Here is a 115,343-nt window from a genome sequence, read left to right on the forward strand (position 1 = left end):
CGACCGTTCCAACTTGACTTGCGGATCGTGATAATGATGTCAAAGAGTTGCTCTTGGGGAGGCACACTTTGAGCAGTTCTGGAAGCAACAAACTCGTATTCCGGCCAAGAGCACGGATAATCCGGACCATTGGAGATCAGTTGATCAGTGGCCCGGAAGCCGCAGTTATTGAATTGGTCAAGAATTCCTACGACGCAGACGCCAGCTACGTCCGCATACGTTTCGTGCCGCCTTTGGCCGCGACCTTTGGAAGTATCATCGTCGAAGACGATGGCCATGGCATGTCGGCCAAAGACGTCGTCGAGAAATGGATGGAACCCGCAACTTCCTCCAAACAGTCGGGCCGCAAATCACGCAAAGGGCGAATCATGCTCGGCTCGAAAGGGATCGGGCGATTTGCAGCGGCCAAGCTTGGCGCCACGATGGCCCTTACATCAATTAGCGAACAGGAAGGTCAGCGCACCAGATCTGCAATCCCGCAACTCGACTGGGCTTGGTTTGAGGATGACCGATACCTCTCTGACGTTTCAATTGATTTTTCTGAAGAACAAACCACCGCTCCAACAGGAACAAAGATCGAGATAATCGGTCTTAGGGAGGCTTGGTCCAAAGAAAAAATGGAGCGTCTGATAGTCGAGTTGCGCCGATTAATCTCTCCTATTCAAACACGAAACATCGACAACCCCTTCAGGATCATCCTCGACCTTTCCGAATGCACCGGTCCAAGTTGTGGCTTCGATGGATCAGCACTTTTGTCTGGAGGAGTGGGATCAGATCAAGGTGCTGATAGCCCAAAGGGTGTTGAGATTTCAGCTCTACCTCTGTTGGCCAGCAGTGACTACTTGGTCGAAGGGTATTTCGACGAGGCCGGTGAATTCCATGGGAAAATGGAAATAAAAAGGGCGGGAAAGGGAGCACTTCCAGTTGAACTGACAGTTCCACTAGAGGACGGAGAGCGTTCTTGCGGTCGAGTTGAAGTCCATTTTTCGATATTCGACCGCGAAGCGGACGTTATCAAGGATACTATGCGGCGGGCCGGGCTCGGTGACATTACGACCGCAAAAGCTCGTGCCTTCCTTGACGAGAGTGCTGGCGTCGCGATCTATCGCGATGGATTTCGTGTCAGGCCATACGGCAACCTCGAAAATGACTGGCTATCCTTAGATTCTCGCCGCGTACAAGACCCATCACTCAGAATCGGTCACAATCAGATTGCCGGGTATGTGACGGTCGAATCTCAAGCTGGCTCGCGGCTTGTCGAGAAGAGCAGTAGGGAAGGATTCGAAGAAAACGCGGCGTTTCGTCGCCTTCGCCGCCTGATAACAAGATTGCTGTCGGCGGTAGTTGAGCCTCGCCGCCAGGCATTCCGATCTAGTGCACGCCTGTCGAGGCAGAAGAAATCAGCATTCGAACAACTCGATTCTCTCTCGCAGCTGAAGGGGGTGCGGAAAATCATCGCGGATCTTCCGCCATCGAAAAGGGAGTCCGCCGAGAAAGCGATAGGCGAGGAGACCGCAAAACTTCAGCAGCAGATCGAGGATTTGAAGGACAGGCAGCGGGTTCTTGAGGCGAAGTCATCTCTCGGCCTCATAGTCGGAGAGATTTTACATGAGGGCGCACCCGAAGCGACGTTTCTTTCAGTGTCCGCTAGCAAGCTAGTCACATTCTGGAAGTATGTTTTAATAAATGGACCCAAGTCGGATGAGGCTCGAGAGGAATTTCCCGATCGACTGAGGCTCATGTCAGAAAGCGGAGAGAGGCTGCGATCCCTATTTGCAAGCCTCCGCCCCCTCGCTGGTGGGCGAAGAACCGCCGCTGAGCCATTCTCTCCATTTGCCGTATTAGATGACACGGCCAGATATTTCGAAACGCACAACGTGGGCTTCGATATTGAAAGAATGAATGGCATTGGAAAACTGATGGGACATAAGGAGGACTTGGCCACCGCTCTCCTGAATCTGTTCTCCAATTCGGTCTTCTGGCTCCAAGATTCGCAGACGAGTAACCCCAAGGTTCGAGCCTTTGTCGAGGCGCGTAGTGCTGACGAGGTCTCCATCTTCGTCGAAGACAATGGGCCAGGCGTCCCGGAGGAGTTTGCCGAGAGTATATTCGATATCCGCTTCACATTAAAAGATGATGGAACCGGCTTAGGCCTTAATATTGCGCAGGAATCGCTTGCGAGGTCTGGAGGCAAGTTGATGTTCCACCCTGAGTTTGACGGCGGAGCAAGGTTTGAGATTCGATTTCCCCGCTACAAGGAAGCAAGCGCATGAAGGCTCGACACCTCCTCTACGTTGATGATGTCGAGACCCAGCGAGTGCTGTTCAGGGACGCTGTCCGAGAATGGAACGAGGCCAACCCAGAAAAAGAGTTCACGTTTGATCTAGCTGAAAGCTTTGAAGAAGGTATTGCTGCGCTTGGCCGAACCAGGTTTGATGGTGCCCTCTTTGATCTACGCTTGCCGTCTCCCGGTCCAGGCCGCACGGAGCGGCCCTTAGGGAACGAGCTAGCTCAAGTCGGCCTGCACGAATTCGGGATTCCCGTCGCAATTATCTCGGGTAAACCGGACGAGGTCGATCCGGACCTTGCAAACTCTTCGACAGTAAAGATCGTCGACAAGGGTGACGGAGATGGTTTCGCCAATGCGGTTTCGTGGTTCGGAACTCTTTGGCCAATGCTCGAAGCGATGTCATTGGCGCGAGCGAGAATTCGCGAGGTCTCTGCAGGGCTGTTTGCAGACCGCATCTGGCCAGCGTGGAAGTCATACGTGTCAATGGCCGAAGGCAAGGATTTGACGCCAGTTCTCGCGCGACAGTATGTCTGGCATCTTGGCGAGGTCATGGGCGCCGGTAGCGGTAAAGATGACGATCTTTGGCACCCTCTGGAGGCCTGGATTTGCCCTCCCCTCTACGCTGATCGCGCTTCGACTGGCGATATCCTCACCCAAGATGACGAACTCTGGGTTATCCTGACCCCTCCATGCGATCTCGCGAACGCAGGGAAAGTTGAGAATGTCTTGCTCGCGCATTGCAGCAGGAGCCTTCCGGCAGATTGGGTGGCCGTCCTTGAAAAGTGCGCTCATGCTGATGCCGGTAGGCGAGAGAAAGGGTGGGACCGGATCAGGAAACTGTTCAACCAACCGGAACAGGCGGTCCATTATCTTCCGCCGTTGCCTGACGAACATTTACCTGTGACTGTCGAATTCAGCCATCTGCGAACCCTTTCAATGGCAGAGATCGAGAAGGCTCTAGGAAACCGCATTGGGAGCGTGACCGCACCTTTCATAAGCAATCTCATTCAGAGATTTGGCGCTTATATGAGTAGGGTTGGCCAGCCTAATCTAAATGCCAAGGCATTTCCTCAAAACGGACAATAGGCTGTACGGAAAGATACAATCTCCCCACCTTACGAAATGCAGTATTTTCTAGCGTGGATTGAGCTTGCCCTGAATGAAGCAGGTAATAGATCGGTACGGACTTAAGGCCGAGTGGGAATTTCGAGCACGGCCTGCTCAGAAGTTAGTAGCCACTCATGCACGGACTTTCCGACCAATTCGACAGACTGATTCTTCAAGGCACACTCCCAAACAACGGCTACTCGCCATCCCATGTCCAAGAGCGCCGCCATGCTTTTGGCATCTCGCTGGACGTTCGCGGTGAATTTCGACTCCCAGAATTCCGGACGCGTCGCTGGAGTGGTCGCAAATCGACAATTCTCATGCCGATGCCAGAAGCACCCATGCACGAAGACAGCGGCATGATACTTCGCGAAGACGAGGTCCGGTTTGCCCGGAAGCTTCGCGTCATGAAGGCGGTATCGCAGCCCGGCGGAATGCAACTCCCGTCTCAACAGCCGCTCGGGCTTTGTGTTCTTGCCGCGAATGCCCGACATCATTCGCGAGCGGGTCTTGGCATCCACAATGTCAGCCAACGCAATTCACCCCCTGGCTTCCTGGAGTCAGCCTGGTAATAGGCTCATGTAATATCGGATTTTCGAGTAGATGAGCCAAGCATTCAAGACTGTCGACCTTTTCGCCGGACCGGGTGGCCTTGCCGAGGGGTTTGCGGCGATCAAGGACGAAGAGGGAAGGCGTCCATACCGGATCGCACTGTCAGTGGAGAAGGAACCATCCGCCTTCGCCACACTTCGTTTGCGTTCATTCTTCCGTCAGTTCGAAAATACTCCCGAAACATACTACGCGTACATCAGCGGGAAGATATCGAAAGACCAATTGGTCGCCGCCCATCCGAGGGAATGGCAGGCCGCATGTGACGAAACGGCGATGCTCGAACTCGGCACCGAGGAGGCAACAGCCTCGCTGGACCCGATGCTCGACGAGATATCCGCAGAGGCCGCGACGGGAACAGTCCTGATCGGTGGCCCGCCATGTCAAGCCTACTCGCTGGTTGGCCGCGCCCGAAATCGCGGCATTCAGGACTACGTTCCAGAAGCAGACCACCGCCACTTTCTCTATCGCGAGTACATACGCATCCTGCAGCGACTGGAGCCCGTCGCATTCGTCATGGAGAATGTGAAAGGCATGCTCTCGGCAAAGGTATCAGGCGAGAGCATGATCGACCGGATCGTCGAAGATCTGAAAGCTGCTGGAGGAGCGCCGGAAAGTTACATTCTTCTTCCGCTGGTCGCTGATCAGCGTTCTGGCCATGTGCGACATGTGATCCGTGCGGAAGATTTCGGGGTGCCGCAGGCCCGCCATCGCGTGATCCTCATGGGCATCAGGGCCGATGTTTTCGCCCGAACAGGAATAGACTTCGAAATGTCACCATCTCTGACCTCGCGACCTACGCGCCGGTCAGTTGCCAGCGTGTTGACTGGAATGCCAAACCTTAGAAGCGGGCTGAGCAAAACGGCCGACAGCCCGGAGGCATGGCGACAAGCCGTCGTTCGTGCCTTCAAGGATGCCGCAGCAGCATGTCGCCGCGATGGAGGGTGGCTTGCCGAGGTTGCGCAGCGGCTTGCCGGATATTCTCGCGAGATTGGAGCGGTGACCGACCTGCCACCAAGGTCCAGCACTGTGGTCACTCCGCTCGCTGATAACTTCCTCGCTGCATGGCTGGCTGACGACAGGTTGCTCGCATTGCCCAATCATGAAAGTCGCGGCCACATGCAGGGTGACTTGGCGCGGTACGCCTTTGCAGCGACCTTCGCCGAAGTGTTTGATCGTTCTCCCAAAGCAGACGAGTTTCCCAAGGACCTGGCCCCGAACCATCGAAACTGGAACTCAGGCAAATTCGCCGACAGGTTCCGTGTTCAGACTTGGAGCAGCCCTTCAACGACAGTGACCAGCCACATTTCGAAAGATGGACACTACTTCATCCATCCCGATCCGAAGCAATGCCGCAGTCTGACTGTGCGCGAGGCTGCTCGTCTTCAGACCTTCCCCGACAACTACTTCTTCGAGGGCAATCGCACTCAGCAATATGTGCAGGTCGGCAACGCCGTTCCGCCACTGCTGGCCAAGCAGATTGGGGAGTTGCTGTTCGAAATTCTCCGAATGGCGGACGCAAACTGACCGACTGGACGACCGTCAGTAGAATTCCTCAAGCTTTTCCGCGATAGCCAGTGCGCCAAGAGACTGCTTTTCGCTCGGAACACGGTCGGGCAGGAATGTGCAGGCCGTCAGGATTCCCTGCTCTCGCCCTGTCAATTTGCTTATCGACCGCCCAAACGCCAGCAACTGCTTCCAGTATTCAGCCCCCTGCATGACAACTTCGCTTTGAGCCTCGATTCCGGATGTCAGTTCTCGGTCCTTCCGAGCCGATCGCTTGTTGGCTTGCGCGTCAGCCGGATCGATCAGATTGTCCCAGAATTCGGCACCATACTCAACTGAACGTTTGGCAAGCTCGGCCCAACAGGCCTGCTTCTTCGCCCACTCACTCATGTTCCGGATACCAGCCGGAGGCGCAGTGATGACCGCATTTGCCGCTTCGGCTGCATCGAGACAGGCCCGTTCAAGGTTCGAGGGCACGCGCTGAAGAGACCAAACCCGGTCGAGGTCGATTACCTTCTTCTTCAAGTCTGCATCATGGACAACCTTGGCGAAGGCATAGGTGACGATGTTAGCCCTGTAGCCCCCAGCGTACCATTCCTGCTGTGGCACCAGCTTCTCGAGGTGTCGAAAGATGATGGCCTTGGCGATCAGCCGCTTGAACCAGACCTCATCATAAGAATCCTTCTTCTTCTCCCAATCGGAGCCAATGAGCTGAGCCAGTTTCCCGAAGTTCTTCTGCGCCCCAAGGCTGACTTCATGCGGCAGACAGCGGTAGGAATTCTCGAATTTGGCCAGATCAGTCTTTGTGAAGAATTGCGACCGAGGATATTCGGCGTCGAAGCGCTTTCGATCAGCAACGGAACGGCGTCCACGCTCGTCAGCAAACTGTCCGCGCGCTCGCTCGTAAAACCACTTGGTTTCCCGATACCCTTCGTCACCCGACGGAGCGAGAATTCGGCGCGAGAACTCCTGAATTTTCACATGGAATGGATGGTTCGCGAAAAAGTCTGCTGCATTGACCTTGTTCTGGCTGTTCGCGAATTGCGAGATGAGCGGGACGACATCTTCCGCCTGTTCCGGCGGTACGACTGTGAGCTTCATCTGGACAAATACGTCCTTCAGCTGTTCCGGCGCAAGCTTCCTTGCCGCGTGGATCGAAGCCGTGGTCTGCCCGCCGTTCACGATCTGGAAGTTGTTTGCGGACATCAGGAGCAGGCCCTCTCCCATGTCGGCAATTTCCACGGACTCTGCAGTGGCTGTCAGTCCGTTGTTGTAGGAAAAGAACATGCTGGGATCGTCACGGATCGTGTCGCGTATGCCGCGATTGACCTTGTTGCGTGCCTGCAGAAAGCTTCGCACGTTGGCTTCAAGCAATCTTGCGCCCCACTTTTCGTAAATCTCCGCGAGCTGCACCCCGGGAATTACTGCGATATAGCTTTCCAATGGTGCGCCATCGTAGGAAGCCTTGAGGACAGGAACTGGTTCGCCAAAGGATTCGGCAAAGTCGACGATCAGGTCTTCCCGCGTCTGGCCTGACGACTCGAAGCGATAAATGCGCGCTAGGTCCCACACATTTGAGGTGACCGGAATTCCGCCAATATTGCCGACAGGTTGCGCATCAGTCCGAGCCTTGTTGATCCGATTGGTTACGAGGATGAGCTTGATCTTGTTGATCTGCTTCCATGCCCGGGCAATCAGGTCGCTCAGGACAAAACCGTTGCTCGTCTCTTCCAGCCCCTCGCGGAAGTCGCGTGTTTTCGCGGCAATGACAAACTCGACAAGCCGCTTGAGAAGACGGCTGATTTCAGTCTTGTCGATTGACTGGGGTTCATCGGCGACAGTGAAATCGCAGACAAGGACGCTCAATACGCCCTCTTCATCTGTCGGGTCCCACGCGTATGCATCTACCTGGACGGCTTTCGCACCGAACTTTCCCTCGAAATAGCACTGCGAGAGCGAGGAGACCTCTCCAGCTTCATCGAGGACATCAGCAATCTTGTCGAGAAATGCTTCACTTGTGATGAGGCCCATCGCATCTGCATCACCCTGAATTTCTGCGATAAGCTGACGGTGGTATTCGTTCAGTTCGTCCACGAACCGTTCCTCTCGACGATCAGGTGATCCAGCGAATCCGGCTCGACTGCGAAATCCGAGCAGGCATCGAGACTGATACTGTATCGTACTGCGGAGACGCCCAAAGGCGGCGGGTTCGAGATTCTTGGGAAGCCTTCGACAACTTCAAAATGCAAGCTTTTGCCCACGTTCCAGCGCCGGTCGGAATAGTCGTCCTCGAAATCAAAGCCGGTGGACATGATTGCCTCTTCCCAGAGCGAATATGCTTCCGGGTCGGCGACGGCATACAGTTTCTCGACCTCAGTGACATAATCGGTCAGCGTCAGACCATTCGGCTTCACGACTGCATCGATTGCGCTGACAACGAGGAACAGCCGGCAACCGTCCACATCCGATAGCTGATCTTCGGAGGAAATCTGTACGAAGGGTTTCGCCGCCCCGCGACGCGCCTTCACTTCCACAAGGCACCCGTCGAGTTCGAAATCCTTCGAAGATCCGAGGGGTCCCTTCCACGCTTCGATAGCCGCCCGCGGTCCGATCAGGTCTATCAGATGCTGGAGAAACTGGAGTTCGCCCATCAGCCCCCGCTGTTCTTCCAGCGAAAGCAAGCCACTCTTGCCGCCTCGTAGAAGGTGGTGCCAGCGCAGCGTGCGCCGGATCGAGCGATTCAGGGCATCGCTATTGTCGCCTCCCTGCTCTCCCGCATGCACGATATCCCTGCAAAGGCTCCCGAAGAGCTCCCGTTGCTCTTCATCCCTGAGCAGCAGGACCAGCGATTTGTGACCTGCAACATCTCGGTAAGTCAGATCGAGCGAACGCAACTTCGGAAGCGGCTTGATCTCGGCTGTATCTGCCGCCAGCCGCAACAGAAGGCCGGGCTCCGATTTACCCGAAATTATCCAGAAGAAGTCATGATTGTTGCCCGGATTGACCCTTCGAGCATCAATGCCCCCCGCGCTCAACCCATCCCAGGGGTCGTCATTCCTCGTCATCGGGCGCGCCCTCATCGCTGTCATCTTCGCCGAAGAGTTCGCGAAGCTTGGTAGTGTTCAGGATATACTCGACCTTCTGGTCGGGTCGGGCCGATGGCGGGAAGCTGATCCCCCAGCCGACTACGGGCTTGTCAGGAAGTCTGTGGTGGTCGGTGTCATCGACGCCGTCCTTCTTGATCGAGACGTTGAAGAGCATGAACAGCGGACGCTCGCGGCGAGCCCGATATACTCGATCCGGGAAATTGACCTTGGCATCTGCGCCAAGGTTTCTCTCTTCCCGATAGTCCGCTTCGGCCTGGTGAACGCGATCAGGCGAAAGACCCGCCTTTTCCATGCCTCGCGAAGCCACACGAGCACTCGATCCACTGATTGTCAGGATGTTGTTGGCAAGATCGTCAGGACCGATCGAACGATTGATCGGATTGATATTCCACCCGTCAATTTCGAGTGGTTCGGCCTCATCCGAGGATTTGAGGGACGCCAGAAGGATATCCCATTCCGACATTTCTTCGTTACGCCGCGCGTCGATGTATCTGCGGATGGGGTCAGTAGCCGAGAGTACGGAGTCCGGATGATTCTCGAAATCACGAAGGAAATCATCGACGACCTCGAATGGCACCCCAGAGAGAAGCTGACCACCGGAGACTTGCTGCGCACTTTCGGGCGCATGGCCATTCCGCGAAAGTGAAGCCAAGAACCTGTCGCGCACTTTCCGGTTGTGATTGAGAGCAGCTTCTCCCGCTCCAAGTCGCGTCGTTTCCACGAAATTGTTGGATAGGCCAACCATCAGGTGCTTCTGACCTGAGCCCATCTTGTTTCTGGCTGTGACCATCAGCGCACTTGGGTGACTGCGCACCGCGAGACCGAATTGTTCCGGCGTGGCATTTGCGCGTTCCATCTTCTTCAGCTCCAGCTGCAACTCCTCGGTGGCTTCTGCTATGTGAGCGTACCAGGATGATGCCTCGCGAAGCATCCAGATGCGGCAGAGGTCTTCGTAGTTCTGCCGGTAACCGAACCATCGGCCCATCTGCATCAAGGTGTCGTACATCAACGAGTTGCGCAGGAAATAGGACACGGTCAGCCCTTCGAGCGTGAGGCCGCGCGAAAGCGAGAATCCGCCGACCGCAATAACGGTCAGGCCATTCTCACCGCCAGCTTCATAATCGAGGCTCTCTGAGGAGGATGAATTCACTGCCGTGACGGTTGCCGAAGCAACCACCGGAAGCAGGTTCTCGCGGACATCATCCCATTCGGGCCACGCATCCCGATATTCGTCCTCCCAGCAACGTTTCAGTTCGGCAATCTCGGGGTTGTTGTCGGCGTCGAACTTCGCACCATCAACTCGAACCGCGTCCTCGATGGCCTTCAAGTGCTGATGCAATCTGTTGCGCAGAAGGTTCTGGATGCCGGTGAAGCGAGATGCGTTTACGAGCATGGACGCGTGCTGGTTCTTCTGACCTCGCAGATTCCTGATTGCGCGGGCCACGATGAAGCACCGGAGCGCATAGAGCATGCTTTCCGGCACGGCAGTGATGTCGTGATCGATCTTGTGCTTGACCGGGAGCAGATCGCCATTGTCGTCGATGTAGCGCAGGAACTGCGGCCTCTCGCCATCATCATCAGGGATGCCGTCGATGAAGACCTTTCGCGCACCGAAGTAGTTGGTGGGCGCATCGAGCCCGATGATGAAATGCCTCGGGAAAAGGTCCTGCTTGTAAACCTCGTCATCAGAGTCAGGGTCGATGAAGATATTGGCGAAGGGGGTGGCCGTGTAGCCGACGTAGCAACTTCTCTGGAAAAGCCCCAGAAGGTCCCTGATCTGTCCATTGATGCGCGATACTTCGTCCCGACCATACTGGATGTTGATGGAGGCATTGTCGGCTTCGTCGTCAATCAGGAGCATGGGTTGATCGACCATCTCCGAATACCGACCTGTGCTGTGCTCACGGAGCCAATCAATGAGGTTCGAAAGAGTGCGGTAGTTCTTTTTGATCACCAAAACGACTGGGACAGAATACGACCCGATTTCGCTCGTGTTGGTCGTGGCCGTACCCTTGTTGAAGTCCCGGAGTGTAGTGGTCAGACTGACCGGAGAACGCCTGTGATCGAACGTGCCAACACCGATGTATCTAGGGCGATTGCGGGTTTCTGCCATCTCAAGGCGCCCGGTGTCTCGCCCAATAAATCCCTCATCGATCCTTGCTTGTGTTTGGTTGCGTAGATTATTGTGGATGCCTGCGATGACCACGATCAGGCGGTATCCTGCATCAGCAGCCTTGCAGACCAATCCGGTATAGTTCGCTGTCTTACCACTCTGAACGTGGCCGACGACCATTCCCTTGCGATCCCATGCCGTGCGGTCGCTAGGATTGCCCATTCGGTCCAGAATGCGATCGGTGACATGGTCGGTCGAAGTGACGACATCCTTGGGTAAGCGCTTCTGTTCGAGCAGCTTTCTGTACCTGTTCCAGTAGTACGGTTCGATCAGACCATCGGCTCGAGCATCACTCAGCCAAGGCTTGAAGTCGGTTTCACCGATGACCGCGCCAATTCCCATGCTGATGCCGATGCGCTCTTCGAGCTCACGCGCAAGAAGCTCGGCGTCTTCGTCGGTCACTTCGGAAAAGATCGGCAGAATCCGGACCGTTGCTATCGTCTCGCGAATGCTTTCCTCAGTTGGCCTGTCTTGGCTGGCAATGAGCTGGGAAACCATTCCATCGAGTTGCGCGACCTTGTCAGTCATTCCAATCGATCCCCTCGAGAACTTCACCGACCACATTCCGCGCGATTGCGGCAGCCGACTTGAACGGCTCGATCTGACAGAGGATTTCCGTAATTCGCTCTCTGTCGGTGCCTTGCTCGACAAGCCTCGGGATCATCGCCTCGGCGAGTTGCCGTAGTGACTGTTCATCTGCATCCTCGGCTCTCACGTCTTCGGGGGAGCCAGCGAAGTCCGAATGCAGCGATGCCACCGGGACCGACGAGCCGATCAGTCCGATGAGGTTCGCGAAATCCGACTGCAGATCAGTTGGCAGTTTCTCCGAGAAGTCGGCGAAAACCGGGTGAGCCAGGTCCGGACGATAGATGATGGAACCATCTCGCTGGATGCGCTGCCAGACCGGGAAATACTCGTTGTCCACGAGCTTCTTCCCTCGGCGCTGGTAGGTGCGCTTTGACGTTACGGCCAGCCGTTCAACGAGCAGTCGCATCCTTTCACGAACAGCAGGAGGCAACTGCGCCGATGCCTTCTTCACATCGATCTTCCAGTCGGAATCCATCGTGTTCGGAATATCGACGCGGATACGGCACAGCTTGGTCAACTCGGTCTGCCTCGCCATCCCGAGCCAGCTTCCGGCAATGATCAGACGTCTGCCTCGATAGACATAGAACCCCTGTGTTCGCAGGTGTCCTTCAGGACCACCCAGGTCATTCCAGTCGGCGGTCGGGATTTCCTTGTGGTGCGGAAGCGTGAAGCTCTGAAACTCGACATATCCATTCTTGAGTTCAAGCCGGTCCGGCCTGTCGGCTTGATGCTTGGGGAATTTGGTGCCGAACGGATCAAGGGCGTCGAGCTTTCTGCCGTTCAGCCTTATTTCGAGCGGTGGCTTGTCTTCTGTCATGAAGCGATGGAACACCAGCCTGATGTGGCGTTCGGCTTCTGCCAGCAGACGATTGATATGTTCCGCGCGCTTTCTCTGATCGTTCTCTATTCCGCCCGAAAGCCTGTCCAGCGATCGCCAGACCACCAGCGTTCCCCGTTCCCCAAGCCTATCGCTCCAGGGAATGTCTGACAGGTTGTCGTGAAGCTCGATTTCCCACTTGTTGGTTCGCGATACCTCATCGAGGTCCCAGGTCGCGGCGGAAGTCGCGCCATTCTTTCGGGTCAGGACAGTCAATCGCTTGCACTGGGAGAAGCTGGCGCTTTTCATTCCCAGCCCGAAGCGTCCAAGATCGCCCGAGGCACGATCATCGAGCGGATTGCTGCTGCCGGGTCGCATCGCCTCGACGAGCTCGTCCAGGGTCATACCCCAGCCGTCGTCGAGGACAGCAATCGCCGGTTCAATCGCATTCGTTTCGGACAGTATTTCGATTTTCCGCGCACCAGCGGTTATCGAGTTATCCATGATGTCGGCAAGTGCCGTTTCCGAGGAATAGCCAATATCTCGCAAGCTCTGGATGAGCGATGCCGCGTGAGGAGTCGCATCCGCAGTCCTGCGCGGGATTGAAATTTGGAGCGGCTCAGAGGGCATGGATTCTCGTGTAATTCATAAAGTGACCAAGATGTTATAGGGATTGACTTCTTAAGCAACATTCATCGGCGCCTAATTCCATCATCGATGGTTCGCCTGATCACAAGCCAGATCGGATAAGGTTGCAGGCAGTAAACGGAGCGCTGCCCTTGCGGGCGACCTGCTCTATCCGCTGATGCGGACCGGGCCTGTAGTCCCGTCCCATCCGGGTGACGATCAGGAGCGATCGGAAGCGGAGCGGGAATTCCTGATGGACGCGCTCTGTCCCGCATGTCCTGCGGTCATGCTCCTGAGGGCGCGGCGTTACTGAGCTAACCCGCAGGCACTCTTGCCTCTCTCATTGCCGGACGCCCGCTGGCGCACTGATCGCGCGCGCAGGACCCCCGTCGGCTTCGCGCCGTTGCAAGGGTGCCGATCTTTCTGGATCGCCGGGCGATCCCTGGCGGGAACACCAAAGGCTTTGCCCTCTCGTTCCCGAAACCGGAAGTAGACGCCCCCGTGTGGCGGGCTGTGCCCGCTGGCCCGCGCCAGGGCATCGATTCCGGTTTTCCCTCTCCCTCCCATCCTCGCCGGAAGGCAGGCCGCATGCCGCGTGTCGGATGCGGCTTTCAGCCGAAGGAGGGCAGAAAATGGGTGACCTGATATTGAACTATCGGGCTTGCGGAGCCGAGTGCCGCGAGGACTGGTTGCGGATGCTGGCCAATGAGAATGGCCTGCCGTTTGGGACGGTACGGCGGCTTGCCGAGGAGCTGGGCGAGCGGGAGGATTTTGGCGAGCTGGTTCACATTTGCGAATGCGGCGGGAGGGCGGTGCAATGACCACTGGCGCCCTTTCCCGCAGTGAGCGGATTGCCCGGCTCAATGATAGGGCACGGCAGGCGATGGGCCTTGCCTGTGTTGCTGTGGGGACCGAGGGATTCCGGGCCTTGCCCGATGAGGATCAGTCGCGGGTGCGCGAGCTGGTCGAAACCTTCGACGCATTCACGCCGGACAATGATCCTTATGGCGAGCGCGATTTCGGGGCGATATATCAGGATGGCGATGGTCGCTGGACGACGACGCGACCGGCGCGCTCTGCCGAAACCGTGTTCTGGAAGATCGACGCCTACGACCGCGATTTGCAGTTTGGCAGTGAGGACCCTGCCAATCCTGCCGTTACCCGGCGGGTGCTGACAATGATGCTGGCATCGGAATACTGAAACGGGAGAATCGCGCCGCAGAATGCGGTGCGCTTCTCATCAATTCCTTTGCGCTTGTTTGAACCGCAAACCGGTTTCGACCGGGCTTTCAGTCTAGTTCCGAGCGGTGCAGCACGTGCGAGAATTCGCTTCGCATTGTCGGCTTCGTTTTAAGCACTCAAATGGCCGCACGCGGTCAACCTTCAATGCCCTGCCCGCGCCTGTTTCCCCGGCCTTCGCCGGTGTCACCCGTGTTGGACATGAATCCTGCCCTTGGCCGTGCGGCCTTCCTGTTTGGTGCAACGAGCCACCAGACACGAAAGGAAATCATCATGGCACGCAGCAATACCGCACCCGCGCAGGAGACCAATCCACCGGACTTCCTCGCCTGGCATGTCGCCAACAAGGGCGACAAGGGATTCTGGACTCGGATCGGAGCCGCGTGGTTCCATCGCGACCGCAAAGGGCTTTCGCTTCAATTGGAAGTGGTGCCGATCAACGGTCGGATCGTCCTGCGCACGCCGCAGGATGATGAGAAGAAGGAGCCGGGCGCTTAGCGCCCGGCCTTCGGGCAATTACAAAGGTCAGAGCCTCGTTCCACTGACTTTCTCTCAGATTTGCTTTGACCAAGAACGGAAACTGGCGGTGCATAAATCCTGTCGGCGTCGACTATTTCTGCAGGCTCTCTCCCGTTTGAACAATCCGTTGACTATGTTTCAGAAATGCTGACCGAAATGATTCTTGGCGCCCTTGGCGAAGCAATCGTGACCCATATCGGTTCCAAGGGCTTCGCGTGGCTGAAGTCCCACGACGCTAAAGAGGAACTGGCTTCGATCGCCGCGAACGCAATCGAAGCTGCAATATCCGAGGCTCCCTCACTTGCTGAAGATCTTAGATCAGAGAGTTTTGTCAAGCAGGTGATCGTGCCAACGCTTCAAGCTCTCGTGTCTGACCCTTCCCAATTGCCAGACCCGGAGCGATTGGCCGATCAGTACGTCAAGATGTTTGTTGAACGCTTTGCAGGGAATGATGGCGTCGATGCCGCGCTCTCCAGAATTTTTCAGACCGAGCCGACGGACCTGAATCCTGCATTTGTCAATTTTTTTAGAGAACTCCGTTCAAGGTTATATCAGTCCAAACACTGGCGTGAATTGGGGCACTTAGTAACGACCGAGGCCACATTCAAAAACACGGAAATTATCATTTCGGTTTTGGAGGGGATGGCTCAGCGCCACGAGGCTGATGCGATCGACCTTGATCGCGCCCGCCAGGATGCAAGGTCGGGGTCCGATGAACTTCGCAATTGGCCTAGAGCGATTTCAGGCCATGAACTTACAAGGCCAGAGCTGGAGCGTCTGAAGACTTACATACTCGCTGAGGCGAGTGCAGCTACCTTGCTGATCGGTGAAGCTGGCTCCGGCAAATCTGCCCTCTTGGCCAAACTTACCGAAGAACTGGAAAACCAAGGCTCAACAGTCTTTGGCATCAAAGCCGACACCCTGCCTGCGGATGTAGCAACTTTTGATGACATTGCGCGGGCATTGGGCATGACAGGTTCACTTCTGCCTGAGCTATCTGCGCTGGCGCGCAACGCGCCGGTCGTCTTGATCATCGATCAATTGGACGCCGTAAGTGACGTGATGGATCGGACTAGCCAGCGAATGAAGGTTCTGCTCCGGCTGGTTAGACAGGCCCAAGAACAACGATTGCCAGTTCATGTTGTGGTCTCATCACGGCCTTTTGAAGCTGCGCATGATGCTCGTTTCCAACAGCTACGTGCCGAAGAGTTTCATCTTGCCTTGCCCGCCGTAGAAGCAGTGCAAGCCTTCCTGACGGAACTGGGAATTGATTGGAGCGAAGTCCCCCAACCGTTGTGGCAGACACTCCGAAGGCCGTTCGCTCTAAAGCTATTCGTCGAGGTGATCCAGCGGGGCGCTTCCCCGTCTTCGGTTGATAGCGGAAGCTTGCTCGACCGATGGCTTGCGACCGCACAACTCGGCACCGATCCACAACGGCAAGATGTGCTGCAGCTGATGGATCGATTGGCTGGAGAGATGTTGGAAACAGAAACTCTCTGGCGACCGATGGATGCCTACGAGGCAGCGCACAAGGATGCTTTGGTACGTGCGGAAGCTTGTGGACTTGTCGTTCGCAGCGGAGCCAAGATCGGTTTCTGTCATCAATCCTGGCTCGACGATTTCCAAGCGAAAAGCTTCAAAACAGGCAAAGACTTGGCCGAATACACTTGGCGCAATCAAGACAGTCTCTTCGTTCGCGCAACGGTTCTGAGGTCATTGGAGCGGCTCCGGCAGATTGATCCAGAGGCTTATCATCGAGCCGTTTCGGCACTTCTTTGGAGCACTACAACCCGGCGACATGTGAAGCATCTTGTTGTCGATGTTGTTTCGACATCGGCCAATCCAAGTGACCAGGAGGGCGCTTGGGTTGAGACACTGATTCGCGACGATCCGATCCTCGCAAACCGTGCATTTGGAAAGATCACCGAGCGCTGGTCAAGCTGGAGTGCGATGCTTCGAAAATGCCTTTCGACGCTAATGAAAAACGAAGAATTCCAATGGAGAGCAACACAGGGGCTAGCCGCAGAAGCAAAGGAGGACCCAGATTATGTCGTCGATCTGATACGTCGGCATTGGAGTCAGCCTGACCAAGACGGGCTGGTTTTCCGGGTGGCCGAACAGTCCGGCGTAGTAACGCCAGCAGTTGAGCAACTGATTAGCGAAATCCTGAGCCGAACTGCAATCGATCCATACGCCGTATCGCATTTTGTCACCACGCTTCGAGCGGAGCAACGGTATGCGGAAGCATGTCGACTAGTGGGCCTTTGGTTCGATACCCAAGAGATCGATAATCACAAAAATCCGACACTTCATGATGTCGAGAAACTTGCCCAAGAGGCCGCATTGGAATTCGCGGAAGCGCTCCTGCCGCGATTTCTTGCTATCGCAAAACGAGAAGTTGCGCCGTACTACGAAGGTTACAAGCGATTTCCCAAAGCAAAGCAGCTACCTTGGGATTGGGATTTCGACAGAGATCGGGATAGCGTGCTGGAGGCTTTTCGTGACGCAATGAAGGCCGTCGCGGCAGCTAGACCCCACGATGCGTTGCGCCTCATCCGGGAACTGGAAGCAATCGAAATTGATCAGGTGCAGGATGTCGTCGCGCAAACTTTCATCGCGGGCAGCGCAGCGTTATCCGGAGATGCATTCGCATTTCTGATGGCCGACGAGCGCCGTTTCCAAATAGGCGATGCACACGTCAATCTTGAACCCGGATTATCCTCCACTGAAAGCGGGCTCTCGTCTCAGGAGTTGGTGGAGGCAATCGCGCCACAGCTCAGTGAGGAAGTGGTAGGTCGATTGCGTGATCGCATCGAAAGTTGGTCGTTGTACGGTCCCGAATTCGGAAAGGACGACGAGCCGAAGACGCGCCTTCAACGGCTGAAATGGGCTGACCAACATCGAATGGAACTGCTCGAACGTCTCCCTGATCGTTTCTTGAGCGCTCGAAGACGCCGTCAGATCAATGAATGGCGGGCAGCACAACGTCACCCCATTCCCCGACGAAGAGCCGGCGTGTCGATGGCGACATTCGTCGGATCGCCCATGTCTCACGAAAAGATGGCGAGAGCCCGCGACGAAGATATCTTCGCGATTCTTGATGAGATCAACGATGAGTCTCCTGAGCGTTCGCGCCGCCGCCGAATTTCGATGGATGGCGGAGTAACGGAGTTATCGCGTGCATTCGGGGCGTTCGCAAAGGAAAATCCCGAGAGGGCAGTTGCCCTATGTGAAGAGAACTTCGCTCACGGTCGCCACGAGCATGCTGCGGCACAGATGGTCGAAGAACTGTCCAAGTTGGAGGGCTTTTCAGCTGAGCGCTTGTTGGCGCTTATTTACGAACTCTCGGAGCGAGGCTTTGCGTCGCGCACCTGGAAGACATTCGCATCGTGGGCACTTGCAAGGCTTGCGGGAAAGCTGTCCGGACTTCCGGATGAGACGATCGATTTGCTGGAAAGTTGGCTCGAAAACGACCCGACAGAAATCGCGGAGAAAATTGACCGGCGGCTCGCAATGGATGCCGAGAATGAACGTAGAAACGCTCGTGAAAAGACTGTTCCGGATCCCATTGTCTTTGCGAGCCATCGGCTTGGTGGCATGCGGATCGTTCCGCAGGACAACTATTCTATTCTCGACGCGATTTTTCACGGTCTGATTGGTCGAGATGATCGCGCCTTCGATCAATGGTTGACCATCCTTGAGCGCCATGCTGCGCGAGCGGAAGACCCACATATATGGTCGTTTCTTCTCCTAAGCGAAGGCAGGTGGCTTTATTGGGCCGACCGAGAGCGTGTGAGGCAACTTCTTGCCAACCTTTGGAAAACGGACGAGCGAGTATTTCTCAGCGTCGATCTGGGAGGGACGCTTTGGTCAAACCGGGCGATGATGCCGGAGGAATTGATGACCACAGTGATCAAGGCTTGGTCCGCCAGCGGCGATGAAGATTGGCGACAGGCGGCAGCCGAACTAGCCGAGGCATATCGGCTGACCGAGCCTACATCCACGGTGTCGCTGGCGCTGACTGACGTGCTGCTTGATGAGCCTTCTCCAGAATTGACCGGTCGGCTATTCACGGCAGCTTCTGCCTGGCAGGACAGTGACACTGATCTACGGAAAACTGCTCACACCTTGCTCATGACCTTCGTTTCCAAAACGCAAGGCGACCAAGCTCATGCGATTTCATCGGCGGTCGATAGAACCGACACACTTCAACCTGACGAGATGACGAAGGAATTGATCCTGCAGATTGCCGAGAATGCGGAAGTGCTCGGCGCTTCACTTACAGGAAGATTTGCCGATGGTCTGCAATCCCTGCTGCTCTATCCGGGTTTCGACGATCCTGTCATGCAGGTAACAGAGCGTGTCGCTGAATTGATAATCGACAAGAAGGGCGGCAAAAGCCGAGGCTTCATTGACAAGGACTTCGTTCAGGTCGCGATAGCTCTTCAACGCAATGATGGGCCTCTTCGGGCGAGGGCGATGGACGTTTACGAGAAGCTATTGGATGCTGGCGCATATGGAGCTGAGGAAGCAGCCAAGGATGTAATTGGGCGCTAACTGAGCAAGAGCCCATTGCCTACCTCTTGGGCTCAGACTTAGACTTACGCTGCCGAAGTGCATCAAGATGATCGCTCCACCATTGAGCCATCTTGACGCGCTCGTCCCAGTAGTTACCCCGATTGTAGACACCGCGGATGGCATTGCTGTCGCCATGAGCCAGTGCCCGCTCAATCGCATCGGGATGCCACAGACCGCTTTCGTTGAGCATGGTCGAGGCCGTTGAGCGAAGGCCATGCGTCGTCACTTCGTCCTTGGTGAACCCCATACGCCGGAATGCCGCGTTGATAGTATTCTCGCTCATGGGACGTTGACGCGTATGGAACGCCGGGAAGATGTAGCCCTTGCTGCCGGTAATCGATCTCAGCTCTCGAAACAGCTCCAACACCTGGCGTGATAGAGGCACCACATGAGTCCGGCGTGCCTTCATCTTGCCTTCCGGAATTGTCCAGGTGGCCTTGTCCCAATCGATCTCGTTCCATTCGCCGTGGCGAAGCTCGCCGGGTCGCACAAAGACATGCGGTGCGATCTTCAGCGCGAATTTCGTTGCCGGATAGCATTCGAAATCATCGATGGCGCGAAGGAGCCCGCCCAACTTCTCGGGTTCAAGGATCGCAGCGTAGTGTCGTGCTTTGGGCGTGACCAGTGCGCCCTGCAGGATCGATGTCGGATCGGTTTGGCACTGGCCGAGCGCGGCCCCATACCGGAACACCCGGCTTGAGAACGATCGGCACTTCTTCGCGGTTTCGAGATTGCCTTTGGCTTCGAGTTTCTTGAGCGCTGCCAGCATCAACTGCGGATCGACGTCATTGATCGGCATATTGCCGATTGCGGGCTTGAGCAGTTCGAGGAACCAGCGCGCCTTGCGCAGCGTGGCCTCCGCCCTGCCTTCGGGCACCATCTTCTCGTCGATGTACTTGTTAGCGATGACCTCGAAGGTGTTCTCCGCACCTAGCTTGATCCTGGCCTTCTTGCGCTTCCGTTCAAGCATCGGATCGATGCCATCGGAAACCTTGAGCCGCGCCCGGTCGCGAAGCTGACGCGCTTGCGACAAGCTGACCTCTGGGAACGCGCCGATGGGCAGCTTCTTTTCCTTCCCGCCGAAGCGGTACTTGAAATACCAGAGCTTGGAGCCGTTCGGCTTCACCAGAAGCAGTAGCCCCCGCGAGTCGTATTTCTTGTACGACTTATCGGCAGCCCGGAAGCCTTTGATTTCCTGCACATTGAGGCTCATTTGGGGGCCTCACTTTTGTGCAAGTTGGGGCCTTTTGAACTGGAGCCCCCAGCCGAGGCCCCCACAGACGTTGGAACAAAGCGGAACAAAACAAGACCTCGCTTTCTGCGCTAGAGGTCAAGAATGGCAGAATTCCGCCATTTCTGCAATGTTTTGGAACGTTCTGATGAGAACAAATGGTGCCCAGAAGAGGACTCGAACCTCCACGGGGTTGCCCCCACCGCCACCTGAAGACGGCGCGTCTACCAATTCCGCCATCTGGGCACTTCGTATCCGAGCGGAGGTCACCGCCGGTCCGAATGAGGCGCGCGGTTAGCCGTGGCGCGGGGGCGTTGTCAATGCAATTCGGCGTCATGTGCGGTGGAACGCTTGCGCGGGGGCCCACGTTGATGCAACGCGCTTCGCGAACCGGCAAACCTCCGATATTCACAGACAGGCATCTGACATGGCACGGACCGATCCCCTTACCGACAGACTGGTCGTCGTTTTCGGCGGCAGCGGGTTCATCGGGCATTACGTTGCGCAGGAACTGCTCGAGCGCGGCGCGCGGGTCCGCATTGCGAGCCGCCATCCGGAGAAGGCATTCGAACTGAAGCCGCTCGCCAATCTGGGCCAGTTGCAGTTCGCGCGGTGCGACGTGACGAACGAGGCGAGCGTCGAGGCGTCGATGCATGGGGCGGACTTCGTGGTGAACCTCGTCGGCAGCTTCGAGGGCAATCTGCGGCAACTCATGGGCAATGCCGCCGGCAAGCTCGCGCAGGCGGCGAAGGATGCAGGTGCACGGGCGTTCGTCCATCTGAGCGCTATTGCTGAGGATCCCGACGGCGAGGCGGAATATGCACAGGCCAAGGCGCTGGGCGAGAAGCTCGTGACCGAGGCATTCCCGCAAGCGACGATCCTGCGTCCGTCGATCCTGTTCGGGGAGGACGACAACTTCCTGACCATGTTCGCCGACCTGATCCGACTGTTCCCGGTCCTGCCGGTCTTCGCACCGGACTCGCCCCTACAGATGGTCTATGTCGGCGACGTGGCGGACGCGGTCGTGGCGGCGCTGGCCGATCCGGGGGCACATGGCGGGAAGACGTTCGAGCTGGGCGGGCCCGAGAAGGTCACCATGATGGAACTCAACCGCAGGATCGCCGAGGCGCAGGGACGCAAGCGGACCTTCATCCCCATGCCCGACGCGCTGTCGGCCGGCTTCGCGGCCATGCCGGGAACGCCGATGGGCAGCGACCAGTGGACGCTGCTGAAGAACGGCAACGTCGCGAGCGGGGACCATCCCGGCTTTGCGGAACTGGACATCAGCCCCCGACCGCTGGGCCTGTTCCTGGACCGGTGGATGGTGACCCACCGCAAGCACGGCCGTTTCTCCGACCGCGTGCGGCAGGTCTGACGCCCTAGTCGGACGGCAGGGCCGGCGGCGCCGAGCTCTCGTCCTTCAGCAGGTTGAGCGGTTCGACCTCAACCGCCGATCCCGTGACGCGGACGATGCGCATGCGCGCGCCGGTCTCCGCATCGGGACCATGCGCGATCCATGCACTGTCGCCCACGCGCACACGCCCTTCCCCGCCCTCGATCGGAACGGTGACGACGGCGGACTGGCCGACCAGCTGCTCGCCGCGCTTGTTGAGCGAGGGATCGCTGCTGACGATCGGCGTGTCGCGCAGGTAGCGCTTGGCGGACAGCGCGAAGATCAGCGCCAAGGCAACGAAGTTGACGATCTGGAAGCCCACCCCGAAATCGAGCACGAAGGCGATCGCGCCGGTCGTGAGCGCGGCCAGCGCCAGCCAGATCAGGTAGACGCCCGGCACCACCAGTTCGAGCACGGCCAGCGCCAGGCCGATGGTGACCCACCACCAAGCCGCGTCGACGCTATCGAAGAAGCCGGGGTCCATTTCCTATCGCCGTCCGCTGGGCGCGGCGCCCGACGCACTACCGGTCAGCGGCGTGCCCGAGGCGGCGCGGCGCGGGACGCTTTCGGTCGTCACGTCGCCCTGCTGCGGCTGGACGATATCGCGCACCAGTTCCCCGATCCCGCCCAGTGACCCGATGAGCTGCGTGGTCTCCACCGGGAAGAGGATGGTCTTGGCATTGGGACTGTCGGCGAACTTGCCCACCGCCTTGGTGTATTCCTGCGCGATGAAGTAGTTGATCGCCGAGGTCCCCTGCGAGGCGATGGCGGTGGAGACCATTTCCGTCGCGCGGGCTTCGGCCTCCGCCGCGCGCTCGCGCGCTTCGGCGTCGCGGAAGGCGGCTTCGCGCTTGCCTTCGGCTTCGAGGATGGCGGACTGCTTGCGCCCTTCGGCCCTCAGGATCGAACTGGTCTTGTCCCCTTCCGCCTCGAGGATCTCGGCACGCTTGAGGCGCTCTGCCTTCATCTGGCGGGCCATCGCCTCGCTGATGTCGGTCGGCGGGCGGATGTCCTTGATCTCCACCCGGGTGATCTTGACGCCCCAAGGCGAGGTCGCATGATCGACCACGGACAGGAGGCGGGCGTTGATCTCGTCCCGCTTGGAGAGGGTCTCGTCCAGGTCCATGCTGCCCATCACGGTGCGCAGATTGGTGGTGGTGAGCGCCATGATCGCGTAGTTGAGGCCGCTGACTTCGTAAGCCGCCTTGGCCGCGTCCAGCACCTGGAAGAAGACCACCGCGTCCACCCCGACCATGGCGTTGTCCGCCGTGATGATCTCCTGCCCCGGGATGTCGAGGACCTGTTCCATCATGTTGATCTTGTGACCGATGCGGTCGATGAAGGGAAACAGGATGTGCAGGCCGGGCTCGGCCGGCTTGGTGAACTTGCCCAGCCGCTCCACCGTGTAAACGAAGCCCTGGCGCACGACGCGGACCGTGGTCAGCAGCAGCAGGATGACCAGTCCCACCAGCAGCGCGAATATCAACAGACCTTCCATGCGGTCATCCTCCCTGAAGTGTGACGGACACGATAGCTGCGTGTCGGCCCGGTGCAAAGCGGTGCGCGCAGGGCGCTGTCCGGTACGAAACATGGACCGCTGAACCCGGTTTTATGAGAACTCCGCCCCGCCCTTTTCGTACGGCCCGTGCCGGCGCAATTGCGGTGTGCGGCGGGACGGACTTCATCCCCGCAACTGCCTGTGATAGCGGGTTTTATCGGCGCCGGGTCCATCCGCAGCGGCCCATCGGCAAGTGCTGCCCCGCGCACCGCAATCCGGTTAGCCGACCGGCGAATGTGTGGCTTTCCGTTTTGCAAAAAGCCACGCGTCCGATCCCGGCGTGTCCGCAGCCCATCGCCAGCCTGCCGGCCGGTGCATCGTCGATCTTTGCGGAAATGCGGGACCATCCGGCGACGCTACGCCGAACGGACCCGTGTAGGAAAGCCTTATCGCAGGGCCGACGAATACAGCGTCATCAGGTCGGTAAAGGCGCGCTCCGCCGCGGCTTCGTCATAGGCCGGGCTGTCCGGGACGGTCCAGCCATGGTCGCCGGCGTAGACGTCCACCTTGGCCGGGCGTCCGGCCTCCTGCGCGGCTTCGCGCAGGATGGTCTTGTGCGTGGGTGCCTCCGCATCGTCGTCCTGCGCGATCGCGACGAGATAACGCGCCTGCGTATCGTCGAAGGTCCGGTGCGGGCTTTGCGGATTGTCGTCGCGCACCAGCCCGCCGCCGTGGAAGCTGGCGACGCCCCTGATCCGGTCCGGCACGGCCGCCGCGCTCCAGAAAGTGAAGGGTCCGCCCATGCAATACCCTTGCGTACCGATGCCCCGGTCGCTCGCCACTTCGTCCCGGCTGTCGAGCCAAGCGACCGCGGCCCGCGCGTCGCGGGTTATCGTGTCGGCGTTGAGCTTCTCGCGCCAGGGACGGACCTTCTGGAAACCTTCGTTGGCGGCGAATTCGGCGAAGCTGGCGAACTGTTCGCCGGCCACATCGCGGTAATAGGGATTGACGACCAGCGTCGCATAGCCGCGCCCGGCCATCCGGCGCGCCATGTTGCGCTTGGCTTCGCGCAGGCCGGCGATATCGGGCCAGAACAGGACGGCGGCCACCGGGTTGGACACGGGCGCCACGAAGAAGCCGTCCATCGTGCCGTCGGGCGTGCGGAAGCTGACGGCTTCTTCCCGCATGGCGGGCAGCGTCATCTGCGCATCGGGATCGTCCATGGAGCCGACCGGGGCGCAGGCGGCGACGGCCGCCGCGCCCCCGAGTGCGCCGAACTGGCGCCGGTTGAGAGTGTTACGCGCCCACCGGGCCAGCTGCTTCTCGTCGCACATGGTCTGTCTCCCTTGTCCCTTTTCGCGGTGGCGTTGCCGCCCCGGTTCTTATTGCTTTTCGAAGGCCACGCTGATCATCAGCTTCACCTTGTCCGACACCATCGGGACCGCGTAATCGACGCCGTAGTCGGACCGCATGATTTCCGTCGTGCCTTCAAAGCCGATCGTTTCGGCTTCACTCATCGGATTGGCGCCGGCGCCGGTGAACTTCGCTTCGATCGTGACCGGATTGGTCCGGCCGTTCATCGACAGCTGGCCGGAAATGATCGCCTTCGTACCGCCGCCATAGACGGTCACGCCGGTCGACTGGAACCGCGCCATGCCGGGATCCGCCCCAAAGAAATCGGGGTCCCCGCCATCGCTGCCCGGGCGGAGCAGGTGCTCGCGCAGCCCTTCGCTCGGCACGGCGACGCTGGCGATGGGGACGGACACGTCCACCTGCGCAGCGGACGGGTTGGCCGGATCGATGGTCAGCGTGCCTTCGGCATCGCCGAAGGTGCCGTAATAGTCGTTGAATCCGAAATGGTTGACGCTGAACGCGACCAGCGAATGGCCGGGATCGGTGGCGTAGGTGCCGGCCGTGACGCGCGAGACGTCCATGGCGCCAGCCTGCTGCGCGCCATCCGAATGGTTGTCCGCGATCGCCGGGACGCTGGCGACGGCGACAGTGGCGAGGACAAGGCTGGACAGGGCGATCGATTTACGCATCGAGGGTCTCCGGTTCGGGTTTTGGCGAAAAGGTTCCCACCCTAATCGCTTAGCATTTGGCAATGTTCCCGGAGGCCGGCCCTTTAAGTGGCGGGCGCGCGTCAGCGACGCGTGAGCGCTTCCTCGCTCTCCGCCATCAGGGTCCCGATGATCTGCGCCGCCGGCTCCTCTTCCTTCACCATGCCGACGCTTTGCCCGGCCATCAGGCTGCCGCTTTCGACGTCGCCGTCGATGACCGCGCGGCGCAGGGCACCCGCCCAGTAATGTTCGACCTGCAGCTGCGCCTCGGCCATCGCGATCTCCTCGCGGTCGAGCGTGCCGGCGATTTCCCGCTGCTTGGCGGTGAATTCTTCCGTGCCCTTGTTCTTGAGCGCGCGAACCGGGATGACGGGCAGGCGCGCATCGACCTGGACGCTGGCGACCGCGTCGCGCGCGCTGGCACGGAAGAACGCCTTCTTGAAATCGGGGTGGGCGATGCTTTCAGTCGCGCAGGCGAACCGTGTGCCAAGCTGCACGCCGCACGCGCCCATTTCAAGGTAACCGGCAATCGCGGAACCGCGCCCGATACCGCCGGCGACGAACACCAGGTGATCGGCCGACAGTTCGGGGAGGATTTCCTGTGCCAGAACGCTGGTGGAAACAGGGCCGATATGGCCGCCCGCTTCCATGCCTTCGATTACCAGCGCGTCCGCGCCCGAACGCAGCAGTTTCTTCGCCAGCGCCAGCGTCGGCGCGAAGCAGATCACTTTGGCTGGGTTGGCCCCGCCCTTGATTGCTTCCACGCTGCCCTTGGGCGGAATGCCGCCCGCCAGCACCACATGCGTGACGCCGTGCTTCTCGCACACGGCGATAAGGTCGAATAGATCAGGGTGCATCGTGATCAGGTTCACGCCGAACGGCCGGTCCGTCATCGCGCGCGTCGCGGCGATTTCCGCATCCAGCAGGTCGGGCGTCATGGCCCCGCACGCAATGACGCCGAAGCCGCCGGCATTGCTGATCGCGCTGACGAGGTTGCGCTCGCTCACCCAGCTCATCGCGCCGCACATGATCGCGTGCTCGCTGCCCAGGAATTCGGTGCCGCGGGCCATCAGCGCGCGTGTCTTGGAAAGATCGGTCATGGCCGCGCGGGTTAATGGCAGGGTTTTCCGGCGGCAAGAGGGCTTGGCGCGGCAGGCTGCCTGCCCGAGCCGCGACGGGCGGAACCGGGGCCCGCCACCGCCATTGATATTTTGCAGGCCCGGACCCGATCAGCCGCCGGCGAGCGGCGCGGCTTTCAATCGGCTGGATCGATTAGCCTGAATGGAGTTAATTGCTTTGATCGATGAAAGGCCGGGCGTAGAGTTCGCCCATAACAACCCCCCGACCCCGCTTGAGGAGAGATAACGATGGATGCTGAAACTGGTTCGATTTCCGGCGGCTGCCCGTTCACCGGCGGCGGCGACATGCGCAAGCTGTTCGGCCGCACCAACCGCGACTGGTGGCCCGACAGCCTCGACATGTCCCCGCTCACGCAGGACGGCCGCACGGTCGATCCGATGGGCGACGATTACGATTACGCGGAAGCCTTCAACGCGCTGGACTACAACGCGCTGAAGGCGGACCTGACCGCGCTGATGACCGATAGCCAGGAATGGTGGCCGGCTGATTACGGCCACTACGGCCCGTTTTTCATCCGCATGGCATGGCACGCGGCCGGCACCTATCGCACCGGCGACGGTCGCGGCGGCGCGTCCAGCGGACAGCAGCGTTTCGCCCCGCTCAACAGCTGGCCCGACAACGGCAACCTCGACAAGGCGCGGCGCTTGCTGTGGCCGATCAAGCAGAAATACGGGAAGAACATTTCCTGGGCCGACCTGTTCGTGCTCACCGGCAATGTCGCCATCGAATCGATGGGCGGCCCGGTGTTCGGCTTCGGCGGCGGGCGCAAGGACGTGTTCGAGCCGGAGACGGTCTACTGGGGCAGCGAGGAGCAGTGGGTCGACGAAGGCGTCGAGACGCGCATCATCCCCGACGAGGGGAAGGCGCTCGAAGACCCGCTCGCGGCGATCCAGATGGGCCTCATCTACGTCAATCCCGAAGGTCCGGGCGGCGATCCGCACGATGCGGAAGGCATGGCCCGCGACATGCGCGAAACCTTCGCCCGCATGGCCATGAACGACGAGGAAACCGTCGCCCTGACCGCCGGCGGCCACGCCTTCGGCAAGTGCCACGGCGCCAAGCCCGCCGACACGTTCGGCAAGGCTCCGGAAGGCGAGAACCTGCACACCATGGGCTTCGGCTGGCTGACCGACCCCGAGGAAATCGGGAAGGGTCACATCACCACCAGCGGCATCGAAGGGGCGTGGACGCCCAACCCGACGCAGTGGGGCAACGACTATTTCCGCCTGCTCTTCAAGTACGAGTACGAACTGACCAAGAGCCCGGCCGGCGCCTACCAGTGGACGCCGATCGACCCGGAAGAAGCGGACATGGCACCCGATGCGCGCGACCCGAACAAGAAGGTCCCGACCATCATGACCACCGCCGACATGGCGCTGAAGCGTGACCCGGAATATCGCAAGATTTCCGAACGCTTCCGCGACGACCAGGCGGCGCTGGACGATGCCTTCGCCCGCGCCTGGTTCAAGCTGACCCACCGCGACATGGGGCCCAAGGTCCGTTACCTGGGCTCCGACGTGCCCGCCGAAGACCTGATCTGGCAGGACCCCGTCCCCGCCGGCAAGCAGGCATCGGACAGCGCGGTCGCCGACTTCAAGAAGGCGGTGCTGGACAGCGGCCTTTCGGTCAGCGAGCTGGTCAAGGCCGCATGGGCATCTGCCGGCACATACCGCCGGTCCGACCATCGCGGCGGCGCGAACGGCGCGCACATCCGCTTCGATGCGATCCGCAACTGGGCGGTGAACGATCCGGAAGAACTGACCCGGGTCCTCAACAAGCTGGACGATCTGCGCGGCGACATCTCGATGGCGGACGCCATCGTGCTGGGCGGCGCCGCGGCGATCGAGAAGGCGGCCAGGGACGGCGGTTTCGACATCAGCGTGCCCGTTTCCACGGGCCGCGGCGATGCGACCGAGGACCAGTTCGACGCCGAGAGCTGGGAGCCGCTGGAGCCGTTCGCCGACGGGTTCCGCAACTACCTGCGCACCAAGGCATCGGTGAAGACCGAGGACATGCTGATCGACCGGGCGGACCTGCTCGGCCTGTCGGTCCCGGAAATGACCGCGCTGCTAGGCGGCATGCGGGCACTGGGCGCGGTGAGCCACCATGCGGAGCACGGCGACAGCATCGGCGTCCTGACCGACCGGCCCGGCGTCCTGTCGAACGACTTCTTCACGAACCTGCTCCACATGGGCACTTTGTGGGAAGTGGTCGACGAGAGCGGCGACGAGGAGTTCGTCGGCAAGGAGCGTTCGACCGGCAAGGAACTGTGGCGCGCCACGCGCACCGACCTCGTCTTCGGGTCCAACTCGCAGCTTCGCGCCGTGGCCGAAGTCTATGCCGAGAACGGCAACGAGGAGAAGTTCGCGCGCGACTTCGTCAAGGCCTGGACCAAGGTCATGGAAGCCGACCGGTTCGACCTCGAATACGCCAAGTATCACTGATCCACACCGGATTGGATTAACGAACGGCCCCCGGCAGCGATGCCGGGGGCCGTTTCGTTTGTGCGGCAAAGGCGGTCACCCTGACCGCTTTTTCCGCGCGGACCGGTCCGGAACGCCATCGCATCCGGCGCGCTGTGAGGGTGAACCCCTGCATCCGAGGAACACCGCCCATGGCCGCCTACGACAATCTCGACCGCCTCCACATCGCCGGCCAGTGGCGGACCGGCAGCGGCGCGACACTGACCAATGTCTGCCCGTGGGACGAAAGCACCATCTTCGAGATGAAGGGCGCCACGAAGGACGACCTCGACGAAGCCTTTTCGGCCAGTGCCGAGGCGCAGAAGGAATGGGGCGCACTGCCGCCCGCCGCCCGCTCCGCCAAGATGCACGCGATCGCCGACGTGCTGGAAGCGCGCAAGGACGAGATTGGCGCATGGATCGTGCGCGAGGTCGGCGGCACGAAGCTGAAGGCGGCGCTGGAACTGATGCTGGTCACGCAGGTCGCGCGGCAGGAAGCCGCCGCCCTCCCCTTCATGGTCGAAGGCCTGATCCTGCCGGAAGACATTCCCGGGAAGGAAAGCCGCGCCTATCGCCAGCCGGCGGGCGTCGTCGCGCTGGTGTCCCCCTGGAACTTCCCGCTGCAGCTGACCGCGCGCACCCTGTTCCCCGCGCTCGCGCTCGGCAATGGCGTGGTCGTAAAGCCGGCGAGCGATTCGATCGTCACCGGCGGGACCGTGTTCGCCGCGATCTGTGAGGAGGCCGGCCTGCCCGAAGGCCTCGTCTCCGTCCTTCCCGGCTCGGGTTCGGAGATCGGCGACGCGTTCGTGCAGCATCCGGTCCCGTCGGTCGTCTCCTTCACCGGGTCGACACCGGTCGGCCGCGGGGTCGGCAAGGCCGCGCTCGATTCCGACCGGCTGAAGTCGCTGGAGCTCGAACTGGGCGGCAATTCGCCCATCGTCATCTTGGACGATGCGGATATCGACTACGCGGTCGAGGCCAGCGTCTGGGGCAAGTTCGTCCACCAGGGCCAGATCTGCATGATCGCCAATCGCATCGTGGTCGAGGACGCGGTGTATGACGAGTTCGCCGAGAAGTTCGTCGCGCGCACGAAGGAACTGGTTGTGGGCCGGCGCGAGGACCCCGCCTGCATGATCGGACCGATCGTCAATCGCGACCAGTTCGACGGGATCATGGAAATGATTGCCAAGGCGAAGGACGAGGGCGCGACCTGCGCGCTGGGCGGCGAGCCCGATGGGCTCGTAATCCCGCCCCACGTCTTCACCGATGTGGGCGAGGACAATTGCCTCGTCACCAACGAGATCTTCGGTCCCGTCGCCCCGATCCAGCGCGCGCGGGACGAGGACCATGCGCTGGAACTGGCAAACGCGACCGAGATGGGCCTGTCGAGTGCCGTCTTCAGCCGCGACGAAAAGCGCGCGCTCGCCTTCGCGCGCCGGATCGACGCGGGCATGACGCATATCAACGACCAGACGGTAAACGACAGTCCGTTCAGTCCCTTCGGCGGCGCCAAGAATTCAGGGATTGGCCGTTTCAACGGACGCTGGGCGGTGGACGCCTTCACCACGACCCACTGGATCAGCGTCCAGCACGAGCCGCGCCAGTTCCCCTTCAGCGCGGACGATATCGGCTAGATCCAGCCGCGATCCCGCAATTCGGACACCCGCGCCCGGCTGACCGGTGCGTCGATGCCGTTCGCCAGCACGAGGCGCACATTGCGCCCGTCCCGCTTCACGTCCTCCACCGCGTCGCGCGCGACCCACCAGCTGCGATGGACCTGTTCCCCCGCGATCCCGTCCAGTTCGGCTACCGCGTCGCGCATCCTGATGAGCACGAGTTCGGAACCCAGGGCGGTATGCGCGCGCACGTAATGGTCCTCCATTTCCAGCGCGAGCAGATCGCTGCCCAGCCGGGGCGGCAGGCGATCGAGGAAACGGGGACGTTCGGACGGAGGCTGAGCCGGAGAGGACTCCGGCAAAGGCACCCGTGTTTCAGCCGGCGCAGCATCGCCGGTCTCTTCCCTGGTCGCGGGTAGCAAATGAAAGACCGTCGTCACGATCGCGCCGACGACGAGGACAGAAACGTATTGGGCCAGCGCCACTTCCAGCGTCACGACCGCGCTGTCCCCGCGCCAGGTGTTCACGTGCCACACCAGTACCGACATCGGGACGGTGGCGATGGCCACGGCGGCGCCCCACAGGAACCAGGGGGGCAAGTCGAGCTTCGGGCCGAGGCCGACCACGATCGCGCCGATGGGCCGGTAGAAAGCGTATCCGGCCAGCGCCATGGCGATCCAGTACGCCATGCGTCCGGCCAGCCCCATGCTGCCGGTCCCCAGCGGACCCAGGAAACCCAGCAGCGCACCGATGGCGATCAGCACGCAGACATCGATGATGATCTGCCGCGCCAGCCGCGCGCCCCTGCCGTCCCCCATACGCTCCGTCCCCGGTTGCATGGCGCTATCCTAGCGCCCGTTCGCGCTTCGTGAAATGGCAAACCGGCGGAAAACCGCGCCATCCGCGAATGGCTGCGCCCGTTCGCGCAAGGCCCGTTGCCGGCGAACGGGCGTGCGGCAGGGTGACTCCATCATTCGTACCGGAGACCCGCCATGACCGCCGCCATCGTTCCCGCACCGTCCACCAATCCCCGGCCGGGCAACCGTAGCGCAATCGCGCGCAAGGGTTCGTTCGACATCGGCCCCGTCACCCGCACGATCGTCGGGCTGGTCTGCTTCACCATGACGTTCCTGTGCGTGGTGGCGCTGGGCAAGGCGGCGCTGGGCATGGTCGACAACCTGCATCACTACGCCAAGCTGCCGATCATCGTCCACGTCGCCACGGTGCTGCCGGCGATCCCGCTGGGCGGTTACCTGCTGCTGGCCCCCAAGGGCACGAAGCGGCACAAGCAGCTGGGCAAGATCTGGCTGCTGCTGATGCTGGCGACTGCGACCAGCGCGATCTTCATCCAGTCCTCGGGCGGGTTCAGCTTCATCCATATCTTCGTGCCCGTCACGTTCCATGCGGCATGGAAAGTCGTCGCCACGGCACGCAAGGGCGACATTGCGGGGCACAAGAAGCACCTGGTTTTCACCTACCTGGCCGCGCTGATGATCCCGGGCATCTTCGCCTTCGTCCTGCCGGGCCGCCTGATGAACGTGATGCTCCTGGGCTAGGCTCGCCCGACTATCAGGGCGTGGTCCGCGTACCCGAAGCGCCAAGCCAGAAGCCGGCATTGTAGGCGAGCCAGAGGATCGCGGGGATCGCCAGCACCAGCAGCACGATCTTGGCAACGCGCTTCGCCCGGGGGCTCACGATGCAGTGTCCTCCAGATCGGCATCGAGGCCGTAGGCGGTGTGGAGGACGCGGACGGCGAGCTCGGTCTCGTCCTCGTCGATCATCACGCTGACCTTGATCTCCGAAGTGGAGATCGCCTGGATGTTGATGCCGCGTTCGCTCAGAGCGCGGAACATGGTGGCGGCGACGCCGGCATGGCTCTTCATCCCGACGCCCACGACGCTGATCTTGGCGATGTGGCTGTCGGTGATGATACGGTTGAAGCCGATCTCGCCCCGCCGGTCCTCCAGCAGCGTCTGCGCCCGGGCGAGGTCCGCCTGCGGCACGGTGAAGGTCACGTCGGTCTCGCCCTTGTCGCGGCCCACGTTCTGGATGATCATGTCGACATTGATCGATGCCGCGGCGAGCGGCTGGAAGATTTCCGCCACCGCCCCGGGCTTGTCCGGCACGCGGGTCAGGATGATCTTCGCCTCGTTCTTGTCGTGCGCGATGCCGGTAACGTGCTGGCGTTCCATTTCGCCCCTTTCGATCATGGCGTTCATTTCGTCTTCGGACACGATCATCGTGCCCGGAAGGTCGTCGGCGGGCGTCGCGTCCTCGTCGTTGAAGCTGGAGAGGACCTGCAGCCGCACGCCTTCCTTCATCGCAAGCCCGACGGAGCGGGTCTGGAGGACCTTGGCACCCACCGATGCCAGCTCCAGCATTTCCTCGAACGTCACCGCCTTGAGCTTGCGCGCGCGGGACACGATGCGCGGATCGGTGGTGTAGACACCGTCCACGTCGGTGTAGATGTCGCACCGGTCGGCATCGATCGCCGCCGCGACCGCGACGGCCGAGGTGTCCGATCCGCCGCGGCCGAGCGTGGAGATGCGCCCGTCGGCGGAAATGCCCTGGAAACCCGGGATGACGGCGATGACGCCCTGTTCGAGCGATTCGAGCATGTCGGGCGCGTCGATATCCTCGATCCGCGCCTTGGCATGCGCCTCGATCGTGCGGACCGGCAGCTGCCAGCCGAGCCAGCTGCGCGCCTTGGCCCCCAGCCCTTGGAGCGTCAGTGCCAGCAGGCCGCTGGTCACCTGTTCGCCGCTGGAGACGACCACGTCGTACTCCGCCGGATCGTAGAGCGCGTGCGCCTCGCGGCAGAAGTTGACCAGCCGGTCCGTCTCGCCCGCCATGGCGCTGACCACCACCGCGACCTGGTTGCCGCCCGCGGCCTGCCGGCGCACGATTTGCGCGACGCGGCGGATGCGCTCGGTCCCGGCCATCGACGTGCCGCCGAATTTCATCACGATGCGTGCCACGTTGTGTGTTCGATCCCCGCTAGTCGCCAAGTCCGCGCGCTGTTACGGTCCGCCCATGGGCGATGCAACCGTAACTCCTGAAACCATCCGGCCGGACGAGGCCCGCCACTTCGGCATGCTGGCGCGCGAATGGTGGGATCCGAAGGGATCGTCCGCCATGCTCCACCGCCTGAACCCGGTGCGGCTGGGCTTCTTGCGCGAGGCGATCGACCTGCACTGGGGCGGCGATATCGAGAGCGTCCGCCCCCTTGCCGGCAAGAGCGCGCTCGACGTGGGTTGCGGCGCGGGCCTGCTGTGCGAACCGCTCGCCCGGCTCGGCGCGGACGTGACCGGCGTGGACGCCGCGCCCGAAAACGTGGCCGCCGCGGCCGCGCATGCGAAGGGCAGCGGGCTCGACATCCTGTACATGGCGGGAGAGGTCGGCGCGCTCGACATCGGTACCTTCGACCTCGTCACCTGCATGGAAGTGATCGAGCACGTGGCGGACAAGCCGGCCTTCGTCGCGGCGCTGGTCGCGCGGCTGGCACCTGAAGGCCTGCTGGTCCTGTCCACCCCCAACCGCACGCCGCAGTCGCGCCTGCTGCTGGTCGGCGCGGCGGAGGCCGTGGGCGCGGTCCCGCACGGCACCCATCACTGGGAGGACTTCGTCACGCCGGACGAGCTGGAGGCGCTGCTGACCGCCGCCGGGCTGACCGTGACGGAACGCAAGGGCATCGCCTACCGCCCTGCCAAGGGCCTGCACCTGTCGGACGACGAGAGCCTGAACTACATCCTCGCCGCGCGCCGTTAACGAGCCGGCCCTCCCGCTTCCATGATCTGGCGGACGAGGCCCGGGTCGTCGGTGAACACGCCGTCCGTCCCGATCCCGACCAGCAGCCGCACCATGGTCGCGACATCGCCCGTCGCGTTGTTGCCGGCATCGGTCTGGGCCATGGCGGGCAGGAAGATGTTCTCCTTGCGCAGGGTGAAGGCGTGGACGTCCAGCCCGCGCTCCTTCGCCGCGCGCAGCATCTCGCTGCCCTCGCCGTCTCCGATCACCATGCGCAGGTCCGCGCCGATCGCATCGGCGTAAGTGGCGATTTCGGCTACGCCCGCAGGGCTCGCCATCTCGATATAGCTCAGCTGCGGTTCGTCCGCCGGGCCGCCGTCGCTCTTCATCAGCTGCACCAGCCGGAACTCGCTGCGCTGCTTCAGACGGCGCAGCGGCCCGATCTCGAAGCATTGCAGGAACACCGGATCGTCCGGACGGACGCCCAGCCGGTCCAGTTCCAGCAGCAGCAGGTCGACCACGTCGATACCGGCATCCTGAAGCAGGAAGTCGGGATGCTTCAGTTCGGGATAGATCCCGATCAGCCGACCGGTCTCCGCCTCCTTCGCACGGACCAGCGTCACGATCTCCTCCAGCGTCGGCACCTGGTAGAGATCGTTGAAGCGCGTGTTGGCCGGCCGGATGGACGGCAGGCGTTCGCGCGCGCGCAGCGAGCGCAGTTCCGCCAGCGTGAAGTCTTCCGCGAACCAGCCGTTCAGCAGTTCCCCGTCGATCGTCTTGGACCGGCGCCGGTCAGCGAACTCCTCGCGCTCGGCCACGTCGGTGGTCTGCGAGATGTCGTTTTCGTGCCGCGCGACCAGTACGCCGTCCTTCGTCACCACCAGGTCCGGCTCGACATAGTCGGCGCCCTGGTCGATCGCGCGCTCGTAGGCGGCGAGCGTATGCTCCGGCCGTTCCCCGCTGGCGCCGCGATGCGCGATAATCAGCATGTCATCCTCCCCGATTGCGCGCAGGCCGTCCGGGTCCGCCGGGGCCACCGCACCAACCCGCTCGATCATCTGCGACGATGCCGGCACGGCCGCCAGCATCGCCCCGATTGCCGCCGCCAGAGCAGCCAGCCGCTTCAGCACAGCGCATCCTTCCATTCGCCTTCGGCAAAACCGACCAGCACCCGATCGCCCTCGTCCGTCTCAACCACGGGTCGCTTGATGAGGCTGGTATGTTGCAGCATGAGGTCGATCGCCTTCGCCCGGTCGATACCGGCCTTCGCGTCCTCGTCCAGCTTGCGGAAGGTGGTGCCGCGCCGGTTGAGCAGCGTCTCCCATCCGCACGCATCCGCCCATCGTTCCAGCGTCGCGCGATCCGCGCCTTCCTTCTTGTAGTCGTGGAAGGCGTAAGCGATCCCGTTGGCGTCGAGCCACTTGCGGGTCTTCTTTACCGAATCGCAGTTGGGGATTCCGTATATCCGGATGGTCATGGCTTCGGAGCACCTCGGGGCAGACATGGACCGCATGGACCACGGTCCTGGGGACAAAAAACCGGCCCGCCTTCCGCCGTTTCAGGCAGGACGAAAGTGGCGGGGAAGCGGGTCATGCGGGCGAGCCTAGCGCGCCCCTTGCGTGTAGGACAGAGCCACTTTCGCTCGCCGTGCCCGTATCAGGCTGGCGGCGCGCCGAGGCCGATGAGGGTCATCACCGCCGCTTGGCCGACCATCGTCGCCAGCCAGTAGAAGATGACGCCCCAGATCGTGCGCCACTTCACCCGCCGCACCCGCATGGTCACGATGAAGGCCGGGGCGACGAAGCCGATCCAGATCACCACCGCGCTGCCGATCGCCATCGTCCACTCGCCTGCCTGCGGCGGCGCCAGGATCAGCGCGCCCGCGAGGATCGAGGCGAACCAGAACTGGGCCGCCGCCACCAGGATCAGGGTTTCGGGCCGGGGCAGCGCGCGCCCGCGGCGGCGCAGGAATACCACGCCGATCAGCAGGCCGACCAGCGTGGCCGCGAGGATGGGCAGGAGGTTCTGCAATATGTAGATCATGCCGTTTCGCTTTCCCCCGGCATCGTGCCGGGACGCAGATAGGCGAACATGTGCGCCACGTAGTCCGCCTTGCCCAGTTCCACGTCGTTGGCGCGCAGGATGGCGTAGGCGGTCATCACGTGGAAGTAGAACTGGGGCAGCGCCCAGTCGCGCACATATTGCCCGGCCGTCAGGTCGAAGACCATGCCGGCGGGTATCGCATGGGCCACGGGCCGGTCGGGATCGTCCGGAACCGGTCCGGAGGCGAGGTCGCGCACGGCGTCCAGCGTCTCCGCGAGGCGGGCCCGTGCATCGGCCAGCGTGCCCGGCGCATCGCCGGCCATGCGTCCTTCGTCCAGCAGCGCCGCGACCTGCGGCGGAAACTCTTCGTCCCGCAGGCGGTGCATGCCTTCCAGCGCCTGGACGCAGGCGAAGCGGACCTGCGTCGCCAGCGGGAACATGTCGTCGGCCAGCCGCGCACCCGTCAGCGCGTCCGCACCGTCACTCTTTTCCGCCTTTTCGAGCCAGCCGGACAGCGCCCCGAGCATCTGGAGATAGCTGGGGGCGAGGAATTCGAGCAGTGTCATCGGCAGTCTTGGTCCCGGTTCGAGGGCGGATGGCGAGGGATTTCGCGACCTAGGCGTGGGCGTATCTTAACGATGGCTGAGGCGAAACCCCGTGCGCGACGTAGCGTTGCCCTGCAAGGCGCGGTCGATGCCGGTGAAAGGGCAGGTGAAAGGCGCGTCGATACAAGCCGTTTGAATAAAGCGATTTTTGCACGGGACCTTAATGGACATTGGTGCATTGTCGTTGCGGGGCCAATCCTACGCATTGAACGGAGACGAACGCCATGGCCGATGGCGATGACAGGAAAGCCAGGCTGAAGTCGTCCAACCAGGCGATGTCCGCGATTCAGAAGGACGCTAGCCGCGACCCGTTCGTCGGCTCGTCCGGCCTGCTGTTCGAACAGGCGATGGCGCAGACCCGCATGGCGGTGTGCCTGACCGATCCCAGCCTGCCGGACGATCCGATCGTCTTCTGCAACGACGCGTTCGAACGGCTGACCGGATATCGCCAGGAAGAGATCGTCGGCCAGAACTGCCGCTTCCTGCAGGGGCCCGACACGGACCAGGACCGCGTGACGCGCATTCGCGACGCGATCCGGGACGAGGAGGTCGTCGTCGTGGAACTGCTGAACTACCGCAAGGACGGCAGCAGCTTCTGGAACACGCTGCACCTGGGTCCGATCTACGACGAGAACGGCAAGCTCAAATATTTCTTCGGCAGCCAGTGGGACGTGACCGACATCCACCAGTCGCGGGCGGAGGAACGCCACGCGAAGGCGATGGCGCGCGAAGTGTCCCACCGCCTCAAGAACGTGTTCGCCGTCATCGGCGGCATCGTGAACATCACCGGCCGGTCCATGGGCACGCGCGACGTGGCGACCAAGATCAACGAACGGATCCAGGCGCTCGGCCGGTCATACGAACCGACGCTGGACGAAGCGATCCTGGGCACGATCCATGTCGGCGATTCGATCCGCGCGGTGCTCGGCCCCTACGATCCCGAAGGGGACCGCATCACCTTCCACGGCAACGGCGTCCGGACGGAGCCCAACGCGATTTCCGCGATCGGCCTGACGCTGCACGAACTGGCGACCAATGCGTCCAAGTACGGCGCGCTGTCCAATTCGGACGGCACGGTCGACGTGCGCTGGGAACATGTGCGCGACAAGCTGTCGCGCCGCTCGCTGGAAATCGAATGGAAGGAACGCGGCGGCCCGCCCGTGACCGCGCCCGATCCCGACAAGGGAACCGGTTTCGACATCGCCCACAAGCTGCTGTCGCATTCGAACGGCATCCTCGAAACCGAATGGGAAGAAGACGGGCTCCATGCCCGCATCATCCTCCCGATCTCGAACTGAAGAACCGGCACTCATGAAAATGTTCCTCGTCCTCGAAGACGAACCCCTTATCGCCATGGACCTGAAATTCGCGTTCGAGGACGCGGGTCATGAAGCGGTGACCACGTCCGATTGCAGCAATGCGTGCGAGGTGATTTCCGGAGGCAAGATCGCCGGGGCGGTGCTCGACGTGAACCTGGGCGAAGGCAGGACCTGCGAAAAGGCCGCGAACGAACTGCACCGGCGCGGCATCCCGTTCGTGCTGCACACGGGCGATCTCGACCGCGTCGGCGAATATCTGCGCGACCTCGACGCCCCGATCCTGTCCAAGCCGCGCGCCGCCAACCAGGTAGTGGAACACATCCTGCAAATGGCCAGCTGACTCCCGCGCGTCAGCGCGCCAGGTTTGCATCGGCGATAGCCACGGCGAGGGCGTCCGCCGCGTCCGCACCGGCTATGGCCGCGCCGGGCAGCAGGATCTTCAGCATCGCCTGGACCTGCGTCTTTTCCGCGCCGCCCGTGCCGACCACCGCTTTCTTGACCAGCCGCGCGGCGTGTTCGTTGACCGTCAGGCCACGCCCGTCATAGGCCGCGCCGCAGGCGGCCAGCACGCAGCCGCGCGCCTGCGCCAGCTTCAGCGTCGATTGCGGGTTCTTGTTGACAAAGACCTCCTCGCACGCGGCGCGGTCCGGCCGGTGGGCGGCGATCACCGCGGCCAGCGCCCCGTGGAGAGTCGCCAGCCGTTCCGCCATCGGGGCCTTTGCCGGCGTGGGGATCTGCCCGTTGGCGATGTGGGACAGGCGGCTGCCCTCGACCCGGATCACGCCCCATCCGGTACAGGACAGGGACGGATCGAGGCCGAGAATGATCGTCATCGCCATGCCGCCGCGCGCGCCCTGGCGGGTCAGGCGTCCAGCTTTTCCATGACCTCGTCGCTGATCTCGTAATTGCCCCACACGGTCTGGACGTCGTCGTCGTCGTCCAGCATGTCGATCAGCTTGAGCAGCGTGGCCGCGTTCTTCTCGTCCATGTCGACCGTCAGGTTGGGCTTCCAGGCGAGCTTCACGTTTTCCGGCGAACCGAGCGCCTTTTCCAGCGCGTCCGCCACGGCATGGAGGTCTTCCGCAGCGGTCCAGATCGTGTGGCCGTCGGCCGTGCTCTCGATGTCTTCCGCGCCGGCTTCCATGGCGGCTTCCAGCACCTTGTCCTCGCTCCCCGCATCCGCCGGGTACTCGATCAGGCCGAGCCGTTCGAAGCCGTGCGCGACCGAGCCTTCCTGGCCCAGGTTCCCGCCGTTCTTGCTGAAGGCGGTGCGGATGGAGGTGGCGGTGCGGTTGCGGTTGTCGGTCAGCGCCTCGACGATGATCGCGCTGCCGCCCGGGCCGTAGCCCTCGTAGCGCACTTCCTCGTAGTTCTCGCCGTCGGCGGCGGTTGCCTTGTCGATCGCGCGCTGGATATTGTCCTTGGGCATCGACTGCGCCTTGGCGGTATTGACCGCCAGCCGCAGGCGCGGGTTCATTTCCGGATCGGGCATCCCCGACTTCGCCGCCACCGTGATCTCGCGGCTGAGCTTGGAAAACAGGTTGGACCGTTTCTTGTCCTGGGCACCCTTGCGGTGCATGATATTCTTGAATTTGGAATGGCCTGCCATGGGACTTTCTCTGGGCTGAATGCACCATTTCGTAAGCGAGAATGGATAGCCGCCTTAACCCCATGACCATGCAAGCCTCAACCCTTCCCGAACATGTGCCGCCGCGCCAGTCCACGACCGGTGAATGGACGGCGTTCTGGCGCTTCGTCCGAAAGCCCACGATGCCGGCCCCCGGACGAGCGCCGATCGGGCGTGCCGCAAGCGGCATCGCGCGGATGGTATTGCTCGACTACCTGCTGATGATCGCGCTTATGCTGGTGGCCGGGGCGCTCGTGGCGGCGGGCGTTCCGATGCCGGAAAGCGACCTGGTGGGCGCGGACTGGGATGCGATGCTGATCGTCTTCGCGCTGGTGCTGGCGCCGCTGGGCGAGGAATTCGTGTTCCGCGGCTGGCTGACCGGACGCCCGGCGCTGGTCTGGAGCACGCTGGCGCTGGTCGCCGGCGGGCTGGGCGCAGTGCTGTTTGCCGGCACGCCGGTATTGGCGGGCGTGCTCGTGCTGGCGGGCATACTGGCGGCGCTGCTCGCCGCGATCTTCATGTGGAAGCGGCCGCGTTACGAGTGGAGCCCCCGGGTTTTCAAGGCGCTGTTCTGGACCAGCACGCTCGCCTTCGCGCTCGTCCACCTGACGAACTATTCGGAAGGCTCGCTGCTGGCCCTGCTCCCCTTCGTCCTGCCGCAATTCATCGGCGGGACCATCTTCGGCTATGTGCGCGTGCATTACGGCCTGTGGGCCAGCGTGATCGTCCATGCGCTGCACAACAGCGTGGTAGTGGCGATCGCGCTGTCGGCGATGTCGGCGGCGGAGCGGGCCGGCGGGGCCTAGCCCGATTTGCGCGAGCGTCGATGGCTCGCGAAGAAATCCCACAACACGCCGTTGTCGACCACCCAGCTGTGGCCGCCTTCGACTTCCATGCGGCTGACGACATCCGCGCCGTCCTCGCAGGCGCCGAAACGGTGTTCGTAGGTGTCTTCGTCGATCCAGGTGACGAGCGGGCCCCATTCGCAGCCGTTGAGCGCCGCCCAGCGGCGTTCGGCCGCCGGCATGGAGTAGCCCCAGCGCATGCCCTGCCCGCCCCAGAGCGGATTGGTCCTGTCTTTCGTGCCGGCAAAGGCGATGACCGGAACGGGATTGTCGGGCCGGCAGCTGGCCGGATCGACCTGCGCATGGTTTTCCGGGAGCGCCCGGCCGGCGCGCAGGCCCACGACCGGGGCGATCGCGGCGTAGCGGTCGCTGTCGGCACAGCCCAGCCAGGAGGTCATCCGCCCGCCGCCCGAAAGCCCGGTGGCATAGACGCGCTCCGGATCGACGCAGCCCTGCGCGACCAGCGCGTCCGCGATCCCGCCAAGATAGGCCACGTCGTCCCGGTCGTCCGGACCGGGTATTTCGCCGGCCACGGTCGGCACGCCCGGAATGTTCCAGGCGAAGCCGCGTTCGAGCGGTATGCCCGCATCGGGAGCGACCACGATGAAGCCTTCGGCGTCGGCCGTCGCGGCGAGCGCGCTGTCGCGCAGCATCGCGGCGCCGGTGCTGCCGCTGCCGTGGAGGAGGAATACGAGCGGGAGAGGTTCGCCGCCGGCGCGATAGGCGCTCGGCGCATGGACCGTTACCGCGCCCTGCGCCCCAGAAAGCGCGACCGATGCCGTCTCACCCGCGGCGGGCAATGCGCATTGTGCGGCCGCAGTGGCCGGGAACATGGCGGCCACGACCGCCAGACATATCGCTTTTCGCATTCCGATCCCCTCTTCTGGCGGCGCGGCTTTACCGCTTCGTAGCCGCGCAGGTCTACCCGTTCAGGACGATCCCGCCATTGGGATGCAGCACCTGTCCGGACATGTAGCTCGAATCCTCGCAGGCGAGGAACAGGAACGCGGGCGCGACCTCGTTCGGCTGCCCCGGACGCCCCATCGGCGTATCCTCGCCGAAATCGTCCATTTCCTGCGGCGGCTGGCCGCCCGACGGGTTGAGCGGCGTCCAGATCGGACCGGGCGCCACGGCATTAACGCGAATGCCGTCCTCGATGAGGTTTCCGCTCAGCGATCGCGTAAAGGCGGTGATCGCCCCCTTGGTGGAGGAATAGTCGAGCAGGATGGGCGCGCCCTTGTACATGGTCACGCTGGTGCAGTTTACGATCGCCGCGCCCTTCTTCAGGTGCGGGCGCGCGGCCTGCACCAGGTAGAACATGGAAAAGATGTTCGTCTGGAAAGTGCGCTGCAGCTGTTCGGTGGTGATGTCCTCGATATCGTAGTCGGGGTGCTGCTCGCCCGCGTTGTTGACGAGGACGTCAAGCTTGCCGAATTTCTCGATCGTCTCCTCGACCAGCTTCTGGCCGGTCTCCTCCTTGCCGAGATCGCCGCGGAAGGTGAAGGCCCGGGCCCCTTCCGCCTCGCACAGTTCGCGGGTCTTTTCCGCGTCCTCGTCTTCGCTGAGATAGGCGATCGCGACATCCGCGCCCTCGCGCGCGAACAGCACGGCCGTGGCCCGGCCTATGCCGCTGTCCGCCCCCGTCACGATGGCGCTCTTGCCCTTCAGGCGGCCGGAGCCGGGAAAGCGCGGCTGCCAGTCGGGCTTCTTGTCCATGTCCGCTTCGGAACCCGGCATGCGCGGCTCCTCGACGGTCGGTTCGATGAAGGCGGTGTCGGTCGCTTCGCGACTGCTGTCGGCGGGGCTGGTCATGGGGTTGCTCCTTGTATGGCTCTTACGAAGCCAAGGAGCGGGCCATGCGATCGTTCCGCAATCGACATTTGTCAGTCCGGCCGGCGGCTCCGGCCACCAACCGTGGGCGGGCCGTACCCACAGGGCTCAGCCCATGCCGAGCGCGGCCTTGTAGGTGTCGAGGATGGTCTCCTGCTCGCTGCGGTCGTCCGGCGTCATCTTCCTCAGGCGCACGATCTGCCGCATGATCTTGACGTCGTAGCCGACCGCCTTCGCTTCGCCGTAGACGTCGCGGATGTCGTCGGCGATGCCCTTCTTCTCTTCCTCGAGGCGTTCGATGCGCTCGATCAGCAGGCGCAGGCGGTCGTCAGAGGCTTCGGCCATCTCGTCAGGTCTCCGTTGGAATTGAGAATCGGTTGCCGGGTTCGATAGCGGCGCGTCCGGACAGCGTGAAGCCGCCTTTCCACAAGCTGGCGCGAGGTCCCTAGCGCAGGTCCGGCCGGTTCCTAGTGAGGCTCTTTTCCATCGCTTCGATCTGTTCCTGCGTGGCGGGCTGCTGCCGCGTCGCCTTCCATTCGTCCTGTGGCATGCCGTGGATCAGTTCGCGCGCCTGCGCCTTGTCGCCCGGATAGCCCGCATCGCGGATCCAGTCCGCAAGGCAATTGCGGCAGAACCCGGCAAGTCCCATCAGTTCGATGTTCTGCGCATCGTGCCGGTGCCGCAGGTGCCGGACGAGCCGCCGGAATGCAGCCGCCGCCACGGCATCGTCCAGCCGGTCCAGATCGTCGGCCGCGTCGGGTGTGGCATTCGTATCCATCGCGCAAATCCCTTGTCTTGCAATATGCCGCTGTCATAGCAGCCCCTATGGAAAAGCTCGACCCGAGGGGCCGCAAGGTCAAGATTCTCGCCACGCTCGGCCCGGCGAGCCGCGATCCCGACATGCTGCGCCGCCTGTTCAAGGCCGGAGCGGACGCCTTCCGCGTCAACATGAGCCATGGCGACCACGCGACCCACGCCGCCACGATCAAGGCCGTGCGCGACCTGGAAAAGGAATTCGGCCGCCCGATCGCGATCCTGTGCGACCTGCAAGGTCCCAAGCTGCGCGTCGGTACCTTCAAGGACAGTCGGGCCGTCATCCGCCATTCGGGACATTTCACGCTCGACCGCCGCGACGAGCCGGGCGACGAGACGCGCGTCTTCCTGCCCCATCCCGAGCTGTTCGGCCTGATGCAGAAGGGCCAGCGCCTGCTGATCAACGACGGCAAGATCCGCCTGCGCGTGATCCGGGCGGACGAGGACGAGATCCTGTGTTCGGCCGAAGTCGGCGGCGTCATCTCGGACCGCAAGGGCGTGAACGTGCCGGATGCCGAAGTGCCGATCCCGGCGCTGACGGAAAAGGACCGGCGCGATCTCGCCTTCGCGATGAGCCAGGGGGCGGACTGGATCGGCCTGAGCTTCGTCCAGCGGCCCGAGGATCTGGCCGAGGCCCGCAAGCTGATGGGCGGACAAGGATCGCTTTGCGCCAAGATCGAGAAGCCGAGCGCGGTGCGCCGGCTGGACGAGATCCTCAACCTGTCCGACGGGGTGATGGTCGCGCGCGGCGATCTGGGCGTGGAACTGGAAGCCTACGAAGTCCCGCCGCTGCAGAAGGACATCGTCAACCGGGCGCGGCTGGTTGGCAAGCCGGTGATCGTGGCGACCCAGATGCTGGAAAGCATGATCGAAAGCCCCGCCCCGACCCGGGCCGAAGTCTCCGACGTGGCGAACGCGGTCTATGACGGGGCGGACGCGGTGATGCTGAGCGCGGAAACCGCCGCCGGCGAATGGCCGGAAGAAGCGGTCACCATGATGCACCGCATCGCGAAGCAGGTGGAGGAAGACGACGGCTATCTTGCCCGCGTCCGCTTCCTCGACACGCCGCCCGATCCGACCACGGCGGACGCGCTGGGCCATGCCTGCATGACCATTGCCGACACGGTCCCGATCAGTGCGATCACGGTGTTCACCAGTTCCGGCAGCACCGCGCGCCGCGTGGCGCGCGAGCGGCCGAGCGTGCCGATGATGGTGCTGACCCCGTCCATGAAGACGGCGCGCCGGGTGGCGCTGCTATGGGGTGCACATCCCGTTGCCACCAAGGATATCGGCAGCTTCGAGGAGATGATCGGCAAGGGCAAGCGCATGGCGCTGCGGCACGGCTTCGGCCAGGCGGGCGGCAAGCTGGTGGTGCTGGCCGGCGTTCCGTTCGGCACGCCCGGGTCCACCAATTTGCTCCATGTCGTGACCCTGACCGGCGACGAGCTGGACCGCCACCGGGACTGACCGTCAGGTCGGCGCGATCGGTTCGTTCTGCGGCACGCCGCAGCGTTCCAGCGCATCGGCGACGGTCCGGTGGAACTCGCTGCGTTCCCCGCCATAGGGCTTCAGGCGCTCCGCCACCGGCTCGTGCGTTTCGGCGAAGCGGACGGTGATGTCGTCCTCGCTCAGTCGCTCGACCAGCCGGAGCAGCATCGCGGCCCCGCTCGCGTCCACGGCGTTCACCGCCCGCATGTCCAGCACCAGGCATTCGACGCCATCGTACCAGCCCAGCCGGGAGACGATCTGGTCCTCGCAATAGGCGCTGTTGCCAAAATAGATGGACCGGTCGATGCGGACCACGAGCACGGGCAGGGTTTGGATCTCGACATCGTCGCGGTCGTAGGAACGGTATGTCTCCCCGCCATCGTCGGTACCGACTCGCGTGACGCGGGGCACGGAGGAGAACCACAAATAGTGGATAAGGCCGAGCGCGGCCCCGATGCCGAGGCCAAAGCGGACGCCGAGCAGGAGCGTTGCCAGGAATGACAGGGCGATGATCGCCCCTTCCGTGCGGTCGTGCCCCCAGACCTGCCGCATGTCGCGCATCTTCACGAGCCCGAAGACCGCACTGATGACGAGTGCGGCCAGCGCGGTGCGCGGCAGGTAGGCGAGCAGCGGCGCCAGCAGGAACAGCACCGCCAGAACGCAGACCGAAGCGACGACCGAGGCTAGCGGGGTACGCCCCCCGCTGTCCTCGACCAGTGCGGACCGGCTGAGGCTGGCGCCGATGGCGTAGCCCCCGGTCAGGGCGGCGGCGATGTTGCCCGCCCCCAGCGCCACGGCCTCCCGGCTGGTATCGAGGTTGCTGCGATCGCGGCCGGCGAGCGACTTGGCGACCGCCGTGGCCGTGACGAAGATGATGATGGCAACGGCGAAGCTGCTGGGGAGCAGCTGTATCCAAAGCGCCATGCCCCCATCCGGGAACGAGAGGCGCGGCATGGCGGAATCGATCGCTTCGACGGTCGGCACGTCGTGCGGAACCATCGCCGCGACGCAGGCCGCGCCGACGATGATCGCGAGCGGCAGGGACTTCGCGATACCCTGCCGGTAAGGCGGATGCAGGCCGGCCTTCCAGAGCAACGGCTCTGCATAGCGATGCGCCAGCAGCAACACGATGAGCGCCGCGACGCCGATAAGGGCGGTCGTCGCATCGAAGCCGGGCAGACCCTGCCACAGGCCCGCGAGCGCATCCGGCAGGTTCCCTGCGCGCCCCGCCTCGATCCCCAGGAGCGTCGGCAGCTGGCTCGTGGCGATGAGAACCGCGGCAGCGGCGGTGAAGCCCAGCAGCACGGGTTCGCTGATGAAATTGACCAGCCTCCCCAGCCCGAGCGCGCCGAGGACGACCAGCATCGCGCCCGCCTGCAGGCCGATGATCATGGCAGCTGTCAGCGGCTCTCCTCCGGCGGACGTCGCCGCCTCCGCGATCACGAGCGAAACGAGGGCCACGGGTCCGGTGGAAACGAAGGCGCTCGTCCCAAACAGGAGATACAGCAGCGGCGGAAGCAAGGAAGCGTAGAGCCCCGTTTCCGGCGGCAGCCCGGCAAGTTGCGCATAGGCCATGGCCTGCGGTACAAGCAGGATCGAAAGTACCAGTCCGGCGATGACGTCCTTGCCGATCGATTCCGGGTCGAACCGGCCGATCCGTCCCGTCTTCGGTTTCAACGCGTCGCCGACCATGCCGCTCCTTCCTTGCCGACCCAACCTACGGGAAGGGCATTCGGTTGCAAGGACGGCAATTGTCGGGTTTGGCGGGAGGCCGCGCGTCAGTCCTCCGGGCTGGCAGCGGCCCGTTCGAGCCGCGCGCGCGTTTCTGTCTCGCCGATCAAAGGCAGCAGCTCGCCCATGTCGGGGCCATGATCCATGCCCGTCAGTGCCTGGCGCAGCGGGAGGAACAGCGCCTTGCCCTTGCGTCCGGTCTGCTCCTTCAGCCGCCCGGTCAGCGATGCCCAGGGATCGTCACCCCACTCGAGACCCTGCGCGGCGACCGCGAGGTAGCCACGGTCGTCCGCTTCGAACGCGATCTCTGCGACAGGTCCGGTGACGAGCCGCCACCATTCGGCAGCCTCGCCGATGGTCGAGATGTTCGGCCGGATCGCGTGCCAGCCCGCCTTGTCCATACCCTCGGGCAGGCGAGCGGCCACATCGTCGTAGTCCAGCCGGTGCACGATCGCAGCGTTCAGGCGATCCAGCTCCGCATCGTCGAAACGCGCCGGCGCGCGGCTGAAGGTCGAAAGATCGAACCCCTCGACCAGCACCCGCCGGTCGGCGATCGGCTCGACCGGCTGCGAGGTGCCGAGCCGCGCCAGCAGCGCGACCAGCGCTGCCGGCTCCAGCCCGCGTTCGCGGAAGGCATCGCAGCCCAGCGAACCGAGCCGTTTCGATAGCTTGCCCTCGGCGCCGACCAGCAGTGCCTCATGCGCGAAGCGCGGCATTTGCTGCGCTTCGTGCTGCGCAGCAAGAAGCGCGGTAAACATCTGGATCTGCACTGCCGTGTTGGACACATGGTCTTCGCCCCGCAGCACGTCGGTCACGCCCATGTCGAGATCGTCGACCGCGCTCGGCAGCATATAGAGCCAGCTTCCGTCCGCCCGGCGGATGACCGGGTCCGACAGCTGCGCGGCATCGAATTTCTGCGTTCCGCGGATGCCGTCTTCCCACACGATCGGTTCGTCATGATCCAGCTTGAAACGCCAGTGTGGCGCAACGCCCTCGGCGTCCTTCGCCGCGCGCTGTTCGTCGGTGAGATCAAGCGCGGCGCGATCGTAGATCGGCGGCTTGCCCCGGCCGAGCAGGATCTTGCGCTTCAGTTCCAGTTCCTGCGCCGTCTCGTAAGCAGGATAAACGCGGCCCGCAGCCTTCAGCCGATCGAACGCGGCATCGTAGAGGGCGAGCCGTTCGCTTTGCCGCGCCTCGCCGTCGGGTTCCATGCCGAGCCAGGCAAGGTCCTGCCGGATCGCGTCGACATACTCTTCGCGGCTGCGCTCCGCGTCGGTATCGTCGATGCGCAGCAGGAACCTGCCGCCGTCCCTTCGTGCCAGCATCCAGTTGTGAAGCGCGGTCCGGATGTTGCCGACATGCAGGCGGCCGGTCGGCGAAGGGGCGAAACGGGTGGTTGTCATGGCGCTTGCGCGTAAAGCGGGGACGGGGCAGGAACAAGTCGTTTGCAAGGGGAGGAAGGCAACGATGGTGATCCGTGTTCTCGTCGCGCTGGGTGCAAGCGCGCTGGCCCTGGGTGTTCCGGCGGTTTCGGCAGCGCAGGATGCCACCCCGGCGATCGACGGTGTCGCTGCCGAAAAGGCTTGCAAGAAGCTCAAGGGCAAGGCGGCACAGGATCCGACAAAGCTGGAAGCGTGTCACAATGCCGGCCGGGCGTACGGCACGGGGGACTACGGCGTCAGCGAGCGCAGCGCGGCGCTTTCCGAAGAATACCTGGCCAAGGCGTGCAATGGCGGGCTGGGCAAATCCTGCAGCCTGCTGAGCTGGTACTATCTCGACAACAGTGCCTACCAGACGGACGCCGCGGTTTCCCGCAAATGGGACGAGAAGGGCTGCGAAGTGGGCGATGCGACCGCGTGCAGCGGCATGGGCTACTGGCTCGGCGAGGACGGCGACATAGAAGCGGCGAAGCAGTATTACCGCAAGGCCATCGAGTTGCGGCCGGACTACGAGTACGCGAAGAAGAAGCTCGCCGAGCTGGAGGCGAAGCAGGCCGACTGATCGCAAGGCGAGCGCCCGGACGAAGCGCTCACTGGGTGTAGAGCGTGATGCTGGTGCCCTCGCCTTCCAGCACGATGGCATTCGTTGGGGTCCGCCGCGCACTCACCGCATTGTCCAGCGCGGCGATCGCCGCATCCTCCACCGGTTCTCTCGCCCTGTCGCACAGTTCCTTGTCGACCTTGCGGGTTGCCAGTTCACCGTCCCGCAGGGCGTAGCTCCATTCCGGCGCGAGGCAATCCGACTGCAGCATGATCGCATCGGCATCGATCGACACGGTCATGCCCCAAGGCAGGTCGACCTCGTTGCCGCCTGCTCCCGCTACCCGGTATTCCCCTTCGAGGCTGGCCGGTATGTCCGATGGATCCGCGGCGGGCGCCGTTTCGGGAACCCCGGATGGTAGGGTAGCCTCCCCTTCCGGAGGCCCGGCTTCCGGTTGACACGCGGTGGCCGACAGACAGCCGACAATGAACAGATATCGGATCATGGGGAGAACCTAGCAGACCCGGTGCGGGGGCCGTCCAGCGAAAACGGGCGACGGAACTCTCGCTGCGCGCATCCGTCCTGAAGGCATACCCCGAACCCGCAACGGACAGAGACCTTTCCATGACCAGAATACTCGTGCTGTACTATTCCTCCTATGGACACACCGAAGCGATGGCCGACGCCGTCGCGCAGGGGGCGCGCGACGAAGGCGCCGAGGTGACCGTCGCCCGCGTGCCCGAGACCGCGCCCGACGAAATCGTCGAGCAGGCGGGCTTCAAGACCGATCACGACCACCAGACGATCGAACCCGAAGATCTGCCGGATTACGACGGGATCATCGTCGGTTCGCCCACGCGCTACGGCCGCCTGACGTCCCAGATGGCCGCGTTCTGGGATCGCACCGGACCGATCTGGCAGGAAGGCAAGCTGGTCGGGAAGATCGGCGCCAGCTTCACCTCGACCGCGTCGCAGCACGGGGGCCAGGAGACGACCCACGCCTCGCTGCAGAACAACCTGCTGCATCACGGCATGATCATCACCGGCCTCGATTACGGATACGAGAAGCTGGTCGATTTGAGCGAGGTCGCCGGTGGATCGCCCTATGGGGCATCGACCATTGCGGGCGGCGACGGCAGCCGGCAGCCGAGCGAAACCGATCTGGGCGGCGCGCGCTATCTCGGCGCGAAGGTCGCGCGGATCGCCAAGAAACTCGCCGGATAGGCCGTCGGGAAAGCCGGCACGAAAAAGCCCCGCCGGATCGCTCCGGCGGGGCTTTTCTTGTGCCCGAGGCTGCCCGGCTTATTCGCCGTCCTTCGCCTCTTCGTTCAGGTAGTCGCCCGCATCGGCATCGGTGCCGTGCGTTTCGCCTTCCATGGTCGCCAGCGGATCGTCGCCGACGGCCGCTTCGGGGCCCTGGGCCAGTTCGGCTTCGTGCTCTTCCTCGGCCGTCTGCGCAGCGATGATGGCTTCCTGCGCCTTCTTCCACTGCGCCTTCAGGGCTGCGTCGCGGCTGGAGGCCGTGACACGCAGGCGGTTCATGCCCGCACCGGTGCCGGCCGGGATGAGACGGCCCACGATGACGTTCTCCTTGAGACCGATCAGCGTGTCCTTCTTGCCCTCGACAGAAGCCTGGGTCAGCACACGCGTCGTTTCCTGGAAGGACGCCGCCGAAATGAAGGAACGGGTCTGCAGGCTCGCCTTGGTGATCCCGAGCAGGATCGGCGTGCCCTGGGCCGGCTTCTTGTTGCGGCCCAGCTTGGAGTTGACCTCGTTCATCTCCTCGTAGTCGACCTGTTCGCCCGGCAGCAGCGTGGTGTCGCCACCATCGGTGATCTCGACCTTCTGCAGCATCTGGCGAACGATCACTTCGATGTGCTTGTCGTTGATCTTCACGCCCTGCAGTCGGTAGACTTCCTGGATCTCGTTCACGAGATACTCGGCCAGCGCTTCCACGCCCATCACGTCGAGGATGTCGTGCGGGTTGGGCGAACCGGAGACGAGCGTGTCGCCCTTCTTGACGTGGTCGCCTTCCTGCACGTCGATCACCTTGGTCTTGGCGATCAGGTACTCGACGGGATCGCCCTCTTCCGGAACGATCGCGATCTTGCGCTTGGCCTTGTACTCGCGGACGAACTCGATCTTGCCGGAAATCTTGGCGATGATCGCATTGTCCTTGGGTACGCGGGCTTCGAACAGCTCGGCAACACGCGGCAGACCGCCGGTGATGTCGCGCGTCTTTGCCGCTTCGCGGCTGGCACGGGCAAGGATGTCGCCGGCTTCGACCTGCTGGCCGTCTTCGACCGACAGGGTCGTTCCCGGAGCGAGCAGGTAACGCTGCGCCTCGGTCTCGCCGTCATCGGTCTCGCCTTCGCCAAGCAGGGTCAGGCGCGGACGCAGCTCTTCCTTCTTCTTGCGGCCCGTCGCACGGTTTTCCGTGACGACGCGCTGCGCGATACCGGTCGCATCGTCGACCTGCTCTTCCAGCGTGATGCCTTCGACCAGGTCCTGGAACCGGACGACGCCCGACTGCTCGGTGATGATCGGAAGGCTGAACGGGTCCCATTCGGCCAGACGATCGCCTTCCTTCACCTTGGCACCGTCCTTGTTGATGAGGAACGTACCATAGGGGACCTTGTGCAGCTCGCGCTCGCGCCCTTCGGCGTCGATCACGACGATCTCGCCATTGCGGGCAAGGCTGAGCAGGCGGCCCTTCTTGTCCATGATGGTCGGCATGTCGCGATAGTGGACCTTGCCTTCCGAAACGGATTCGAGGTGGCTCGTCTCGTTCACCTGTGCCGCACCACCGATGTGGAAGGTACGCATGGTCAACTGCGTGCCAGGCTCACCGATCGACTGCGCCGCGATGACGCCCACGGCTTCTCCGATGTTCACCGGCGTCCCGCGCGCAAGATCTCGACCGTAGCAGGTCGCGCAAACGCCCTGCTCGGCTTCGCAGACCAGCGGGCTGCGGATCTTGGCGACCTGCACTTCGGCTTCCTCGATGGCCTTGACCGTCGGTTCGTCCAGCAACGTGCCGGCCTTGGCGATGACCTCGCCGGTCGCCGCGTTGACCGCATCTTCGGCCAGCGTACGGCCCAGGATACGCTCACCGAGCGACGCGATCACGGAACCGCCCTGCACGATGGCGCGCATGTCGAGCGCGTTCTCGGTCTTGCAGTCGTCCTCGACGATCGTGCAGTCCTGCGACACGTCGACCAAGCGACGCGTGAGGTAGCCCGAGTTCGCCGTCTTCAACGCCGTGTCCGCCAGGCCCTTGCGGGCGCCGTGGGTGGAGTTGAAGTATTCGAGGACGGTCAGGCCTTCCTTGAAGTTCGAGATGATCGGCTGTTCGATGATCTCGCCCGACGGCTTGGCCATGAGCCCGCGCATCCCGCCCAGCTGCTTCATCTGCGCCGGCGAACCACGCGCACCGGAGTGGCTCATCATGTAGATCGAGTTGATCTGCGCCTCGCGGCCGTTCTCGTCCTTGGGACGGGCCTTCAGCTTGTCCATCATGGCGTCCGCCACCTGGTCGCCGCAGCGGGCCCAGGCGTCGATCACCTTGTTGTACTTTTCCTGCTGGGTGATGAGGCCGTCCTGGTACTGCTGCTCGTAATCGGTGACGAGCGCCTTGGCTTCCTCGACCAGCTTTTCCTTCTCAATCGGGATGATCATGTCATCCTTGCCGAAGGAAATGCCCGCCTTGAACGCGTGGCGGAAGCCCAGCGTCATGATGGCGTCGGCGAACAGCACCGTGTCCTTCTGACCGGTGTGACGATAGACCTGGTCGATCACGTCGCCGATTTCCTTCTTCGTCAGAAGGCGGTTGACGATGTCGAACGGCACCTTGTGCGCCTTGGGCAGACATTCGCCGAGCAGCATGCGGCCGGGCGTCGTCTCGAAGCGCTTCATTTCGATCTTGCCGTCCTCGCCCGCTTGCGGGACGCGGCTGGTGATCTTGGAGTGGAGCGTCACCGCACCGACTTCCAGCGCCTGGTGCACTTCGGCCATGTCGGCCAGCACCATCCCCTCGCCCGGCTCGCCTTCGCGATCCATGGTGAGGTAGTAGATGCCCAGGACCATGTCCTGCGACGGCACGATGATCGGCTTGCCGTTGGCGGGGCTGAGGATGTTGTTGGTGGACATCATCAGCACGCGCGCTTCCAGCTGCGCCTCGAGGCTCAGCGGAACGTGCACGGCCATCTGGTCACCGTCGAAGTCGGCGTTGAACGCCGAGCAGACGAGCGGGTGAAGCTGGATCGCCTTGCCTTCGATCAGCACGGGCTCGAACGCCTGGATGCCGAGACGGTGCAGCGTGGGCGCACGGTTCAGCAGAACCGGGTGCTCGCGGATTACCTCGTCGAGGATGTCCCAGACTTCCTTGCGCTCCTTCTCGACCCACTTCTTGGCCTGCTTGAGGGTCATGGAAAGACCCTTCGCATCGAGGCGGGCGTAGATGAACGGCTTGAACAGCTCGAGCGCCATCTTCTTGGGCAGGCCGCACTGGTGCAGCTTGAGTTCCGGACCCGTCACGATGACCGAACGGCCCGAATAGTCGACGCGCTTGCCGAGCAGGTTCTGGCGGAAGCGTCCCTGCTTGCCCTTGAGCATGTCGGACAGCGACTTCAGCGGACGCTTGTTGGCACCCGTAATCACGCGGCCGCGGCGCCCGTTGTCGAACAGGGCATCGACCGATTCTTGCAGCATGCGCTTTTCGTTGCGCACGATGATGTCCGGCGCGCGCAGTTCGATGAGGCGCTTCAGGCGGTTGTTGCGGTTGATGACGCGGCGATAGAGGTCGTTGAGGTCCGACGTCGCGAAGCGGCCGCCGTCCAGCGGGACCAGCGGGCGCAGTTCGGGCGGAATGACCGGCACGACTTCGAGGATCATCCATTCCGGACGGTTGCCCGAATCGATGAAGCTTTCGACGACCTTCAGCCGCTTGATGATCTTCTTGGGCTTGAGCGCGGACTTGGTGGTCTCGAGCTCTTCCAGAAGGTCGGCGCGTTCCTGCTCGAGATCGAGATCCATGAGCATGGTCTTGACCGCCTCGGCACCGATCGCGGCGCTGAACCCGTCCTCACCGTATTCGTCCTGCGCTTCGAGAAGCTCGTCCTCGGTCAGCAGCTGGAACTTCTCAAGCGGCGTCAGGCCCGGCTCGGTGACGATGTAGCTTTCGAAGTACAGCACGCGTTCGAGCTGCTTGAGCTGCATGTCGAGCAGCAGGCCGATGCGCGAAGGCAGCGACTTCAGGAACCAGATATGCGCGACCGGCGCGGCCAGTTCGATATGGCCCATGCGCTCACGGCGCACCTTGGTGACGGTGACTTCGACGCCGCACTTCTCGCAGACGACGCCCTTGTACTTCATGCGCTTGTACTTGCCGCACAGGCATTCGTAGTCCTTCACCGGACCGAAGATGCGCGCGCAGAACAGGCCGTCACGCTCGGGCTTGAACGTGCGGTAGTTGATGGTTTCCGGCTTCTTGATCTCGCCGAAGGACCAGCTGCGGATACGTTCCGGCGACGCGATCCCGATCTGGATCTGGTCGAAGGTTTCCGGCTTGGCGAGCTGGTTGGTGAATTTGGTCAGTTCGTTCATCTGTCTGTTCCCTTGGGGGAGAAATCGGGGGTGGCGGAGGGAGCGGCCGGTCGTGTCCCGACAGGCCGCCCCGCCCCGATCATTCTGCCGCGATCTGCAGCCCGTCGTCGTCCTCGTCGTCGCCGTCGTTCAGCGAGGAGAGTTCGACATTGAGGCCGAGCGAGCGCATTTCCTTGACGAGCACGTTGAAGCTCTCCGGAATGCCGGCCTCGAACGTATCGTCGCCCTTGACGATCGCCTCGTAGACCTTGGTGCGGCCGATCACGTCGTCCGACTTCACCGTCAGCATTTCCTGCAAGGTATAGGCCGCGCCGTAGGCCTGGAGCGCCCAGACCTCCATTTCGCCGAAGCGCTGTCCGCCGAACTGCGCCTTGCCGCCCAGCGGCTGCTGGGTGACGAGGCTGTAAGGCCCGATCGAACGCGCGTGGATCTTGTCGTCGACCAGGTGGTGGAGCTTGAGCATGTAGATGATGCCCACGGTCACCTTGCGGTCGAACGCCTCGCCGGTGCGGCCGTCATAGAGGACGGACTGCCCGTCGCCGTCGATCCCGGCCATTTCCAGCTGGGTCGTGACATCGCCTTCGCGCGCACCGTCGAACACCGGCGTGCCCATCGGGACGCCCGCGGTCAGGTTGCCGGCGAGTTCGACGATTTCCTCGTCGCTCCGGCCCTTGATGTCTTCCGCGTAACGATCGCCATAGACGTTGGTCAGCACTTCCTTGATCGCTTCGGGCGGCTGGCCCGCCTGCGGATCGGGGTTCGCTGCACGCCAGTCGTCGAGCGCCTGCTTGATGCGCTGGCCGAACCCTCGGGCCGCGAAGCCCAGATGAGTCTCGAAGATCTGCCCGACATTCATGCGCGACGGCACGCCCAGCGGGTTCAGGACGATGTCGACCGGGGTCCCGTCCTCGAGGAACGGCATGTCCTCGACCGGCAGGATCCGGCTGATGACGCCCTTGTTACCGTGACGGCCGGCCATCTTGTCACCCGGCTGCAGCTTGCGCTTCACCGCGACGAAGACCTTGACCATCTTGAGCACGCCCGGAGCCAGTTCGTCACCGCGCTCGAGCTTCTCCTTGCGGTCCTCGAACTTGGCGTCGATGCTCTTCACGGCCTCGTCGTACTGGCCCTTGATCGCTTCCAGCTGCTGCTGGCGCTTGTCGTCGGCCACTGCGAACTTGAACCACTCGTGGCGGTCGACCTCTTCCAGCACCTCGTCGGTGATGACCGTACCCTTCTTGACGCCCTTGGGGGCGGCCGAAGCGGTCTGACCTTCGAGCATGTCGCGCAGGCGGTTGTAGGTCGCACGGTTGAGGATCGCGCGTTCGTCCTGGCTGTCCTTGCGCAGGCGCTCGATTTCCTCGTTCTGGATCGCGCGCGTACGGTCGTCGATCTCGATGCCGTGACGGTTGAACACGCGCACCTCGACCACGGTACCGCTGGTGCCCGGCGGCAGGCGGAGCGAGGTGTCGCGCACGTCGCTGGCCTTTTCGCCGAAGATGGCGCGCAGCAGCTTCTCTTCCGGGGTCATCGGGCTTTCGCCCTTGGGCGTGATCTTGCCCGCCAGGATATCGCCCGGATGCACTTCCGCGCCGATATAGACGATGCCCGCCTCGTCGAGGTTGCGCAGAGCTTCCTCGCCGACATTGGGAATGTCGCGCGTGATATCTTCCGGGCCCAGCTTGGTGTCGCGGGCCATCACTTCGAATTCCTCGATGTGGATCGAGGTGAACACGTCGTCCTTCACGATGCGTTCGCTGATCAGGATCGAGTCTTCGTAGTTGTAGCCGTTCCAGGGCATGAAGGCGACGAGGCTGTTCTTGCCCAGCGCCAGCTCGCCTAGGTCCGTGGACGGACCGTCGGCGATGATGTCGCCCGGCTCCACGAGGTCGCCCACCTTCACCAGCGGACGCTGGTTGACGCAGGTCGACTGGTTGGAGCGCTGGAACTTCTGCAGCGTGTAGATGTCGACGCCGGACTGGCCGTCCTCGACCTCGCCCTGCGCGCGGATCACGATGCGGGTCGCGTCCACCTGGTCGACGATCCCGCCACGGGTGGCGGAAATCGCCGCGCCGCTGTCACGCGCCACGGTTTCTTCCATGCCGGTGCCGACCCAGGGCGCTTCCGCCTTCACGAGCGGCACGGCCTGGCGCTGCATGTTGGAGCCCATCAGCGCACGGTTGGCGTCGTCGTTCTCAAGGAACGGGATGAGCGAGGCCGCGACCGAGACGAGCTGCTTGGGAGAAACGTCCATCAGCGTAATCTGGTCGTTGGGCAGCATCACGAATTCGCCGTCCTGGCGGGCGGAGACGAGCTCGTCCACGAACCGGCCGTCCGCGTCGAGTTCGGCGGAAGCCTGCGCGACCGCGTTCTTCTGCTCTTCCATGGCCGACAGGTAGACGACCTCGTCGGTCACCTTCCCGTCCACGACCTTGCGATACGGCGTTTCGATGAAGCCGTACTTGTTCACCCGGCTGAACGAGGCCAGCGAGTTGATGAGGCCGATATTCGGGCCTTCCGGCGTTTCGATCGGGCAGATGCGGCCATAGTGCGTCGGGTGCACGTCGCGCACTTCGAAGCCGGCGCGCTCACGCGTGAGACCACCCGGACCGAGCGCCGAGACGCGGCGCTTGTGAGTGACTTCCGACAGCGGGTTGGTCTGGTCCATGAACTGCGAGAGCTGGCTGGAACCGAAGAACTCGCGCACGGCGGCCACGGCGGGCTTCGCGTTGATCAGGTCGTTCGGCATGACGGTCGACACGTCAACACTGCTCATGCGCTCCTTCACGGCGCGCTCCATGCGCAGCAGGCCGACGCGGTACTGGTTTTCAAGCAGTTCGCCGACGGAACGCACGCGGCGGTTGCCGAGATTGTCGATGTCATCGACTTCGCCCTTGCCGTCCTTCAGGTCGACCATTTCCTTGACCACGGCCAGGATGTCTTCCTTGCGCAGCGTGGTCACGGTGTCCTCGGCATCGAGGCCGAGACGCATGTTGAGCTTGACGCGGCCGACGGCGGACAGGTCGTAGCGCTCACCGTCGAAGAACAGGCCCTCGAACAGCGCTTCGGCGGTTTCCTTGGTCGGCGGTTCGCCCGGACGCATGACCTTGTAGATCGCTTCCAGACCCTCGTCGCGGTTCTCGGCCTTGTCGACCTTGAGCGTGTTGCGGATCCAGGGACCGGTGTTGACATGGTCGATGTCGAGCAGGTCGATCTGGTCGACGCCCGCCTCATCCAGCACTTCGAGGTTGTCGGGCGAAACTTCGTCGCCCGCCTCGATATAGATGCGGCCGGTCTTCTCGTCGATCATGTCGCGCGCGGCGTAGCGGGCGAAGATTTCCTCGGTCGGAAGCAGCAGCATTTCCAGACCGTCCTTCGCGGCCTTGTTGGCGGCGCGCGGGCTGATCTTCTGGTTGGCGGGGAACACTTCCTCCCCCGTCTTGGCGTCGATCAGCGGGAAGGTCGGCTTCTGGCCGCGCCACTGGTCGGCGACGAACGGGATCTGCCAGCCGTCCTTGGCGCGCTGCCAGGTGACCGTGTCGTAGAAGTGCGACAGGATGTCCTCGGCATCGAGGCCGAGGGCGAACAGCAGCGCGGTGACCGGCAGCTTGCGCTTGCGGTCGATGCGGACGTTGACGATGTCCTTGGCGTCGAATTCGAAATCGAGCCAGCTACCGCGATAGGGAATGACGCGGGCGGCGAACAGCAGCTTGCCGGAGGAGTGCGTCTTGCCGCGGTCGTGGTCGAACAGAACGCCGGGCGAACGGTGCATCTGCGAGACGATCACGCGCTCCGTACCGTTGATGAAGAACGTGCCGTTCTCTGTCATCAGCGGCATGTCGCCCATGTAGACGTCCTGCTCCTTGATATCGAGCACGGAGCGGGTTTCGGTTTCCTGGTCCACTTCGAACACGATGAGGCGCAGAGTCACCTTCATCGGGGCGGCGTAGGTAATGCCGCGCTGGCGGCATTCGGTCACGTCGTACTTGGGCGGTTCGAGTTCGTAATGGACGAAGTCGAGCTCGGCGGTGCCGGCAAAGTCGCGGATCGGGAAGACGCTGCGGAGCGTCTTTTCGAGGCCGGAGACGTAATCGATCGAGGGATCGGAGCGCAGGAACTGTTCGTAGCTCTCGCGCTGCACCTCGATCAGGTTGGGCATTTCCACCACTTCGTGGATATCGCCGAAGATCTTGCGGATGCGCTTTTTCGCGGTGCCCGAAGCCTGAGCCGGTTTCGCCTTGGTTGCCATAGCTGGATGTTCGCCCTTGATGTCGGCGCGGTCCGGACCGGACGGCGCCAGGAATTCGTGTCTCGTGCGCAGGAGATCAATCGCTAGACGCAAAAAGGCCGCAGCCCATGGCGCACCTGTCGCGGTGCGTGGCTACAGCTTGAAACGTCGCGATTATGGAAAGCCCGCTTCCATCCCTGGCAGATCCTCGCGCGTGAATCGCCTTGCTCGAAGCGAGCGGTCGGCAGCCATGTAGGATTCGCGGGCCCTCCTGTCAATCCGAAGGATGGCAGCCCGCGCGTACGCCATAGTGCGATTGAAGCGCTCGATTCGGCGAATCGGGACGCTTCACCCGGCGTCAGAACGGCACTCGCGGACCATATCGCTAATCGATATGATCGCAATTATCGCTTACCGATCAATCATTTATCGTTTTTCGATATTTATCGATTGACAATAAGGCTGCCGTGTTGTTGTTTATCGATATCGCAAATCAAGGAGATCGATAAATGACCCGCTTCTTCCAACACTCCGTCGCCGCACTCGCCGCCTTCCTCATCACGGTCACGGCATTCAATGCCACGGTGAGCGTTCCGCCCGCTGACGCAGCGATCGCCACCGTTTCGGCTCCGGAACTGGCCTGACCCGGTCCGGAAAGGGGGACACCATGCGCAACGTACTCAAGGACCCGCTGCTCATCGCCGGGAACATCATCGTCTATTTCATGCTCGGCGTGATGGGCATCGCGGGAATTGCGCTGCTCGGCGCCGGGGTGGCCCTGCCCTTCTTTTCCGGGAGCATCGCGGAAGAGATGCGCGTCGAGCTCGCCGATCCGTCTTTCGTCTTCCCGTTTTGGTCGGCCCTTGCAGTGCTGGCCCTAGCGCTGGCGATCGTCGTGCTGTTCTTCCTCTTCTTCGACAAGCTGCGGCGCATCATCCGCACGGTGGGCGAGGGCGATCCCTTCGTACCGCAGAATGCCAGGCGCCTCAGCCTGATGGCGTGGTACATGCTGGCGGTCCAGCTGGTGGCGCTGCCCCTGACGGCGATCGGGGTCTATCTCGCCGGAATCTTCAGCGAACTCGACGAAGTCTCGCTTACCGTCGATGGCGGCTGGGGATTCGACGGCAGCAGCATCCTGCTGATCATTACCCTCTTCATCCTTGCCCGTGTGTTCCGTCAGGGGGCCAGGATGCGCGAAGACCTGGAAGGAACCGTCTGATGCCCGCAACCGACAACGAAGGAGGCGCCATCATGGTCAGGCTCGACGACCTGCTCCACGAGCGGCGCATGACGCTGACGGAACTGGCGGAGCGGGTCGGCCTGACGCTGGCCAACCTGTCCATCCTCAAGACCGGCAAGGCGAAGGCGATCCGCTTCTCCACCCTCGCCGCCATCTGCCGGGAACTGCAATGCCAGCCGGGGGACCTTCTCTCCTACGGCGAGTGACCCCGGAAACCGCATGCCGGAACGCCGCCGGGTCCGTCGGGACGATAGCGATATCGGCTTGACGGGCCCGGTCTTCTGCGGGAATGCGCCGGCCCCGACATATTCGAGCCTGATTTCAAGAAGGGGAAACCACATGAAGAAGCTGTTCCTGGCCGCCACGCCGCTGATGTTCGCGATCGCCGCCTGCGACGGTCCGGCGGAAGAAACCGGCGAGAAGGTCGACGACGTGATCGAAGCCGAAGCCGAAGTGCTCGACGAGCAGGCCGAGCTGGAAGAAGCGCAGGCCGACCTCGCCGAGGAAAAGGCCGATCTGGCGACCGACGAAGTCACCTCGGCCGAAATGGACCAGAAGGCGGAAGAACTGAAGGACTCCGCCGACCAGAAGGAAGACGCCGCGGACGAGATCTAATTCTCGGCCGCCGGACTTTTCCGACCGGAACGAAGGCCCGCCATCCGATGGCGGGCCTTTTTCCTATGTGCCCCGCGCGGGAACGGTGCGTGCGCAGGGGGATTGTCCGGGAAAGCCGAAAGGATAACCGCATGAAATACCTGTTCCTCGCCGCCCTGCCCGCCGCCCTCGCCCTGTCGGCCTGCGGTGATACCAATACCGAAACCGACATGTCGTCCGATGTGACGTCGGCCAACAACCCGAACAATCCCGACACGAGCGCGGATGCAGCCGACGGCCAGTCGCTCGAGGAAGGCAACATGGTCGCCCCGGAGACGCCCGTCCCCGACGTGGCGGCGACGCCCGAGGGCGACGCCGAGATGACGGAAGAGACGATGGATCCCGCCACGGCGGAATAAGGCGCGACCGCCTATCCGATCGCGCCGTCCCGGCGCAGTCCGGCAATGGCGGCATCGTCGAAACCCAGATCGGCCAGAACGCCATCTGTTTCGTCACCCGGCATCGGGGCAGGCTTCGGCCGCCCGGTGCCGGTTTCGCTGTACCGGGGCGCAGGCGCGGGCTGCATGTCGCCGCCCACGTCGATAAAGGTCTCGCGATCGGCATTGTGCGGATGGCCGACCGCTTCCGACATGGTCAGCACCGGCGCGTAACACACGTCGGTGTGTTCCAGGATCGCGTCCCATTCGTCCCGCGTCTTCGTCCCGAATATGGCGGCCAGCCGGTCCTTCAGTTCCGGCCATTTCGCCCGGTCGTGCTGCGCGTCGAACGCGGGGTCCTCGTCCAGCCCGACCAGTTGCCGCAATTGCGTGTAAAATTGCGGCTCGATGCTGCCGATGCTCACGAACTTCCCGTCCGCCGTTTCGTAGGTGTCGTAGAAATGGGCGCCGGTATCGAGCATGTTGGCGCCCAGGTCCTCGCTCCAGATACCCATGTTCCGCATCCCGTGGATCATGCCCATCAAGACCGCCGTGCCGTCGGTCATCGCGGCATCGATCACCTGCCCCTTGCCGCCGCGCGCGACACTCAGCAGGGCGGACACCATCCCGAAAGCCAGCATCATCCCGCCGCCGCCAAAATCGCCCACCATGTTGATGGGCGGGGTGGGCTTGTCGCCCCGGCGGCCGAAATGCGCCAGCGCACCGGCCAGCGCGATATAGTTGATGTCGTGGCCCGCATGGGGCGCATAGGGTCCGGTCTGGCCCCACCCCGTCATCCGGCCGTAGACCAGCTTCGGATTGTCCGCGATCAGCACGTCCGGCCCCAGGCCCAGCCGCTCCATCACGCCGGGCCGGAACCCCTCGATCAGGCCGTCCGCCCCGGCGCACAGCTTGCGCGCCAGCGCCACGCCCTGCTCGCTCTTGAGGTTCAGCGCGATCGATCTGCGCCCCCGCGCCAGCACGTCCCTGCTCGTCACCGGCTGCGATCCGCCGCGCGATCCGCTGGCCCGGTCGATCCGGATGACCTCCGCCCCGTGATCGGCCAGCATCATGCCGCAGAAGGGCCCCGGGCCGATCCCGGCGAATTCGACGATGCGCAGCCCTTCCAGCGGGCCGGGCATTACTTGCCCTTCCAATTCGGCGCGCGCTTTTCGGCGAATGCCGCGGCTCCTTCGCGCGCGTCCTCACTGACGAAGACCGGCGCGATCAGTTCGGTCTGCCGCTTGTAACGCTCGTCCATCGACCAGCCGCGGGACTGGCGCATGATCTGCTTGGATACGCGCACCGCCAGCGGGCCGTTGGCCGCGATGGTCTGCGCCAGTTCCAGCGCCCCGTCGAGGGCGGAACCGTCCGTCACGCGGTTGATCAGGCCCAGCTCGTATCCGCGGGCCGCATCGATGAATTCGCCCGTCAGCGCCAGTTCCATGGCGATGCGTTCGGGGATCTGGTCGGGCAGCATCATCACCCCGCCCGCCGCGGCGACGAGGCCGCGCTTCACTTCCGGAATGCCGAATTTCGCGCCCGAATTGGCGACCACCAGGTCGCACGCGATCATCAGTTCGAGCCCGCCCGCCAGGGCATAGCCGTCCACCGCCGCGATCAGCGGCTTGGCCGGCGGTGCCTGCACGACGCCGCCGAAGCCGCGCCCTTCCACGATCGGGCTTTCCCCGCGCAGGAAGCCCTTGAGGTCCATGCCCGAACAGAAGGTGCCGCCCGCGCCGGTCAGGATCCCGACGCGAAGATCGTCCTCCGCATCCAGCCGGTCCATCGCCGCCGCGATGCCTTCCGCCGCGGCCTTGTTCATCGCGTTCTTCGCTTCGGGCCGGTTGATGGTGACGACGAGCACCCCGTCGCGCACTTCGGTCAGGACTTCCTCGCTCATCGCACTCTCCCATTTCGCTTTGAAACCGACTTGCCGCTTTGCTGCCCACCCCTTACGCTTCCGTCAACCGGAAAGCCGGACAGGAGAGGATCGTCCATGGCACACGCCTATATCATCGACGCGGTGCGCACGCCGCGCGGCATCGGCAAGCAGGGCAAGGGCGCCCTCGCCGCGCACCATCCACAGCACCTGGCCGCGACCGTCCTGCGGGCACTGGCGGAACGCAACGGGCTGGACACGGGCACCGTGGACGACGTGATATGGTCCGTCAGCACGCAGGAAGGGATGCAGGGCGGGGACCTGGGCCGCATGGCGGCGCTCGATGCGGGATACGACATCACCGCGTCCGGCGTCACGCTGGACCGGTTCTGCGGCGGCGGAATCACCAGCGTGAACCTGGCCGCGGCGCAGGTGATGAGCGGGATGGAAGACTGCGTGGTCGCCGGCGGGACGGAAATGATGAGCCTGACCGGCGCGATGACACGCGAGAAGATGGCGGCGGGCCTCAAGCCGCCGATGATGGGCAGTTACAACGCGCGGTTGCAGGCCAGCCATCCGCAGTCGCACCAGGGCGTATGCGGCGACGCCATCGCCACCATGGAAGGCTTCACGCGCGAGGAACTGGACGAAGTCGGTTATCGCAGCCAGCAGCGTGCCGCCGCCGCGGCCAAGGCCGGGCATTTCGACCGGTCGCTGGTGCCGGTGACGGATGCCGACGGCCAGGTCGTGCTGGACCGCGACGAATATCCGCGCCCCGAAACGACGATGGAAGGTCTCGCCCAGCTGGAGCCGGCCTTCGCGAAGATCGCCGACATGCCGCTGGACGAGCGCGGGACCACGTTCCGCAAGCTGATCAATGCGCGCTATCCGGATCTGGAGATCCGGCATTTCCACCATGCGGGCAACAGTTCGGGCGTGGTGGACGGGGCCGCCGCGCTGCTGGTCGCGTCCGCCGGTTACGCTCGCAAGCACGGGCTGCGGCCGCGCGCGCGGATCGTGCAGACGGCCAATATGGGCGACGATCCGACGCTGATGCTGAACGCGCCCGTCCCGGCGGCCCGCCACGTGCTGGACAAGGCCGGGCTGGAGCTTGCCGATATCGACCTGTTCGAGATCAACGAGGCCTTTGCCGTGGTCGCCGCGAAGTTCGTGCGCGATCTCGGGCTCGACTGGGACCGGGTCAACGTCAATGGCGGCTCGATCGCGCTCGGCCACCCGATCGGCGCGACCGGCTCCATCCTGATCGGCACGATCCTCGACGAACTGGAGCGGCGCGACCTGAAACGCGGACTGGTCACGATGTGCGCGGCGGGTGGCATGGCACCTGCGATCATCATCGAACGGGTCTCCGACTTCGCCGACTGACCGGACGTTTCCGCTTCAAGCGGCGGCGGGGGCTCCGGCGGGTTCCTCGCGCCCTTGCGCGACGTAGCTCCAGATCTCGGACATCACGACCGAGCCTTCGCCGACCGCGCTCGCCACGCGCTTGACGGACCCTGCGCGCACGTCGCCCACCGCGAAGATGCCGTCGGCCGAGGTTTCGAAGGCCGACATGCGCCCCGCCGCCTGACCCGTGGCGACAAACCCCTTCTCGTCCAGCGAGACGAGGCCGGAAAGCCAGTCCGTGTTGGGCGCCGCGCCGACCATGATGAACAGGCCGCCGCACGCCATTTCGGACCGCTCGCCCTCGCAATCCACGGTCAGCCGGTCGAGCCAGCCTTCGCCGTCCAGCGCGCAGGCCTGCGTGCGGTAATGGATGGTGATCGAAGGGTCCGCTTCCAGCCGGCTGCTGAGATAGGAGGACATGGAATCGGCCAGGCTGTCGCCGCGCACCAGGATGTGGACGTGCGCCGCCGAACGGCTGAGATACATCGCCGCCTGCCCGGCCGAATTGCCGCCGCCGATGACCACCACCGGCTTTTGCGCGCAGAACCGCGCTTCCATGTCGGTCGCGGCGTAGAATACGCCCTTGCCCTCGAACCGCTCCCGGTTCTCCAGCGGCAGCTTGCGGTACTGGACCCCTGTCGCGACCAGCACGGCGCGGGCGCACAGTTCCTGTCCGTCTTCAAGGGTCGCGCAATAGGCGCCGTCCGCCTGCCGCTCCAGCGACACCACGCGACGCGGCATGGCGAAGCGGGTCCCGAACTTCAGCGCCTGGATCTGCCCGCGATAGGTCAGGTCGGTGCCCGAAATGCCAGTGGGAAAGCCCATGTAGTTCTCGATCCGGCTCGACGTGCCGGCCTGCCCGCCGATGGCGGTGTCCTCGATCACCAGGGCGCACAGCCCTTCCGCGCCGGCATAGACGCCCGCCGCCACGCCTGCCGGCCCGCCGCCCGCGATCAGCACGTCGAACTGCGTGTCCTCGCCCACGCACAGGTCGAGGCCCAGCCGCTCCGCGATCTTGCGCGGGCTCGGGTCGTCGATCACCTGGTCTTTCGCGAAGATCACGGACGGCGTGTGCGCGGCGACCTGGCAGACCCGGACGGTCTCGGTATCCTTGCCGTCGAGGTCGTAGCTCTGGAACGGCAGACGGTTGCGCTGCAGGAAGCGGGCGACCTCCTGCACGGCCGGGTCGCGGTCCGCGCCGATCACTTTTATGGAACTGACGCTGTTCTCGAACGTGCGCCTCCGGCGGGCGGCGAAGACGGTGATGATGTGGTCGGACATCTCCGGGATTTCCGACATCAGCCGCAGCATCGCATCGCGCGGCGCTTCCAGCGTGACCGTGTCCTTCGCCGCCCGCATGCCCAGCACCAGCGTGCCCGCATTGAGAAAGGCGAGATCGCCCATGAACTGCGTCGGGCCGAGCGAGGCGTCCAGCATCCGTTCGCCCGAATAGGGATCGACGACTTCTATCTCGCCGGAAAGGACGTAGACGAACCGGTCCAGCCGCTCTCCCACTTCGGCCACATGGGTCCCGGCGGGATAGTGCCGCTCGGTCGCGATGGTCCGCATCGCCGCGACATGTGCGTCCGCCAGCGGCGTGCGCACCATGGTGGACAGGTCTTCGCCGAAGGTTTCCATCGCCCGCTCAGATCACTCGACGATGCGGCCGCGGACCATGACCCAGTCGACATTCTCCAGCACGGTGATGTCGTCCAGCGGGTTGCCCGAAACCGCGATGATGTCCGCCGAATATCCCGGCGCGAGGCGGCCGATCTCGTCCTCCATCTCGAGGACCTGGGCCGCGACGGTGGTCGTGCTGGCCAGCGCCTCGCGATTGGTCATGCCCTGCGCGACCATCATCGCCAGTTCTTCCGCATTGCGGCCGTGCTCGAACACGCCGGCATCGGTGCCGAAGGCGATCTGGACGCCCCATTCGCGTGCCTGCCGCATGAAGACCTGCGCCTGCTCGGCCACGGCGCGGATCTTCTCCTCGACCACGGGGGTGTAGACGCCCTGACCCAGCCGCTCCGTCACGCCCCGGAACGCCATCAGCGTGGGCACGAGGACGACGTCGTTCTCCCGCATCGCGCGCGCGGCGTCGCGGTCGATATAGGTGCTGTGCTCGATCGTATCGATGCCGGCGCGCGCCGCCGCCTCGATGCCGCGAGCACCGTGCGCGTGGGCCATCACCTTCAGCCCCAGCGAATGGGCCGTGTCCGCGATGCTCTTCATTTCGGCATCGGTGAAATGGGCTTCCAGCCCGCGCCCCTGCTGGCTCAGCACGCCTCCGGTCGCGGTGATCTTGATGACGTCGGCCCCGTTCTGGCTGGCGAGGCGCACCTTCTCCGCGCACTGGACCGGGCCGGTGCAGTTGAATCCGGTATCGAGCACCTCGTTGATCTCGGGCCGGAAGCCGTTCGTGTCGCCGTGCCCGCCCACGATCGATAGCGCCGGCCCCGCGGCCACGATGCGCGGTCCGGGGATCAGGCCTTCGGCCGTTCCGCGGCGCAGCGAATAGGCGGTCTGCCCGGCGCTGCCCGCTTCGCGCACGGTCGTGAACCCGGCCAGCGCGGTAAGCCGCGCGTTCTTCATGCCGACGACCACGTCCCACTCGTCGGGCTCCACCGCGGCCTTCCAGAAATCCCCGCCCGGATCGCCGGTCAGGTGGACATGGAGGTCGATCATCCCGGGCAGAACCGTCATGGTCCGGAGGTCGACGAGCTGCGCTTCGCCCGGCGGCGCGGTGTGCCCCGGCTCGATGCCGACGATCACGCCGTCCTCCACCGTGATGGTGGCCGGTCCCGACGGATCGCCGTCCGCATCGGCCAGTACCGCGCCCGCATGGATCACGGTCGTTTCGGCCAGCGCCGGAGCGGAGGCCAGTGCGGCGGACATAGCGACGGCCAGCGTGGTGGCGAGTGCAGACAGGACATGGCGCATTTCGTTCTCTCCCCGTTTGGCGTCCCTGATGCGCCGGGCGGGCCGCGCGCGCAAGCGGAGACGTCCGGTTGCGCGAGGCGGGTCAAGCGCTATGAAGTGCCCCGCATACGACCAATCGAGAGAGGACAGCCCCCCATGACCCGCAGACTATTCGCCGCCGCAACGCTGATGGCATCGGTATCGATCGCCGCGACGGCCGCTGCCCGTCCGATGACGCCCGAAGACGTCGCCAAGATCGAAAGCGTGGGCACGATCGCTATTTCCGAAGACGGGCAGCAGATCGCCTACACCACCGCATCCCTGCCCGATGTCACCATGGGCGAGGACAATGGCGGTACGCGTCAGCAGCTGTTCGTGGCGGACTCGCCCAATGCGGCGCGCGCCTACCTGCCCGAGGACGTGAGCCCGGGGAGCGTGTCCTTCTCCCCCGACGGGTCCATGATCAGCTACGCCTGGGCGCACGGCGACGAGGATCGGGCCGTGTGGGGCGTGCCCGTTCGCGGAGGCACTTCGCGCAAGCTCGCCTCCGTCGAGGGTTCGGACGTGCGCACCTATAGCTGGGCGCCCGACGGAACCGCGCTCTACATGCTGGTCGGCGCCGAAGCGGACGACCAGCGCGCCGCGCAGCGCGATGGCGGCTTCAATGCCATCGTCTACGAAGAGGAAGAACGCCTCAACCGCCTGTTCCGCGCGAATGTGGGTGAGGAGGTCGACGCGGAGCCGGCCGAGCTGACCATTCCCGGCTACGTCACGGAAATGAAGGTCACTGCCGACGGGCGTACCGGCATTGTGAAGAGCGCGCCGACCCCGCGAGTGGACGATGCCTACACGCTCCAGCAGGTGAACATCATCGACCTTGCCAGCGGCACGGTCCGCGCGGTGGTCGATACGCCGGGCAAGCTGGGCGACGTCGAGATCTCCCCCGACGGGACCATGCTGTCCATGATTGCCGGGATCGACAAGAACGATCCGGCCGACACCACGCTCCACTTCGTGAACGTCGCCGACGGCACGTTCGAAGCGGTCAACGAGGGCGCTGCCGAAGCGACCGTGGACACCGAATGGCTGGCCGACGGCCGACTGGCCGCGATCATCCATGTCGGCGCGCAAAGCGTGCTGCGCTTCTACGACACGGACGGTTCGGTCGAGCGGGAGATCGATCCCGGCGAACTGATCCTGACCGGCGTCGAGAGCGGCGGCAACCGGGTCATCGTGACTGCCAACAGCCCGACCCACCCGAGCGAGCTCTACGTCCTAGAGGGCCGCGAATTCCGCCGCTGGACCACGCACAATCCCTGGCTGAGCGAGATCGACTTCGCCACCCAGCGCACGCTCACCTACACCGCGCGCGACGGGCAGGAGATCGAGGGCATCCTGATCGAACCGCTCGGCGGGGCGGCGACCGGCGGATCGCCCACGATCATGACCGTCCACGGCGGACCGGAAGCGCATTACTCGAACGGCTGGCTGACGGCCTATTCGATGCCGGGCCAGGTCGCGGCGGGCAAGGGATACGCCGTGTTCCACCCGAACTATCGCGGTTCCACCGCCTACGGCACCGCCTTCGCGAAGGAGCACCAGAACGATTACGCGGGCAAGGAATTCAACGACATCGTCGATGGCAAGCGCGCGCTGGTGGAAGCGGGGATCACCGACCCCGAGCGCACCGGCATCACCGGCGGGTCCTATGGCGGCTATGCCAGCGCATGGGGCGCGACCGCGCAGAGCGAGGAATACGCAGCATCGGTCATGTTCGTCGGCATTTCCAACCAGATCAGCAAGTTCGGGACCACCGACATCCCGATGGAAATGTACAACGTCCATGCCCGCAAGTGGCCGTGGGAAGACTGGCAGGGCATGCTGGAAGTCAGCCCGATCTACCACGTGGACAAGGCCGAAACGCCGATCCTGATCATGCACGGGGCGGAAGACACGCGCGTGTCCCCCAGCCAGAGCTACGAGCTCTATCGCCACATCAAGGTCCGGAAGCCGGAAACGCCGGTGCGGCTGGTGCTCTTCCCGGGCGAAGGTCACGGCAACAGCCGCGCCGCGTCGCGATACGACTACAATCTGCGCATGATGCGCTGGTTCGACACGTATCTCATGACCGGCGACCGCGACGCCGCCATGCCCGACCCGCGCCCGCAACTGGCCGAAGGCGCAAAGGGCGCGATGGCCGACGAGGAGTAGGCCGGACCGGGGATACGGCGGCAGCAGGGAGACAGGGACGATGAAGCGACTGGTACTGGCAATCGCGACCGGCGGACTCCTCGCCGGTTGCAACGGGGCGGCGGAAAGCCCCGCGGAAACGCCACAGAGCGCTGCCGCCGCCGCGCAGAGCCCGGCCGCGCCGGAATCGGCATCGGCCATGCAGGCACGCACAAGCGAGCCGGCTGCCGCCGCCGACCTTTCCGGCGTCTACGACGAGGACGGCACGGGCGCGATCTGCATGAAGCGCCAGCCGGACCAGAGCTACGTCCTCGCCGCGGATCGCTGGTTCGGAGTCTATCCCTGCAATGGCGAAGGCACCGCGGTGCGCACGGGCGATACGCTCACGATCGACTTCGGGGACGATTACGCCAGTTGCCGGTTCGATGCGCGGATCGACGGAACGTCCATCGCCTTTCCGGAACAGCTGCCCGAAGGATGCCGGAACCTGTGCGGCGCACAGGCCATGTTCGACGGGGCCCGCTATTCACGCAGCGCGGACCAGTCCGACACCGACGTGATCATCTCGATGGATGGCCGGTCGATCTGCACCTTCATGTGAAGGCCAGCATGGGACGGTAGAACGGGCCGGGCGTGTCGCCCAACCTGTCCGGCTCAGAAGGTGTAGCCGATCCCGATCCCGCCGATGAACTGGTCGCTGCTGCCGCGAATGCTGGTGAACGGCGTGTTGCGCGCATCGCCCTGCAGGGTCGAGTACCCGGCGATCCCGAAGATTGCGAGGCCGCCGTCGAGCAGGTTGCCGTTGAGATCGTACAGGCCGATCAGGTTGATGCTGTAATTCTCGATCCCGCTATCCGCCTGGTAGGCGGGCAGGAAATTCGCGTCGCCCGGCGCCGTTCCGGGCAGCGGGGCGACCGAATAGTAGTAATCGGCATAATCGTCGTCGATCCACTTGGTCCCGACCGACAGGGACACGGCCGCACCGCGGCTGACCGGCGTGAAGTAGGTGATCGAAGGGGACACGGCCATGCCGTTATGCGCCCCCGCCACGTCCCAGACGGTGTCGACGGTCAGAGACACGGTGTCGAACGGGTTGAGCACGCCGCTGAAGGATATGCCGGCCGTCGGCCCGACCTCGACCGCAGTATCGAGTTTTCCGTACGCCTCGACGACTTCGTCCTGGATGTTGCTGACCCGGTCGCGATTGAGCTTGGCCGTCACGCCCAGCGAATAGGACGTGTCGCCGTCCCCGTCCGGCAGGAAGTCGAGCGCGATACCGGCGGGGCGCGGATTGATGTCCACCCCGCCCAGGCTTCCCTGCACCAGCGGCACGGGGAATGCGACGTAATCGTCCGAGCCGGTGTAGCTCGACCCGATCCCGACGCCGATGCCCAGGCTGATGAAGTCCCCGTCGAGCGCGGATCCTTCGAAAGTGGGCGCGCCGTCGGTCTGGTTGTCGTCCGGCGCCGTATCGCCCGAGACGCCAGGTTCGCCCGCATCCTGCGCGGCGGCAGCCACCGGCACGAGGGAAAGGAGCGCGGCGAAGGCGGCAATGGTGGTTTTCATGGAAACGGGTACCCCTGTCAGTTGGTCACTAAATGGCGAGAAAGCGCGCTTGTTCCAACGTCCTTGTTGCACCAGCGGCGCGGGAGGCTAGGGCAGTCGCCATCATGCAACAGGCGGACATTGCAATCGTGGGCGGCGGGCTGGCCGGGGGCTTGATCGCCCTCGCCCTGCGGCAGCGCCGGCCGGACTGCGATGTCGTCCTCGTCGAAGGCGAGGATGCGCTGGGCGGAAATCACCGCTGGAGCTGGTTCGAAAGCGACCTGCCGGATGACGAGCGGGCCCTGCTCGCCCCCTTTACGAAAGTGCACTGGGATGGGGGGTACGAAGTCCGCTTTCCCGCTTACAGCCGCACGCTCGCCTCTACCTACCGTTCGCTCGCGTCGGTGGACTTCGACCGTTGTCTCAGGCGCGAACTGGCGCAGTCTGCGATCCTGACGGGCCGGCGGGTTGCCGCGCTCGACGCGGGCGGCGTTGACCTGGCGGACGGATCGCGGATCGGCGCCCGCGCGGTCATCGATTGCCGCGGCGCGGTGCCGAGCGCGCATCTGCGCGGCGGCTGGCAGGTCTTCATGGGCCGCCACCTGAAGACGCCCGGTCCGCACGGACTGACGAAGCCGGTCATCATGGACGCCACCGTCTCGCAGCCCGAAGCCTACCGCTTCCTCTACGTGCTGCCGCTGTCGGAGGACGAGGTGTTCCTGGAAGACACCTACTACCAGGACCTGCCCATCCTCGACCGCGATGCCCTGTCGCAAAGGCTGGACGAATATGCCGCCGCGCATGGCCTGTCGGGCGGTGTGGTGGGCGAGGAAACCGGCATCCTGCCCGTCATCACCGGCGGCGCCTTCGGCGAATACCAGCTTGAGCAGGCCATACCGGGCGTAGCGATGGCCGGCGCGCGCGGCGGCTTCGTACATCCGCTGACCAGCTACACCGTGCCCTTCGCGGCGCGCACCGCGCTGTTCGTGGCCGCGCACGCCGACCTTCCCGGCGAGGAGCTGGCCGCACGGTTGGCGGATCATGCGCGTGAACACTGGTCGCGCACGCGCTTCTACCGCCGCCTCGGCGCGATGCTGTTCGGCGCGGCGCGCCCCCGGGAACGATACAAGGTATTCCAGCGCTTCTATCGACTGGACGGCTCGCTCATAGAACGCTTCTACGCCGGAAGGTCGACCCTGCTCGACCGGGCGCGCATCCTCGCGGGCAAGCCGCCCGTACCTGTAGGAAGAGCAATATCTGCGTTGGCGGGTGCCGGTGACCCGCTCGTTTCGGGCAAGGAGAAGATCGGGTGAGCAAGGACAGAACCGCGTGCGTCGTGGGCGCGGGCTTCGGCGGAATGGCGCTTGCCATCCGGCTCCAGTCGGCGGGCATCCGCACGACCGTGATCGAGGGCCGGGACAAGCCGGGCGGCCGCGCCTATTACTGGGAGCGCGACGGTTTCACCTTCGACGGGGGGCCGACCGTGGTGACCGATCCGGACTGCCTGAAGGAACTCTGGGCCTTGAGCGGGCACGACATGGCGGACGATGTCGAACTGATGCCGGTGAAGCCATTCTACCGCCTCAACTGGCCCGACGGCACGAACTTCAACTATTCCAACAATCACGACGAGCTGTTCGCCGAGATCGAGAAGCTCAATCCGAAGGACGTCGAAGGGTACAAGAATTTCCTCGCCTACAGCGCCGGCGTCTACGAGGAAGGCTACGTCAAGCTCGGCACGGTGCCGTTCCTCGACTTCAAGTCGATGATGAAGGCCGCGCCCGCGCTCGCCAAGAAGCAGGCCTATCGCAGCGTCTATTCGATGGTTTCGAGTTATGTCGAGAACGAAAAGCTGCGCGAGGCGCTGAGCTTCCACACGCTGCTCGTCGGCGGCAACCCGATGAAGACCAGCAGCATCTACGCTCTCATCCACAAGCTGGAAATGGATGGCGGCGTGTGGTGGACGCGGGGCGGCACCAATCGGCTGATCGCCGGCATGATCCGCCATTTCGAACGACTGGGCGGCCGCATGATCGTGGGCGATCCGGTCGTGCAGGTGCATGTCGACGGCAAGCGCGCGCAGGAAGTGGAAACCGAGAGCGGTTTTCGCGAGCCGTTCGATGCGGTGGCCAGCAATGCCGACATCGTCCATTCCTATCGCGACCTCCTCGGCCGCAGCCAGCGCGGTTGGGCCATGGGGCGCCGGCTGAAGCGCAAGAGCTACAGCCCGGGCCTGTTCGTGGTCCATTTCGGGCTGGAAGGCACCTGGCCGGGCATCCCGCACCACATGATCTTGTTCGGGCCGCGCTACAAAGGGCTGCTCGACGACATCTATTCGAACGGCGTCCTGCCGGAAGATTTCAGCATCTACCTGCACCATCCGACCGTTACCGACCCCAGCATGGCGCCCAAGGGCAAGAGCACCTTCTACGCGCTCGTCCCCGTTGCCCACATGGGCAAGCTGGCGATAGATTGGGAGGAATATGGCCCGATCCTGGAAAAGCGCATCCTGGACGAAGTCGGCCGCCGCCTGATCCCGGACATCCACGACCGGATCGTGACCAAGTTCCACTACGCCCCGACCGACTTCGCGCAGGACCTGAACGCGCATCTCGGCAGTGCCTTCAGCCTGGAGCCCGTCCTGACGCAAAGCGCCTATTTCCGCGGCCACAACCGGGACGACGTGATCAACAATTTCTACCTCGTCGGTGCGGGCACCCATCCGGGCGCAGGCATTCCCGGGGTGGTCGGCAGCGCCAAGGCAACGGCCGGACTGATGATCGAGGATCTGGGGGCACGTGCGGCATGATGACGCCGGACCGCCGCGCGAGTGCCGGTGCCACCTTGATGCGGTCACGCTCCGCCGATAGCGACTGACCGCCATGGCCAGAACAATCGAACGCCTCGCCGTCTATTGCGGCTCCGCCACGCCGGCCGATCCGCGCTATGTCGAACTCGCGCGCGATGTCGGCACGGCGCTGGCACAGCGCGGGATCGGCGTCGTCTATGGCGGCGGGCGGCTTGGCCTGATGGGCGCGGTTGCGAAGGGTGCGCTGGATGCGGGTGGCGAAGTCATCGGCGTGATTCCGGAAGCGCTCGCGGGAAGCGAGGTCGCCAATCACGACTGCACCGAGCTGTACACGGTATCCGGCATGCACGAGCGCAAGCAGCGCTTCACCGACCTTAGTGACGGGTTCGTCACCCTGCCGGGCGGGGTCGGGACGATGGACGAATTGTGGGAAGCGATGAGCTGGGCGCAGCTCGGCTACCATTCCGATCCGGTCGGCCTGCTCAACGCTTTCGGTTTTTACGACGACCTGATCGCCTTCAATGCCCGCATGGCCGATGTCGGCTTCGTTCGCGAGGCGCATCGGGGCATCCTGCTGGCCGCGGAAACCCTGCCGGACCTGCTGGCGAAGATGGAGGCTTACCAGCCGCACACGCCGATATTCCGCATGAAGGCGGAGGACCTGTAGACTTGCCCCGCGTCATCAAGATCGGTCCGCGCTCCAACACACCGTCGCGCTATATCCGGCCGGCCGTGCGCAGTGCGGGCGGCGGGCGCGATCGCGACGCGCTGATCGACCGCAGCTACGAGATGATCGCGGAAGGATCGAAGAGCTTTGCCCTTGCCAGCAAGCTGTTCGATCCGCTGACGCGCGAACGGGTCTGGATGCTTTATGCCTGGTGCCGGCGGTGCGACGACATCGCCGACGGGCAGGTACTGGGCGGCGAACTGGGCGAGCGGTCCGAACCGGAAGGCCGCGTGAAGGCGATCCGCGTCCTGACGAAACGCGCGCTGGACGGCGAGCCGACCGCGGACATCGCCTTCGACGCCTTCGGCCAAGTCGCCAGCGAATGCGGCATCACCATGCAAATGGCGGACGACGTCATCGCCGGTTTCGAACTCGACGCGGCCGACTGGCGTCCGCGCACCTCGGCCGACCTGGCGCGATACTGCTATCACGTGGCGGGCGCGGTCGGCGTGATGATGGCGCGGGTCATGGGCGTGTCACCCGAAGACAGCGCAGTGCTGGACCGCGCCTGCGACCTCGGCATCGCGTTCCAGCTCGCCAATATCGCGCGCGACATGGACGAGGACGATCGCGGCGGCCGTTGCTACGTTCCGCAGGAATGGCTGGCGGAAGAGGATATCGAACCGGGCCAGTTGATGAAGCCGCACCACCGCTGGGAAGCCGCCGACATGGCGGAACGGCTGGTGCTACGCATGGAAAAACATGCCGACGCCGCCCGCATGGGGGCCGCCCTCCTCCCGTTCCGCAGCCGCTGGGCGGTGCTGGCGGCGACCAACATATACACCGAGATCGGACAGGAGGTCCGCCGCCGGGGGACGCGGGCGTGGGACCGCCGCGTGGTGATCTCGAAAGCGAAGAAGCTCGCCCTGACCGCCCGCGCCTTCGTCCAGGCTGTCCGCAACAAGCCGCGCCCTCCAGAAGAATGGCCCGAATGGGAACGGCAGGATATCCTGATCGACGTGCGCATGACCGGCCCGATCGCCGAACCGCCACCGCCGCGCCCGCTCGACGACGCATAGCACCGCTTGCCGCTGCGGCATTGGCGGCCTACGCCGCTAGCCATGATTTCGAAGCTCCTGATCGCCAATCGCGGCGAAATCGCCTGCCGCATCATCCGGACCGCCCGCGAGATGGGCATCGCCACCGTCGCGGTCTATTCCGATGCCGACGCGAAGGCGCTGCACGTGCGCCAGGCGGACGAGGCCGTGCATATCGGTCCGTCGCCCGCCACGGAAAGCTATCTCGTCGGCGAGAAGATCATCGCGGCCGCGAAGGAAACCGGCGCGGAAGCGATTCACCCCGGTTACGGGTTCCTCTCCGAGAACGCGGACTTCGCGCAGGCCGTGAAGGATGCGGGCCTGATCTGGGTCGGCGCACCGCCTTCCTCGATCCGCGCGATGGGGCTGAAGCATGCCGCCAAGAAGCTGATGCGCGAGGCGGGCGTGCCCGTGACCCCGGGCTACGACGGCGACGACCAGAGCCCCGACCGGCTGAAGCAGGAGGCCGACGCGATCGGCTATCCTGTGTTGATCAAAGCGGTCGCGGGCGGCGGGGGCAAGGGCATGCGCAAGGTAGATGCGGCGGCGGATTTCCTGCCCGCGCTCGAAAGCTGCCGCCGCGAGGCCAAGGCCAGCTTCGGCAATGACGACGTGATCCTCGAAAAATGGATCACCAGCCCCCGCCATATCGAGGTGCAGGTGTTCGGCGATAGCCACGGCAATGTCGTCCACCTGTTCGAACGCGACTGCTCGCTCCAGCGCCGCCACCAGAAGGTGATCGAGGAAGCGCCCGCCCCCGGCATGGACGAGGCGACGCGCGAGGAAATCTGCGCCGCAGCCGTGCGCGCCGCCAAGGCGGTCGATTACGAGGGCGCCGGCACGATCGAATTCATCGCCGACGCCAGCGAAGGCCTGCGCGCCGATCGCATCTTCTTCATGGAGATGAACACGCGGCTGCAGGTCGAACACCCGGTGACCGAGGAGATCACCGGGGTGGACTTGGTGGAATGGCAGCTGCGGATTGCGAGTGGTGAGGCGATCCCGCTCAAGCAGGAGGAGCTGTCGATCAACGGCTGGGCTATCGAAGCGCGGCTTTATGCGGAGGACCCGGCGAAGGGGTTCTTGCCGAGCACGGGGCGGTTGGACCTGCTTGATTTCTGCGGCGATGCCCGAATTGAGACCGGTGTCGAAGAAGGCGTCGACATCTCGCCATTCTATGACCCGATGATTGCCAAAGTAGTCGCTCGCGGCGACACCCGCGACGAAGCCATCGAGGCGCTTGTCGGCGAACTCGAATGTTCGGCAGTTTGGCCCGTCAAAACCAATCTTGGCTTCTTGGTCAGCCTGCTACGAGACGAAGATGTTCGGCAGGCTAATCTCGACACTGGGCTGATCGCGCGCAAGCAGGACGCATTGACCGCACAGCCGGAGCTGAGCAACCGCGCCTTGAGCGATGCCTTGAACTGGTATGTCAGGATGGCCAACGGCTACGATCCGAAGCCCGAACAGTGGCTAGGGGTTCGCCTGAATGCCCCCCGCAGGCAAGAACATCGTCTGGCCGTGAATGGCGAGGTAAAGACGTTCCAATACAGCCCGACACCAAAGGGCCAGTATTTCGAACATGGCCTTCGCGAGAGCCCTGAGCCCGGCTCTCAGTTTGTCAGCATTCGCGGCCATCTGCTCAGAATTTCGCTCCCACGCCACGACGGCTCCGGCCAAGCCTCCGCCGCCGACGGCGCTATCCTTGCGCCGATGCCGGGCAAGGTCATCGCGGTCGATGTTTCCGAGGGGCAGGCCGTTACCGCCGGGCAGAGGCTGATGGTGCTGGAAGCCATGAAGATGGAACACGCGCTCACCGCGCCGTTCGACGGGACCGTGACCGAGCTATCCGCAAGCGAGGGCGGGCAAGTACAGGTGGAAGCCGTGCTGGCGGTGGTCGAACCCGCGTCAGAATAATCCCGACCCGGACCGCTTACCGCCGGGCCCAGATCACGCGTCGTCCGGCACCGGCTCGCCGAACAGTTCGCCCTTCTCGCTGAAAAGCACGAATACGAGGCTGAGCACGGCCGTGATCAGCAGGGCCAGCGCCAGCGGGCGGGCGGTGCCGTCGTACATGTAGCCGATAAACGCACCCAGTGCCGCGCCGCTGGTCATGCGCAGGAAGCCTTGCGCACTGGATGCGGCTCCGGCGATCTGGCGGAAGGGTTGCAGCGCGATGCTGCCGAAATTCGCCCCGATAAAGCCCAGCAGGCTCATGTTCGCGGCCATCAGCGGTACGAAGGTCCACAGGCTCTCGTCCGGCTGGCTGGCGAAATAGAGCTGCGCGCCAGCGACCGCGATGAACAGGAACAGGGCCGCATGGCTGACGCGCCGGGCGCCGAACCGTTCGACCACGCGGCTGTTCAGCCAGTTGGCGACCGCCATGCAGCCGGCGCAGATCGCGAAGATCAGCGGGAAATCCTCGCCTGCGCCGAACGCTTCTCCGATCAGCTGTTGGCTCGAATTGATGAAGCCGAACAGCCCGCCGAAAACGAGCGCGCTTCCCAGCGTGTAGCCGATCGTCTCGCGCAGGGTCACGGCGCTGGCCATGTTGCGCGCGATCAGCGGGATGCGGATTTCCTGCCGGTCTTCCTCGTGCAGTGTTTCCGGCAGTTGCACATGGACCCAGAGCGTCATCACCACGCCGAGCGCAGCCATGGCGACGAAGATCCACCGCCAGTCGCCGAAGACCTGCAGCACCGCCTGGCCGATGCTGGGCGCGATGGCGGGAACCAGCAGGAAGATGACGAAGATGAGGCTCATCATGCGCGCCATCTTGTCCCCGCCCACCCGGTCGCGGATGATGGCAGGGGGCAACGCGATGATCCCCGCGGCGAAAAAGCCCTGCGCGGCGCGCAGGACCACCAGCATGTCGAAACTGGTCGCAAAGGCGCACGCGATCGAGAATGCGATGTAGCACCCCAGCGCGACGAACAGCACGGGTCGCCGGCCATAGCGGTCGGCAAAGGCTCCGGGCACCAGCGTGCCGAACCCCGCCGCCAGGAGATAGGCGCCGACCACGAATTGCCGGTCGTTGCCCGTTGCGCCCAGATCGCCCGCCAGCGCGTCGAGAGCGGGCAGGATGGCGTCGATGCCGAAGGCGTTGCACGCCATCAGCAAGGCCATCATCCAGATGAGTTCGCGTTCGCCGATCATGGAACGCCGCGCGCGGTCGGGCAATGGACGCTCGCCGGTCGCCAGCTGTTCGTTTCGCATTCGCACAAAACGGGAAGTGGCGTCACCGGTTCCGATTTGCAATCCGTCTCGCTATCTGGAGGACATGGACACCGGCGCGCAGCAGACCGATCCGTCGACAGATGGCGATGATCGCGCGCGCAAGATCATCCATGTCGACATGGATGCGTTCTTCGCGAGCGTCGAGCAGCGGGACAATCCCGAACTGCGGGGCAAGCCGGTTGCCGTCGGCGGGTCGAGCGGGCGCGGCGTGGTGGCCGCCGCCAGTTACGAGGCGCGCCAGTTCGGCGTGCGCAGCGCCATGCCCAGCGTAACCGCCCTGCGCCGCTGTCCCGACCTCATCTTCTGCAAAAGCCGGTTCGACGTCTATCGCGAGGTAAGCCAGCAGATCCGGGAGATCTTTCACAGCTTCACACCGCTGGTCGAACCGCTGAGCCTCGACGAGGCCTATCTGGACGTGACAGACGACATGAAGGGCATCGGTAGCGCCACGCGCATCGCGCAGCTCATCCGGGCGGAAATCCTCGCGAAGACGCAGCTGACCGCCAGCGCTGGGGTCAGTTACAACAAGTTCCTGGCCAAACTCGCGAGCGACCAGAACAAGCCGGACGGCCTCTGCGTCATCCGGCCCGGCGAAGGACCGGCCTTCGTCCAGAGCCTGCCGATCCGGCGGTTTCACGGCGTCGGCCCGAAGGGCGCAGAAAAGATGGCGCGGCTGGGCATCGAGACGGGCGCGGACCTGGCGGAGCGCGACTTGCCGTGGCTGCGCGCCAATTTCGGCAGCTTCGCCGACTATCTGTACGGAGCGGCGAGAGGGATCGACAACCGACCGGTCCGGTCGCACCGGACGCGCAAGTCGGTCGGCGGCGAACGGACCTTTTCCGAAGATATCCATGCCGACGATGCCTTGCGAGAAACGCTCGAGCGGATCATCGATATCGTGTGGGAACGGATCGAAAGGGCTGAGGCGAGCGGCCGGACCGTCACGCTGAAACTCAAGTACAACGACTTCACGATCCATACCCGGTCGCAGTCGCTCGTCCGGCTCGTCGAGACGAAGGATGACTTCGCGATCGCCGCGCGCGCGCTTCTCGAAACGGAGCTTCCGCTTCCCCGGCCGATCCGCCTGATGGGGCTCACGCTCTCCTCGCTGAAGGGGGTTACGTCCGAGTCGCGCAGGGATGCGCGCGCAGCCGAAGCGCAGCTTTCGCTTTTCTAGCGGCGGCCCTTGTCCGTCCAGAAGGCGAGCCGCCGGCGCGTCGCATCGCTCAGCGGATGGGGTAGCGAATGCACAGGGAAGAACTGGGCTTCCAGGATTTCACGCCGGTCGGGCTTCGGCGCGACTGGGCAACGGCCCTGAAAGATGAATGCCGAGTGGGGCGCACCCGAAAGCGTTTCTTCCAGCGTGCCGACGAATTGCAGTTCGCATCCGTGCACGCCGAGCTCCTCGTGCAGTTCCCGCTTGGCACAGTCGATCGGGGCCTCCTTGCGGTCGATCCCACCGCCCGGAAGCGCCCAGGTCGGCGGGCCGTAGCTGTGGCGCACCATCAGCACCCGGTCCTCGCCATCGACAAGAATTACCGAGACGCCGGACAGGGACGGTTTGATAATCGTACGCCAGTGATGCCGTATGCGATGTGCAATCGGCAGGGCCACGCGGTGCAATGGCCTTGGCAAAAGTCTTGAAAGCACCCCGAACCCCGAATTCTCTACCCGAGCCCCGTCTAGCAATCGCACGCAGTCAATCAATAGAAGAAAGCCCGGTTTCGAATGTAACGAAACCGGGCTCTGGTCTTGAGAAATGAGGAGTGATTACTGCAGCGTGGAATCGAGGAACCAGACGCGCTCTTCGGCCATGTCCGTCCAGTCGTCGAGCAACCCGTCGGTGGCGTTGTCGCCCGCCTGTTCGGCCAGCGGCTTCAATCCCTTGAGCCGATCCACAACCTTGCGGTTGTCGTCGCGCAGTTCGCGGACCATCGCATCGGGATCGAGCTTGGTGTTGTCCTGATCGGCGATGTTCGTGTGCTTCGCGACCGAGCCGATCGAGGTCAGTGTGTCTTCGCCCAGCTTGCGGACGCGCTCGCCGATATCGTCGATCTGGTCGCGGATCTCGATCGCCTGCTCGTCGAACAGCAAGTGAAGGTCGCGAAAGCGCGGTCCGCGCACATGCCAATGGAAGTTCTTGGTCTTGAAATACAGCGCGAGATGATCGGCCAGAAGCCCGTTCAGTTCGCTGACGAGCGCGGTTTTGGAGTTGTCGCCGGATTCGGCCATGGGAATTTCCCCTTTTCCTGTCTGAGAGTTATCGATTGTTAGAAAATCGTTCGGACAGGAAACGGGGGAAGCAAGGCTTGGTTTCCGGCAATGATGCAATTCCTCTGATCGAGGGTTTCGATCAACCCAGCAGTCCGCGCGCGGACAATCCGATCACGATTGCGACGCACAGGACGATGGCACCGACAACGCGCCGCAGGGTGAGTACCGGAAGGCGGGCGAACAGATCGGCCCCTGTCGTCCAGGCCAGGATCATTACCGTGACACCTCCCATAACACCGCCGGCGCCGACCGCCCAGTTGCCGGCATAGGCGGCGGCCAGCGCGAACACGCAGAACCGGGCAGCATCGCCGATCTGCCGGGCGAAGAGGACTATTCCGATGGCGGCCAGCGACCGCGTCGGCTCGGCCAGAGCGAGGGGCTTCATCGGCCAGAACAGCTCGATGGCGACGAAGATCAACGCGATTGCGACCAGCATGGACCGGGCCGAAACCGGCAAGAGGGACGCAACGGTATCTCCTGCCAGCGTCATCGCGACCGTCGCCAGGATCACGGTCAGACAGGCTGTCACCGCCAGTCCGATCGTGCTGCCCAGCCTGCCGGTCAGTTCCGCAACGAGAAGCTGGTCCCGGCCGCCGAAGGATGTGACGAAGACGGCGACGAATGCGAAGAGAAAGCCGGACATGGGGCCCGCGTTCTACGCGCTGCCGCGTCGAATGGAAGGAGGTCCGGTCAGCGGCGCGCCGGCACTGGAGCGGGTGAAGGGAATCGAACCCTCGTCTTAAGCTTGGGAAGCTTCTGCTCTACCATTGAGCTACACCCGCAGACCGTGCGCCACCATCTGCCGCCGGCGGTGGCAACGGTCAACGCAAATTCGTCCGCGCCTATGTTCCGATGGCAGCGACTTGCGCAAGCACCTCGTCCGCCCATTCGGGACGACAGATCAGCAGGTCGGGCAGGTAGGTATCGGCCTGGTTGTAGACGATCGGCGAACCGTCGATGCGGGAGCAGTACAGCCCGAAGGCCTGTGCGACCGCGACCGGGGCGCAGCTGTCCCATTCGTACTGCCCGCCCGAGTGGAGGTAGATTTCCGCTTCGCCGCGCACCACCGCCATGGCTTTCGCCCCCGCGCTTCCCATGGGCACGAGGTCGCCGCCGATCCGCTCCGCGACGGCGACGGCTTCGCTGGCGGGACGCGTGCGGCTGACCACCAGCCGTGGCTTGGCGGGCATCGCGGGCAGAACCGCGGGACGATCGCTGCGCAGCACCATTTCGCACCCGGGCAAGGCAACGGCCCCGGACACGGCCCGCCCGTCGACAGCGAGCGCAACATGGACGGCCCAGTCGGTCCGCTGCTCTCCGTACTCGCGTGTGCCGTCCACCGGATCGACGATCCACACCCGTGACTTGTCCAGCCGCTCGCGCGTATCCTTGCTCTCTTCCGACAGCACGCCGTCTTCCGGCCGGTGCCGGCGCAGGGCGTGCAGAATGAACTGGTTGGCGGTCGCATCGCCGGCAGCGCCGAGCGCCTTGCCGTCCAGCAGTTCGCTGTCCCGCAATTCGAGCAGAATGCGCCCCGCGTGACGGGCCAGGCGTGCGGCGAGTTCGGTATCGTCTAGTTCGGTCACGGCTATTTGAGCGGCATGATCTGGCGGATGATGTACTCGGCCGCATCCTCTGGCGACATGTCGACCGTGTTCACCCGGATATCGGGCGCCTCCGGCGCTTCGTAGGGACTGTCGATCCCGGTGAAGTTCTTGAGCGTCCCTTCGCGCGCCTTTTTGTACAGGCCCTTCACGTCGCGCTGCTCCGCCACGTCCAGCGGCGTGTCGACGAAGATCTCGATGAACTCGCCTTCGGGAAGCATGTCGCGCACCATCTGGCGCTCAGCCCGGAACGGGCTGATGAAGGCGGTCAGCACGATCAGCCCCGCATCCGCCATCAGCTTCGCGACCTCGCCGATCCGGCGGATGTTCTCGATCCTGTCCGCCTCGGTGAAGCCAAGGTCGCGGTTCAGGCCGTGGCGGATATTGTCGCCATCGAGCAGGAAGGTGTGGCGGTTCATCAGGGCGAGGCGCTTTTCCACCTCGTTGGCGATGGTCGACTTGCCCGATCCCGAAAGCCCCGTGAACCAGAGCACGCGCGGCTGCTGGTTCTTCATCTGGGCATGCTGTTCGCGCCCGATATCGGTCGGCTGCCAGTGCACGTTCTGTGCCCGCCTGAGGGCGAAGTGCAGCATTCCGGCGGCAACGGTCCGGTTGCTGACCTTGTCGACAAGAATGAACCCGCCAAGCGCGCGGTTCTCCTCGTACGGTTCGAAGACGATCGGCCGGTCGGTCCGCAATTCCGCCACGCCGATGGCGTTGAGATCGAACGTCCTGGCCGCCAGTCTTGCGTTCTCGTCGCCCGGATCGTTGATGTCGATCTCGTATTTCGGCTCCTGCACGGTCGCCGATACGGTCTGCGTGCCCAGTTTCAGCCAGTAGCCGCGGCCCACGATCATCGGATCGTCGTCCATCCAGACGATGGTTGCTTCGAACTGGTCCGAGGCCTGCGGCGGTACTTCGGCGGAGGCTATGACGTTTCCGCGCGAGCAGTCGATCTCGTCCTCGAAGGTCAGCGTGACGGACTGGCCGGCCACGGCCTGTTCGAGATCGCCGTCGAAGGTGCTGATCGACCGGATCGTGCTCGTCTTGCCGGACGGGACCACGCGCACCGCGTCGCCGGGCCTGACGATCCCGGTCGCGATCTGGCCCGAAAACCCGCGGAAATCCAGGTTCGGGCGGTTCACCCACTGGACCGGCATGCGGAAGGGTTTGGCCTGCCCGACTTCGCTGCGGACCTCCACCGCCTCCAGGTGGTCCATCAGCGTCGGGCCGTCGTACCAGGGGGTATTGGCGGACCGCGCGGTGATGTTGTCGCCCGCGAGGCCGGACATCGGGATGGCGATGAAGCGCTCGATCCCGATGCTCCGGGCGAACGACGAATAGTCCGACACGATGGAATCGAAGGCCGCCCGGTCGTACCCGACGAGATCCATCTTGTTGACCGCGAGCACCACGTTCCGGATGCCCAGCTGGTGGCACAGGAAGCTGTGCCGCCGGGTCTGGGTGAGCACGCCCTTGCGCGCATCGATCAGGATCACGGCGAGGTCCGCGGTCGAGGCGCCGGTGACCATGTTGCGGGTATATTGTTCGTGGCCCGGGCAGTCGGCGACGATGAACTTGCGGTTCTCGGTCGCGAAGAAGCGATAGGCGACATCGATAGTGATGCCCTGCTCCCGTTCCGCCGCGAGCCCGTCCACCAGCAGCGCGAAATCGATTTCCTGTCCCTGCGTGCCCACCCGCTTGCTGTCGCTTTCCAGGCTGGCGAGCTGGTCCTCGAAGATCATCTTGCTGTCGTACAGCAGGCGCCCGATCAGGGTGGACTTGCCGTCATCTACGCTACCGCAAGTGATGAACCGCAGCATGGTCTTGTGCTGGTGCTTTTCGAGGTAGCCGTCGATATCCTCGGCGATGAGGGCATCCGCTTCGTAGGCGGGTCCGGTCCGGTCGGGGGCGTTCATCAGAAATAGCCCTCCTGCTTCTTGCGCTCCATCGAGGCGTCGCCCGAATCCTTGTCGATCACGCGTCCCTGCCGTTCGCTGGTCGTGGTCAGGAGCATTTCCTGGATGATCTCCGGCAGCGTCGCCGCGGTGCTTTCGACAGCGCCGGTCAGCGGGAAGCAGCCCAGCGTGCGGAAGCGGACGGACCGCTCCACGATGTCCGGGCGCCGGCCCATCGCCTGCTCCAGCCGCGCGATATCGTCCGCCACGAACAGGCCGCCTTCGTATTCGTAGGTCGGCCGCATCGCGGAGAAATAGAGCGGGACGATCTCGATGTTCTCGAGGTGGATGTACTGCCAGATGTCCAGCTCGGTCCAGTTGGACAGCGGGAACACGCGGATGCTTTCGCCCTTGGCCTTGCGGGCGTTATAAAGGTTCCACAGTTCGGGCCGCTGGTTCTTCGGGTCCCAGCCATGGGTCGCGGTGCGGAACGAGAAGATCCGCTCCTTCGCCCGGCTCTTCTCCTCGTCGCGCCGCGCGCCGCCGAAGGCCGCATCGAAGCCGAACCGGTCGAGCGCCTGCTTCAGCCCTTCGGTCTTCCACATGTCGGTGTGGAGGGCGCCGTGCTCGAACGGGTTGATCCCGCGTTCCTTCGCTTCCGGGTTCTGGTGGACAAGCAGTTCCATGCCCGCCTCGCGCGCGGCCTTTTCGCGCAATTCGTACATCGCCCGGAATTTCCAGGTCGTGTCAACATGCAGCAGCGGGAACGGCGGCGGCGAGGGATGGAACGCCTTGCGCGCCAGGTGCAGCATGACCGCGCTGTCCTTGCCTACCGAATACAGCATGACCGGCCGTTCCGCCTCGGCCACCACCTCGCGCATGATGTGGATGCTCTCCGCCTCGAGGCGCTGGAGATGGGTCAGTGGCACGGTCATGGAAGTCGGGAACCCGGTCTTTCGGTATGGGAGGTCGGCCCGCGCCCCTAGCAACCGGAGGCCGGTCTGGAAAACAAAGAAAGCTTTCGGGGTCCAGAACCTGAGTTGCACGCCGCGTGCCGATCGTCGACGGAACACAGCGCCCCGCCGCCGATTGGGAAAGTAACGGTTGAAACGACAGCGCGACCCGCGCAGGGCAGCGCGCAAAGGAGAGGCACATGCGGCAGATAGATCATTTCATGCTCGGCGGAGCGGGCAACGGTTCGGGACGGACGCACGACGTCTGGAACCCATCCACCGGCGAAGTGCAGGCGCGCGTCGCGCTGGGCGATGCGGCCCTGCTCGACAAGGCGGTGGAAACCGCCAAGAAGGTCCAGCCCGAATGGGCGGCGACCAATCCGCAGCGCCGCGCGCGGGTCATGTTCGAATACAAGCGCCTGGTCGAAGCGAACAAGCAGGAGCTCGCCGAACTGCTGGCGAGCGAACACGGCAAGGTGGTGGAAGACGCGCATGGCGACGTGCAGCGCGGCCTCGAAGTCATCGAATATGCCTGCGGCATCCCGCAGGTGCTGAAGGGCGAATACACGCAAGGCGCCGGGCCCGGCATCGACGTCTATTCGATGCGCCAGCCGCTCGGCATCGGGGCGGGCATCACGCCGTTCAACTTCCCGGCCATGATCCCGATGTGGATGTTCGGCATGGCGATCGCGGCGGGCAACGCCTTCATCCTGAAGCCGAGCGAGCGCGACCCGAGCGTGCCCGTGCGCCTGGCCGAACTGTTCGCCGAAGCCGGCGCGCCCGAAGGGCTGCTGCAGGTGGTGCATGGCGACAAGGAAATGGTCGACGCGATCCTCGACCATCGCGACATCGCGGCGGTCAGCTTCGTCGGATCGTCCGACATCGCGCACTACGTCTACAAGCGCGGCGTGGCCGCCGGAAAGCGTGTGCAGGCGATGGGGGGCGCGAAGAACCACGGCATCGTGATGCCCGATGCCGATCTCGACCAGGTGGTGAACGATCTGAGCGGCGCGGCCTTCGGCTCCGCGGGCGAGCGCTGCATGGCGTTGCCGGTTGTGGTGCCGGTGGGCGAGGATACGGCCGACAGGCTGCGCGAGAAGCTGATCCCGGCGATCAATGCCCTGCGCGTCGGCGTCTCGAACGATCCGGACGCGCATTACGGTCCGGTCGTCACACCAGAACACAAGGCCCGTATCGAGGGCTGGATCGACACGGCCGAAAAGGAAGGCGCGGAAGTCGTGATCGACGGGCGCGGCTTCACCCTGCAGGGCCACGAGAAAGGCTTCTTCGTCGGTCCGACCCTGCTCGACAAGGTCACCACGGACATGGAAAGCTACCAGGAAGAAATCTTCGGCCCGGTCCTCCAGATCGTGCGCGCCAAGGATTTCGAGGAAGCGGTCCGCCTGCCGAGCGAACACCAGTACGGCAACGGCGTCGCCATCTTCACGCGCAACGGCCATGCCGCGCGCGAATTCGCGCACCGGGTGAATGTCGGCATGGTCGGTATCAACGTGCCTATCCCCGTGCCCGTCAGCTATCACAGCTTCGGCGGCTGGAAGCGTTCGGGCTTTGGCGACATCGACCAGTACGGGACCGAGGGCCTGCGCTTCTGGACCAAGGCGAAGAAGGTCACCCAGCGCTGGCCCGATGGTGGCGGCGACGGCTCCAACGCCTTCGTCATCCCGACCATGGGCTGACCCCGCACGTCCAAGGAGAATCGCATGATCCGCACCCTCCCCATCGCGCTCCTGCTGGCCGCGGTCCCGCTGGCCGGCTGTTCGCCGGATGCGCAGGCGCCGGTCGATGGCGAGACGACGCCGGCCGGGACCGACGATGCCGCCACCCGCACCGTCGGCGAAGGCTCCATGGCCGATGCGCAGGGCGAAGGCCCGACCCGCGCGGCGCCTTCCGCCGACCGCACGGTCCGGCTGACGTCGATCCCGGCGCCCTTCCAGGGGGTCTGGGACCATGTCGAAGGTCCCTGTGCCGCGGCATCCGACCTGCGGCTCGAAATCGGGGCGAGGGATATCGAGTTCTACGAATCCGTCGGCGAAGTGACCGAAATCCGCCTGTCGGGCGATGCGGACTTGCTGGTCAGCCTCGACATGTCCGGCGAAGGCCAGACCTGGGACGAGACCCTGCTGCTGCGCCTGACCGACAACGACACCCGCCTGCTGGTGGGCGACCCCGAAAATCCGGCGGACCTCTCCGAATATCCGCGCCAGCGCTGCCCTGCCTGACATGCAGCGCACGAGTTCGGGTTCGCCTTACGAGGTGCAGTTCGGATTCTCCCGCGCAGTACGGGTTGGAAACCGGATCATCGTGTCCGGGACCGGTCCGATCGAGCCGGACGGTTCGACGACACAAGGCGACGCGGCGGCACAGGCGACGCGCTGTTTCACGCTGATCGTGAATGCGATCGAGGAACTGGGCGGCAGTGCTGCCGACGTGGTACGGACCCGGATGTACCTGACCGACATCGGATCGCAAGACGCAGTCGGTGCGGTCCATGCGCAGTTCTTTTCCGAAACGCGGCCGGCCGCGACGATGGTCGGCGTCGCTTCCCTCTGCCGGGCGGAATGGCTGGTTGAGATCGAGGCAGAAGCGATCGTGACGCAGCCTTGAACGCCATCCCCAAGCCGGTAGGACACATTGGTATGACCTCCTTATCCCGACTTCTCGCAAGGTTCGCCGCTTTCGTGCTGCTCGCCGCGGGGCTCGCTAGCCCCGCCCTCGCCGAAAAGCGCGTCGCGTTGACCTTCGACGACATTCCGCGCCAGCAGGGCGCCTTCTTCACGCCGCAGGAACGCAGCGAGAAGATCATTGCCGCGCTGAAGGATGCGGGCGTCGAACAGGCGGCGTTCTTCATCAATCCGGGCGCGCTGGCCGAACCCGGCAAGGACTATGGCGAAGCGCATGTCGACGCCTATGTCGCGGCCGGCCACGTCATCGCCAACCATAGCTACAGCCACGGTCATCTCAGCCGCACCACGGCCGAGGCCTACCTGGCCGATATCGACCGAGCGGAAGCGTGGCTGGCCGGACGGGCCGGCTATCGCCCGTGGTTCCGCTTCCCCTATCTGGACGAAGGGGCGGACGACAAGGCGAAGCGCGATGCGGTGCGTGCCGGCCTCAAGGAGCGCGGGCTGTCCAACGGCTACGTCACGGCGGACGGGTCGGACTGGCACCTGGAGCAGCTGACGGTGCTGGCGAAACGACAGGGGTTGCCGATGGACGAAAAGCAGCTGCGCCGGCTCTATGTCGCCTCGCAGATGAGCGGGCTTGCCTATCACGACCAGCTGGCGCGCGACACGCTGGGCCGATCGCCCGCCCACGTGATGCTGATGCACGAAACGGACCTCGCCGCGCTCTACCTCCCGGACCTGATCGCGGAGATGCGCAAGCAGGGCTGGACGATCATCCCGGTTGACGAGGCATACCGCGATCCCATCTCGACCGCGCAGCCGGATGTGCCTTACGCCTGGGGCACCTTGACGGGTTCCATGGCGTGGGAGAAGGACGTGCCTCCTCCCCTTTCTCCGGACTGGATGTCGACGGGTATGATGACCTACCTGTTCGAAACCCGTGTGACGAAAGCCAAACTGGATACCGAATGACATGACCGCCACAGGCCAATTCCAGCTCACCGAAGACCAGCGCGCGATCCAGGAAATGGCGCAGCGCTTCACTGCCGACAACATTACCCCCTTCGCAGGCGAGTGGGACGAGAAGCACCACTTCCCGCGCGACGTGATCAAGCGGACGGCGGAGCTCGGCTTCGGCGCGATCTATGTCAGCGAGGAATCGGGCGGGATCGGCCTCGGCCGGCTGGAGGCAGCGCTGATCATGGAAGCGATGGCCTATGGCTGTCCCACCACCAGCGCCTTCATCTCGATCCACAACATGGCCAGCTGGATGATCGACCGTTTCGGCGGAGAAGGCGTGAAGGCAAAATACCTCCCCGACCTCGTCACCATGGACAAGATCGCCTCCTACTGCCTCACCGAACCGGGCAGCGGATCGGACGCGGCCGGCCTCAAGACCAGCGCCGTGCTGGACGGGGACGAATACGTCCTCAACGGCACCAAGCAGTTCATTTCGGGTGGCGGGGTGAACGACGTCTATGTCACCATGGTCCGCACGTCCGAGCACAAGACCAAGGGCATCACCTGCCTCGTCATCGACAAGGACACGCCCGGCGTCAGTTTTGGCGCGCCGGAAAAGAAGCTCGGCTGGAACGCCAGCCCGACCGCGCAGGTCATCTTCGAGGATGCGCGCGTGCCGGTCGCCAACCGTGTGGGCGACGAAGGCGAAGGCTTCCGTTTCGCCATGATGGGCCTCGACGGCGGACGGCTGAACATCGGCGCCTGCTCGCTCGGCGGTGCGCAGCGCTGCCTGGACGAGGCGGTGAAGTACACCAAGGAACGCCAGCAGTTCGACCAGCAGATCGCGGACTTCCAGAACACCCAGTTCATGCTCGCCGACATGGCGACCGACCTGGAGGCGGCGCGCGCATTGCTCTACCTCGCGGCCGCCAAGGTGACCGACAACGCGCCCGACAAGTCGCGCTTCTCCGCCATGGCCAAGCGGCTGGCGACAGACAATGGCAGCAAGGTCGTGAACGACGCGCTGCAGCTGTTCGGTGGCTACGGCTACCTCAAGGACTACCCGATCGAACGCTTCTGGCGAGACCTGCGCGTCCACTCGATCCTGGAAGGCACCAACCAGGTCATGCGCATGATCGTGGGCCGGGACTTGCTGCGGCAGGGGGCCTGACATGACCGAGCACATCCACGCCCATACCCACGGCCCCGTCGGCCACCTGTCGCTCAACCGGCCGAAGGCGCTGCATTCGCTGACGCTGGAGATGTGCCACGCCATGAGCGATGCGCTGGCCGGCTGGGCGGACGACGGGGCCGTCCGGGCCATCATGCTGGACCATGCCGAAGGGCGCGGCTTCTGCGCCGGTGGCGACATCAACCTGCTGCGCAATTCCGCCCTGAACGATGGCGGGGAAAGCGGGCGGGCGTTCTTCCACGACGAATACCGCCTCAACCACCAGATGTTCGAATACGACAAGCCGATCGTCGCGTTCATGGACGGCATCACCATGGGCGGCGGTGTCGGCATCGCCATGCCGGCGCGCTTCCGGATCGCCACGGAAAACACGCGCTTCGCCATGCCGGAAACGGGCATCGGCCTGTTCCCCGATGTGGGCGGCGGCTGGTACCTTTCGCGCCTGAAGGGGCGGCTCGGCCAGTTCCTCGCCCTGACCGGCGCGCGGCTGGACGGTGCCGAATGCCTGTGGGCCGGCATCGCCACGCATTACATCCCGAGCGAGCGCCTGTCGGAAACTAAGGCGCGCATCGTCGACGATCCGGCGAACCTGTCGGCGATTCTCGAGGAAATGGGCGAGACACCCGAAGCCGCGCGGCTGGCCGGGAACGAAGAACGGATATCGCGCCACTTCGCTTCGGACGATTTCGAGACCATCCTTGCCTCGCTGGAAAGCGACGACAGCGAATGGGCGGCGAAGGAATTGGAGACGCTGCGTGGCAAGAGCCCGCAGACCTGCAAGGTGGCGCTGCGCCAGCTGGCCGACAGCAGCCGGCTGGACAGCTTCGCCGACAACATGGCGATGGAATACCGAATCGCGAGCCGCGTGCTCGTGCGCCCCGATTTCGCGGAGGGCGTGCGCGCGGTCATCGTCGACAAGACCAACGATCCCCAGTGGGATCCCGCAACGCCGGAAGGTGTGAGCGAGGAGCTGATCGACAGTATCTTCGCGCCGCTCCCGGCCGAAGAGGAATGGACCCCGCGGTCCTGACGGAGACGAAGATGAGCTACGAGACGATCCTTCACGAAACCGATGGCGCCGTCACCACGATCACGCTGAACCGGCCGCAGGCGCTGAACGCGCTGTCCAGCACCGTGCTGAAGGAGTTGATCGACGCGTTCGCCACGTATCAGGACGACGACAGCCAGCGCTGCGCGATCCTGACCGGCAGCGGCGACAAGGCCTTTGCCGCGGGCGCGGACATCAAGGAGATGAGCGAGAAGGACGCGGCGGATTTCTACCTCCAGGACTTCTTCGCCAAGTGGACCAGCCACATCGTCGAGGCCGTGCGCAAGCCGTGGATCGCGGCGGTCAACGGCTTCGCGCTGGGCGGCGGGTGCGAGCTTGCCATGATGGCGGACTTCATCATCGCGAGCGACAAGGCGAAGTTCGGCCAGCCCGAGATCAAGCTGGGCGTCGCGCCGGGCATGGGCGGATCGCAGCGTCTCACCCGCGCGGTCGGCAAGGCGAAGGCGATGGAAATGTGCCTGACCGGCCGGATGATGGATGCCGAGGAAGCCGAGCGCAGCGGCCTCGTCGCGCGCGTCGTGCCGCACGACACACTGATGGACGATGCGCGCACCACCGCAGCCACCATCGCCGGGATGCCGCCGATGGCCGCGATGGTGAACAAGGAAATGGTCAACGCCGCCTACGAGACGTCCCTAAGCCAGGGCGTGCTCCACGAACGCCGCCTGTTCCAGATCCTCACCGCGACCGAGGACAAGGCCGAGGGCATGAAGGCCTTTATCGAGAAGCGCGACGGAAACTGGAAAGGACGATAGGGTGCGGCCCTTCTACTTCCTGCTCATGGCCATGTGGGGCGCGCTGGCGTTCTATACCGGCCATGTGATCCTCAACCACGGGATCAATCTCTTCCCCGATTTCTTCGGCGACATGTCCGAGTGGACCTGGCCCGGTCAGTTCAATCTCGACTTCGCGATGATGCTGTTCCTGTCCGCCAGCTGGACCGTCTGGCGCAGCGGCTTCTCGATCGCCGGCTGGGCGCTCGGCATCGTCGCATTCTTCGGCGGGGCGGGCTTCCTGCTGCCCTACCTCACCTATCTCGCCTGGAAGCACCGGGGCGACACCACCGCCATCCTGACAGGCCGTAATTTCGAAGGAACATCGTTATGAAAATCGCCTTTATCGGCCTCGGCAACATGGGCGGCGGGATGGCCGCGAATCTGGTCAAGAACGGCCACGAGGTGCGTGCATTCGACCTCAGCGAAGACGCGCTCGCCAAGGCGAAGGCGAACGGCTGCGAAACCTTCACGGACGCGAACGAAGCCGTGCAGGGCGTCGACGCGGTCGTCTCGATGCTTCCCAACGGGGCCATCGTGAAGTCGGTCTATTCGGACAGCGTGATCGGCCATGCGCCGGAAGGCGCGGCGCTGCTCGATTGCTCGACCATCGATGTCCAGACCGCCAAGGACGTGTCCGAAATGGCCACCGCCAAGGGCTACAAGATGGTCGATGCGCCGGTCAGCGGCGGGATCGCCGCGGCGGACGGCGGCACGTTGACCTTCATGGTCGGCGGCACCGAAGAGGCGTTCGCGGCGGCGAAGCCCATCCTCGAAGGCATGGGCAAGGCGGTGATCCATGCGGGCGACGCGGGCGCGGGCCAGACGGCCAAGATCTGCAACAACATGCTGCTGGCGATCAGCATGATCGGCACGGCCGAGGCGATGAAGATGGCCCAGAAGCTGGGCCTCGATCCGCAGAAATTCTACGAGATCAGCTCGCAGTCCTCCGGCTATTGCTGGTCGCTCAACGCCTACACCCCGATGCCGGGCGTGGGCGTCGAAAGCCCGGCCGACCGCGATTACCAGGGTGGCTTCGCGACCGGCCTGATGCTCAAGGACCTGCGCCTCGCCATGGCGGCGGCGGAGGAAGCGGACGCGGCGGTGCCGCTGGGCGCGCGCGCGGCGAGCCTGTACGAGGATTTTTCGGGCGCCGGGAACGACGGGCTCGATTTCTCCGCTATCATCAAGACCTACTGATCTCGTCCATTACCGCACGGAGCCATTCGCGCGGGCGTTCCCGTCGTCCGATATCGGCGACGAATTCCTGCCCGCGCGCCACGCTGCGCAGGCGGCCCCCGCGCAGCCAGCGATCCGCGCGATCGTGATAGCTGAGACCGCCGCGGCGCAGCCAGTCGGGCCGCTGCCACAGGCTGGGCGGGCCGCCGGGGACGGTCAGGCGAAGCATGTCGGACGCGTGCGCCGCCTCCCGCCCCGGGCCACGATAGATCGCATCGTTCTTCGCATGCATGCCGAGCGCGTGCGGATGCCCCAGAGCTGACATCGGTTCGGGCGCGCCCTGCGACAGATCGACGATCTCCGCGATTTCCAGATAGCCGAAGATGCGGTGGTGCGGCTCTCCGGTCTCCTCGTCCGCGAACAGGCCGAAGAACAGGAACACGTCCCCTGTGCCGACCCCGCGATTGGCGAGGTGGGTCTGTGCCGCGCCGCACTGGCCGAACAGGCAGCTCCCGTCGGCGAGGAACATCGGATCGTGGTGGCAGAAATCGTCCGCGCCCAGCCGGCCGCGGCTCGCCTTCGCGGCATGGTAGCCCAGCCCTAGATCGCCGTAGCGCGTGCGCGAATGGCCGCCCGAGGGGATCGGCAGGCTGCGCGGCACCCCGCCGACGATCGGGGAGGGCGCGCCGCCGCTGGAACTGTCGAACCCCTTGCGGCTGAAGACGATCCGCAAACCTGTTAGCGGCCGCCCTGCTCGCTCGGTGCAGGCTGCCCGGCGGGCGCTTCGTCCTCTTCCCAGGCCAGCACCGGCTTGCGCGCGGCCTGCGTCTCGTCCAGCCGACGGCGCGGCGCGTGGATCGGCGCCTGCTTCAGGCTTTCGTCGCCCGCCTTCGCCCGCTCCGCGACATTGCGCAGGGCGGCGATGAACTGGTCGAGGCTGGCCTTGCTCTCGGTCTCGGTCGGTTCGACCAGCATGGCCCCGTGGACCACCAGCGGGAAATACACCGTCATCGGGTGGAAACCCTCGTCGATGAGCCCCTTGGCGAGGTCGAGCGTGCTGAGATCGCCCCCGAAGCCGCGATCGCCGAACAGCGCCTCGTGCATGCACGGGCCGCTGTCCGCGAAGGGCGCGTGCAGCGTCCCTTCAAGGCTGCGCAGGATGTAGTTCGCGTTGAGCACGGCGTCTTCCGCCACCTGCTTCAGGCCGTCCGCCCCGTGGCTGAGGATATAGGCCAGCGCGCGGGTGAACATGCCCATCTGGCCGTGGAACGCGGTCATCCGGCCGAAGCTGCGCATCTTGCCGTCGAAATGCTCGGCGGAGAACGCATCGGCATCCTCTTCCTCAATCAGGTGGACCACGCCGTCCTTCGTGCGGGCGGTGTAGGGCAGCGGACCGAAGGGGCTGAGCGCTTCCGACAGCACGACCGGGCCGGAGCCGGGGCCGCCGCCGCCATGCGGGGTGGAGAAGGTCTTGTGCAGGTTGATGTGCATCGCATCGACGCCGAGGTCGCCCGGGCGCACCTTGCCGACGATCGCGTTGAAATTGGCGCCGTCACAATAGACGTACCCGCCCGCGGCATGGACCGCGTCGGAAATCGCCTTCATGTCGCGTTCGAACAGGCCGCAGGTGTTGGGGTTGGTAATCATCACCCCGGCGACGTCCGGCCCCAGCCGCTTCTTCAAAGCTTCCAGGTCGACGCGCCCGTCTTCGGTCGCGGGAATGTCCTCCACCTCGTAACCGGCGAAGGCGGCGGTCGCAGGATTGGTGCCGTGCGCGCTTTCGGGCACGAGGATGACCTTGCGCGCATCGCCCTTCGCTTCCAGCGCGGCGCGGATGCACAGGATGCCGCACAACTCGCCATGCGCACCCGCCTTGGGGCTCATCGCGACGCCGTGCATGCCCGTAAGCTCGATCAGCCAGAAGGCGAGTTCGTTGATGACTTCCAGCGCGCCGCGCACGGTATCGACCGGTTGCAGCGGGTGGACGTCGGCAAAGCCGGGCATCCGCGCCACCTTCTCGTTCAGGCGCGGATTGTGCTTCATGGTGCAGCTGCCAAGCGGGAACAGTCCCAGATCGATGGCATAGTTCTGCCGGCTGAGCCGCGTGTAATGGCGCACCGCCTCCGGCTCGTGCAGGCCGGGCAGGCCGATGCGACCGGTCCGGTCGAACCCGCCCAGACGGTTGGGCGCATCCGCCGCGGGTTCGGGCAGGTCCACGCCAGTCTCGTCGGCATGGCCGATCTCGAACAGCAGCGGCTCTTCCAGCATCAGGGCGCGGTTGCCGGTGACGGTTCCGGTATCCTTGCGCCGTTCGGCATTCATGGCCGGCTTCCAGCCGGACTTGTTCGGCGCGTTCATGCCAGCACCTCCTCAAGCGCTGTGGCCAGCGTTTCGATATCGTCCTCGCTAGTGGTTTCCGTGACCGTGACCAGCAGCCCGTCGGCAAGCTCGTCCTGCCCCGGGAACAGCCGGCCGAGCGAGACGCCCGCCAGGATCCCGCGATCGGCCAGCGTGCGCACCACGGCGCGCGCATCCTGCCCCAGCGTGACGGTGAATTCGTTGAAGAAGCTTTCGTTCAGGACCTTCACGCCGGGGACCTTCGCCAGCCGGTCCGCGGCAAGGCAGGCGAGCCTGTGGTTTTCCGCCGCCAGACGCCGCAGCCCCGCTTCGCCCAGCAGGGTCATGTGGACGTTGAAGGCGAGCGCGCACAGCCCGCTGTTGGTGCAGATGTTGGACGTGGCCTTTTCCCGGCGGATGTGCTGCTCGCGCGTGGACAGCGTCAGCACGAAGCCGCGCTTGCCTTCCGCATCGACCGTTTCTCCGCACAGGCGCCCGGGCATCATGCGCACGTGCTTCGCATCGCGCACCGCGAACAGGCCGAGGTACGGCCCGCCGAACTGCAGGCCGACGCCGAGCGACTGCCCTTCGCCGACCACGATGTCCGCGCCCAGTTCGCCCGGGGACTTGATCGCGCCCAGCGCGACCGGCTCGGTATTGACCGCGATCAGCAGTGCGCCCTTGTCGTGCGCGGCTTCCGCAATCGCGGCGAGGTCGGGCAGGCGGCCGAGAATGTCCGGGTACTGCACGACGACGCAACTCGTATCCTCGTCGATCCGCGCGATCAGGCCGTCATTGTCGGGCACCGGGCGCAGCGAGGCGGGCGCGTCCGAAATCTCGTCCTCGGTGAACTTCGCCATGGTCCGGACGACTTCGGCGTAATGCGGGTGCAGCGCGCCCGACAGGACTACCTTGCGCTTCTTGCCGCGCGCCACGCGCCCCGCCATCGCCACCGCTTCCCAGCACGCGGTCGAACCGTCATACATCGACGCGTTCGCGACCGCGCAGCCATAGAGCCGCGCCACCTGCGTCTGGAATTCGAACAGCATCTGCAACGTGCCCTGCGCGATTTCCGGCTGGTAGGGCGTGTAGGCGGTCAGGAATTCGCCGCGCTGGATGATGTGGTCGACGCTCGCCGGGACATGGTGGCGATAGGCGCCCGCCCCCAGAAAGAACGGCGCGTCCGCTGCCGCGAGGTTCTTCTTCGAAAGCCGCCGCATGTGCCGCTCGACCGCCATTTCGCTCGCATGGAGCGGCAGGCCCTCAATCGGGCCGTCGAGCCGCGCTTCTTCCGGAACATCGACGAACAAATCCTCGATGCCGGATGCGCCGATCGTGGCCAGCATCTCGCTTCTATCGGTATCGGTCAGGGGCAGGTAACGCATCGCAGTGTCCTGTCGTCCCGGCATCGCCGGCGCTTGTCAGAGTCGTTTGTTGAATAGGCCGGGCGAGCCCGGCCCGCCTGAATCAAAGCCCGTCGAGGAAGCTCTTGTAGGCCTTGTCGTCCATCAGGCCTTCGAGTTCGCTCTTGTCGGACAGCGTCAGCTTGAAGAACCAGCCGTCCTCTTCCGCCGAGCTGTTGACGAGCGCGGGTTCGTCCTCGAGCGAGCCGTTCACTTCGATGACTTCACCGCCGATGGGCGCGTAGACGTCGCTCGCGGCCTTGACGCTTTCCACGACCGCCGCGTCCTTGCCGGCTTCCAGCACGGTGCCGACTTCGGGCAGTTCGACGAACACGATGTCGCCGAGCTGTTCCTGCGCATAGTCCGTGATGCCGACGGTGGCTTCGTCGCCCTCGACATCGATCCATTCGTGTTCGTCGGTGAAATAACGCGGCATCTGGTCAGCTCCCTCGGTAATAGTTGTGCGGTACGAAAGGCATGGATGCGACGCGCGCCGGCAGGCGTTTGTTCCGCACTTCGACTTCGAGTTCGGTCCCTTCGTCGGCATGGGCGCGGTCGACATAGGCCATGGCGATCGGGTGGCCGAGCGTGGGCGAGAAGCCGCCGCTGGTGACGACGCCGATCCGCGTGTCGCCTGCGAACACCTCGGCCCCTTCGCGTGCCGGCAAGCGACCTTCCAGGATCAGGCCGACGCGGAACCGGGCGGGCCCGTCCTTCAGCGCGGCCGCGATGGTCGCGTGCCCCTTGTATCCGCCGCTTTCCCGGCGGGCCTTGCTGAGTGCGAAGGTCAGGTCGGCGCTGACCGGGTCGATCTCGGCGGTGAGGTCGTGGCCGTAGAGCGGCAGTCCCGCTTCCAGCCGCAGGCTGTCACGTGCGCCGAGGCCGGCGGGCCGGACCTCGATTTCCGCGCAGAGCCGGTCGGCGAGGATTTCCACCTGGTGCGCGGGCACGGAAATCTCGAAGCCGTCTTCCCCGGTATAGCCGCAGCGCGAGATCCGCAGCGGCAGTTCGCCGAAATCGTAGGTCGTGGACTGCATGAAGGTCAGCTGTTCGGGCACGCCGCGCATTACCCGGTTCAGCGCAGTCGCCGCCGCGGGGCCCTGCAGCGCGATCAGGGCCTGGTCTTCCAGGTGCGTCAGCGTGACATCGTCGGGCAGGTGTTCGCGCATGTGGGCGATATCGTCCCACTTGGTCGCGCCGTTGACGACGACGTAGAAGGCCGGTTCGCCCCAGTAGCCGTCTTTCGTGACATTGCCGTCCTCGTCCTCCTCGGGCGCGATCCATTCGGTGACGTTGGTCACCATCAGGTCGTCGAGGATGCCGCCCTCGTCGCCCAGCAACAGGGTGTAGCGGATACGGCCGGGCTTCAGGCTGGCAATGGCGCCGGGGACGAGTTCTTCCAGCGCGGTGGCGGCGTTTTCGCCAGTGACCATCAGCTGGCCCATGTGGCTGACATCGAACAGGCCGGCCTGCGCCCGGGTCCAGTCGTGCTCCGCGACGATGCCGCCGCCTTCGCTCTTGTTGTACTGGATCGGCATTTCGTAGCCCGCAAAGGGCACCATGCGCGCGCCCTTGCCGCGATGCCATGCATCGAGCGGAAGCGGCTTCGTTTCTTCGGATGCGGTATCGCTCATCCTGAATCCCTGACAGCGCGGGGACGGTCCAACGGAACCGCTTGCCGCCTGCCCCCTCTGTCAGGAAACCTGAGAGCGTACCCCTTCGGTGGCGCCACGCGGCGCGCTTTCCAGAGTGCCTGTCCAACCGAGCGGTCCGGTTGCCTGAGAGTTTCCGGGGCGGTTGCTCCTTCGGCGTCGCGTGCGAGCTACCGCCCGCGAACTCTCCCGCTCGATCGCCCGGCCAGAATCACTCCCGGCCGGGAGACGATGCTGCGATTGCGCAAGGCGGGGGCCGCGTCAATGGCGGGCGTCAGTTTTCGCCGGACTCCTGCGCCAGAATCTGCTGCGCCCTCTGCATGAGCGCGATTTCGCGCGGGTCGAACCCGCCTTCGTCCTCCGCGCTTGCACGGGGCGGGACGGCGGTGGTGAAATAGGCGATGCCCTGGCCGAGTTCGGGCGAGAACCAGAGGCCGGAGCGCAGGGCATAGGCTTCGCCCGCATGGCCCAGTCGCACATGGCCGTCGCCGAACAGCGGATCGGCGCAGGGCGTGCCGGGATATTCGATGGCCTGCACGGCAAGACCGTAGCGGCAGAAGAAGTCCTGGCCCGCGATCGGTTCGTGCGCGACGGACCACAGCAGCGCGAGGGCCGCGTCGCCGCTCAGGAATTCCGGCCGGCCGAACTCGGCGAAGACCTGGCCGATCTTCGCCAGGTCCATCATCCCGATCCGCACTCCGCCCTGCGGCGAGAAGACCGATGCGTTGATGCCGGGCACGTAATCCTCGAGCGAGCATTCGACCCCCTCGGCCACGGGGATGCTGCAATTGGGCGGGACGTCGCCCGGATCGTCGCGCGCGATCTCGCCCGTGTCGCGGTAGAGCACGACTGCGCGCGATACCTGATCCTGGCTGCACAGCGTCCAGTTCACGCACGCCTCGATGCCCAGCGGGGCGAAGACGGTGCGCTCCAGCAGTTCGTCGTAGCGTTCCCCCGTCGCCGCTTCCAGCACGGTCGCGACCACCGGCGAGCCCAGGTTCGCATATTCGAAGGGCGCTTCGCCCGGGGGCGCGTCGGCGTACCATGCCCCCGGCTCCGCGAGCTTCGCTTCCAGGCTTTCGCCCAACGGCACGATGTAGCCTGCCGCATCGCGCAGGCCCGAGCGGTGGGAGAGCAGCTGCGCCAGCGTCACCGGCACGTCCGGAAAAGACGGGTGCCGGACCTTCCAGCCGAGATAGTCGGAAACGTCGCGGTCAAGTTCGACCTTGCCTTCGTCCACCAGCCGCAAGGTCGCCAGCCCCATGACCAGCTTGGAAATGCTGGCGATGCGGACGGGGTCGTTGGCTTCCACCGGGCGCCCGGTCTCGCGGTCCGCGATGCCTTCCACGATCAGCGGCCGCGCGCCCTCCTTGTCGAAGGCGACCACGACCGTCGCGGGAACGGGGTCCTGCGTATCGGCGGAAACGGAAGTGCTCATGACCATGCAGAAGGACGCCAGAGCCAGCAAAGCAGATCGCCACATGGGCCGACAATCGCCCAGCCGCGACACGAAATCAATCGAGATTGGGGCGCAGCCACCGTTCGGCCTGCTCCACGCTCACGCCCCGGCGCGCGGCGTAGTCTTCCAGCTGGTCGCGCCCGATCGTCGCCACGCCGAAATAGGAGCTTTCCGGATGGCCGAAATAGAGGCCGCTCACCGCCGCGGTCGGCAGCATGGCGAAGCTTTCGGTAAGGCTCAGTCCGGTATTCGTTTCCGCGTCCAGCATCTCGAACAGCATCGGCTTCAGGCTGTGGTCCGGGCACGCCGGATAGCCGGGCGCCGGGCGAATGCCGCGATACTGTTCCTTGATCAGCGCCTCGTTGGTGAACTGCTCGTCCGGCGCATAGCCCCACAGATCGGTGCGGACATGCTTGTGCAACGCTTCCGCAAAGGCTTCCGCAAAGCGGTCCGCCAGCGATTTCAGCATGATGTCCGAATAATCGTCGTTCGCCGCCTGGAAGCGCTTCGACGGCTCCTCGATCCCGTGGATGCCGACGGCGAAACCGCCCATCCAGTCGCCCGCCGTGTCGACGAAATCCGCGAGGCAGAAATTCGCCCGGTCGCGGCTCTTGCCCACCTGCTGGCGCAGCATCGGCAGGCGCGCGCTTTCCTCGTTCGTCCGGTCGAGGTCGGGAACGGTCCCGCGGGTGCTGTGCGCACCGTCGGCGCTGACCGTGTCGTGGCGGTGGCGGTGGTGGACGACGATATCGTCCCCGTCGCGGTGGCACGGCCACAGGCCGGCAACGCCGCGCGCCGTCAGCCATTTTTCCTCGACGATCCGGTCGAGCATCGCCTGCGCATCGGCCCACAGGCTGCGCGCGCTTTCGCCGACGACCTCGTCTTCCAGTATGGCCGGATAATTGCCGTGCAGTTCCCAGGCGCGGAAGAACGGCGTCCAGTCGATGTATTCGCGCAAATCCGCCAGCGACCAGTTGTCGAACACGTGCAGTCCGGGCTTCGCCGGTGCGGCCGGCTTCTGGCCGAAGTCCATGACGCTGGCATTGGCGCGCGCATCGGCTAGCGAAATCAGCTTGCTCGCCCCGCGCCCCGCCCGCTTTTCCCGGACGGTCTCGTAATCGTCCGCGACTTCGCCGACATAGGCATCGCGCTGCGTTCCGGACAGGAGCTTGCTGGCGACGCCGACGGCGCGGCTGGCATCGAGGACATGGACCACCGGGCCGTCATAGGCGGGGTCGATCTTCAACGCCGTGTGGACCTTGCTGGTGGTCGCGCCGCCGATCAGCAGCGGCATGGTGAGGCCCGCGGCCTGCATTTCCTCCGCCACCGTCACCATCTCGTCCAGCGAGGGCGTGATGAGGCCTGACAGCCCGATCAGGTCGGCATCGTTCTCGTTCGCGGCTTCGAGGATGTCCGACCACGGGACCATGACGCCCAGGTCGATCACTTCATACCCGTTGCACTGCAGGACCACGCCGACGATGTTCTTGCCGATATCGTGAACGTCGCCCTTCACGGTCGCCATCACGATCGTGCCCTTGCCTTTCGCGTTCTCGTCCTTCTCCTCCTCGATATAGGGGAAGAGGTGGGCGACCGCCTTTTTCATCACGCGGGCGGACTTGACCACTTGCGGCAGGAACATCTTGCCGCTGCCGAACAGGTCGCCGACCACGTTCATGCCATCCATCAGCGGGCCTTCGATCACCTCGATCGGCTTGCCGCCGCGCGCCTTCACCGCAAGGCGCATTTCCTCGGTATCGGCGACGATATGCGCGTCGATGCCTTTGACCAGCGCGTGTTCCACCCGCTTCTCGACCGGGTATTCGCGCCACTCGGCGGCTTCCTTCTCGGTCCTGGCGTCCTTGCCCTTGTAGCTTTCGGCCAGCGCGATGAGGTTCTCGGTCGCGTCCTCGCTATTGGCAGGCGTGCGGTTGAGGATCACGTCCTCGCACGCCTCGCGCAGTTCCGGGTCGATATCGTCGTAGATGTCGAGCTGGCCGGCATTGACGATCGCCATGTCGAGCCCGGCGGGGATCGCGTGGTAGAGGAAGACCGAATGCATCGCCCGGCGCACCGGTTCGTTGCCGCGGAAGCTGAAGGACAGGTTCGACAGCCCGCCGGAGAAATGCACGTGCGGGCAGCTCTTCGAAAGGTGCCGCACCGCCTCGATGAAATCGACGCCGTAGGTCGCGTGTTCCTCGATCCCCGTCGCCACCGCGAAGATGTTGGGATCGAAGATGATGTCCTCTGGCGGGAAACCGTCCTCGGTCAGCAGCTTGTAGGCGCGCTCGCAGATCTCGATCTTGCGCTCCTTCGTGTCAGCCTGCCCGTCCTCGTCGAAGGCCATGACCACCACCGCCGCGCCGTAGGCCCTGCACTTGCGCGCGTTTTCGAGGAATTCCTCGACGCCTTCCTTCATGCTGATCGAATTGACGATCGGCTTGCCGGAGACGCATTTCAGCCCGGCCTCGATCACCGCCCACTTGGAACTGTCGATCATCACCGGGACCCGCGCGATGTCGGGCTCGGCCGCCATCAGCTTCAGGAATTTGACCATCGCCGCTTCGGAATCGAGCAGGCCCTCGTCCATGTTGACGTCGATCACCTGCGCACCGTTCTCCACCTGGTCGCGCGCGACCTCGATGGCGGTCTCGTAATCCTCGTTCATGATCAGCTTCTTGAAGCGCGCCGATCCGGTGACGTTGGTGCGCTCGCCGATATTGACGAAACTGGAGGAAGCGTTGGCAGTCATGTCAGGGGTGCGATCGATCTCAGGCGGCCATCGTGAAAGGTTCGAGACCGGCGAGCCGTGTCCGCCGATCCAGTTCGGGTATCGCGCGCGGCTGCGCCTTTTCGGCCGCCTTCGCGATCGCCGCGATATGGGCCGGCGTGGTGCCGCAGCAGCCGCCGACGATGTTGACGAGGTTTTCGCGGAACCAGACGTTCACCAGTTCGGCGGTTTCCTCCGCTTCCTGGTCGTATTCGCCCAGATCGTTGGGCAGGCCCGCATTGGGATAGGCGATGATCAACGTGTCCGCCAGCTTGGCCAGCGCGGCGAGGTGCGGGCGCAGCTTGTCCGCGCCGAAGGAGCAGTTGACGCCGACCGCGATCGGATCGGCATGGCGCACCGCGTGCCAGAACGCCTCGACCGTATGGCCCGACAGGTTGCGGCCGGCATTGTCGGTCACGGTGAAGCTGAGCATGATCGGCACTTCGCGTCCCGCCGCGGCGGCAGCCTGCTGCGCCGCCATCGCCGCGACCTTGGCGTTCAGCGTGTCGAAGATCGTCTCGATGAGGATGAAGTCCACTCCGCCCTCGATCAGTGCGTCGCACTGCTCGCGATAGACGCCGAGCATCTGGTCGAAATCAACCTCGCGATAGCCCGGATCCTCGACATCGGGGCTGAGCGAAAGCGTCTTGTTGGTCGGGCCGATCGCGCCCGCGACGAAACGGCGCCTGCCGTCCTTCGCCTGCGCGGCGTCCGCGGCTTCGCGCGCGACCTTCGCGCCGGCAAGGTTCACTTCGCGCACCAAGTGCTCGCACCCGTAATCGGCCAGTGCGATGCTGGTCGAACTGAAGGTATTGGTCTCGACCATGTCCGCGCCCGCATCCAGATAGTCCGCGTGGATGGCGCGGATCACATCGGGCCGGGTCAGGTTGAGCAGGTCGTTATTGCCCTTCTGGTCCGCCTTGAGGTCGAGCTCGCCGCGATAGTCGGATTCCTGCAGCTTCCGGTTCTGGATGCCGGTGCCGTAGCCTCCGTCGAACACGAGGACGCGTTTCGATGCGGCCTTGCGCAGGGCGGCGGCGGCGCTTTCGATCCCGCTCATGCCGCGTCCCCTTGCGCTTTGGCGCGCAGGCCGAGCAGGTGGCAGATCGCGTAGGCGAGGTCCGCGCGGTTGAGCGTGTAGAAATGGAACTGGCGCACGCCGCCTGCATAGAGCCGGCGGCACAGTTCCGCGGCCACCGTCGCGGCGACCAGCTGGCGGGCGGCCGGGCGCGCGTCGAGCCCATCGAACAGGCCGTCCATCCAGTCCGGAATGACCGCGCCGCACAGGCCGGCGAACTTGCGCGCCTGCGCCACATTGGTGACCGGCAGGATGCCGGGGACGATCGGCGCATCAATGCCGCAGGCCTTCGCCTGCGCATCGAATTCGAAGAAGGTTTCGGGCGCGAAGAAAAACTGCGTGATGGCGCGCGTGGCACCGGCGTCGATCTTGCGCTTCAAATTGTCGAGGTCGGATTCGGGGCAATCCGCGTCGGGATGGGTTTCCGGATAGGCGGCGACCGAAATCTCGAAATCGGCCACTTCCTTCAGGCCGCGGACCAGTTCTTCCGCGCTGGCATAGCCTTCGGGATGCGGGGTGAAGGGCGCGCCGGGTTCGCCGGCATCGCCGCGCAGCGCCACGATGTGCCGCACGCCCGCTTCCCAGTACTGCTCGGCGATCTTCTGCGTTTCCGCGCGGGTCGCATCGACGCAGGTCAGGTGGGCAGCCGCGGGGATCCCCGCTTCCGCGATGATGCGCGCCACGGTCGCGTGCGTGCGCTCGCGGGTCGATCCGCCCGCGCCGTAGGTGACGGAGACGAACTTGGGTGCGAGCGGCTTCAGTTCCTGCACCGCGTCCCACAATTGCGCTTCCATCTTCTCGCTCTTGGGCGGGAAGAATTCGAAGCTGACTTCGCAATCGCCGGGCAGGCCGGAAAAGAGCGGGGTATCGTGGGCCGTGCGCTTTTCCTGCACCGGATCGAGTTGCACAGGGCTGGATGCGTTCATCGAATTGCCTTCCTTGACGGCGTTGCGGCCAGTCCGCCCTGGCGGGTGCCGAGCCAGATCTTCACGACCAGCTCCCCGTCCTCGAGCGCGATCGGACTGGATGGCGAATATCCTGCTTCGGACAGCAGCGTGCGCATCGCGCCGTCGGTGAAGCCGAGGCGGGCATGGGCGAAACGCTCGCGCAGTTCTTCCCGGTCGTGCGCGGCGAAGTCCACGATGGCAATCCGCCCGCCCCCGCGCGTGACGCGCGCCGCCTCCGTCAGCACGACGGACGGATCGGCGGCGAAATGCAGCACCTGGTGCAGCAGCACCGTGTCGAACGAACCGGCGGGGAACGGCAGGGCCGAGAAGTCCCCCTGCACGAGGTCCACCGCGCCCGCCGGCAGATTCTGGAGATTGGCCCGCGCCACGCGCAGCATGTCGAGGCTCTTGTCGAGCGCGACGACCTCGTCCGCCTGCTCCGCGAAGATTTCCGCCATGCGGCCGGTCCCGGTGCCAATGTCGAGCATCCGTCCGATCGATTCTTCGCCGATGGCGGCGGCGAGGCTTTCCTCGACCTGCGGGTCCGGGCTGTGCAGCTTGCGCAGTTCGTCCCAGTCCTCGGCATGGCGGGCGAAATAGGCTTCGGCGCTGGATTCGCGGGCCGAGCGGATGTTGGCCAGATGGCGGCGGTCCTCGTCGCAGGCCTCACGGAACTCGGCGTCCTCCTGCTCCGCGATGGCCAGCAGCCGCGCGATCGCCTCGTCCGTGGCATTGCCCCGTTCGCGCCCGATGGTCGCACGCAGGAAGACCCAGCTCCCCTCGCGGTGGCGCTGCGCGAGCCCGGCATCGCACAGAATCCCGACATGCCGCGATACCCGCGGCTGGCTCTGTCCCAGCACCTGCGCCAGTTCGCCTACGGCCAGCTCCATGGCAGCCAGCAGCCGCATGATCCGCAGCCGGGTAGGGTCGGCCAGTGCCCGCATGATCGTCTCGATGCGCATATCGCGATGGCATATAAAGATATTGTTATATGTGCAAGCGGCATGAGGCCGCATATGCGTCAAATTGCTTGCCTTTGCCGACCCCGCCCCTACCATCCGGCCCATCGGGACGGTATGGACGATGAGCAGCGAGAACGAAGACATAGCCAGGCTGCGCGCCGAACTGCTCCAGTTCGTGCTCGACGAGTTCCGACTGGCCGCAACGGACGGGGAAGCAGCCCCCGCTCTGGCCCGGTTCCGCGAAGCCTTCGCCGAGGACGTCCGCTCGATCGTGCGTGAGACGCTGCGCGCAGAGATGCCGCACTACCGCACCGTCAGCCTCTCCGACGAGGACGTCGGTCGCGTGGCGGCCGCACTCGGTGCGCTCCATTATTCGGATGAGCCAGAGCGCGGTCGTCCGGCTGCAGCATCGGAAACCCCGATCGAGGACGCGCCTCGCGCGAGCCGCAGGTCCGGGATCATCGGCAATGCGCAGGAGCGCCGGGACGAGAGGACGTCGTCGACCGAACTGTGGCTGAAGGGCCTTGCGGCGCTTCTCCTGACCGTCGCGGCGGGCGCGATGGTCTACTATTTCCTGATCCAGCCTCAGGACGAACCGGACGTCGTGAGGACAGCCGAACCCATCGAGACCGCCACTCCGGGCCTCGACAAGGGAGGGCCCGACCAGCCGACCTCCGAACCGAACGAAGTCCCTGCCCCCGCGCCGACCTCGACGAGCCAGGCGAACTGACCGCACGCGGATGTTGCTTCCTGCCTTCCATTTCGGCCCCAGCCAAGGCGCACGCAGCAGCCGGATCCTGGCCTCGTCCCGGAACCTGGACGCCTTCCCCGATATCGAGGCCCGCGTCCTCTCGGACATCCCGCTGGCCGTGGCGGCCTGGCTCGAGCAGCGAGAGGAGGATGAGCTGTACGCCTGCCTCCCGCTGACCCGCCAGTCGAGCGGCGGGCGCGTCCTGCTGCGCGCGCGATACCTGCGCCAGATCGGCGGCGAACCATACGGCCTGGCGAGCGGCCTCTACCTCGGCCCAGAGGCATTGCGCGCCCTTGGCGGCCATGCAGAGCGGATTGCGCACCTCCTTCCGGACCCGGAAAGCGAGTCCGCTGCAGCCGCTGAACCCTTCGCCGTGGACCCGGCCAGCGATCCGGTTCCTGCCGACCCTGTCGAAACGGGCCTCGAATGGTCCGATCTCGCGATCCGGATAGAAGACGGGACCGAGCCCTTGGCCGTGACGCGGGAAGTCCTGGCGGGCATGCGCCATCCCGAACAGGCCCGGCGCGTCATTGGGTGGTGTAGCTCCGCCCGGTTCCCCCGGCTCGGCTCGATCGATCCGGACGCCGCGTTTCAGCTGGTCGTGAGCGCCCACTCCTATCCGGCCGGCCAGCGGCGCGAAGCCCTATGGAACGACGGATATCGCGGATCGGTGCATTCGCCACCACCGTCATGGGACGCCTGGACGAAGATACGCACCCTGCTTGCAGCCGACCCCTACCTGCGGGAAGCGAACGGCTGGGCGCTCAACTTCGCGTCCCTTCCCCCCGAACGGATCGCAGGCGCACTGCTCGACCGTCACGCTGCAAGGATCGCACAGGACCCGCGCGCCTATCTCGGCACGCTCCTCCGGTTCAGCGATGCGCAGCTGGTCGATTCATCGCGGTCGCGTATTGCGGACCGGATCGAAAAGGGTGACGAGGCCTCCCGCGGTGCCCTGCTCGCAGCCTTGCTGGAGCTCGACGCGGACACCAGCGCCCGTCTCGAAGTCGACGGCCTGTTCCTGAACCGGCCGGAACTCGCACAGTTCCTGCCCCGGGAGGCGTTCCGCGCAGTTCTTGCGAAGGCGAACTGGTTGCGCGGTCCCGCCCGCTCGAAACGCCATCTGAGAGATCTCAGGCAGGATCAGCTGCTGGACGCGATCGATCACGCCCTCGTGCAAATGCAACGCGGCGAACCCGGCATGGAAAGCGCGTTCGACGAACTGGTCGAGGAATTCTTCCGTCCGGAACGGTCCGGAGTGCGCGCATCCACCGAAGCCGGCGCGTTCGCGGACGCCGTTTCGCGCCTTGGGATCGAAACCGTCATACCCTGGCGTTATCAGCCCGAATTCTACGCCTGGCAGCGGGAGGCACCGGCGACCAGGCAGGCCTGGAAGGCGACGCTCTCCACGCTGAAGGTCCCGCATCGGCTGTCCGCGCGTCCCGCCGATCTGGCGACCCTCACGAGCGCCCTTTGCGAGGTCAACGCGTCCCGGACCGGCCAGCGGGGGGCAATCGCATGAGCGATACTTGCGACGGCTGCGGCGAGCCCCTGACGGACGGCCGGTGCACGAACCCGGAATGCCTTCATTTTGTCCCTCTCGAGGAAGCGCGCTCGACTGCGACGGGTACCCGGTTCGAGGATGACGATCTCGAACGGATCTATCGCCGCTGGAGCGCGTGGAAACGGAACCCGGACCAGGTCGAATTCGTCACCGTGTTCGGCTTCCCGACCGCCGGCAAGACGTGGCTCACCGCACGATTGCTGGAGAAGCTTCCCGAAAGGGGATGGGACCGCACGATCGACCCGATCCTCGGCTCGGCCAACCTCTACGACTACATCACGGCCTATCGCTCGATCGGTCAGACTCGCAATCTTCTGGTCCACGCGGTCGTGCCGCAGGGCTCGGGCGATGAAAAACATATCGAGCTCGTCGACATACCGGGCGAATTCGTTCGCCGGCTGGTGGAAGAACCGCGCGCTGCGCCTCCGCTGTCGCTGATTGCCGCGCTCGCCATGTCGGACCGGGTGATCATTGCTGTGCCGAGCGACGTGTGCGTTCTGGGTTCGCTCGTCGCCGCCGGCATTCAGGACAATCCGAAAGGCCGCGACCGCCAATCGATCGTGGAGGAGATCGAACGTCGCGACGACCTCGATCTCGACAGGAGACGCGCGGAACTGGCCGAACGCATCGCGGAACTGCGCAAGGGCGACGCGTTGGAGGGCGAGGAATATTCCGCGGCGTGGAAGGAGTACGAGGATGTCTCGGTCCAGCTGGTCGAGAAGATAGTCCTCTACGAACACGCGCGCCTGCTCCAGTTCGCGGACCGGATGAACGACGTCTTCGGACAGGTTGCCCATGTGCTCGATCGCTTCGGCAGGGACGGGCTCTTCGACGAGAAGACCGATCCCGACACCTGGCTTCGCGACTTCGATCCTCTCGACGCGCTGAAATTGCCGCCGATATCGAGCACCTCCTTCGCCGCCCTGACCAAGGCCGACCGGGTGGTTCCACTGCTGACCGATGCGCTGGGTGGCTTGCCGCAATGCGAGGAGTGGCGGGACCTGCCCGAGCGAAAGGTCTTCTACGACAGGCTGTGCGAAGCGGGGTGGAACGACACGCTGGGCGCGCGAGTCGGCGACCCGCGCCTGGTCGTATCGCTGCTCAATCCGAAACTGCTCAACCGGTTCGACCGCTGGCTGCCGCGCATGCAGTACGAGTGGGCAAGCGCTGACTGGGAATCGGGCGACTGGGCGATCGAGATGGACATGAGCCATCCCGACGCCGGCGTCGATCGCCTGTGCGACTGGTTGCTTGGCGACCAGTCCATCCCGAAGGCGCCCTGGGCCATCCACGACCAGCTGGCGCGCATCAGGGCGGGTATCGAGGGCCGCGATCGGCAGGGCAGGCCGAGGCGATGACCGGGAAGCTGCCCCTGCCACGCCCCCTCAAGGGCTACCATGTCGAACGCTTCAAGTACGACCTCATCACGGTACGCTGGCGATACGTGACCTCAATGGTCATAGGCGGACTGGCGCTAATGCTGATCCTGTTCGCAGGGCTTCATCTGGTCGGTGTGTCCACACCGCAATATCCGGCGATAGCAGACCCCGACCAGGCTTTGCCGGAAGAGGTCTGGCCGAGCTACGACGACACCCTGCGGTCGGCGCTGTTCGAAGAAGACGGCATCGCCGAGACGCTCAATCAGGACGATCTGCGCAATCGCCTTGCCGAGATTGGCACCAACAATCGCCTGATCGCCGCCGGCAGGCCGCCGCGACGGCTGGCGTCGGAAACGGACGCGCCTGAACTGTCCGTCGATGCTTCCGCCAATATCGAAGCCTATCGAGACTGGGCATCCTCGAAGGGCTGCATGCTGGGGGGATGGGAGGGAGAGGCACGCCGGCAGGTGGCTGCTCTCGTCCGCAACGGAGTGTGGAACTGCAGCGACGCGCAGCGCTGGATAGCGAGCTGGCCGATGGTCGAAACAATGGGGACGCTGGGCGGCGGGGTCGTGACGGTCGCGCTACTGGCCGCACTGCTGTTCGTCGCCATCCTGCTGGTGCGGCGGATGTGGCGGCTCGAACTGTTGCGACGGCTCAATGCGGCGCTTTACGGAAGCTGGGCGGGCTGAGGCGCGATCCGCGCGATGAAAAGCGACCCGTCCCCCTTCTTCGCCACGTTCGACACGATCGTGCTTGTCGCCTGCTGCCTCGCCCTCGCGGGCCTCATCTGGTCTTTCCGCAACAGCATCCCGAAGGAATGGCAGCGCTGGACGGCGGCGCTGCTGCCATTCGTCATGCTTGGCCTGCTCACGGCCGGCGCAGCGATCGACGGCTCGCGCGGGTCCAAGCTCACGGCCGAGATTTCCGGCTTCGTCGTGCCGTCGGATGCGGTTCCTTCCGACGGTCTGGAAGTGCTCGTCTTTCGCGTCGGTGACCGGTCGGAAGCGGCGGACCTCGTCGTTCGGCCGTTCCTGCAGGACTTCCTGAACCAAGGGTTCGCAGCCGACGACCCGCGCCACTACGTCGACATTTTCGCATCGCGGTCCGCCGACGGGACACTGGCCGCGAGAATGGAACTGACCCAGTACCCCGGGGACCCGGCGCAGGACATTCCCGGGATGCGGACGACGATCGGCGGGACGGTCGAGGAACTGACCGAGGGCGACGCCCTGCGCTCGCAAGTGCGCCTTGCCCCGGGACAGAGCGCAAGACCGGCCATATTCCGCGACGACAGCAGCACATCCGGCCGACAATACCAGGCGCGTCGGTCGTTCGAGGTTCGCAACCGCGCCCGGGAAGGGGAGCGCGAGGCCAGTATCGTCATCGATCTCGACCAGCCCTTGCGCGCAGATGCCGGAACCTGCGCCGATCCGAGAAACGTGCTGATCCCCGCCGCCCGCGACGGTGCGCCGCCTCCGGGATATCTCATGCCGAGGTCGCTCGAATTCGCGGCGCTGGGCACGGGCGGACACGCGCGCGCAATACTGGGCACTCAGGCCCTGGGACCGATCGCCGACCGCGAGGGGCTGTGCCAGGCCGGTCAAATCGAATGGCCCGCTCCCGGTTCATCGGATGCGAGCCGGCTGCAGATGGACTTCACCTATCTCGCGGTTCCGTGGCTGCCGGTCTGGCTACTGTTTGCCAGCTGCCTCGCAAGCGTCCTCATCGGCAAGGGTACCTCCCGTGCGGAGAGCATTCTCATGCCGGTCCTGCTTTTCCTGCTGGCCCTGCGCTCGCTGGTGGCGGTGGCCAGCGCCTTTTACGACACGTCCATTCCGCCCCACGTCTTTTTCAACGATGCGGCCTGCGCGACGATCGCGTTGCCGCCGCTGCTCGCCGCCCTGATCCGGCCGGTCGGGGACACTGGACGCACCGAGTGGCTGGGCTGGCTCGCACTGTCCGCCGCGCTCGTCGGGATCACGCTTCTGTGGACGGGGGGAATGGCACCCTCGCCCGATCTCGTAGCCGTGCTGATCCTGACCGCAACCCTTCTGATGGTGCGTGCGATCTGGCCCGATCGCTCGCCGGTCCAGCGCATTTACGAACGGATGCCGGAGAGTTTTCAGCTAGCGGGGACGCAGTGGCATGCCCTGCTGGCGAAGCTCAAACTCGAGAAGGCCACCGACTACACGGCGAAGCAGATGACCCGCATTCCGGCGCAGAGGCTGCTTCGCGCCGCCTTCGTCCTGCTGGTCTGCCTCTTCGCTGTCCGCTTCCTCCTCGCGGTACCCTTCGGGTTCAAGGAACGTGTCGGCGCAATTCCGCTCAGCCTGCCGTTCCTGTTTACGCTGATACTGGCGGCGACGCTGGGCACGATCGGGGTGCGGTCTCTGCAACGCGATCGGCTTAAAGGAGCCTGCTGGCTGATGGCTGGACTGTCTCTCGCCTTCCTGGTCTTCATGCCGGGAATGGTCAGCGACACGGGGTTCGTGCTCGTTCATTTGCCGCCTATCGCAGGCGTCATCGCGTGGCATCTCGCAAGATCGGCGAGCGGAGACAGATCGCGCGTTGCGGCGGCCGGCATCGCGTTCGCGCCCCTGGCGGCGCTACTTGCCCTCATGGGCGTGCTGGCATGGCAAGACCATGCGCGCCTGTCCGTCCTCGAAGATCCGAACACGCCGGTGGCAGACCGCATTCAGGCATCTCTCGGGGCCGATCCCAACAGCCTGCGCCTGATCCAGCTGGTCAGCCCGGAAACGGTCGAATCCGTCGGCACGCTCGCGGCCTATCGCCAGATGGAACAGTCGGCGATGCTTCATTCCCTCACCGACGATGTCTTCGGGGAAGGCTGGCTGGCCCCGGCAGAACTACTCAGCATCCGCAAGGAACAGGCCTGGGACTACGTGGCGGCCGTCCATATCATGCACCCGTTCGGCAGGATCGGTGCAGTCGCGATCCTCATCCTCTTGGGAGCGATGGCAGGCGCACTGGTAACCGGCACACGAACGCGGATACTGTCCAAGTCGCCAGAAGAGGTCGCCGGGTTCCGGATCGCCGGCCAGATGGCGACATGGACGCTGTTTTTCAGTGCAACCTACATGGTTCTTGGCAATCTGCTGCTCGTGCCGTTCACCGGTCGAAACATCTACCTTCTCGCCAACCTGTCGTCGGGCGACATGCTGGAAGGGCTTATGCTGGTAGCGCTGTCGACTCTTGCCCTGTTCGGGAATGACGAATGAGCCGAACTCAGGCCTTCTGGGGGGATAGGAAGCCGGGCACGAAGGAACCCGCAGGGCAAGGCGGGCGCATCTTGTGGGTGGCGGTCGCCATCGTCGCGTTCGCCATTTTGGTCGGACCTGCGCTGAGAAATCCGCCGTCGTTCCGATCCGACATCGCGGGAACGGGCTATCCCCGGATCGTCGATTCGCTGATCGATCTCGATTTCCTCAAGGTCGAAGAAAGGCCTGACACCGACCGATCGGCGCGCATCATCTTCGACGAAGCTGTCGTTGGCCGATCGGTAGCGGACGCGGTCGAGGGTTCGCGCGGAGGCCTCGGCGAGTGTCGCTATCGCAGGCCGCTCCGCGACGCATTTTCCGAACCGCTCGCATTCGCAGGCAACGCCTGGGCGGAATGGACCGGTGCGCCCGCCACGACCGAAGACTGCCTCGACCTGCTGTCACGCCTGCGTGCCGCGACCTTCCTCGGGCAGGACATGCGGGTCGACAGCTCCGACATATGGCGTTGGGAAAACGACGAACTCTCTGGGATGGCCCCGGGCGCGCATATCATCTCGGACGCGACGCGCGCCTACAGCGGTTGGCGCGGCTCGCTCCTGTTCCGCAAGCCTTACGTACCCGCCATGCTAGTGGACCCCGTCACCCGCAAGGTACTGCTGCGGTTCGATCCGTCCCTGCAAAGCACGATGGACTTCGTCCCGTCGCGCGCGATCCAGACAGAGGCCCGATCGGCAACGACGGCCATTGCGAACCTGCAATCCGCGGACGCGCGGTGTCGGGGCAGCGCGCAGGCCTCGCTACTCGGAGACAAGTTGCTTCTGACACTGTTGCCGGTCAATCGCACATCCGACTGTCCCGACATCTACGTGGACAATCGCTTGGTCCATTCGGGAAGCAGTGCGACGGGCCGCCCCCGGTACGTCCTTCTCGAACCCGGGCAAATTGTAACCGTTGGCGAAAGCCGACCTGTGATGATGCAGTTCGTGCACGGACTTGGCGGCATCACCGTCCTGAACAATGGACGCCGGCGATACGAACCCACCCTGGCGCAAGTCGGTGCGGCCGTCGCCAACGCTTCACCAGAGGGCGATCTCCTGTCGAGCATCGATCCGCAGCTTCATTTCAAAGCGCAACGCCTGCTCGAAAACCAGGCCGGTTCGATCATGCGAGAGCAAGGTGCGAGCCTGCGGGCAGCCGCCCTGCTCATTGACGGGCTCACCGGCGAAATCGTTGCCGCACCTACTTTCCCGGCGCAGGTGGATCAGCTAGCACCTTCAGACCGCTATCGCGCGTCGCGGCTCGGCTGGCTTGGCCAGAACCAGAACTTCCAGCGGCTCCCCGCGGGATCGACGGCGAAGGTCCCGATCGCGACGGCAATCGTGCAGAGATATCCCGAACTGCTGACGCTTCGCGCGCAGGCCCGGCCCGGGCCTTTTGGAACCCTGCTGGGCACGGATCTGAAGGTCGGCGGCAATCCGGTGGCGGCAAACGTGCGTGGCGGATCCATCGACTTCGAAACCTTCATCGCGAAATCTAGCAATTATTATGCCCTGTTGCTGATGCGGCTCGCAGCGTCGCCCGAGCCTTTGGCGAGCGATGGACCCGCGATTCCGGCAAACGAAGCCTATTCGATACTCGGCCGGACGTATCGCAACGCTCCGGCGCTGCCGCGCGACGGCCGGCAATGGGCAACCTCATGGGGTGACATTCTGTACCGGATGACCTGCGTACCACCCACGAGCGCGTACGAAGCTGCCGAAGATAGCAAAGAGATCTGCCCCGAGGCCTATTTCGATCACTCGAAAGTCGACAATCCCGGCGGGCTGGCACCCCTTGCGCATGTGCCGCCGGACCTGGAGTTCGACTTTATCCGGCCGGAATTCATCTATCAGGATTATCTCCAGTCGATCCTGGGCCAGAGCCGGTCGCTCTGGACGAACGCGGCGCTCGGACAGGCGTATTCCCGCATCCTCACGGGTCGGCAGGTCTCGCTTCATTTCGACGCTCGAAGCAGCGGTCCGGGCGACTTCGAACCACTCGGAATCCGTCGGGAAGTCTGGCAGGCCGTCACACAGGGAATGGCGGGCGCCGCGTCGAGCGGGACGGCGTCCGCCCTGAGCCAGGCATCTGGATCGCGGTTCGACGATATCGCCATTTACGCGAAGACGGGCACGCCCACGGTCGCCATCGACGGACAGAGCCGGACCGGTCACGCCATTGCCGTCGCTTTCGTGCGCTACGACGGGCCCAGAAGCCCCGACACGATCTGTTCGACGCGGGTTGCTGTCGTGAACATCCAGGGACGGACGGAGGCGGACAGGCAGCCGGCACTAAGTTTCGTGCGCACGCTGATGTCGCGCCAAGAATTCGCGAACTGGCTAGCGGCTCCCTGTCCCCCTAAAGCGCCGCAGCCGCAGGCGGGCCGGAACTGATGGTGCGCAGAACAGCCTTCGGCAGCGAGCGTCTGGTACAGCGCTCCAGAACGCGCTTCGTCCTGATCGTGGCAATGCTTGCGGTTCCCGCATTCCTCGCGGCGCTCCTGCCCTCCAGCCCTCCCCGCCCACCGGTATCGGATAGCATCGCCATAAAGCCGTTGCCGCAGAATGTGACGTGGGCATGCGGGCAGGCGAGAACGGAAGAATGCGAAACGTCGGCCTTCCTGCGGGCCTACGACCTGGACTCCGGAAATCGACGTCCGCTCGGACAGGAGCTTCGTCCAAGGATCGGGGCCGGCGGCAGGTTCGACCCCGAACGCGACATCATCGTCCCGATCGATTCCCGATGCGAAGAGGGTGGCGTTCCGGGCTG

Annotated in this window: 98 protein-coding genes, 2 tRNA genes and 1 riboswitch; of the genes, 47 read left to right on the forward strand and 53 right to left on the reverse strand. The window is 64.3% G+C overall.

The genetic code is table 11. The features are described 5' to 3' along the window. Positions 1-140 precede the first annotated feature (140 nt). Both AB1K63_RS08585 and AB1K63_RS08590 read left to right on the forward strand, forming a co-directional pair. Entirely contained in the window at positions 141-2,273 is a 2,133-nt protein-coding gene (locus AB1K63_RS08585) for a sensor histidine kinase (protein ID WP_366959689.1), read from the forward strand. Continuing rightward, positions 2,270-3,376: a response regulator gene (locus AB1K63_RS08590; protein WP_366959690.1), complete on the forward strand. Its 1,107-nt coding sequence runs from the start codon at positions 2,270-2,272 to the stop codon at positions 3,374-3,376. The genes AB1K63_RS08585 and AB1K63_RS08590 overlap by 4 nt, the downstream gene beginning before the upstream one ends. Positions 3,377-3,477: 101 nt before the next feature. Here the strand turns inward: AB1K63_RS08590 and AB1K63_RS08595 are convergent, their stop codons facing one another. Further along, entirely contained in the window at positions 3,478-3,930 is a 453-nt protein-coding gene (locus AB1K63_RS08595; protein WP_366959692.1) for a very short patch repair endonuclease, read from the reverse strand. A gap of 70 nt (positions 3,931-4,000) precedes the next feature. Between AB1K63_RS08595 and AB1K63_RS08600 the strand changes: the two genes are divergently transcribed. Continuing rightward, positions 4,001-5,533, forward strand: a complete 1,533-nt coding sequence (locus AB1K63_RS08600) for a DNA cytosine methyltransferase (protein ID WP_366959693.1) — start codon at positions 4,001-4,003, stop codon at positions 5,531-5,533. 15 nt (positions 5,534-5,548) lie between these two features. Here the strand turns inward: AB1K63_RS08600 and AB1K63_RS08605 are convergent, their stop codons facing one another. The 4 genes from AB1K63_RS08605 to AB1K63_RS08620 are packed head-to-tail and all read right to left on the reverse strand — an operon-like array spanning position 5,549 to position 12,827. Further along, positions 5,549-7,606 carry an AIPR family protein gene (locus tag AB1K63_RS08605; RefSeq protein WP_366959694.1) on the reverse strand — a complete coding sequence of 686 codons (2,058 nt, stop codon included), beginning with the start codon at positions 7,604-7,606 and terminating at the stop codon, positions 5,549-5,551. Then, positions 7,594-8,577, reverse strand: a complete 984-nt coding sequence (locus AB1K63_RS08610) for a PD-(D/E)XK motif protein (protein ID WP_366959695.1) — start codon at positions 8,575-8,577, stop codon at positions 7,594-7,596. The genes AB1K63_RS08605 and AB1K63_RS08610 overlap by 13 nt, the downstream gene beginning before the upstream one ends. Next, entirely contained in the window at positions 8,564-11,320 is a 2,757-nt protein-coding gene (locus AB1K63_RS08615; RefSeq protein WP_366959696.1) for a Z1 domain-containing protein, read from the reverse strand. Before AB1K63_RS08615 ends, AB1K63_RS08610 begins: the two co-directional genes overlap by 14 nt. Further along, complete coding sequence (locus AB1K63_RS08620) at positions 11,313-12,827, reverse strand: ATP-binding protein (RefSeq protein WP_366959697.1); 1,515 nt, start codon at positions 12,825-12,827, stop codon at positions 11,313-11,315. The genes AB1K63_RS08615 and AB1K63_RS08620 overlap by 8 nt, the downstream gene beginning before the upstream one ends. Before the next feature lie 629 nt (positions 12,828-13,456). Here AB1K63_RS08620 and AB1K63_RS08625 point away from each other — a divergent pair. From AB1K63_RS08625 to AB1K63_RS08640, 4 genes are all read left to right on the forward strand, one after another. Further along, entirely contained in the window at positions 13,457-13,645 is a 189-nt protein-coding gene (locus tag AB1K63_RS08625; RefSeq protein WP_228243351.1) for a hypothetical protein, read from the forward strand. Beyond that, on the forward strand, positions 13,642-14,025 hold the full coding sequence (locus tag AB1K63_RS08630; protein WP_366959698.1) for a DUF3768 domain-containing protein: 384 nt from the start codon (positions 13,642-13,644) through the stop codon (positions 14,023-14,025). The genes AB1K63_RS08625 and AB1K63_RS08630 overlap by 4 nt, the downstream gene beginning before the upstream one ends. 311 nt (positions 14,026-14,336) lie before the next feature. After that, on the forward strand, positions 14,337-14,561 hold the full coding sequence (locus AB1K63_RS08635; RefSeq protein WP_366959699.1) for a hypothetical protein: 225 nt from the start codon (positions 14,337-14,339) through the stop codon (positions 14,559-14,561). A gap of 165 nt (positions 14,562-14,726) precedes the next feature. After that, positions 14,727-19,139, forward strand: a complete 4,413-nt coding sequence (locus tag AB1K63_RS08640; protein WP_366959700.1) for an ATP-binding protein — start codon at positions 14,727-14,729, stop codon at positions 19,137-19,139. Between the two features lie 19 nt (positions 19,140-19,158). Here AB1K63_RS08640 and AB1K63_RS08645 read toward each other — a convergent pair whose 3' ends face one another. Both AB1K63_RS08645 and AB1K63_RS08650 read right to left on the reverse strand, forming a co-directional pair. Then, on the reverse strand, positions 19,159-20,373 hold the full coding sequence (locus AB1K63_RS08645; protein ID WP_366959701.1) for an integrase arm-type DNA-binding domain-containing protein: 1,215 nt from the start codon (positions 20,371-20,373) through the stop codon (positions 19,159-19,161). A gap of 177 nt (positions 20,374-20,550) precedes the next feature. Further along, positions 20,551-20,637 (reverse strand) — tRNA-Leu (locus AB1K63_RS08650). A 181-nt stretch (positions 20,638-20,818) separates the two neighbouring features. Here AB1K63_RS08650 and AB1K63_RS08655 point away from each other — a divergent pair. After that, complete coding sequence (locus AB1K63_RS08655; RefSeq protein WP_366959702.1) at positions 20,819-21,766, forward strand: complex I NDUFA9 subunit family protein; 948 nt, start codon at positions 20,819-20,821, stop codon at positions 21,764-21,766. 4 nt (positions 21,767-21,770) lie between these two features. On the opposite strand, the gene AB1K63_RS08660 is transcribed toward AB1K63_RS08655, so the two are convergent. From AB1K63_RS08660 to AB1K63_RS08680, 5 genes are all read right to left on the reverse strand, one after another. Continuing rightward, positions 21,771-22,268: an NfeD family protein gene (locus AB1K63_RS08660; protein ID WP_366959703.1), complete on the reverse strand. Its 498-nt coding sequence runs from the start codon at positions 22,266-22,268 to the stop codon at positions 21,771-21,773. A 3-nt stretch (positions 22,269-22,271) separates the two neighbouring features. Then, positions 22,272-23,282, reverse strand: coding sequence for an SPFH domain-containing protein (locus tag AB1K63_RS08665; protein ID WP_366959704.1), 1,011 nt, complete (start codon positions 23,280-23,282; stop codon positions 22,272-22,274). 446 nt (positions 23,283-23,728) lie between these two features. Further along, positions 23,729-24,616, reverse strand: a complete 888-nt coding sequence (locus tag AB1K63_RS08670) for a dienelactone hydrolase family protein (RefSeq protein WP_366959705.1) — start codon at positions 24,614-24,616, stop codon at positions 23,729-23,731. 48 nt (positions 24,617-24,664) lie between these two features. After that, positions 24,665-25,324 (reverse strand): YceI family protein, encoded by a 660-nt coding sequence (locus tag AB1K63_RS08675; protein ID WP_366959706.1) that lies wholly within the window; start codon positions 25,322-25,324, stop codon positions 24,665-24,667. 101 nt (positions 25,325-25,425) lie between these two features. Further along, positions 25,426-26,442, reverse strand: a complete 1,017-nt coding sequence (locus AB1K63_RS08680; protein WP_366959707.1) for a nitronate monooxygenase — start codon at positions 26,440-26,442, stop codon at positions 25,426-25,428. Between the two features lie 267 nt (positions 26,443-26,709). On the opposite strand from AB1K63_RS08680, the gene katG reads away from it, so the two are divergent. Next, complete coding sequence (gene katG / locus AB1K63_RS08685) at positions 26,710-28,926, forward strand: catalase/peroxidase HPI (RefSeq protein ID WP_366959709.1); 2,217 nt, start codon at positions 26,710-26,712, stop codon at positions 28,924-28,926. 170 nt (positions 28,927-29,096) lie between these two features. Next, on the forward strand, positions 29,097-30,578 hold the full coding sequence (locus AB1K63_RS08690; protein ID WP_366959710.1) for an aldehyde dehydrogenase family protein: 1,482 nt from the start codon (positions 29,097-29,099) through the stop codon (positions 30,576-30,578). Here the strand turns inward: AB1K63_RS08690 and AB1K63_RS08695 are convergent. Continuing rightward, positions 30,575-31,399 (reverse strand): LytTR family DNA-binding domain-containing protein, encoded by an 825-nt coding sequence (locus AB1K63_RS08695; RefSeq protein WP_366959711.1) that lies wholly within the window; start codon positions 31,397-31,399, stop codon positions 30,575-30,577. The genes AB1K63_RS08690 and AB1K63_RS08695 overlap by 4 nt on opposite strands. Before the next feature lie 153 nt (positions 31,400-31,552). Here AB1K63_RS08695 and AB1K63_RS08700 point away from each other — a divergent pair, with 153 nt between their 5' ends. Continuing rightward, positions 31,553-32,116 carry a DUF2306 domain-containing protein gene (locus AB1K63_RS08700; protein WP_366959712.1) on the forward strand — a complete coding sequence of 188 codons (564 nt, stop codon included), beginning with the start codon at positions 31,553-31,555 and terminating at the stop codon, positions 32,114-32,116. A gap of 13 nt (positions 32,117-32,129) precedes the next feature. Here the strand turns inward: AB1K63_RS08700 and AB1K63_RS08705 are convergent, their stop codons facing one another. Together AB1K63_RS08705 and AB1K63_RS08710 are read right to left on the reverse strand one after the other, a co-directional pair. After that, positions 32,130-32,255: a hypothetical protein gene (locus AB1K63_RS08705; protein ID WP_366959713.1), complete on the reverse strand. Its 126-nt coding sequence runs from the start codon at positions 32,253-32,255 to the stop codon at positions 32,130-32,132. Then, complete coding sequence (locus AB1K63_RS08710; protein ID WP_366960672.1) at positions 32,252-33,523, reverse strand: aspartate kinase; 1,272 nt, start codon at positions 33,521-33,523, stop codon at positions 32,252-32,254. The genes AB1K63_RS08705 and AB1K63_RS08710 overlap by 4 nt, the downstream gene beginning before the upstream one ends. Before the next feature lie 70 nt (positions 33,524-33,593). Between AB1K63_RS08710 and ubiG the strand changes: the two genes are divergently transcribed. Further along, positions 33,594-34,328, forward strand: coding sequence for a bifunctional 2-polyprenyl-6-hydroxyphenol methylase/3-demethylubiquinol 3-O-methyltransferase UbiG (ubiG, locus tag AB1K63_RS08715; protein WP_366959714.1), 735 nt, complete (start codon positions 33,594-33,596; stop codon positions 34,326-34,328). On the opposite strand, the gene AB1K63_RS08720 is transcribed toward ubiG, so the two are convergent. The 4 genes from AB1K63_RS08720 to AB1K63_RS08735 all read right to left on the reverse strand — a co-directional run bounded on the left by AB1K63_RS08720 (position 34,325) and on the right by AB1K63_RS08735 (position 36,916). Beyond that, a complete protein-coding gene (locus AB1K63_RS08720) occupies positions 34,325-35,296 on the reverse strand; it encodes a glycerophosphodiester phosphodiesterase family protein (protein ID WP_366960673.1) in 972 nt (323 codons plus the stop codon). The two genes, ubiG and AB1K63_RS08720, sit on opposite strands and share 4 nt — an antisense overlap. 134 nt (positions 35,297-35,430) lie before the next feature. After that, positions 35,431-35,784, reverse strand: a complete 354-nt coding sequence (locus AB1K63_RS08725) for an ArsC family reductase (protein ID WP_366959715.1) — start codon at positions 35,782-35,784, stop codon at positions 35,431-35,433. A 179-nt stretch (positions 35,785-35,963) separates the two neighbouring features. After that, positions 35,964-36,350, reverse strand: coding sequence for a hypothetical protein (locus AB1K63_RS08730; protein WP_366959716.1), 387 nt, complete (start codon positions 36,348-36,350; stop codon positions 35,964-35,966). Beyond that, entirely contained in the window at positions 36,347-36,916 is a 570-nt protein-coding gene (locus tag AB1K63_RS08735) for a DUF1993 domain-containing protein (protein WP_366959717.1), read from the reverse strand. The genes AB1K63_RS08730 and AB1K63_RS08735 overlap by 4 nt, the downstream gene beginning before the upstream one ends. Positions 36,917-37,179: 263 nt before the next feature. Between AB1K63_RS08735 and AB1K63_RS08740 the strand changes: the two genes are divergently transcribed. Further along, on the forward strand, positions 37,180-38,253 hold the full coding sequence (locus AB1K63_RS08740; RefSeq protein ID WP_366959718.1) for a PAS domain-containing protein: 1,074 nt from the start codon (positions 37,180-37,182) through the stop codon (positions 38,251-38,253). A gap of 13 nt (positions 38,254-38,266) precedes the next feature. Further along, positions 38,267-38,614 (forward strand): response regulator, encoded by a 348-nt coding sequence (locus tag AB1K63_RS08745; protein WP_366959719.1) that lies wholly within the window; start codon positions 38,267-38,269, stop codon positions 38,612-38,614. 10 nt (positions 38,615-38,624) lie between these two features. Here AB1K63_RS08745 and ruvC read toward each other — a convergent pair whose 3' ends face one another. Together ruvC and AB1K63_RS08755 are read right to left on the reverse strand one after the other, a co-directional pair. Then, the gene (gene ruvC / locus AB1K63_RS08750; protein ID WP_366960674.1) at positions 38,625-39,107 is read right to left on the reverse strand and encodes a crossover junction endodeoxyribonuclease RuvC; all 483 of its coding nucleotides are present in this window, start codon (positions 39,105-39,107) and stop codon (positions 38,625-38,627) included. 29 nt (positions 39,108-39,136) lie between these two features. Continuing rightward, entirely contained in the window at positions 39,137-39,883 is a 747-nt protein-coding gene (locus tag AB1K63_RS08755; protein WP_366959720.1) for a YebC/PmpR family DNA-binding transcriptional regulator, read from the reverse strand. 62 nt (positions 39,884-39,945) lie between these two features. On the opposite strand from AB1K63_RS08755, the gene AB1K63_RS08760 reads away from it, so the two are divergent. Continuing rightward, positions 39,946-40,707 carry a CPBP family intramembrane glutamic endopeptidase gene (locus AB1K63_RS08760; RefSeq protein ID WP_366959721.1) on the forward strand — a complete coding sequence of 254 codons (762 nt, stop codon included), beginning with the start codon at positions 39,946-39,948 and terminating at the stop codon, positions 40,705-40,707. Here the strand turns inward: AB1K63_RS08760 and AB1K63_RS08765 are convergent. From AB1K63_RS08765 to AB1K63_RS08780, 4 genes are all read right to left on the reverse strand, one after another. Further along, positions 40,704-41,615, reverse strand: a complete 912-nt coding sequence (locus tag AB1K63_RS08765) for a PHB depolymerase family esterase (RefSeq protein WP_366959722.1) — start codon at positions 41,613-41,615, stop codon at positions 40,704-40,706. The two genes, AB1K63_RS08760 and AB1K63_RS08765, sit on opposite strands and share 4 nt — an antisense overlap. Before the next feature lie 52 nt (positions 41,616-41,667). After that, complete coding sequence (locus AB1K63_RS08770) at positions 41,668-42,483, reverse strand: SDR family oxidoreductase (protein ID WP_366960676.1); 816 nt, start codon at positions 42,481-42,483, stop codon at positions 41,668-41,670. Between the two features lie 201 nt (positions 42,484-42,684). Continuing rightward, positions 42,685-42,921 (reverse strand): DUF2312 domain-containing protein, encoded by a 237-nt coding sequence (locus AB1K63_RS08775; protein ID WP_366959724.1) that lies wholly within the window; start codon positions 42,919-42,921, stop codon positions 42,685-42,687. Between the two features lie 100 nt (positions 42,922-43,021). After that, complete coding sequence (locus AB1K63_RS08780) at positions 43,022-43,354, reverse strand: DUF1244 domain-containing protein (protein WP_366959725.1); 333 nt, start codon at positions 43,352-43,354, stop codon at positions 43,022-43,024. Between the two features lie 47 nt (positions 43,355-43,401). Between AB1K63_RS08780 and pyk the strand changes: the two genes are divergently transcribed. Then, positions 43,402-44,856: a pyruvate kinase gene (pyk, locus tag AB1K63_RS08785; RefSeq protein ID WP_366959726.1), complete on the forward strand. Its 1,455-nt coding sequence runs from the start codon at positions 43,402-43,404 to the stop codon at positions 44,854-44,856. Between the two features lie 3 nt (positions 44,857-44,859). Here pyk and AB1K63_RS08790 read toward each other — a convergent pair whose 3' ends face one another. Beyond that, complete coding sequence (locus AB1K63_RS08790; RefSeq protein ID WP_366959727.1) at positions 44,860-46,569, reverse strand: SulP family inorganic anion transporter; 1,710 nt, start codon at positions 46,567-46,569, stop codon at positions 44,860-44,862. 86 nt (positions 46,570-46,655) lie between these two features. After that, on the reverse strand, positions 46,656-48,011 hold the full coding sequence (gene gltX, locus AB1K63_RS08795) for a glutamate--tRNA ligase (RefSeq protein WP_366959728.1): 1,356 nt from the start codon (positions 48,009-48,011) through the stop codon (positions 46,656-46,658). A gap of 64 nt (positions 48,012-48,075) precedes the next feature. Here gltX and AB1K63_RS08800 point away from each other — a divergent pair, with 64 nt between their 5' ends. After that, positions 48,076-48,609, forward strand: a complete 534-nt coding sequence (locus AB1K63_RS08800) for a hypothetical protein (protein ID WP_366959729.1) — start codon at positions 48,076-48,078, stop codon at positions 48,607-48,609. Positions 48,610-48,637: 28 nt separating this feature from the next. Here AB1K63_RS08800 and AB1K63_RS08805 read toward each other — a convergent pair whose 3' ends face one another. Beyond that, positions 48,638-49,093: a hypothetical protein gene (locus AB1K63_RS08805; protein WP_366959730.1), complete on the reverse strand. Its 456-nt coding sequence runs from the start codon at positions 49,091-49,093 to the stop codon at positions 48,638-48,640. A 119-nt stretch (positions 49,094-49,212) separates the two neighbouring features. Here AB1K63_RS08805 and wrbA point away from each other — a divergent pair, with 119 nt between their 5' ends. Then, positions 49,213-49,812 (forward strand): NAD(P)H:quinone oxidoreductase, encoded by a 600-nt coding sequence (gene wrbA, locus AB1K63_RS08810; RefSeq protein ID WP_366959731.1) that lies wholly within the window; start codon positions 49,213-49,215, stop codon positions 49,810-49,812. Positions 49,813-49,890: 78 nt separating this feature from the next. Here the strand turns inward: wrbA and rpoC are convergent, their stop codons facing one another. Together rpoC and rpoB are read right to left on the reverse strand one after the other, a co-directional pair. Further along, entirely contained in the window at positions 49,891-54,192 is a 4,302-nt protein-coding gene (rpoC, locus tag AB1K63_RS08815) for a DNA-directed RNA polymerase subunit beta' (protein WP_366959733.1), read from the reverse strand. A gap of 79 nt (positions 54,193-54,271) precedes the next feature. After that, the gene (rpoB, locus tag AB1K63_RS08820; protein WP_366959734.1) at positions 54,272-58,441 is read right to left on the reverse strand and encodes a DNA-directed RNA polymerase subunit beta; all 4,170 of its coding nucleotides are present in this window, start codon (positions 58,439-58,441) and stop codon (positions 54,272-54,274) included. Positions 58,442-58,929: 488 nt separating this feature from the next. Here rpoB and AB1K63_RS08825 point away from each other — a divergent pair, with 488 nt between their 5' ends. The 5 genes from AB1K63_RS08825 to AB1K63_RS08845 all read left to right on the forward strand — a co-directional run bounded on the left by AB1K63_RS08825 (position 58,930) and on the right by AB1K63_RS08845 (position 60,673). Further along, positions 58,930-59,064, forward strand: a complete 135-nt coding sequence (locus AB1K63_RS08825; RefSeq protein ID WP_366959735.1) for a hypothetical protein — start codon at positions 58,930-58,932, stop codon at positions 59,062-59,064. Between the two features lie 23 nt (positions 59,065-59,087). Further along, positions 59,088-59,639, forward strand: a complete 552-nt coding sequence (locus AB1K63_RS08830; RefSeq protein WP_366959737.1) for a DUF2975 domain-containing protein — start codon at positions 59,088-59,090, stop codon at positions 59,637-59,639. Then, entirely contained in the window at positions 59,639-59,866 is a 228-nt protein-coding gene (locus tag AB1K63_RS08835) for a helix-turn-helix transcriptional regulator (protein WP_366959738.1), read from the forward strand. The genes AB1K63_RS08830 and AB1K63_RS08835 overlap by 1 nt, the downstream gene beginning before the upstream one ends. A gap of 133 nt (positions 59,867-59,999) precedes the next feature. After that, positions 60,000-60,275: a hypothetical protein gene (locus AB1K63_RS08840; protein ID WP_366959739.1), complete on the forward strand. Its 276-nt coding sequence runs from the start codon at positions 60,000-60,002 to the stop codon at positions 60,273-60,275. A 131-nt stretch (positions 60,276-60,406) separates the two neighbouring features. Next, positions 60,407-60,673 carry a hypothetical protein gene (locus AB1K63_RS08845; RefSeq protein ID WP_366959740.1) on the forward strand — a complete coding sequence of 89 codons (267 nt, stop codon included), beginning with the start codon at positions 60,407-60,409 and terminating at the stop codon, positions 60,671-60,673. Between the two features lie 11 nt (positions 60,674-60,684). Here the strand turns inward: AB1K63_RS08845 and AB1K63_RS08850 are convergent, their stop codons facing one another. Both AB1K63_RS08850 and AB1K63_RS08855 read right to left on the reverse strand, forming a co-directional pair. Further along, entirely contained in the window at positions 60,685-61,833 is a 1,149-nt protein-coding gene (locus tag AB1K63_RS08850) for a CaiB/BaiF CoA-transferase family protein (protein WP_366959741.1), read from the reverse strand. Then, on the reverse strand, positions 61,833-62,594 hold the full coding sequence (locus tag AB1K63_RS08855; protein ID WP_366959742.1) for a crotonase/enoyl-CoA hydratase family protein: 762 nt from the start codon (positions 62,592-62,594) through the stop codon (positions 61,833-61,835). The genes AB1K63_RS08850 and AB1K63_RS08855 overlap by 1 nt, the downstream gene beginning before the upstream one ends. Before the next feature lie 96 nt (positions 62,595-62,690). Here AB1K63_RS08855 and AB1K63_RS08860 point away from each other — a divergent pair, with 96 nt between their 5' ends. Continuing rightward, entirely contained in the window at positions 62,691-63,959 is a 1,269-nt protein-coding gene (locus tag AB1K63_RS08860; protein ID WP_366959743.1) for an acetyl-CoA C-acetyltransferase, read from the forward strand. Positions 63,960-63,974: 15 nt separating this feature from the next. Here the strand turns inward: AB1K63_RS08860 and AB1K63_RS08865 are convergent, their stop codons facing one another. Continuing rightward, positions 63,975-65,618, reverse strand: coding sequence for an FAD-dependent oxidoreductase (locus tag AB1K63_RS08865; RefSeq protein ID WP_366959744.1), 1,644 nt, complete (start codon positions 65,616-65,618; stop codon positions 63,975-63,977). A gap of 12 nt (positions 65,619-65,630) precedes the next feature. After that, positions 65,631-66,920, reverse strand: coding sequence for an amidohydrolase family protein (locus AB1K63_RS08870; RefSeq protein ID WP_366959746.1), 1,290 nt, complete (start codon positions 66,918-66,920; stop codon positions 65,631-65,633). Positions 66,921-67,055: 135 nt separating this feature from the next. Here AB1K63_RS08870 and AB1K63_RS08875 point away from each other — a divergent pair, with 135 nt between their 5' ends. Beyond that, positions 67,056-69,110, forward strand: coding sequence for a S9 family peptidase (locus AB1K63_RS08875; protein ID WP_366959747.1), 2,055 nt, complete (start codon positions 67,056-67,058; stop codon positions 69,108-69,110). A 40-nt stretch (positions 69,111-69,150) separates the two neighbouring features. Continuing rightward, positions 69,151-69,690 carry a hypothetical protein gene (locus AB1K63_RS08880; protein ID WP_366959748.1) on the forward strand — a complete coding sequence of 180 codons (540 nt, stop codon included), beginning with the start codon at positions 69,151-69,153 and terminating at the stop codon, positions 69,688-69,690. 53 nt (positions 69,691-69,743) lie between these two features. Here AB1K63_RS08880 and AB1K63_RS08885 read toward each other — a convergent pair whose 3' ends face one another. Then, complete coding sequence (locus AB1K63_RS08885) at positions 69,744-70,655, reverse strand: MipA/OmpV family protein (protein ID WP_366959749.1); 912 nt, start codon at positions 70,653-70,655, stop codon at positions 69,744-69,746. Positions 70,656-70,759: 104 nt separating this feature from the next. Here AB1K63_RS08885 and crtY point away from each other — a divergent pair, with 104 nt between their 5' ends. The 5 genes from crtY to AB1K63_RS08910 all read left to right on the forward strand — a co-directional run bounded on the left by crtY (position 70,760) and on the right by AB1K63_RS08910 (position 77,124). After that, positions 70,760-71,947: a lycopene beta-cyclase CrtY gene (crtY, locus tag AB1K63_RS08890; protein ID WP_366959750.1), complete on the forward strand. Its 1,188-nt coding sequence runs from the start codon at positions 70,760-70,762 to the stop codon at positions 71,945-71,947. Then, on the forward strand, positions 71,944-73,443 hold the full coding sequence (locus AB1K63_RS08895; protein ID WP_366959751.1) for a phytoene desaturase: 1,500 nt from the start codon (positions 71,944-71,946) through the stop codon (positions 73,441-73,443). Before crtY ends, AB1K63_RS08895 begins: the two co-directional genes overlap by 4 nt. 85 nt (positions 73,444-73,528) lie before the next feature. Further along, complete coding sequence (locus AB1K63_RS08900) at positions 73,529-74,110, forward strand: TIGR00730 family Rossman fold protein (protein WP_366960677.1); 582 nt, start codon at positions 73,529-73,531, stop codon at positions 74,108-74,110. Between the two features lie 122 nt (positions 74,111-74,232). Then, positions 74,233-75,189, forward strand: a complete 957-nt coding sequence (locus AB1K63_RS08905) for a phytoene/squalene synthase family protein (protein ID WP_366960678.1) — start codon at positions 74,233-74,235, stop codon at positions 75,187-75,189. Positions 75,190-75,231: 42 nt separating this feature from the next. Further along, the gene (locus AB1K63_RS08910; protein WP_366959752.1) at positions 75,232-77,124 is read left to right on the forward strand and encodes an acetyl/propionyl/methylcrotonyl-CoA carboxylase subunit alpha; all 1,893 of its coding nucleotides are present in this window, start codon (positions 75,232-75,234) and stop codon (positions 77,122-77,124) included. A gap of 33 nt (positions 77,125-77,157) precedes the next feature. Here AB1K63_RS08910 and AB1K63_RS08915 read toward each other — a convergent pair whose 3' ends face one another. Further along, on the reverse strand, positions 77,158-78,423 hold the full coding sequence (locus tag AB1K63_RS08915; protein ID WP_366960679.1) for a multidrug effflux MFS transporter: 1,266 nt from the start codon (positions 78,421-78,423) through the stop codon (positions 77,158-77,160). Between the two features lie 64 nt (positions 78,424-78,487). Here AB1K63_RS08915 and dinB point away from each other — a divergent pair, with 64 nt between their 5' ends. Next, on the forward strand, positions 78,488-79,621 hold the full coding sequence (dinB, locus tag AB1K63_RS08920; RefSeq protein WP_366959753.1) for a DNA polymerase IV: 1,134 nt from the start codon (positions 78,488-78,490) through the stop codon (positions 79,619-79,621). On the opposite strand, the gene AB1K63_RS08925 is transcribed toward dinB, so the two are convergent. From AB1K63_RS08925 to cysD, 7 genes are all read right to left on the reverse strand, one after another. Continuing rightward, positions 79,618-80,058 carry an NUDIX domain-containing protein gene (locus AB1K63_RS08925; RefSeq protein WP_366959754.1) on the reverse strand — a complete coding sequence of 147 codons (441 nt, stop codon included), beginning with the start codon at positions 80,056-80,058 and terminating at the stop codon, positions 79,618-79,620. The two genes, dinB and AB1K63_RS08925, sit on opposite strands and share 4 nt — an antisense overlap. Before the next feature lie 156 nt (positions 80,059-80,214). Beyond that, complete coding sequence (locus AB1K63_RS08930) at positions 80,215-80,676, reverse strand: DNA starvation/stationary phase protection protein (protein ID WP_366959755.1); 462 nt, start codon at positions 80,674-80,676, stop codon at positions 80,215-80,217. A 121-nt stretch (positions 80,677-80,797) separates the two neighbouring features. Further along, positions 80,798-81,361: a hypothetical protein gene (locus tag AB1K63_RS08935; RefSeq protein WP_366959756.1), complete on the reverse strand. Its 564-nt coding sequence runs from the start codon at positions 81,359-81,361 to the stop codon at positions 80,798-80,800. 65 nt (positions 81,362-81,426) lie between these two features. Continuing rightward, a tRNA-Gly gene (locus AB1K63_RS08940) sits at positions 81,427-81,500 on the reverse strand. Positions 81,501-81,560: 60 nt separating this feature from the next. Next, entirely contained in the window at positions 81,561-82,310 is a 750-nt protein-coding gene (locus AB1K63_RS08945; RefSeq protein WP_366960680.1) for a 3'(2'),5'-bisphosphate nucleotidase CysQ, read from the reverse strand. Then, positions 82,307-84,241: a sulfate adenylyltransferase subunit CysN gene (cysN, locus tag AB1K63_RS08950; protein WP_366959757.1), complete on the reverse strand. Its 1,935-nt coding sequence runs from the start codon at positions 84,239-84,241 to the stop codon at positions 82,307-82,309. The genes AB1K63_RS08945 and cysN overlap by 4 nt, the downstream gene beginning before the upstream one ends. After that, positions 84,241-85,155 (reverse strand): sulfate adenylyltransferase subunit CysD, encoded by a 915-nt coding sequence (cysD, locus tag AB1K63_RS08955; protein WP_366959759.1) that lies wholly within the window; start codon positions 85,153-85,155, stop codon positions 84,241-84,243. The genes cysN and cysD overlap by 1 nt, the downstream gene beginning before the upstream one ends. Before the next feature lie 218 nt (positions 85,156-85,373). Here cysD and AB1K63_RS08960 point away from each other — a divergent pair, with 218 nt between their 5' ends. From AB1K63_RS08960 to mmsB, 9 genes are read left to right on the forward strand one after another with little or no spacing between them, the layout of a single operon-like run. Further along, positions 85,374-86,870 carry a CoA-acylating methylmalonate-semialdehyde dehydrogenase gene (locus AB1K63_RS08960; protein ID WP_366959760.1) on the forward strand — a complete coding sequence of 499 codons (1,497 nt, stop codon included), beginning with the start codon at positions 85,374-85,376 and terminating at the stop codon, positions 86,868-86,870. A 24-nt stretch (positions 86,871-86,894) separates the two neighbouring features. Further along, complete coding sequence (locus AB1K63_RS08965; protein ID WP_366959761.1) at positions 86,895-87,413, forward strand: hypothetical protein; 519 nt, start codon at positions 86,895-86,897, stop codon at positions 87,411-87,413. Position 87,414: 1 nt separating this feature from the next. Next, the gene (locus tag AB1K63_RS08970) at positions 87,415-87,798 is read left to right on the forward strand and encodes a RidA family protein (protein ID WP_366959762.1); all 384 of its coding nucleotides are present in this window, start codon (positions 87,415-87,417) and stop codon (positions 87,796-87,798) included. A gap of 32 nt (positions 87,799-87,830) precedes the next feature. After that, entirely contained in the window at positions 87,831-88,790 is a 960-nt protein-coding gene (locus AB1K63_RS08975) for a polysaccharide deacetylase family protein (protein ID WP_366959763.1), read from the forward strand. A gap of 1 nt (position 88,791) precedes the next feature. Further along, complete coding sequence (locus tag AB1K63_RS08980) at positions 88,792-89,949, forward strand: acyl-CoA dehydrogenase family protein (RefSeq protein WP_366959764.1); 1,158 nt, start codon at positions 88,792-88,794, stop codon at positions 89,947-89,949. A gap of 1 nt (position 89,950) precedes the next feature. Continuing rightward, positions 89,951-91,000 carry an enoyl-CoA hydratase/isomerase family protein gene (locus tag AB1K63_RS08985; RefSeq protein WP_366959765.1) on the forward strand — a complete coding sequence of 350 codons (1,050 nt, stop codon included), beginning with the start codon at positions 89,951-89,953 and terminating at the stop codon, positions 90,998-91,000. 11 nt (positions 91,001-91,011) lie between these two features. Continuing rightward, positions 91,012-91,794 carry an enoyl-CoA hydratase-related protein gene (locus AB1K63_RS08990; protein WP_366960681.1) on the forward strand — a complete coding sequence of 261 codons (783 nt, stop codon included), beginning with the start codon at positions 91,012-91,014 and terminating at the stop codon, positions 91,792-91,794. 1 nt (position 91,795) lies between these two features. Next, positions 91,796-92,146, forward strand: coding sequence for a hypothetical protein (locus tag AB1K63_RS08995; RefSeq protein WP_366959766.1), 351 nt, complete (start codon positions 91,796-91,798; stop codon positions 92,144-92,146). Next, on the forward strand, positions 92,143-93,012 hold the full coding sequence (gene mmsB / locus AB1K63_RS09000) for a 3-hydroxyisobutyrate dehydrogenase (RefSeq protein WP_366959767.1): 870 nt from the start codon (positions 92,143-92,145) through the stop codon (positions 93,010-93,012). The genes AB1K63_RS08995 and mmsB overlap by 4 nt, the downstream gene beginning before the upstream one ends. Here mmsB and AB1K63_RS09005 read toward each other — a convergent pair. The 10 genes from AB1K63_RS09005 to AB1K63_RS09050 form a co-directional block, all read right to left on the reverse strand. Continuing rightward, the gene (locus tag AB1K63_RS09005) at positions 92,999-93,724 is read right to left on the reverse strand and encodes a hypothetical protein (protein ID WP_366959768.1); all 726 of its coding nucleotides are present in this window, start codon (positions 93,722-93,724) and stop codon (positions 92,999-93,001) included. The genes mmsB and AB1K63_RS09005 overlap by 14 nt on opposite strands. Positions 93,725-93,729: 5 nt before the next feature. Beyond that, positions 93,730-95,349, reverse strand: a complete 1,620-nt coding sequence (gcvPB, locus tag AB1K63_RS09010) for an aminomethyl-transferring glycine dehydrogenase subunit GcvPB (RefSeq protein ID WP_366959769.1) — start codon at positions 95,347-95,349, stop codon at positions 93,730-93,732. Next, positions 95,346-96,713, reverse strand: a complete 1,368-nt coding sequence (gene gcvPA / locus AB1K63_RS09015) for an aminomethyl-transferring glycine dehydrogenase subunit GcvPA (RefSeq protein ID WP_366959770.1) — start codon at positions 96,711-96,713, stop codon at positions 95,346-95,348. Before gcvPA ends, gcvPB begins: the two co-directional genes overlap by 4 nt. Positions 96,714-96,795: 82 nt before the next feature. Continuing rightward, positions 96,796-97,167: a glycine cleavage system protein GcvH gene (gene gcvH / locus AB1K63_RS09020; protein WP_366959772.1), complete on the reverse strand. Its 372-nt coding sequence runs from the start codon at positions 97,165-97,167 to the stop codon at positions 96,796-96,798. A gap of 4 nt (positions 97,168-97,171) precedes the next feature. Next, the gene (gene gcvT, locus AB1K63_RS09025) at positions 97,172-98,365 is read right to left on the reverse strand and encodes a glycine cleavage system aminomethyltransferase GcvT (RefSeq protein ID WP_366959773.1); all 1,194 of its coding nucleotides are present in this window, start codon (positions 98,363-98,365) and stop codon (positions 97,172-97,174) included. 122 nt (positions 98,366-98,487) lie between these two features. After that, a riboswitch (glycine riboswitch) is annotated at positions 98,488-98,585 on the reverse strand. A 72-nt stretch (positions 98,586-98,657) separates the two neighbouring features. Further along, on the reverse strand, positions 98,658-99,821 hold the full coding sequence (locus tag AB1K63_RS09030; RefSeq protein ID WP_366959774.1) for a serine hydrolase: 1,164 nt from the start codon (positions 99,819-99,821) through the stop codon (positions 98,658-98,660). Positions 99,822-99,897: 76 nt separating this feature from the next. Further along, positions 99,898-102,594, reverse strand: a complete 2,697-nt coding sequence (gene metH, locus AB1K63_RS09035) for a methionine synthase (RefSeq protein ID WP_366959775.1) — start codon at positions 102,592-102,594, stop codon at positions 99,898-99,900. A gap of 19 nt (positions 102,595-102,613) precedes the next feature. After that, positions 102,614-103,672 carry a homocysteine S-methyltransferase family protein gene (locus AB1K63_RS09040; RefSeq protein WP_366959776.1) on the reverse strand — a complete coding sequence of 353 codons (1,059 nt, stop codon included), beginning with the start codon at positions 103,670-103,672 and terminating at the stop codon, positions 102,614-102,616. Continuing rightward, positions 103,669-104,616, reverse strand: coding sequence for a methylenetetrahydrofolate reductase [NAD(P)H] (gene metF, locus AB1K63_RS09045; protein WP_366959777.1), 948 nt, complete (start codon positions 104,614-104,616; stop codon positions 103,669-103,671). Before metF ends, AB1K63_RS09040 begins: the two co-directional genes overlap by 4 nt. Continuing rightward, positions 104,613-105,599: a metalloregulator ArsR/SmtB family transcription factor gene (locus tag AB1K63_RS09050; protein WP_366959778.1), complete on the reverse strand. Its 987-nt coding sequence runs from the start codon at positions 105,597-105,599 to the stop codon at positions 104,613-104,615. The genes metF and AB1K63_RS09050 overlap by 4 nt, the downstream gene beginning before the upstream one ends. A gap of 121 nt (positions 105,600-105,720) precedes the next feature. On the opposite strand from AB1K63_RS09050, the gene AB1K63_RS09055 reads away from it, so the two are divergent. The 6 genes from AB1K63_RS09055 to AB1K63_RS09080 are packed head-to-tail and all read left to right on the forward strand — an operon-like array spanning position 105,721 to position 114,967. Further along, positions 105,721-106,329, forward strand: a complete 609-nt coding sequence (locus AB1K63_RS09055) for a hypothetical protein (RefSeq protein WP_366959779.1) — start codon at positions 105,721-105,723, stop codon at positions 106,327-106,329. Between the two features lie 10 nt (positions 106,330-106,339). Continuing rightward, positions 106,340-107,872 carry a hypothetical protein gene (locus AB1K63_RS09060; RefSeq protein WP_366959780.1) on the forward strand — a complete coding sequence of 511 codons (1,533 nt, stop codon included), beginning with the start codon at positions 106,340-106,342 and terminating at the stop codon, positions 107,870-107,872. Further along, positions 107,869-109,272 (forward strand): hypothetical protein, encoded by a 1,404-nt coding sequence (locus tag AB1K63_RS09065; RefSeq protein ID WP_366959781.1) that lies wholly within the window; start codon positions 107,869-107,871, stop codon positions 109,270-109,272. Before AB1K63_RS09060 ends, AB1K63_RS09065 begins: the two co-directional genes overlap by 4 nt. Beyond that, positions 109,269-109,985, forward strand: coding sequence for a hypothetical protein (locus tag AB1K63_RS09070; protein ID WP_366959782.1), 717 nt, complete (start codon positions 109,269-109,271; stop codon positions 109,983-109,985). Before AB1K63_RS09065 ends, AB1K63_RS09070 begins: the two co-directional genes overlap by 4 nt. 15 nt (positions 109,986-110,000) lie before the next feature. Next, a complete protein-coding gene (locus AB1K63_RS09075) occupies positions 110,001-112,535 on the forward strand; it encodes a hypothetical protein (RefSeq protein ID WP_366959783.1) in 2,535 nt (844 codons plus the stop codon). Beyond that, on the forward strand, positions 112,532-114,967 hold the full coding sequence (locus AB1K63_RS09080) for a hypothetical protein (protein ID WP_366959784.1): 2,436 nt from the start codon (positions 112,532-112,534) through the stop codon (positions 114,965-114,967). Before AB1K63_RS09075 ends, AB1K63_RS09080 begins: the two co-directional genes overlap by 4 nt. Positions 114,968-115,343 lie beyond the last annotated feature (376 nt).

It is taken from the genome of Qipengyuania sp. JC766, from assembly GCF_040717445.1.
Taxonomy (GTDB): domain Bacteria; phylum Pseudomonadota; class Alphaproteobacteria; order Sphingomonadales; family Sphingomonadaceae; genus JC766.

Bases quoted from the DNA above. Each gene is read 5' to 3' on its own strand.
- AB1K63_RS08590 (WP_366959690.1), top strand. From the start codon at position 2,270: ATGAAGGCTCGACACCTCCTCTACGTTGATGATGTCGAGACCCAGCGA.
- AB1K63_RS08600 (WP_366959693.1), top strand. From the start codon at position 4,001: ATGAGCCAAGCATTCAAGACTGTCGACCTTTTCGCCGGACCGGGTGGC.
- AB1K63_RS08610 (WP_366959695.1), bottom strand. From the start codon at position 8,577: ATGACGAGGAATGACGACCCCTGGGATGGGTTGAGCGCGGGGGGCATT.
- AB1K63_RS08615 (WP_366959696.1), bottom strand. From the start codon at position 11,320: ATGACTGACAAGGTCGCGCAACTCGATGGAATGGTTTCCCAGCTCATT.
- AB1K63_RS08620 (WP_366959697.1), bottom strand. From the start codon at position 12,827: ATGCCCTCTGAGCCGCTCCAAATTTCAATCCCGCGCAGGACTGCGGAT.
- AB1K63_RS08625 (WP_228243351.1), top strand. From the start codon at position 13,457: ATGGGTGACCTGATATTGAACTATCGGGCTTGCGGAGCCGAGTGCCGC.
- AB1K63_RS08630 (WP_366959698.1), top strand. From the start codon at position 13,642: ATGACCACTGGCGCCCTTTCCCGCAGTGAGCGGATTGCCCGGCTCAAT.
- AB1K63_RS08635 (WP_366959699.1), top strand. From the start codon at position 14,337: ATGGCACGCAGCAATACCGCACCCGCGCAGGAGACCAATCCACCGGAC.
- AB1K63_RS08640 (WP_366959700.1), top strand. From the start codon at position 14,727: ATGCTGACCGAAATGATTCTTGGCGCCCTTGGCGAAGCAATCGTGACC.
- AB1K63_RS08645 (WP_366959701.1), bottom strand. From the start codon at position 20,373: ATGAGCCTCAATGTGCAGGAAATCAAAGGCTTCCGGGCTGCCGATAAG.
- AB1K63_RS08655 (WP_366959702.1), top strand. From the start codon at position 20,819: ATGGCACGGACCGATCCCCTTACCGACAGACTGGTCGTCGTTTTCGGC.
- AB1K63_RS08660 (WP_366959703.1), bottom strand. From the start codon at position 22,268: ATGGACCCCGGCTTCTTCGATAGCGTCGACGCGGCTTGGTGGTGGGTC.
- AB1K63_RS08665 (WP_366959704.1), bottom strand. From the start codon at position 23,282: ATGGAAGGTCTGTTGATATTCGCGCTGCTGGTGGGACTGGTCATCCTG.
- AB1K63_RS08670 (WP_366959705.1), bottom strand. From the start codon at position 24,616: ATGTGCGACGAGAAGCAGCTGGCCCGGTGGGCGCGTAACACTCTCAAC.
- AB1K63_RS08675 (WP_366959706.1), bottom strand. From the start codon at position 25,324: ATGCGTAAATCGATCGCCCTGTCCAGCCTTGTCCTCGCCACTGTCGCC.
- AB1K63_RS08680 (WP_366959707.1), bottom strand. From the start codon at position 26,442: ATGACCGATCTTTCCAAGACACGCGCGCTGATGGCCCGCGGCACCGAA.
- katG (WP_366959709.1), top strand. From the start codon at position 26,710: ATGGATGCTGAAACTGGTTCGATTTCCGGCGGCTGCCCGTTCACCGGC.
- AB1K63_RS08690 (WP_366959710.1), top strand. From the start codon at position 29,097: ATGGCCGCCTACGACAATCTCGACCGCCTCCACATCGCCGGCCAGTGG.
- AB1K63_RS08695 (WP_366959711.1), bottom strand. From the start codon at position 31,399: ATGCAACCGGGGACGGAGCGTATGGGGGACGGCAGGGGCGCGCGGCTG.
- AB1K63_RS08700 (WP_366959712.1), top strand. From the start codon at position 31,553: ATGACCGCCGCCATCGTTCCCGCACCGTCCACCAATCCCCGGCCGGGC.
- AB1K63_RS08710 (WP_366960672.1), bottom strand. From the start codon at position 33,523: ATGAAATTCGGCGGCACGTCGATGGCCGGGACCGAGCGCATCCGCCGC.
- ubiG (WP_366959714.1), top strand. From the start codon at position 33,594: ATGGGCGATGCAACCGTAACTCCTGAAACCATCCGGCCGGACGAGGCC.
- AB1K63_RS08720 (WP_366960673.1), bottom strand. From the start codon at position 35,296: ATGCTGATTATCGCGCATCGCGGCGCCAGCGGGGAACGGCCGGAGCAT.
- AB1K63_RS08725 (WP_366959715.1), bottom strand. From the start codon at position 35,784: ATGACCATCCGGATATACGGAATCCCCAACTGCGATTCGGTAAAGAAG.
- AB1K63_RS08730 (WP_366959716.1), bottom strand. From the start codon at position 36,350: ATGATCTACATATTGCAGAACCTCCTGCCCATCCTCGCGGCCACGCTG.
- AB1K63_RS08735 (WP_366959717.1), bottom strand. From the start codon at position 36,916: ATGACACTGCTCGAATTCCTCGCCCCCAGCTATCTCCAGATGCTCGGG.
- AB1K63_RS08740 (WP_366959718.1), top strand. From the start codon at position 37,180: ATGGCCGATGGCGATGACAGGAAAGCCAGGCTGAAGTCGTCCAACCAG.
- AB1K63_RS08745 (WP_366959719.1), top strand. From the start codon at position 38,267: ATGAAAATGTTCCTCGTCCTCGAAGACGAACCCCTTATCGCCATGGAC.
- ruvC (WP_366960674.1), bottom strand. From the start codon at position 39,107: ATGACGATCATTCTCGGCCTCGATCCGTCCCTGTCCTGTACCGGATGG.
- AB1K63_RS08755 (WP_366959720.1), bottom strand. From the start codon at position 39,883: ATGGCAGGCCATTCCAAATTCAAGAATATCATGCACCGCAAGGGTGCC.
- AB1K63_RS08760 (WP_366959721.1), top strand. From the start codon at position 39,946: ATGACCATGCAAGCCTCAACCCTTCCCGAACATGTGCCGCCGCGCCAG.
- AB1K63_RS08765 (WP_366959722.1), bottom strand. From the start codon at position 41,615: ATGCGAAAAGCGATATGTCTGGCGGTCGTGGCCGCCATGTTCCCGGCC.
- AB1K63_RS08770 (WP_366960676.1), bottom strand. From the start codon at position 42,483: ATGCCGGGTTCCGAAGCGGACATGGACAAGAAGCCCGACTGGCAGCCG.
- AB1K63_RS08775 (WP_366959724.1), bottom strand. From the start codon at position 42,921: ATGGCCGAAGCCTCTGACGACCGCCTGCGCCTGCTGATCGAGCGCATC.
- AB1K63_RS08780 (WP_366959725.1), bottom strand. From the start codon at position 43,354: ATGGATACGAATGCCACACCCGACGCGGCCGACGATCTGGACCGGCTG.
- pyk (WP_366959726.1), top strand. From the start codon at position 43,402: ATGGAAAAGCTCGACCCGAGGGGCCGCAAGGTCAAGATTCTCGCCACG.
- AB1K63_RS08790 (WP_366959727.1), bottom strand. From the start codon at position 46,569: ATGGTCGGCGACGCGTTGAAACCGAAGACGGGACGGATCGGCCGGTTC.
- gltX (WP_366959728.1), bottom strand. From the start codon at position 48,011: ATGACAACCACCCGTTTCGCCCCTTCGCCGACCGGCCGCCTGCATGTC.
- AB1K63_RS08800 (WP_366959729.1), top strand. From the start codon at position 48,076: ATGGTGATCCGTGTTCTCGTCGCGCTGGGTGCAAGCGCGCTGGCCCTG.
- AB1K63_RS08805 (WP_366959730.1), bottom strand. From the start codon at position 49,093: ATGATCCGATATCTGTTCATTGTCGGCTGTCTGTCGGCCACCGCGTGT.
- wrbA (WP_366959731.1), top strand. From the start codon at position 49,213: ATGACCAGAATACTCGTGCTGTACTATTCCTCCTATGGACACACCGAA.
- rpoC (WP_366959733.1), bottom strand. From the start codon at position 54,192: ATGAACGAACTGACCAAATTCACCAACCAGCTCGCCAAGCCGGAAACC.
- rpoB (WP_366959734.1), bottom strand. From the start codon at position 58,441: ATGGCAACCAAGGCGAAACCGGCTCAGGCTTCGGGCACCGCGAAAAAG.
- AB1K63_RS08825 (WP_366959735.1), top strand. From the start codon at position 58,930: ATGACCCGCTTCTTCCAACACTCCGTCGCCGCACTCGCCGCCTTCCTC.
- AB1K63_RS08830 (WP_366959737.1), top strand. From the start codon at position 59,088: ATGCGCAACGTACTCAAGGACCCGCTGCTCATCGCCGGGAACATCATC.
- AB1K63_RS08835 (WP_366959738.1), top strand. From the start codon at position 59,639: ATGCCCGCAACCGACAACGAAGGAGGCGCCATCATGGTCAGGCTCGAC.
- AB1K63_RS08840 (WP_366959739.1), top strand. From the start codon at position 60,000: ATGAAGAAGCTGTTCCTGGCCGCCACGCCGCTGATGTTCGCGATCGCC.
- AB1K63_RS08845 (WP_366959740.1), top strand. From the start codon at position 60,407: ATGAAATACCTGTTCCTCGCCGCCCTGCCCGCCGCCCTCGCCCTGTCG.
- AB1K63_RS08850 (WP_366959741.1), bottom strand. From the start codon at position 61,833: ATGCCCGGCCCGCTGGAAGGGCTGCGCATCGTCGAATTCGCCGGGATC.
- AB1K63_RS08855 (WP_366959742.1), bottom strand. From the start codon at position 62,594: ATGAGCGAGGAAGTCCTGACCGAAGTGCGCGACGGGGTGCTCGTCGTC.
- AB1K63_RS08860 (WP_366959743.1), top strand. From the start codon at position 62,691: ATGGCACACGCCTATATCATCGACGCGGTGCGCACGCCGCGCGGCATC.
- AB1K63_RS08865 (WP_366959744.1), bottom strand. From the start codon at position 65,618: ATGGAAACCTTCGGCGAAGACCTGTCCACCATGGTGCGCACGCCGCTG.
- AB1K63_RS08870 (WP_366959746.1), bottom strand. From the start codon at position 66,920: ATGCGCCATGTCCTGTCTGCACTCGCCACCACGCTGGCCGTCGCTATG.
- AB1K63_RS08875 (WP_366959747.1), top strand. From the start codon at position 67,056: ATGACCCGCAGACTATTCGCCGCCGCAACGCTGATGGCATCGGTATCG.
- AB1K63_RS08880 (WP_366959748.1), top strand. From the start codon at position 69,151: ATGAAGCGACTGGTACTGGCAATCGCGACCGGCGGACTCCTCGCCGGT.
- AB1K63_RS08885 (WP_366959749.1), bottom strand. From the start codon at position 70,655: ATGAAAACCACCATTGCCGCCTTCGCCGCGCTCCTTTCCCTCGTGCCG.
- crtY (WP_366959750.1), top strand. From the start codon at position 70,760: ATGCAACAGGCGGACATTGCAATCGTGGGCGGCGGGCTGGCCGGGGGC.
- AB1K63_RS08905 (WP_366960678.1), top strand. From the start codon at position 74,233: ATGATCGCGGAAGGATCGAAGAGCTTTGCCCTTGCCAGCAAGCTGTTC.
- AB1K63_RS08910 (WP_366959752.1), top strand. From the start codon at position 75,232: ATGATTTCGAAGCTCCTGATCGCCAATCGCGGCGAAATCGCCTGCCGC.
- AB1K63_RS08915 (WP_366960679.1), bottom strand. From the start codon at position 78,423: ATGCGAAACGAACAGCTGGCGACCGGCGAGCGTCCATTGCCCGACCGC.
- dinB (WP_366959753.1), top strand. From the start codon at position 78,488: ATGGACACCGGCGCGCAGCAGACCGATCCGTCGACAGATGGCGATGAT.
- AB1K63_RS08930 (WP_366959755.1), bottom strand. From the start codon at position 80,676: ATGGCCGAATCCGGCGACAACTCCAAAACCGCGCTCGTCAGCGAACTG.
- AB1K63_RS08935 (WP_366959756.1), bottom strand. From the start codon at position 81,361: ATGTCCGGCTTTCTCTTCGCATTCGTCGCCGTCTTCGTCACATCCTTC.
- cysN (WP_366959757.1), bottom strand. From the start codon at position 84,241: ATGAACGCCCCCGACCGGACCGGACCCGCCTACGAAGCGGATGCCCTC.
- cysD (WP_366959759.1), bottom strand. From the start codon at position 85,155: ATGACCGTGCCACTGACCCATCTCCAGCGCCTCGAGGCGGAGAGCATC.
- AB1K63_RS08960 (WP_366959760.1), top strand. From the start codon at position 85,374: ATGCGGCAGATAGATCATTTCATGCTCGGCGGAGCGGGCAACGGTTCG.
- AB1K63_RS08965 (WP_366959761.1), top strand. From the start codon at position 86,895: ATGATCCGCACCCTCCCCATCGCGCTCCTGCTGGCCGCGGTCCCGCTG.
- AB1K63_RS08970 (WP_366959762.1), top strand. From the start codon at position 87,415: ATGCAGCGCACGAGTTCGGGTTCGCCTTACGAGGTGCAGTTCGGATTC.
- AB1K63_RS08975 (WP_366959763.1), top strand. From the start codon at position 87,831: ATGACCTCCTTATCCCGACTTCTCGCAAGGTTCGCCGCTTTCGTGCTG.
- AB1K63_RS08980 (WP_366959764.1), top strand. From the start codon at position 88,792: ATGACCGCCACAGGCCAATTCCAGCTCACCGAAGACCAGCGCGCGATC.
- AB1K63_RS08985 (WP_366959765.1), top strand. From the start codon at position 89,951: ATGACCGAGCACATCCACGCCCATACCCACGGCCCCGTCGGCCACCTG.
- AB1K63_RS08990 (WP_366960681.1), top strand. From the start codon at position 91,012: ATGAGCTACGAGACGATCCTTCACGAAACCGATGGCGCCGTCACCACG.
- mmsB (WP_366959767.1), top strand. From the start codon at position 92,143: ATGAAAATCGCCTTTATCGGCCTCGGCAACATGGGCGGCGGGATGGCC.
- gcvPB (WP_366959769.1), bottom strand. From the start codon at position 95,349: ATGAACGCGCCGAACAAGTCCGGCTGGAAGCCGGCCATGAATGCCGAA.
- gcvPA (WP_366959770.1), bottom strand. From the start codon at position 96,713: ATGCGTTACCTGCCCCTGACCGATACCGATAGAAGCGAGATGCTGGCC.
- gcvH (WP_366959772.1), bottom strand. From the start codon at position 97,167: ATGCCGCGTTATTTCACCGACGAACACGAATGGATCGATGTCGAGGGC.
- gcvT (WP_366959773.1), bottom strand. From the start codon at position 98,365: ATGAGCGATACCGCATCCGAAGAAACGAAGCCGCTTCCGCTCGATGCA.
- AB1K63_RS09030 (WP_366959774.1), bottom strand. From the start codon at position 99,821: ATGAGCACTTCCGTTTCCGCCGATACGCAGGACCCCGTTCCCGCGACG.
- metH (WP_366959775.1), bottom strand. From the start codon at position 102,594: ATGACTGCCAACGCTTCCTCCAGTTTCGTCAATATCGGCGAGCGCACC.
- AB1K63_RS09040 (WP_366959776.1), bottom strand. From the start codon at position 103,672: ATGAGCGGGATCGAAAGCGCCGCCGCCGCCCTGCGCAAGGCCGCATCG.
- metF (WP_366959777.1), bottom strand. From the start codon at position 104,616: ATGAACGCATCCAGCCCTGTGCAACTCGATCCGGTGCAGGAAAAGCGC.
- AB1K63_RS09050 (WP_366959778.1), bottom strand. From the start codon at position 105,599: ATGCGCATCGAGACGATCATGCGGGCACTGGCCGACCCTACCCGGCTG.
- AB1K63_RS09055 (WP_366959779.1), top strand. From the start codon at position 105,721: ATGAGCAGCGAGAACGAAGACATAGCCAGGCTGCGCGCCGAACTGCTC.
- AB1K63_RS09060 (WP_366959780.1), top strand. From the start codon at position 106,340: ATGTTGCTTCCTGCCTTCCATTTCGGCCCCAGCCAAGGCGCACGCAGC.
- AB1K63_RS09065 (WP_366959781.1), top strand. From the start codon at position 107,869: ATGAGCGATACTTGCGACGGCTGCGGCGAGCCCCTGACGGACGGCCGG.
- AB1K63_RS09070 (WP_366959782.1), top strand. From the start codon at position 109,269: ATGACCGGGAAGCTGCCCCTGCCACGCCCCCTCAAGGGCTACCATGTC.
- AB1K63_RS09075 (WP_366959783.1), top strand. From the start codon at position 110,001: ATGAAAAGCGACCCGTCCCCCTTCTTCGCCACGTTCGACACGATCGTG.
- AB1K63_RS09080 (WP_366959784.1), top strand. From the start codon at position 112,532: ATGAGCCGAACTCAGGCCTTCTGGGGGGATAGGAAGCCGGGCACGAAG.